85 protein-coding genes, 1 tRNA gene, 4 pseudogenes and 1 riboswitch (1 of these 91 running past the window's edge) are annotated in these 115,343 nt (G+C 71.2%); of the genes and pseudogenes, 60 read left to right on the forward strand and 30 right to left on the reverse strand.

The window, feature by feature from the left end; translation table 11 throughout:
• Positions 1-613: 613 nt before the first annotated feature.
• Entirely contained in the window at positions 614-1,123 is a 510-nt protein-coding gene (locus tag ACZ4EF_RS03215) for a hypothetical protein (protein WP_467502476.1), read from the forward strand.
• A gap of 363 nt (positions 1,124-1,486) precedes the next feature.
• Here ACZ4EF_RS03215 and ACZ4EF_RS03220 read toward each other — a convergent pair whose 3' ends face one another.
• Positions 1,487-5,290, reverse strand: a complete 3,804-nt coding sequence (locus ACZ4EF_RS03220; protein ID WP_467502478.1) for a S41 family peptidase — start codon at positions 5,288-5,290, stop codon at positions 1,487-1,489.
• A 134-nt stretch (positions 5,291-5,424) separates the two neighbouring features.
• Positions 5,425-6,240, reverse strand: a complete 816-nt coding sequence (locus tag ACZ4EF_RS03225; RefSeq protein ID WP_467502480.1) for a class I SAM-dependent methyltransferase — start codon at positions 6,238-6,240, stop codon at positions 5,425-5,427.
• Positions 6,241-6,297: 57 nt separating this feature from the next.
• On the opposite strand from ACZ4EF_RS03225, the gene ACZ4EF_RS03230 reads away from it, so the two are divergent.
• Positions 6,298-7,023, forward strand: coding sequence for a GntR family transcriptional regulator (locus ACZ4EF_RS03230; RefSeq protein ID WP_355337918.1), 726 nt, complete (start codon positions 6,298-6,300; stop codon positions 7,021-7,023).
• Positions 7,024-7,189: 166 nt separating this feature from the next.
• Positions 7,190-7,651 (forward strand): ATP-binding protein, encoded by a 462-nt coding sequence (locus ACZ4EF_RS03235; protein ID WP_467502482.1) that lies wholly within the window; start codon positions 7,190-7,192, stop codon positions 7,649-7,651.
• Between the two features lie 128 nt (positions 7,652-7,779).
• Here the strand turns inward: ACZ4EF_RS03235 and ACZ4EF_RS03240 are convergent, their stop codons facing one another.
• The gene (locus ACZ4EF_RS03240; RefSeq protein ID WP_355337924.1) at positions 7,780-8,448 is read right to left on the reverse strand and encodes a hypothetical protein; all 669 of its coding nucleotides are present in this window, start codon (positions 8,446-8,448) and stop codon (positions 7,780-7,782) included.
• 87 nt (positions 8,449-8,535) lie between these two features.
• Positions 8,536-9,921, reverse strand: a complete 1,386-nt coding sequence (gltX, locus tag ACZ4EF_RS03245; RefSeq protein WP_467502644.1) for a glutamate--tRNA ligase — start codon at positions 9,919-9,921, stop codon at positions 8,536-8,538.
• 183 nt (positions 9,922-10,104) lie between these two features.
• On the opposite strand from gltX, the gene ACZ4EF_RS03250 reads away from it, so the two are divergent.
• The 6 genes from ACZ4EF_RS03250 to ACZ4EF_RS03275 all read left to right on the forward strand — a co-directional run bounded on the left by ACZ4EF_RS03250 (position 10,105) and on the right by ACZ4EF_RS03275 (position 18,301).
• Entirely contained in the window at positions 10,105-11,796 is a 1,692-nt protein-coding gene (locus ACZ4EF_RS03250; protein ID WP_391162333.1) for an FAD-binding dehydrogenase, read from the forward strand.
• A gap of 299 nt (positions 11,797-12,095) precedes the next feature.
• Positions 12,096-13,892 (forward strand): glycoside hydrolase family 6 protein, encoded by a 1,797-nt coding sequence (locus ACZ4EF_RS03255; RefSeq protein WP_355337930.1) that lies wholly within the window; start codon positions 12,096-12,098, stop codon positions 13,890-13,892.
• 292 nt (positions 13,893-14,184) lie between these two features.
• A complete protein-coding gene (locus ACZ4EF_RS03260; protein WP_401310367.1) occupies positions 14,185-15,369 on the forward strand; it encodes a serine hydrolase domain-containing protein in 1,185 nt (394 codons plus the stop codon).
• A gap of 4 nt (positions 15,370-15,373) precedes the next feature.
• Entirely contained in the window at positions 15,374-16,216 is an 843-nt protein-coding gene (locus ACZ4EF_RS03265) for an SDR family NAD(P)-dependent oxidoreductase (RefSeq protein WP_467502485.1), read from the forward strand.
• A 158-nt stretch (positions 16,217-16,374) separates the two neighbouring features.
• The gene (locus ACZ4EF_RS03270) at positions 16,375-17,364 is read left to right on the forward strand and encodes an NAD-dependent epimerase/dehydratase family protein (RefSeq protein WP_401310361.1); all 990 of its coding nucleotides are present in this window, start codon (positions 16,375-16,377) and stop codon (positions 17,362-17,364) included.
• Positions 17,365-17,368: 4 nt separating this feature from the next.
• A complete protein-coding gene (locus ACZ4EF_RS03275) occupies positions 17,369-18,301 on the forward strand; it encodes an RNA polymerase sigma-70 factor (RefSeq protein WP_467502488.1) in 933 nt (310 codons plus the stop codon).
• A gap of 3 nt (positions 18,302-18,304) precedes the next feature.
• Here ACZ4EF_RS03275 and ACZ4EF_RS03280 read toward each other — a convergent pair whose 3' ends face one another.
• From ACZ4EF_RS03280 to ACZ4EF_RS03290, 3 genes are all read right to left on the reverse strand, one after another.
• On the reverse strand, positions 18,305-19,150 hold the full coding sequence (locus ACZ4EF_RS03280; RefSeq protein ID WP_401857320.1) for an EamA family transporter: 846 nt from the start codon (positions 19,148-19,150) through the stop codon (positions 18,305-18,307).
• A 90-nt stretch (positions 19,151-19,240) separates the two neighbouring features.
• Entirely contained in the window at positions 19,241-20,875 is a 1,635-nt protein-coding gene (locus ACZ4EF_RS03285; RefSeq protein ID WP_467502490.1) for a penicillin-binding transpeptidase domain-containing protein, read from the reverse strand.
• A gap of 213 nt (positions 20,876-21,088) precedes the next feature.
• Positions 21,089-22,813 carry a dolichyl-phosphate-mannose--protein mannosyltransferase gene (locus ACZ4EF_RS03290; protein WP_391043451.1) on the reverse strand — a complete coding sequence of 575 codons (1,725 nt, stop codon included), beginning with the start codon at positions 22,811-22,813 and terminating at the stop codon, positions 21,089-21,091.
• A gap of 315 nt (positions 22,814-23,128) precedes the next feature.
• On the opposite strand from ACZ4EF_RS03290, the gene rsmI reads away from it, so the two are divergent.
• The 13 genes from rsmI to ACZ4EF_RS03355 all read left to right on the forward strand — a co-directional run bounded on the left by rsmI (position 23,129) and on the right by ACZ4EF_RS03355 (position 38,604).
• Entirely contained in the window at positions 23,129-24,004 is an 876-nt protein-coding gene (gene rsmI, locus ACZ4EF_RS03295) for a 16S rRNA (cytidine(1402)-2'-O)-methyltransferase (protein WP_355337951.1), read from the forward strand.
• 351 nt (positions 24,005-24,355) lie between these two features.
• Positions 24,356-24,955: a hypothetical protein gene (locus ACZ4EF_RS03300; protein WP_467502492.1), complete on the forward strand. Its 600-nt coding sequence runs from the start codon at positions 24,356-24,358 to the stop codon at positions 24,953-24,955.
• Positions 24,956-24,990: 35 nt separating this feature from the next.
• The gene (locus tag ACZ4EF_RS03305) at positions 24,991-25,878 is read left to right on the forward strand and encodes a TatD family hydrolase (RefSeq protein WP_467502494.1); all 888 of its coding nucleotides are present in this window, start codon (positions 24,991-24,993) and stop codon (positions 25,876-25,878) included.
• A 146-nt stretch (positions 25,879-26,024) separates the two neighbouring features.
• Positions 26,025-27,170 (forward strand): ubiquitin-like domain-containing protein, encoded by a 1,146-nt coding sequence (locus tag ACZ4EF_RS03310; RefSeq protein ID WP_467502496.1) that lies wholly within the window; start codon positions 26,025-26,027, stop codon positions 27,168-27,170.
• 63 nt (positions 27,171-27,233) lie between these two features.
• On the forward strand, positions 27,234-28,133 hold the full coding sequence (gene rsmA / locus ACZ4EF_RS03315; RefSeq protein ID WP_467502498.1) for a 16S rRNA (adenine(1518)-N(6)/adenine(1519)-N(6))-dimethyltransferase RsmA: 900 nt from the start codon (positions 27,234-27,236) through the stop codon (positions 28,131-28,133).
• Positions 28,134-28,269: 136 nt separating this feature from the next.
• Positions 28,270-29,202, forward strand: coding sequence for a 4-(cytidine 5'-diphospho)-2-C-methyl-D-erythritol kinase (locus ACZ4EF_RS03320; RefSeq protein ID WP_391162321.1), 933 nt, complete (start codon positions 28,270-28,272; stop codon positions 29,200-29,202).
• Positions 29,203-29,288: 86 nt separating this feature from the next.
• Complete coding sequence (locus ACZ4EF_RS03325) at positions 29,289-31,079, forward strand: ABC-F family ATP-binding cassette domain-containing protein (RefSeq protein WP_355337968.1); 1,791 nt, start codon at positions 29,289-29,291, stop codon at positions 31,077-31,079.
• 228 nt (positions 31,080-31,307) lie between these two features.
• Positions 31,308-33,035: a PQQ-binding-like beta-propeller repeat protein gene (locus tag ACZ4EF_RS03330; RefSeq protein WP_467502500.1), complete on the forward strand. Its 1,728-nt coding sequence runs from the start codon at positions 31,308-31,310 to the stop codon at positions 33,033-33,035.
• A gap of 152 nt (positions 33,036-33,187) precedes the next feature.
• The gene (locus tag ACZ4EF_RS03335; RefSeq protein ID WP_355337974.1) at positions 33,188-33,916 is read left to right on the forward strand and encodes a helix-turn-helix transcriptional regulator; all 729 of its coding nucleotides are present in this window, start codon (positions 33,188-33,190) and stop codon (positions 33,914-33,916) included.
• A 238-nt stretch (positions 33,917-34,154) separates the two neighbouring features.
• Positions 34,155-35,201, forward strand: coding sequence for a galactose-1-phosphate uridylyltransferase (gene galT, locus ACZ4EF_RS03340; protein WP_401310334.1), 1,047 nt, complete (start codon positions 34,155-34,157; stop codon positions 35,199-35,201).
• A gap of 68 nt (positions 35,202-35,269) precedes the next feature.
• Positions 35,270-36,250, forward strand: a complete 981-nt coding sequence (gene galE, locus ACZ4EF_RS03345) for a UDP-glucose 4-epimerase GalE (protein ID WP_355338102.1) — start codon at positions 35,270-35,272, stop codon at positions 36,248-36,250.
• Positions 36,247-37,395: a galactokinase gene (galK, locus tag ACZ4EF_RS03350; RefSeq protein WP_467502501.1), complete on the forward strand. Its 1,149-nt coding sequence runs from the start codon at positions 36,247-36,249 to the stop codon at positions 37,393-37,395. Before galE ends, galK begins: the two co-directional genes overlap by 4 nt.
• A 426-nt stretch (positions 37,396-37,821) precedes the next feature.
• Complete coding sequence (locus ACZ4EF_RS03355; RefSeq protein WP_188282377.1) at positions 37,822-38,604, forward strand: LuxR C-terminal-related transcriptional regulator; 783 nt, start codon at positions 37,822-37,824, stop codon at positions 38,602-38,604.
• Here the strand turns inward: ACZ4EF_RS03355 and ACZ4EF_RS03360 are convergent.
• Positions 38,563-39,060 (reverse strand): MarR family winged helix-turn-helix transcriptional regulator, encoded by a 498-nt coding sequence (locus ACZ4EF_RS03360; RefSeq protein ID WP_355337983.1) that lies wholly within the window; start codon positions 39,058-39,060, stop codon positions 38,563-38,565. The genes ACZ4EF_RS03355 and ACZ4EF_RS03360 overlap by 42 nt on opposite strands.
• Positions 39,061-39,226: 166 nt before the next feature.
• Between ACZ4EF_RS03360 and ACZ4EF_RS03365 the strand changes: the two genes are divergently transcribed.
• Both ACZ4EF_RS03365 and ACZ4EF_RS03370 read left to right on the forward strand, forming a co-directional pair.
• Positions 39,227-40,057: a trans-aconitate 2-methyltransferase gene (locus ACZ4EF_RS03365; RefSeq protein ID WP_467502503.1), complete on the forward strand. Its 831-nt coding sequence runs from the start codon at positions 39,227-39,229 to the stop codon at positions 40,055-40,057.
• Positions 40,054-40,473 carry a VOC family protein gene (locus ACZ4EF_RS03370; RefSeq protein ID WP_391162315.1) on the forward strand — a complete coding sequence of 140 codons (420 nt, stop codon included), beginning with the start codon at positions 40,054-40,056 and terminating at the stop codon, positions 40,471-40,473. The genes ACZ4EF_RS03365 and ACZ4EF_RS03370 overlap by 4 nt, the downstream gene beginning before the upstream one ends.
• A gap of 50 nt (positions 40,474-40,523) precedes the next feature.
• Here the strand turns inward: ACZ4EF_RS03370 and ACZ4EF_RS03375 are convergent, their stop codons facing one another.
• The 6 genes from ACZ4EF_RS03375 to ACZ4EF_RS03400 form a co-directional block, all read right to left on the reverse strand.
• Positions 40,524-41,015 carry a DUF4232 domain-containing protein gene (locus tag ACZ4EF_RS03375; RefSeq protein ID WP_391162558.1) on the reverse strand — a complete coding sequence of 164 codons (492 nt, stop codon included), beginning with the start codon at positions 41,013-41,015 and terminating at the stop codon, positions 40,524-40,526.
• Positions 41,016-41,123: 108 nt separating this feature from the next.
• Positions 41,124-41,717 carry an aminoacyl-tRNA hydrolase gene (gene pth / locus ACZ4EF_RS03380; protein ID WP_355337992.1) on the reverse strand — a complete coding sequence of 198 codons (594 nt, stop codon included), beginning with the start codon at positions 41,715-41,717 and terminating at the stop codon, positions 41,124-41,126.
• 185 nt (positions 41,718-41,902) lie between these two features.
• On the reverse strand, positions 41,903-42,508 hold the full coding sequence (locus tag ACZ4EF_RS03385) for a 50S ribosomal protein L25/general stress protein Ctc (RefSeq protein WP_355337995.1): 606 nt from the start codon (positions 42,506-42,508) through the stop codon (positions 41,903-41,905).
• A gap of 220 nt (positions 42,509-42,728) precedes the next feature.
• Complete coding sequence (locus tag ACZ4EF_RS03390; RefSeq protein WP_355337998.1) at positions 42,729-43,709, reverse strand: ribose-phosphate diphosphokinase; 981 nt, start codon at positions 43,707-43,709, stop codon at positions 42,729-42,731.
• Positions 43,710-43,852: 143 nt separating this feature from the next.
• Positions 43,853-45,310 (reverse strand): bifunctional UDP-N-acetylglucosamine diphosphorylase/glucosamine-1-phosphate N-acetyltransferase GlmU, encoded by a 1,458-nt coding sequence (gene glmU, locus ACZ4EF_RS03395; RefSeq protein WP_391051663.1) that lies wholly within the window; start codon positions 45,308-45,310, stop codon positions 43,853-43,855.
• A gap of 108 nt (positions 45,311-45,418) precedes the next feature.
• Positions 45,419-45,490: transfer RNA gene (locus ACZ4EF_RS03400), tRNA-Gln, on the reverse strand.
• A gap of 222 nt (positions 45,491-45,712) precedes the next feature.
• Between ACZ4EF_RS03400 and ACZ4EF_RS03405 the strand changes: the two genes are divergently transcribed.
• On the forward strand, positions 45,713-46,705 hold the full coding sequence (locus ACZ4EF_RS03405) for an acyl-CoA desaturase (RefSeq protein ID WP_391051661.1): 993 nt from the start codon (positions 45,713-45,715) through the stop codon (positions 46,703-46,705).
• A gap of 148 nt (positions 46,706-46,853) precedes the next feature.
• Positions 46,854-47,456 (forward strand): TetR/AcrR family transcriptional regulator, encoded by a 603-nt coding sequence (locus ACZ4EF_RS03410; protein ID WP_188282429.1) that lies wholly within the window; start codon positions 46,854-46,856, stop codon positions 47,454-47,456.
• 122 nt (positions 47,457-47,578) lie between these two features.
• On the opposite strand, the gene ppc is transcribed toward ACZ4EF_RS03410, so the two are convergent.
• Positions 47,579-50,314, reverse strand: coding sequence for a phosphoenolpyruvate carboxylase (gene ppc, locus ACZ4EF_RS03415; protein ID WP_355338007.1), 2,736 nt, complete (start codon positions 50,312-50,314; stop codon positions 47,579-47,581).
• A 256-nt stretch (positions 50,315-50,570) separates the two neighbouring features.
• On the opposite strand from ppc, the gene ACZ4EF_RS03420 reads away from it, so the two are divergent.
• A complete protein-coding gene (locus ACZ4EF_RS03420; protein WP_467502507.1) occupies positions 50,571-51,914 on the forward strand; it encodes a sensor histidine kinase in 1,344 nt (447 codons plus the stop codon).
• A gap of 257 nt (positions 51,915-52,171) precedes the next feature.
• Here ACZ4EF_RS03420 and ACZ4EF_RS03425 read toward each other — a convergent pair whose 3' ends face one another.
• The 3 genes from ACZ4EF_RS03425 to ACZ4EF_RS03435 all read right to left on the reverse strand — a co-directional run bounded on the left by ACZ4EF_RS03425 (position 52,172) and on the right by ACZ4EF_RS03435 (position 54,829).
• A complete protein-coding gene (locus ACZ4EF_RS03425) occupies positions 52,172-53,134 on the reverse strand; it encodes a DivIVA domain-containing protein (protein ID WP_355338013.1) in 963 nt (320 codons plus the stop codon).
• A 190-nt stretch (positions 53,135-53,324) separates the two neighbouring features.
• A complete protein-coding gene (locus tag ACZ4EF_RS03430) occupies positions 53,325-53,969 on the reverse strand; it encodes an NADPH-dependent F420 reductase (RefSeq protein ID WP_467502509.1) in 645 nt (214 codons plus the stop codon).
• 47 nt (positions 53,970-54,016) lie between these two features.
• Positions 54,017-54,829, reverse strand: coding sequence for an inositol monophosphatase family protein (locus ACZ4EF_RS03435; protein WP_467502511.1), 813 nt, complete (start codon positions 54,827-54,829; stop codon positions 54,017-54,019).
• Positions 54,830-54,945: 116 nt separating this feature from the next.
• Here ACZ4EF_RS03435 and ACZ4EF_RS03440 point away from each other — a divergent pair, with 116 nt between their 5' ends.
• Positions 54,946-55,857 carry a LysR family transcriptional regulator gene (locus ACZ4EF_RS03440; protein WP_467502513.1) on the forward strand — a complete coding sequence of 304 codons (912 nt, stop codon included), beginning with the start codon at positions 54,946-54,948 and terminating at the stop codon, positions 55,855-55,857.
• Between the two features lie 114 nt (positions 55,858-55,971).
• Here ACZ4EF_RS03440 and ACZ4EF_RS03445 read toward each other — a convergent pair whose 3' ends face one another.
• From ACZ4EF_RS03445 to ACZ4EF_RS03460, 4 genes are all read right to left on the reverse strand, one after another.
• A complete protein-coding gene (locus ACZ4EF_RS03445) occupies positions 55,972-58,689 on the reverse strand; it encodes an SUKH-4 family immunity protein (RefSeq protein ID WP_467502515.1) in 2,718 nt (905 codons plus the stop codon).
• An 8-nt stretch (positions 58,690-58,697) separates the two neighbouring features.
• Positions 58,698-59,711 carry an HNH endonuclease gene (locus ACZ4EF_RS03450; RefSeq protein WP_355346841.1) on the reverse strand — a complete coding sequence of 338 codons (1,014 nt, stop codon included), beginning with the start codon at positions 59,709-59,711 and terminating at the stop codon, positions 58,698-58,700.
• A gap of 204 nt (positions 59,712-59,915) precedes the next feature.
• A complete protein-coding gene (locus ACZ4EF_RS03455) occupies positions 59,916-60,719 on the reverse strand; it encodes a hypothetical protein (protein ID WP_467502517.1) in 804 nt (267 codons plus the stop codon).
• Between the two features lie 176 nt (positions 60,720-60,895).
• Entirely contained in the window at positions 60,896-61,657 is a 762-nt protein-coding gene (locus tag ACZ4EF_RS03460; RefSeq protein WP_355346847.1) for a hypothetical protein, read from the reverse strand.
• Between the two features lie 426 nt (positions 61,658-62,083).
• On the opposite strand from ACZ4EF_RS03460, the gene ACZ4EF_RS03465 reads away from it, so the two are divergent.
• From ACZ4EF_RS03465 to ACZ4EF_RS03495, 7 genes are all read left to right on the forward strand, one after another.
• Complete coding sequence (locus tag ACZ4EF_RS03465) at positions 62,084-62,593, forward strand: YwqJ-related putative deaminase (RefSeq protein WP_467502519.1); 510 nt, start codon at positions 62,084-62,086, stop codon at positions 62,591-62,593.
• A complete protein-coding gene (locus ACZ4EF_RS03470) occupies positions 62,590-63,087 on the forward strand; it encodes an SUKH-3 domain-containing protein (RefSeq protein ID WP_355346853.1) in 498 nt (165 codons plus the stop codon). The genes ACZ4EF_RS03465 and ACZ4EF_RS03470 overlap by 4 nt, the downstream gene beginning before the upstream one ends.
• 470 nt (positions 63,088-63,557) lie before the next feature.
• Positions 63,558-64,346: an ABC transporter ATP-binding protein gene (locus tag ACZ4EF_RS03475; RefSeq protein WP_467502521.1), complete on the forward strand. Its 789-nt coding sequence runs from the start codon at positions 63,558-63,560 to the stop codon at positions 64,344-64,346.
• Entirely contained in the window at positions 64,343-66,910 is a 2,568-nt protein-coding gene (locus tag ACZ4EF_RS03480; RefSeq protein ID WP_467502523.1) for an ABC transporter permease, read from the forward strand. Before ACZ4EF_RS03475 ends, ACZ4EF_RS03480 begins: the two co-directional genes overlap by 4 nt.
• Positions 66,911-67,173: 263 nt before the next feature.
• Positions 67,174-70,713 carry a transcription-repair coupling factor gene (gene mfd / locus ACZ4EF_RS03485; RefSeq protein ID WP_401857016.1) on the forward strand — a complete coding sequence of 1,180 codons (3,540 nt, stop codon included), beginning with the start codon at positions 67,174-67,176 and terminating at the stop codon, positions 70,711-70,713.
• A gap of 121 nt (positions 70,714-70,834) precedes the next feature.
• Positions 70,835-71,929, forward strand: a complete 1,095-nt coding sequence (locus ACZ4EF_RS03490; RefSeq protein WP_355346863.1) for a glycoside hydrolase family 19 protein — start codon at positions 70,835-70,837, stop codon at positions 71,927-71,929.
• A gap of 158 nt (positions 71,930-72,087) precedes the next feature.
• Positions 72,088-72,996, forward strand: coding sequence for a TolB family protein (locus ACZ4EF_RS03495; RefSeq protein ID WP_467502526.1), 909 nt, complete (start codon positions 72,088-72,090; stop codon positions 72,994-72,996).
• A gap of 31 nt (positions 72,997-73,027) precedes the next feature.
• On the opposite strand, the gene ACZ4EF_RS03500 is transcribed toward ACZ4EF_RS03495, so the two are convergent.
• Entirely contained in the window at positions 73,028-74,710 is a 1,683-nt protein-coding gene (locus tag ACZ4EF_RS03500; RefSeq protein WP_467502528.1) for a DUF2079 domain-containing protein, read from the reverse strand.
• Positions 74,711-74,970: 260 nt separating this feature from the next.
• On the opposite strand from ACZ4EF_RS03500, the gene ACZ4EF_RS03505 reads away from it, so the two are divergent.
• From ACZ4EF_RS03505 to ACZ4EF_RS03515, 3 genes are all read left to right on the forward strand, one after another.
• Positions 74,971-75,543, forward strand: coding sequence for a hypothetical protein (locus ACZ4EF_RS03505; RefSeq protein WP_467502530.1), 573 nt, complete (start codon positions 74,971-74,973; stop codon positions 75,541-75,543).
• Positions 75,544-75,844: 301 nt separating this feature from the next.
• Entirely contained in the window at positions 75,845-86,749 is a 10,905-nt protein-coding gene (locus ACZ4EF_RS03510; protein ID WP_467502532.1) for a LamG-like jellyroll fold domain-containing protein, read from the forward strand.
• Positions 86,750-87,040: 291 nt separating this feature from the next.
• Positions 87,041-87,457 (forward strand): Imm1 family immunity protein, encoded by a 417-nt coding sequence (locus tag ACZ4EF_RS03515; RefSeq protein ID WP_467502647.1) that lies wholly within the window; start codon positions 87,041-87,043, stop codon positions 87,455-87,457.
• A 293-nt stretch (positions 87,458-87,750) separates the two neighbouring features.
• Here ACZ4EF_RS03515 and ACZ4EF_RS03520 read toward each other — a convergent pair.
• Positions 87,751-87,867: pseudogene (locus ACZ4EF_RS03520) on the reverse strand (tyrosine-type recombinase/integrase); the annotation flags it as partial.
• Positions 87,846-88,472 (reverse strand): annotated as a pseudogene (locus ACZ4EF_RS03525) (replication initiator); the annotation flags it as partial. The pseudogenes ACZ4EF_RS03520 and ACZ4EF_RS03525, both read right to left, overlap by 22 nt.
• 257 nt (positions 88,473-88,729) lie before the next feature.
• Here ACZ4EF_RS03525 and ACZ4EF_RS03530 point away from each other — a divergent pair.
• A complete protein-coding gene (locus ACZ4EF_RS03530; RefSeq protein ID WP_467502534.1) occupies positions 88,730-89,128 on the forward strand; it encodes a hypothetical protein in 399 nt (132 codons plus the stop codon).
• Between the two features lie 6 nt (positions 89,129-89,134).
• Positions 89,135-89,770 (forward strand): hypothetical protein, encoded by a 636-nt coding sequence (locus tag ACZ4EF_RS03535; protein WP_467502536.1) that lies wholly within the window; start codon positions 89,135-89,137, stop codon positions 89,768-89,770.
• Between the two features lie 122 nt (positions 89,771-89,892).
• Here the strand turns inward: ACZ4EF_RS03535 and ACZ4EF_RS03540 are convergent.
• The 3 genes and pseudogenes from ACZ4EF_RS03540 to ACZ4EF_RS03550 form a co-directional block, all read right to left on the reverse strand.
• Positions 89,893-90,873, reverse strand: a pseudogene (locus tag ACZ4EF_RS03540) (tyrosine-type recombinase/integrase); the annotation flags it as partial.
• Positions 90,874-90,875: 2 nt separating this feature from the next.
• Positions 90,876-90,974: pseudogene (locus ACZ4EF_RS03545) on the reverse strand (DUF7848 domain-containing protein); the annotation flags it as partial.
• On the reverse strand, positions 90,962-91,219 hold the full coding sequence (locus tag ACZ4EF_RS03550; protein ID WP_467502538.1) for a hypothetical protein: 258 nt from the start codon (positions 91,217-91,219) through the stop codon (positions 90,962-90,964). The gene ACZ4EF_RS03550 and the pseudogene ACZ4EF_RS03545, both read right to left, overlap by 13 nt.
• 246 nt (positions 91,220-91,465) lie before the next feature.
• Here ACZ4EF_RS03550 and ACZ4EF_RS03555 point away from each other — a divergent pair, with 246 nt between their 5' ends.
• The 3 genes from ACZ4EF_RS03555 to ACZ4EF_RS03565 all read left to right on the forward strand — a co-directional run bounded on the left by ACZ4EF_RS03555 (position 91,466) and on the right by ACZ4EF_RS03565 (position 94,288).
• The gene (locus ACZ4EF_RS03555; protein WP_467502540.1) at positions 91,466-92,212 is read left to right on the forward strand and encodes an XRE family transcriptional regulator; all 747 of its coding nucleotides are present in this window, start codon (positions 91,466-91,468) and stop codon (positions 92,210-92,212) included.
• A 2-nt stretch (positions 92,213-92,214) separates the two neighbouring features.
• The gene (locus ACZ4EF_RS03560; protein ID WP_467502542.1) at positions 92,215-92,685 is read left to right on the forward strand and encodes an NUDIX domain-containing protein; all 471 of its coding nucleotides are present in this window, start codon (positions 92,215-92,217) and stop codon (positions 92,683-92,685) included.
• 1,354 nt (positions 92,686-94,039) lie between these two features.
• Entirely contained in the window at positions 94,040-94,288 is a 249-nt protein-coding gene (locus ACZ4EF_RS03565) for a hypothetical protein (protein ID WP_401857008.1), read from the forward strand.
• Positions 94,289-94,469: 181 nt separating this feature from the next.
• Here ACZ4EF_RS03565 and ACZ4EF_RS03570 read toward each other — a convergent pair whose 3' ends face one another.
• Complete coding sequence (locus ACZ4EF_RS03570; protein ID WP_467502544.1) at positions 94,470-95,231, reverse strand: SMI1/KNR4 family protein; 762 nt, start codon at positions 95,229-95,231, stop codon at positions 94,470-94,472.
• A 445-nt stretch (positions 95,232-95,676) separates the two neighbouring features.
• On the opposite strand from ACZ4EF_RS03570, the gene ACZ4EF_RS03575 reads away from it, so the two are divergent.
• From ACZ4EF_RS03575 to ACZ4EF_RS03645, 15 genes are all read left to right on the forward strand, one after another.
• Positions 95,677-96,339, forward strand: a complete 663-nt coding sequence (locus ACZ4EF_RS03575) for a hypothetical protein (protein WP_467502546.1) — start codon at positions 95,677-95,679, stop codon at positions 96,337-96,339.
• Between the two features lie 11 nt (positions 96,340-96,350).
• Positions 96,351-96,716, forward strand: a complete 366-nt coding sequence (locus ACZ4EF_RS03580) for a hypothetical protein (RefSeq protein ID WP_391162296.1) — start codon at positions 96,351-96,353, stop codon at positions 96,714-96,716.
• A gap of 192 nt (positions 96,717-96,908) precedes the next feature.
• Entirely contained in the window at positions 96,909-97,433 is a 525-nt protein-coding gene (locus ACZ4EF_RS03585; RefSeq protein ID WP_467502548.1) for a hypothetical protein, read from the forward strand.
• A gap of 98 nt (positions 97,434-97,531) precedes the next feature.
• Positions 97,532-98,314, forward strand: a complete 783-nt coding sequence (locus tag ACZ4EF_RS03590; RefSeq protein ID WP_355346890.1) for an HNH endonuclease family protein — start codon at positions 97,532-97,534, stop codon at positions 98,312-98,314.
• 466 nt (positions 98,315-98,780) lie between these two features.
• Positions 98,781-99,542, forward strand: a complete 762-nt coding sequence (locus ACZ4EF_RS03595; RefSeq protein WP_391051698.1) for a glycoside hydrolase domain-containing protein — start codon at positions 98,781-98,783, stop codon at positions 99,540-99,542.
• Between the two features lie 250 nt (positions 99,543-99,792).
• Positions 99,793-100,461: a SurA N-terminal domain-containing protein gene (locus ACZ4EF_RS03600; RefSeq protein WP_355346893.1), complete on the forward strand. Its 669-nt coding sequence runs from the start codon at positions 99,793-99,795 to the stop codon at positions 100,459-100,461.
• A 72-nt stretch (positions 100,462-100,533) separates the two neighbouring features.
• Positions 100,534-101,634, forward strand: coding sequence for a nucleoside triphosphate pyrophosphohydrolase (locus ACZ4EF_RS03605; protein ID WP_467502551.1), 1,101 nt, complete (start codon positions 100,534-100,536; stop codon positions 101,632-101,634).
• 5 nt (positions 101,635-101,639) lie between these two features.
• Positions 101,640-102,350, forward strand: a complete 711-nt coding sequence (locus tag ACZ4EF_RS03610; RefSeq protein WP_355346899.1) for an endonuclease V — start codon at positions 101,640-101,642, stop codon at positions 102,348-102,350.
• Positions 102,351-102,433: 83 nt separating this feature from the next.
• A complete protein-coding gene (locus ACZ4EF_RS03615; RefSeq protein WP_391051607.1) occupies positions 102,434-103,747 on the forward strand; it encodes a cytochrome P450 family protein in 1,314 nt (437 codons plus the stop codon).
• A 297-nt stretch (positions 103,748-104,044) separates the two neighbouring features.
• A complete protein-coding gene (locus ACZ4EF_RS03620; RefSeq protein WP_391162288.1) occupies positions 104,045-105,094 on the forward strand; it encodes a transglycosylase family protein in 1,050 nt (349 codons plus the stop codon).
• A 305-nt stretch (positions 105,095-105,399) separates the two neighbouring features.
• Positions 105,400-105,583, forward strand: a riboswitch (cyclic di-AMP (ydaO/yuaA leader).
• Between the two features lie 3 nt (positions 105,584-105,586).
• A complete protein-coding gene (locus tag ACZ4EF_RS03625; RefSeq protein WP_401310248.1) occupies positions 105,587-106,312 on the forward strand; it encodes a transglycosylase family protein in 726 nt (241 codons plus the stop codon).
• Between the two features lie 168 nt (positions 106,313-106,480).
• On the forward strand, positions 106,481-107,761 hold the full coding sequence (gene eno, locus ACZ4EF_RS03630) for a phosphopyruvate hydratase (RefSeq protein ID WP_355346911.1): 1,281 nt from the start codon (positions 106,481-106,483) through the stop codon (positions 107,759-107,761).
• A gap of 138 nt (positions 107,762-107,899) precedes the next feature.
• The gene (locus tag ACZ4EF_RS03635; RefSeq protein ID WP_355346914.1) at positions 107,900-108,394 is read left to right on the forward strand and encodes an FtsB family cell division protein; all 495 of its coding nucleotides are present in this window, start codon (positions 107,900-107,902) and stop codon (positions 108,392-108,394) included.
• Positions 108,395-108,435: 41 nt separating this feature from the next.
• Positions 108,436-109,032 (forward strand): DUF501 domain-containing protein, encoded by a 597-nt coding sequence (locus tag ACZ4EF_RS03640; RefSeq protein ID WP_391051600.1) that lies wholly within the window; start codon positions 108,436-108,438, stop codon positions 109,030-109,032.
• Positions 109,029-110,039 carry a Ppx/GppA phosphatase family protein gene (locus ACZ4EF_RS03645; RefSeq protein ID WP_401716111.1) on the forward strand — a complete coding sequence of 337 codons (1,011 nt, stop codon included), beginning with the start codon at positions 109,029-109,031 and terminating at the stop codon, positions 110,037-110,039. Before ACZ4EF_RS03640 ends, ACZ4EF_RS03645 begins: the two co-directional genes overlap by 4 nt.
• On the opposite strand, the gene ACZ4EF_RS03650 is transcribed toward ACZ4EF_RS03645, so the two are convergent.
• Positions 110,036-110,803 carry a class I SAM-dependent methyltransferase gene (locus ACZ4EF_RS03650; RefSeq protein WP_467502555.1) on the reverse strand — a complete coding sequence of 256 codons (768 nt, stop codon included), beginning with the start codon at positions 110,801-110,803 and terminating at the stop codon, positions 110,036-110,038. The two genes, ACZ4EF_RS03645 and ACZ4EF_RS03650, sit on opposite strands and share 4 nt — an antisense overlap.
• Before the next feature lie 432 nt (positions 110,804-111,235).
• Between ACZ4EF_RS03650 and ACZ4EF_RS03655 the strand changes: the two genes are divergently transcribed.
• Positions 111,236-113,977 (forward strand): NACHT domain-containing protein, encoded by a 2,742-nt coding sequence (locus tag ACZ4EF_RS03655; protein WP_355346926.1) that lies wholly within the window; start codon positions 111,236-111,238, stop codon positions 113,975-113,977.
• A 333-nt stretch (positions 113,978-114,310) separates the two neighbouring features.
• Positions 114,311-115,343: the 5' portion of an NAD(P)/FAD-dependent oxidoreductase gene (locus tag ACZ4EF_RS03660; RefSeq protein ID WP_355346929.1), read on the forward strand. The gene runs 356 nt beyond the window's last position; 1,033 of the gene's 1,389 nt are visible here — the first part of the coding sequence; its start codon is at positions 114,311-114,313; the stop codon falls past the right edge of the window.

A 115,343-nucleotide genomic window follows, 5' to 3' on the forward strand; every position in this document is an offset into this window, starting at 1 on the left:
GGCGCCGGACTCACCGAACGAGAAGGGCGTCATGTTCTCGCTACTTCTGAGCCCTACCTGTTGACGTGCCCGGGTCTTCTTACATCAGGGGTCTTGAGGAGGCGGGCGACTTTCCAGGGCGGGATGCAAATCGGATCGAGCTGCCCAGTGGTCGCTATTCAGGGGTCGTTTATTTGGTCGACTGGAAGGCCGAGTCTGAGCCGACTGGGCCCGATGGCCATCCCCTTGAAGGGGCCCTGCCTGATTTCGTTGTCGAGATTCGGGTCGAGGAAGGCGTGGGCAATGTCTATCGGAACAAGTCCGCTACCTTCAGTCAATCCTAAGCGAGGCTTCTATTCGGCGATATGTCGAGTATTGGATTATCACAATGACGGAGGCCCCACCGGAGTGTTTCCGGTGGGGCCGCTGTGGTGTCTGACGGCAGTAACTGAGGCAACGTCAGCGGAGGAGCGTTGCACAAGCCGGCGCGGCTCGCCGCCGACATTGGGCCCGGTCGTGAGCTCGGCGGCGTTGTTGAGCGCCTGTTCGAGGAGGTTGGTCGCCTGCGCTGGATTCGGACGTGGCGTTTACGGTCGTGGTCACCCCGATGTGGGCGAAGCCCAACAATTCATCGATGACGGCGAGCGAGGCCCGGCTGCGGGGGAGAGAAGGTTCCCCGCTCGGTTGCCGTCGGGCCTGGGGAGAGACGCAACCGCTCGCATTCCAGCCCGCGCCAGTCGCGTTCGCGTTCCCTGGCGCTCAGGTCGCGATGGTGCCGCTGGCCAGCGGCACCTGGTTGAAGGACTCCGTTGTTCAGAGGGAACTGGTGTGCTGGAGGGTGCGGCGGATGACGGACGGTTCCGTTGGCCAGACTGCGGCCTTGGCCTCGCAGACGGGAGAGGCCACGCTTGCTGCGTTCGGTACGGAAGGTGAGTTCGGACAGCGTGTGGGGGTGCTGGATGGCAAGGCGGTGCTGGGTGGCAATTGGGTGAGGTCGGGACGTGCCGCTGGGAACAACGCCACGCGGGTCTTCCTTTCCTCGCACGGCTTGCCTGGGGAAGCGGCACGCGGGACGCTCGCGGTGGCGCGTCAGTACCGCCACGGTGTTGGCACGCCTGTTGATCCCGTCCAGGCGGTTCGGTGATTTCCGAGCCCGCTGGATCGTGGTAACGGGGACGCAGACCGTGGGGCGGTCGAATTGGCCAGATCGATGACGGTCGAGCAAATCCGCGAGGCGGGTCGGCTGGCCGGTCATTCGGATGAGGGTGAATCGCTTCTGCACATTTAGATCGCGGGCTGCAAGAACAGACCTGGTATGTGCCGACTGCCCCGGATTCCTTGAACAGGGGAGCTGTGCGGAACAAGGAACACGTTCCGCCAGGCGGAAGACGTCAGGGCGCTTCGAGAAGGGCCAGGGCCGACGCGCTGGTTCATTGACGGGCAGCGCAGGCGTTGTGTTGATGTGGGTGGACGACTTCCTCGCATCGGTATGGCGTGATCGAGAACTTCAGCGCGGGGGGAGTGGCGGGCGCTGGCGGTTGGGGCGGGTGGTGAGGTCGGGCGGGGTGGCGGCGGGGTGTTCGGCCAGGAGGGCGAGGGCGGTGCGGACCGCGACGTCCATCTGGCCGTGGCGGCCCTCGGCCCAGTCCAGCGGGGTGCGGAGGGCGTCGATGTCGGGGTCGACGCCGTGGTTCTCGACGGACCAGCCGTACGCGTCGAACCAGGCGGCGTTCATGGGGACGGTGATGACGGTGCCGTCGCCGAGGCGGTGGCGGCCGGTCATGCCGACGACGCCGCCCCAGGTGCGGGAGCCGACGACCGGCCCTATGCCGAGGAGTTTGAAGGCGGCGGTGATCATGTCGCCGTCGGACGACGTCGCTTCGTCGGCGATGGCGACGACCGGGCCGCGCGGGGCGTTGCCGGTGTAGGAGACCGGCTGCGCGTTGCGGGTGAGGTCCCAGCCGAGGATGGTGCGGGTCAGCTTCTCGATGACCAGTTCGCTGATGTGACCGCCCGCGTTGCCGCGGACGTCCACGAGCAGGGCGTCGTAGGCGACTTCCATCCGCAGGTCGCGGTTGAACTGCGCCCAGCCGGAGCCGCCCATGTCGGGGATGTGCAGATAACCGCACCGGCCGCCGCTCAACTGCCGTACGACCGAACGGCGTTTGGCCACCCAGTGCTGGTAGCGCAGCGGGCGTTCGTCGATCAGCGGGACGACGGCGACGCGGCGGGGCGCGCCGCGGCGGCCCGGTCCGACGAAGGTCAGCTCGACGGTGGTGCCGCCCGCGCCCGCCAGCAGCGGATACGGTCCCGCGTCCGGGTCGACCGGCCGCCCGTCGATGTGGGTGAGCACCGCGCCCTCGCGGATGCCCGTACCGGCCAGCGGCGAACGGGCCTTGGAGTCCGACGACTCGCCCGGCAGGATCCGTACGACCGACCACGTACCGTCCTTGCCGTGCTGGAAGTCGGCGCCGAGCAGGCCGATGGGGCGCTGGTAGTGCGGCGGGCCCTCGTTGCGGCGGGCGGGGGCTACGTACGCGTGCGACGTGCCCAGTTCGCCGAGGACTTCGCGCAGCAGGTCGGCGAACTCGTCGGGCGTGGCGACGCGTTCGACCAGCGGGCGGTACTGGTCGAGGATCGCGGGCCAGTCGACGCCGCACATGTCGGGCGCCCAGAAGTAGTCGCGGATCAACCGCCCGGCCTCCGCGTACGACTGCCGCCACTCGGCCGTCGGGTCCACCTCGTGCAGGATGCGGCGCATGTCGACATAGACCGTCGAGTCGTCGTCGCCGCGTTCGGTGGCGGGCAGGACGGCCAACTCGCCCTCGTCGAAGACCGCCAGGCGCTGGCCGTCGCCGCTGACCGCGTACCAGTCCATGTGGTGGACCAATTCGGTCCGCTTGGACTTGGTCAGGTTGTAGTACTCCAGCGTCGGGCGGGCGGAGGGGTCGGTGGGGTTGGCGAAGGTCTCGCCGAGCGCGCCGGAGATCGGCCAGCGCAGCCAGACCAGGCCGTTGTGCACGGGCTCCAGCGCCGAGTACTTCGACGCGGGGACGGGGAAGGGCGTCACCCGGTTCGCCAGGCCCTCCACCTCGACGACCACCGGGCCGTCGCCGCCGCCGCTCTCGCCCGGGTCGAGACCGCCGCCGATGGGACGGCCGTCGACCGGCAGCGCGAAGGGTGACGGCGTCGCCGAGTTCAGCGGCACCAGATACGGGCGGCAGCCGAGCGGGAACGACAGGTCGCCGGTATGAACGTCGTACACCGGGTCGAAGCCGCGCCACGACAGGAACGCGAGGTAGCGGCCGTCGCGGGTGAAGACGGGCTGCTCGTCCTCGAAGCGGCCGTTGGTGACGTCGATGATCGACTGGTCCGACAAGCGGGCGATCTTCACCGAGCGCAGACTGCGGCCGATACCGGGGTGCGACCAGGTCAGCCACGCCGAGTCGGGGGAGAAGGCCAGGTCGCGGACGGGGCCGTTGGTGGAACGGATCAGCTCGTCGACGGCGCCCGCCATGGTGCGGCCGTCGGTTGTGTGATCGTCCAGCGGTACGCGGCGCACGCCGTTTCGCGTGCCGTCACCCGCGCCGCCGGGCTCGTCGCCTGCATTGCCCATCTCGCGCATCTCGCGCACGTCGCGTACGTCGGCCCGTACGTCGTCGCCTAGGCCGTACGGGTCATCGCCCTCGTCACCGTCCGAGTCGTCCTCCGCCTCGCCGGTCGTGACCAGCAGCAGGCGGCCGTCGTTCGTGGCGACGGCCAGCGTGCCGCCGTCGGGGGAGGAGACCAGCTCCAGGACGCGGCCGAGCTTGCCGACGGCGAGGCGGGTGGGGCGGTCCGGCTCGTGGCCGCCGCCGGTGACGTCGTCGTCCGTGTACACATCGGTGTCGGGCGATTGGCCGTCCGAGCCGGGGGTACGGGTGGGGCCTTCGCCCTTGCCGCGGCCGGCCGCGGGGTCCGTGTAGACCGTGCTCGAACGGCTGACGTCCGCGTCGCCCTTGCCGCCACCGGCCTTGCCTCCGCCTGCTGTGCCGCCTCCGCCTGCCCCGCCGTCCGCCTTGTCGCCACCCGCGACCGGCACCACATCGGTCAGCTCCTCCGTCACCTCGGTGACGTCCTCCGCCTCCGTGACCTGCGCCTTCGCGTCCGCCGCCGCGGAATCCCGCGCGCCGCCGCGGATCGCCGCCCGCGACGCCCGCCCCGGCAGGTGCGCCAGCTCGATCCCGTCCTCGCCCTCCGCGTCCGTGACGAAGGCGACCAGCCCGGTGTCGCCGAGCATCTCCGGCAGCCGGACCCGCGCGCCGGGCTCGTCGGCGATCGTCCGGGCGGGGCCGTCGCGGTGCGTGAGCCAGTAGAGGCTGCCGCGTACGCAGACGGCGCTGGCCCGGCCCGTACCGTCCATGGCCAGGCTGTCCAGATTCGAGGCCGCGGGCACCTGGTACGGGCGCTGCCCGCTCCTCGCACCGCCCAGCCGGATGTCCAGGCGGCGCGGCCGGGCGTCGGGCGCCGCCAGGTCCTCCACCAGCCACAGCTCGCCCGCGCACTGGTACACCACCCGCCGGCCGTCGGTGGCGGCGCTGCGGGCGTAGAACTCGGCGTGGTCGGTGTGCCGCCGCAGATCCGTACCGTCCGGGCGGCACGAGTACAGATTGCCGATGCCCTCGTGGTCGGAGAGGAAGGCGATCCGGCCCGACACGAACATCGGCGACGCCAGGTGACCGTCGATGTCCGGAACCAGCCGCTCGCCGTGCAGCCACAGCCGCCCCGTCGCGCCGCCGCGGTACCGCTTCCACGCGTGCGGCTCGTGCGGCGGCGTCCCCGTCAACAGCAGGGTGCGGCGCTCGCCCGGCTCCCCGTTCTCGTCGCACACCGCGATGTCCGACACCGGCCCCCACGGCAGCGGCCCGCCGGGCCCGCCGTCCACCGGCACGCTGTGCGCCCACGTGTGGTAGGCGAACGGCTGCCCGTGCGACGACACCGCCAGCACCTGGCCGTCCGGCGTCCACGAGCACACCCGCGTGTCGGAGCTGCCCCAATACGTCAGCCGCCGCGACTCCCCGCCGTCCGTCGGGACCAGATACACCTCGGGGTCCAGGCTCCGCCAGGTCGTGAAGGCGATGGTCGAACCGTCGGGCGACAGCCGCGGCGGCCCCACCCGCGTCCGGTCCGCCGTCACCCGCCACGCCCGCCCGGGCGACCCCCCTGCCGCCCCCAGCGGGGCCACCCAGATGTCGTCCTCGGCGGCGAAGCTGAGCAGGTCGCCGTGGAGGTGCGGGAATCGGAGGTACGCGCCGTCGCTCACCCCTCCCATGGTTCGGCCCCCGGAAACCCCCGGCAACTTTTCGCCACCTTGCGCCCCCGCCTCGCCCCCGTCCGCCGCCCATGCGCCCCGCCCCGGGCGCCCCGGGGGACCCCGTCCCACAGACCTTGGCCAGGCGGCCGGCGTCAGGCGGTCCCCACCGCCAGCAGGTGCGATGCGGCGGACAGCAGCTCCGGGTAGGGCTCCGCCAGCCGGGCGGCGGTCAGCGCCGCGGCGAACATCGGTGAGTCGGTCAGAGACTCGCCCGTGTGCTGCTCGGTGGCCTTCAGCAGTGCCCAGGCCGGGCCCTCGACGCCCAGGACGGTCACGTCGGTGAGGCCCGCGCAGGTCAGCTCATCCGCCAGCTCCGCCGCCGTATGGAAGTAAGCGGCTGTGAAGCCCTTGCGTCCGGGGTCGTGGCGGCCCGTCGCCAGGATGTCACCGACGGCGTCCCGGACGCGGTCCTTCGTCAGCAGCGTCGTCGCGGTGTGCTCGAAGAGCGAGGCGTACCGTCCGATCGCGGCGGCGGCGACCATGCCACCAGGCCGTACCACCCGCCGGGCTTCCGCTAGCGCCTGATCGCGGTCGGCACGCTCCAGCAGGTGGTAGAGCGGTCCGAGCAGCAGGACGGCGTCGTACGTCCCTGCCCCCGCGCTCAACGCTCGCGCGTCACCCAACTCCGTGGTGCAGCCGACCGACTTCGCGTGCTCCACATGCCGTTCGACCGGGTCCACCAAGTGCACCCGGTAGCCGTCCTCGACCAGCCACTTCGCATGCACCCCGGCCCCGCCGCCGACATCGAGCACAGCGCCGGGCGCGGGCGGCAGATGACGCCGCAGGATCTCCCGGGTCCGCGCCAACTCCAGCGCGCCGTCGGCAGAGGAGGTCAGACGCGTCGACTCGTCGAATACCGAGCCGTAGAAGTCCAGAATCTCGGACGCTACATGGGGTGCGGTCGCCATGGTTGTGATGGTCTACCCTGACCGGTCAACCTGTCCACCGAACGGGAGTGCCCCGCCATGCCCAAGCTCAAGTACGAAGAGATCGCGGATTCGTTGCGGGCCCGGATCGCCGACGGTGAGTTCGGTTCGGGAGACGTCCTGCCGTCGGGGCGGGATCTGTGCGAGCAGTGGTCCGTGTCGCGGGCGACGGTCATCAAGGCGATGGATGTACTGAGGGGAGACGGCCTCGTGGCGGCTCGCCAGGGGCAGGGATTCCACGTACTCGCAACGCCGTTGGCGCGTCCCGCCGGTCGGCGCCGGGCAGACGCCACGCGCGTGACCGGTGGTCACCCCTTCCGACGGTTGGGCAAGCCTGTTCACGAAACGCCGCCCGACCGTGTCGCAAGGATTTTGGACCTTGCCGCGGGCGTGTCCGCTCTGCGGCGTGACCGCTTGGTGCTGCTTGACGACGGTGCTCCGCTGTCGCTGGTCACGGCGTGGTTTCCGGCGGACATCGCGGCGGCCTGTCCGAAGCTGACTCAGGCGGGTCCGATCGCCGAAGGGACGACCCATTACGTGGCCCGCCAGACCGGGCGTTCACCGGCGCGGGGTACCGACCTCACGAAAGTGCGCCTGGCGACGTCGGCGGAGGCGGAGCAGTTGCGACGTGAACTACCGCTCGCAGTCGCGGTCGTGCTCCATGTCGCGCACGACAAGGACGGCCGGGTTCTCGTCGCAGAAGAGGGCGTCACTCCTTCCGACCTGTGGGAGCTGACGGACAACTACCCGATGAGTCACGGATAGTTGACAATCACTTGACTGGACCGGTCAACCGGTCCAGTCTCAAGGGGGGCGATTTCCTCGCACCCCTTGTTCGTCGTTGGCGTGCCGCGCGGGGTCCAGGCCGGGATTGCCGCACATGCGGCACGTCTGCGTATGACTTCGCTGTGCTACACGAAGGGAACCGTTCGTGACTGATGACAGCGCTGCGCTCAAGGCCGGAGTCTTACCCGCGGCCGTATCGAGATTCTTCGACGCGAAACGTGAATCGGTCGGGCTGGCACGCGAATTCGCCGCAGGGGCTCTGAGGGCATGGGGGTTGTCGCCTGTCGTTGACGACGTGCGGTTGTGCGTATCGGAGTTGGCGTCGAACGCGTTGGCGCACGGGACGCGGCGGGGGCACGGGTTTTTGGTGCGGGTGGTGGTGGAGGACGGGTGCGTACGGCTGGAGGTGCATGACAGTCATGACGAGGAGGGGGAGCGGAGGCCGCGGGTGTGCGAGCCCGGTGCGGCGGATGTACGGGGGCGGGGGCTGTTGATCGTCGCGGCGGTCGCGGACGGGTGGGGGGTCGAGGAGCGGGAGCCGTTCGGGAAGGTGGTGTGGGCGCGGTTCAAGGGGGTGGCTTCCGGGCCCGCGGGCGGCCAGGGGTAGTGCGGGAAGACCCGGTCGAGGCCGGGCGCAGCTCGTCGTCATCGCCTACCGCACGGGCCTGGCCCACGCCGCCCCGGAGAGCGGCGCGGACGGCCGTACGTAGTCAAGTGGTGGGGCTACGGCTACGGCTACGGCCGCGGGTAGCCGATGGCCGCGATGTCGTCGGCCAGTTCGGGGAGCGTGAGGTCGGGGTTGAGCGTGGTGACGACCTCGGCGGTCAGCGGGCGCAGGGCGAGGACGTGGTGGACGGGAGCGGGGGCGACCGGGACCTCGTAGTAGTCCTCGGCGAAGGCGCGGTAGGCGTCGGCGTCGCGGTCGGTGAGCAGCGGGAAGAGGAGCCCGGCGCCGTCGGGGTCGCCGTCGGGCGCGTCGGGGAACTCGATGGCGCCGCCGGTCCGCCACGCGGTGTCGGCGGCCTGCCGCCAGAGGCAGGCGGTGACGACGGGCATGCCGTCCTCGTCGCTGAAGGCGGGCTCTTCGACGCAGGGGCGGAAGACGGCGGGCACGTCGTCGAGGACACCGGGCCAGGGGCCGTCCTCGACGTAGGGGCTCATCCGGGACTCGTGGGCGAAGCCGCGGACGTAGGCGCCGAGGGGGGAGAAGACGATGGAGTATTCGTCGCCCGAGCCGTTGCTCATGGAGGCCATCTCCTCGACGTCCGACCAGTGCGCGTCGAAGGAGTAGAAGCGGCTCTCCCACGACGGGCTGAGTATCGCCTCCAGCATGGCCAGCGCGCGGCAGTGGTCACGGAGCACGGGGATGGCGGGGAGCCGCCGGGCGGTGTCGTAAACGGTCACGGCGGCGACCGTACGCCGTCCGGCGGCCGGTCCCGATGCCGGGTCCGGCGCGGCGGTGTAAGACCCGCCGCGCCAGGGTGGCGGGTCTTACGACTCGGCGGGCGTCTCCGACTCCAGCCGAGTGCGGGCGGCCTCCAGGCGGGCCAGCGCGCGCTCGCGGCCGAGGGCTTCGAGCGACTCGAAGAGCGGCAGCCCGACGGTGCGGCCCATGACGGCGACGCGGATGGGCGCCTGGGCCTTGCCGAGCTTGAGGCCGTGGGCGGCGGCGATGGACTCCAGAGCCGCCTTCAGGGGCTCGGCCGACCAGTCGGGAAGCGCGCCCAGTTCATTGGCTGCGTCGCGCAGAAGATCCGCCGCGCCCGCCTTCATCGCCTTGGACCACGACGCGTCGTCGCGCACCGGCTCGTCGAGGAAGAGGAAGTCGACGTACGACGTGATCTCGGACAGCAGGGCGATCCGGGTCTGGGCGAGCGGCGCGACGGTCTCGAAGACGGCCTCGTCGTACGACAGCGGGTCCCAGGTGGCGTGCGGGGCGGTCAGCCACGGCGCGCAGGCGCTGACGAAGGCGGCGGGGGACAGGGCGCGGATGTACTCGCCGTTGAAGGCGGTGAGCTTCTTGACGTCGAAGAAGGCCGAGGAGCCGATGACGTCCTCGATGCGGAAGAGCTGCTCCAGCTCCTCGTAGGGCAGGATCTCGCGGTCGTCGCCGGGGCCCCAGCCCAGCAGCATCAGGTAGTTGACCATGGCCTCGGGCAGGTAGCCCTCGGCGAGGTAGTCCTCGAGGGCGACCTTGTCGCGGCGCTTGGAGAGCTTCTGCCGCTTCTCGTTGACGATCACCGGCAGGTGCGCCCAGGTGGGCGGGGTGGCGCCCAGCGCCTCCCAGAGGAGCTGCTGCTTGGGCGTGTTGGACAGGTGCTCCTCGCCGCGGATGACCTGCGTGACGCGCTCGTCGAGGTCGTCCACGACGTTGGCGAGCAGGAAGACCGGGGAGCCGTCGCCGCGGGCGATGACGAAGTCCTCGATGGAGCTGTTGGGGAAGGCGGGTTCGCCGCGGATCAGGTCGACCACGACCGTCTCGCCCTTGTCCGGCGTGCGGAAGCGCATCGCCCGTCCCGGCTCGTACGCCAGCCCGCGCTCGCGGCAGAAGCCGTCGTAGCCGAGGTGTTCGGAGCCGGTGCGCTCCTTGAGCATGTCGCGCGTGCAGTCGCAGTAGTACGCGCGCCCCTCGATCTGGAGCCGGGAGGCGGCCTCGCGGTGCCGGTCGGCGTTGTGCGACTGGAAGTACGGGCCCTCGAAGGCGGGGTCGGCGCCGCTGATGCCGATGGCGGCGAGCGCGCTGATGATGCCGTCGATCCATTCGGGCTTGTTGCGCGCCGCGTCGGTGTCCTCGATGCGCAGGACGAAGGTGCCGCCCGACTGTCGGGCGACCGCCCAGTTGTAGAGGGCGGAACGGGCGCCGCCGACGTGGAACATACCGGTCGGGGAGGGGGCGAAACGGACGCGGAGCGGGGCATCAGACATGGCGTGAATCCTACCGAGCCGGGTCGGCGCCCCGCGCCTCGGATTATGCGGGGTCCCTATGCCGCTGACCCGCGCCCGCCGCTCGCGTAACGTGCTCGTCACTACGTGGACTACTGGCGAGTAAGGAGCGGTCGGATGGCGCTGGACGCGGATGTCGTGGTGGTGGGCGCGGGGCTGGCCGGTCTGGTGGCCACGGTCGAGCTGGCGGAGGCCGGACGGAAGGTGATCCTGGTCGACCAGGAGCCCGAGGCGTCCCTCGGGGGCCAGGCGTTCTGGTCCTTCGGCGGGCTCTTCTTCGTCGACTCGCCCGAGCAGCGCCGGATGCGGATCAAGGACACGCCCGACCTCGCGCTCCAGGACTGGCTCGGCACGGCCGGCTTCGACCGGCCCGAGGACTACTGGCCGCGCCGCTGGGCCGAGGCGTACGTGCACTTCGCCGCGGGTGAGAAGCGGGCCTGGCTGCACCAGCGCGGCATGCGCTTCTTCCCGGTGGTCGGCTGGGCCGAGCGCGGCGGCTTCCTGGCCACCGGCCCCGGCAACTCCGTGCCGCGCTTCCACATCACCTGGGGCACCGGGCCCGGCGTCGTCGCGCCCTTCGCGCAGCGGGTGCGCGACGAGGTCGCGCGCGGGCGGGTCGAACTGCGCTTCCGGCACCGGGTGACCGGCCTGACCCGTACCGGCGACGCCGTGGACGGTGTGACCGGCGAGGTCCTGGTCGCCAGCGACGTGGCGCGCGGCGAGGCCAGTTCGCGGGAGACGGCGGGCGCGTTCGAACTGCGCGCGCAGGCCGTGGTCGTCACAAGCGGAGGCATCGGCGGCAACCACGATCTCGTACGGGCCGCCTGGCCCAAGCGGCTCGGCACCCCGCCCGGCAAACTGCTCTCCGGCGTTCCCGCGCACGTGGACGGCCTGATGCTCGGCATCACAGAGGCGGCGGGCGGAAGGTTGATCAATGGTGACCGGATGTGGCACTACACCGAGGGCATCGAGAACTGGAACCCGATCTGGGCCCGCCACGGCATCCGCATCCTGCCCGGCCCTTCGTCGCTGTGGCTGGACGCCACCGGCAAGCGGCTGCCGGTCCCGTACTTCCCCGGTTTCGACACGCTCGGCACCCTGGAGCACATCATGGGGACGGGCCACGAGTACACCTGGTTCGTCCTCACCCAGAAGATCATCGAGAAGGAATTCGCGCTGTCGGGCTCCGAGCAGAATCCGGACCTGACCGGGAAGAGCGTGCGCGACGTGCTCAAGCGCGCGCTGCCGGGGGCGCCGGGGCCGGTCGAGGCGTTCAAGCAGCACGGCGTCGACTTCGTGGTGGAGAAGGACCTCGGCGCCCTGGTGCGGGGGATGAACGCCGTGACGGGCGAGGGGCTGGTCGACGAGGCGGTCGTACGGCGCGAAGTCGAGGCGCGCGACCGCGAGATCGCGAACACCTACACCAAGGACTTGCAGGTCACCGCCATTCGCGGGGCCCGCAACTACCTCGGCGACAAGCTCATTCGCACCGCGTCGCCGCACCGGCTGCTCGACCCGAAGGCGGGGCCGCTGATCGCCGTGCGGCTCAACATCCTGACCCGGAAGTCGCTCGGCGGCCTGGAGACCGACCTCGAAGGGCGCGTCCTGCGCGGCGGGTCGGAAGGCGCGGAGGACGGCGGCGCGGCCGGCCGCGGCGAGGTGCTCAGCGGGCTCTACGCGGCGGGCGAGGCCGCGGGATTCGGCGGCGGCGGGATGCACGGATACCGGTCGCTGGAAGGGACGTTCCTCGGCGGCTGCATCTTCTCCGGGCGCGCGGCGGGGCGGGCCGCCGCGGCCGCGACGGCATAACGCGCGAGCGGGCGCCGGGGGTTCCGCCCCCGGCGCTCCCTCCGTGCCCCGGCACCCGGCCGCCCGTCCGGGCGGGTCCGCCAACCGTCATGCGTTTCAGAGGTGTTGGCGCCCGGCCCCCGTCCGGGACCAACTCCATGGACGTAGCGCCAAGCATTGACAGGAGCGGACCGCCTGCCCACTATGGGAGCGCTCCCACGTTAAGAGCGTGTAACCGAACCATGCTTCACCGCACCACCTCCCATGACCCCGCGAAGTCGTTTCGAGGGGTCCATCCCCCCTATGGAGGTTGTTCGCACATGGCAGTCCCGACAGTCCGACGCAGAACCGCCGCGCTCGCGGCCGGCCTGATGGTCGTCGCCTCAGGCGGCGTGGTCGCCGCGATGAGTACGACATCCGCCTCGGCGGCCACCGCCGGTTGCTCGGTCGCCTACGACGTGAGCCAGTGGGATTCCGGCTTCACCGCGCAGGTGACGATCACCAACACCGGCCCGGCCATCACGAGTTGGCAACTCGGCTGGAACTTCCCCGGCAATCAGAAGGTCACCCAGGGCTGGAACGCCACCGTGAGCCAGACGGGCGCGGCCGTGACCGCGGCGAGCCTGTCGTACAACGGCGCTGTGGCGACCGGCGGTACGGCGACCTTCGGCTTCAACGGCTCGTACAGCGGCACCAACACCAAGCCGTCGTCGTTCACCCTGAACGGCGTCGTGTGCGGCGGCGGCACCGGTACGACCCCGCCGACGACGCCCCCCACGACGCCCCCGACCACACCCCCCACCACTCCGCCGACGACGCCCCCCACGACGCCGCCGACCACCCCGCCCACCTCGCCGCCGCCCGGCACCAGGGTCGACAACCCGTACGCGGGCGCCAAGGGCTACGTGAACCCGGACTGGTCCGCGAAGGCCGCGGCCGACGGGGGATCGAAGATCGCCAACCAGTCCACCGCGGTGTGGCTGGACCGGATCGCGGCGATCGCGGGCACCAACGGTGCCATGGGGCTCAAGGCCCACCTGGACGCGGCGGTGCAGCAGGCCGCAGGCCAGCCGCTCACCATCGAACTGGTCATCTACGACCTGCCCGGCCGTGACTGCGCCGCGCTCGCCTCCAACGGCGAACTGGGCGCGACGGAGATCGGCCGCTACAAGACCGAGTACATCGACCCGATCGCCGCGATCATGTCGGACCCGAAGTACGCGGGCCTGCGGATCGTCAACATCATCGAGCCCGACTCGCTGCCCAACCTGGTCACCAACGCGGGCGGCACCGCCGGTTCGACGGACGCCTGCGCCACGATGAAGGCCAACGGCAACTACGAGAACGGCGTCGGTTACGCGCTCGCCAAGCTCGGCGCGATCGGCAACACGTACAACTACATCGACGCCGGACACCACGCCTGGCTCGGCTGGGACACCAACCTGGCGCCCGCCGCGCAGGAGTTCCTGAAGGCCGCGAAGACCGGTGGCGCCACCGTCAACGATGTCCAGGGCTTCATCGTCAACACGGCCAACTACAGCGCCACCGTGGAGCCGAACTTCAAGGTCACGGACAGCGTGAACGGCACCACCATTCGCCAGTCCAAGTGGGTTGACTGGAATCAATACGTCGATGAGCAGAGCTACGCGCAGGCCCTGCGCAACCTCCTGGTGTCGGACGGCTTCAACTCCAACATCGGCATGCTGATCGACACCTCCCGCAACGGCTGGGGCGGCGCCTCGCGTCCCGCCGGTCCCGGGGCGACCACGACCGTTGACACCTACGTCGACGGTGGCCGTATCGACCGCCGCATCCACGCCGGCAACTGGTGCAACCAGTCCGGGGCCGGCATCGGTGAGCGCCCGACCGCGGCGCCCGCCGCCGGTATCGACGCCTACGTGTGGGTGAAGCCTCCGGGTGAGTCCGACGGTTCGAGCACCCAGATCCCGAACGACCAGGGCAAGGGCTTCGACCGGATGTGCGACCCGACCTACACCGGTAACGCCCGCAACGGCAACAACCCGACCGGTGCCCTGGCCAACGCCCCGCTCGCGGGTGCCTGGTTCTCGGCGCAGTTCCACCAGCTCGTGCAGAACGCGTACCCGCCGCTCCCGTAGCGGACCCCCCACCGGGCCCGTGACGGGTCCCGCGCTCCGGCCGGACACTCTCCGGCCGGGGTCGCGGGCCCGCCGCGGGCCCGGGTGGTTTTCCGGCTCATGCCGCGGGGAACGGGTGCCGCCCCGCCGCCGCCCGCGGGGAACGGGTGCCGCCCCGCCGCCCGCGCTCGACCGCGTATACGGCCCGTCCCACCGCCTGTTTACAGAACGCGCATCTTCGTCGTGCACCATGGGTGCCGCAGAGTTCGGTGCAGCGGGTGGACCGGCGGAGCGGCAGGCGGAGGCGGCATTCATGGACGCGTTCACGGACGTCCACGGCACGGCGGAGGACGGCTGGGAGCCGGTACGTACCGCTTTCGCCCAGAATTTCACCCGCCGGGGGGATGTCGGCGCCGCTTTCGCGCTCTATAGGCACGGCCGCAAGGTGGTCGACCTGTGGGGCGGTGCCGCGGCGGCCGGGGAGCCCTCGGGGAAGCCGTGGGCCGAGGACACCGTGCAGATCGTCCGGTCGGCCACCAAGGGCGTGGCCGCGGCCTGTCTGCTGCTGCTCCACCAGCGCGGCCAGTTGGATCTGGACGCGCCGGTGGGCGCGTACTGGTCGGAGTTCAAGGCACACGGCAAGGAGCGGGTGACCGTCAGGGACGTGCTGGCGCACCGGGCAGGAGTGCCCGCGCTGGACACGCCGTTGACGCCGGAGCAGGCGCTCGACGGCACGACGGGGCCGCGCGCGGTGGCCGCGCAGAAGCCGCAGTTCCCGCCGGGCGCGGCGCACGGATACCACGCGCACACTTACGGCTGGCTGGTCGCGGAGCTGGTGCTGCGCGCGTCGGGGCGGACGGTCGGCCGCTTCGTCGCGGAGGAGATCGCCCGGCCGCTCGGCCTCGACCTGTGGGTGGGGCTGCCGCCGGGGCAGGCGCACCGGGTGGGCGGGACCGCCGAGACCGTCACGCCGGAACCGGCCGTCTCCGGCGCGCTGCGGGCCCGGCCCAAGCGGTCCGTGCAGGACGCGTACGCCGACCCCGAGTCGCTGACCATGCGCGCCTTCGGGGCGATCTCGCCGCGGCCCGACGAGAACGACCCCGCCTATCGCGCGGGTGAGCTGCCCGCCGCCAACGGCATCACCGACGCGCGCTCGCTGGCCCGCTTCTACGCGGCCCTGATCGGGGAACTGACCGACGGGCCGCGGCTGTTCGTGCCCGCCACGCTCACCGCCGCCCGGACCGTGGAGTCCGAGGGGCCGGATCGAGTATTGATCGTCAACACTCGATTCGGCCTGGGATACATGCTGCACGGCCCGGCGTCCCCGCTGCTGGCACCCGGCTCCTTCGGGCATCCCGGCCGCGGCGGCTGCCTCGGTTTCGCGGACCCCGCGAGCGGAATCGGCTTCGGCTACGTCACCAACGGCATGCAGAAGAACGTCACCGCGGATCCCCGTGCCCAAGCCCTGGTCAGGGCGGTACGGGAGTGCCTACGCTGACCCGATGGTGCGTAACGGGACAGCTGCGGCGGCGTATTCAGGGCAACGATTCGCGACCTACACCGTCATGGTGACCGGCGGCGCCCGGGGCATCGGCGAGGCGACGGCCCGCAGATTCGCCGCGGAAGGCGCCGCCGTACTCCTCGCGGACCTCAACGGTGAAGCGGCCGAGCGCACCGCCGCCTCGATCCGCGAGGACGGCGGACGGGCGGAGGCGGTCGGGTGCGACGTCGCCGACCGTACGGCCGTGGACGCGGCGGTCGGACACGCGGTGGCGGCCTTCGGCGGCCTCGACGTCCTCGTCAACAACGCCTATTCGTGCAGCGATCACTCCGAGGACTTCACCGAGGAGCCGGACGAGAACTGGCTGCGCGACCTCGACGTCACCCTGACCGGCGCCATGCGCTGTTCCCGCGCCGCGCTGCCGCACCTGGCCGCCGCGACCGGCGGGCGCGGCGCGATCGTCAACATCGGCTCGGTCAACGGCATGTCGTACTTCGGCAACCACTCCTACAGCGCGGCCAAGGCGGGACTGATCTCCCTGACCCGCACGCTCGCCGTGCACGCGGCGGCCAGCGGCGTCCGCGTCAACCTCGTCGCGCCCGGCACCATCCGCACGCCCGCGTGGGCGGGCCGCGAGTCCATGCTGGAGACCGCCGCGGGGCTGTACCCGCTCGGCCGCGTCGGCGAACCCGCCGACATCGCCGCCGCCGTCACCTTCCTGGCCTCGGCCGACGCGTCCTGGATCACCGGCGTCACGCTGCCGGTCGAAGGCGGCATCCTCTCCGCGAATCCGGGGTTCACCCACGCGCTCTCGGCCGGGACCGCCGACGACGAGGCGCCGTAGGAGCCGCGGCGGGAGCCGCCGTCGGCGCCGCCGGGAAAGAGTGACGCAGGTCACCTCCGCTTCTGTCACGCAGGCGCCGGGCCGTTTGTCCTATGGGCATCGACGAGGCGGCCGGCCTGTGTGGGTCCGGCCCCGGCACGGGACGAGGGACGGACGGCATGGACGCTGCGAAGGACACGGGAAGCGACCGGCGCACGGGCGGCGGGGGCCTGCGGATTCTGCTGGCGGGCGGCAGCGGCGTCCTGGGACGTTCCGCCGCGAAGGAGTTGACAGCCGCCGGGCACCAGGTGGTACAGCTCGGCAGAGGCGCGTCCCACGACATCCGCGCCGACCTCCTCGACCGTGACGCGCTGCTGCGCGCGGTCGACGGGCTCCGCTTCGACGTCGTCGTGCACGCGGCGACCGCGCTGTCCGGCAAGTCCATGACCAGGCACCGGGACATGGACGGCACCAATACGCTGCGTACGGCCGGAACCCGGCACCTCTTGGAGGCGGCCCGCACGACCGGCGCGTGGCGCTGCGTCACGGAGTCGATGATGTTCGGCTACGGGTACGGCGACCACGGTGAGGGTCCGGTCACTGAGGCGGGCACGCCCTTCGGGCCGCACAGCGACGACAAGCACCTGGAGCGGCACGTCGCCGCCATGCGCGTCAACGAGGAGCTGGTCCTGGGCGCGGACGGCGTCGAGGGCGTCGCCCTGCGCTTCGGCCTCTTCTACGGCGCCGGGGTCACCGACACCCTGATGCTGCCGCTGCTCCGCAAGCGCACCATGCCGGTCGTCGACGACACCCACCGCCAGGTGTCGTGGGTGGAGGCCGGCGACGCCGCCCGCGCGGTCGCGCTCGCCGTCACCTCGGGGCGGCCGGGGCAGGCGTACAACATCGCCGACGACCGGCCGCTCGGCTTCGCCACCCACATCCGCGCGGTCGCCGACGCGTACGGAGTGGCGCGCCCGCTGACCGTACCGGCCTGGGTGCTGCGCGCCACCCCGCTGATGCGCGCGATCATGGGGACCCGCCTGAAACTGGACAGCGCGAAGGCGGCGGCAGAACTGGGCTGGCGGCCGTCGTACCGCGACAGCGCGCAGGGCGTGCGGGCGATCGCCGCCGGGCCGGTTGCCGGGGCCGGGCCGCTGCTGCCAGCCTGAGCGGATGACGGACGACACGGGGGAACGGCGCACGGGCGGCACGTACGAGCGCCCACAGGGCGACCTCGGCGGCGCGCGCGAGGACGACGCCTTCCTGCGCGACCGGCGGCTGCTGTTCTCCACCGCCTACCACCTCTTGGGCAGCGTCGCCGACGCCGAGGACGTACTCCAGGACACCTGGCTGCGGTGGGCGCGCGTCGACCGCGCCGACGTCCGCCACCCCACCGCCTACCTGGTGCGTACGGTCTCGCGGCTCTGCCTGAACCGGCTCACCTCGGCGCGCGCCACCCGCGAGACGTACATCGGCCCGTGGCTGCCGGAACCGCTGCTGACCGGGCCCGACGCCGCCGACCGCACCGACACGGCGCACTCGGTGTCCATGGCCATGCTCGTCGTCCTGGAGACGCTCAGCCCGCTGGAGCGCGCGGTGTTCGTGCTGCGCGAGGTCTTCGGCTACGAGTACGCGGAGATCGCCGCGGCCGTGGAGCGCGCGGAGCCGACCGTACGGCAGACCGCGCACCGCGCCCGCGCGCACATCCAGGCGCGCCGCTCCCGTTACGACGCCGACGACGCCACCCGCGCGGCGGTGACCGAGAAGTTCCTCGCGGCCTGCGCGGGCGGCGACCTCAACGCGGTGCTGGCGCTGCTCGCCCCGGACGTCACCGCATGGTCCGACGGCGGCGGCAAGGTGACGGCCGCCACCCGTCCGCTGCGCGGCGCCGACCACGTGGCCCGGTGGGTCCTCGGCGTTCTGGGCAAGCCCGAACTGGCCGCGATCACCGCCGCACCGGCCGCCGTCAACGGCCGGTCGGGTGTGCTTTTCACCCTGCATGGCGCGCCCGCCGGCGCCCTCACCTTCGAACTCGCCGCCGGCGGCCGCATCCACGAACTGCGCTTCCAGGTCAACCCCGACAAGCTGCGCGGCCTGTCCGGGTGAGCGTCAACTCGCGTGCAGCATCAGACCTATGCCGGTCACGACCACCACGGCGGCGACCATACGGGGACGGCCGAAGTGCTCCTTGAAGAACAGCGCGCCTATGGCGGCGCCCGCGATGATCGAGGACTCGCGCAGGGCGGCGACCGGGGCCAGCGGCGCGCGGGTCTGGGCCCACAGGACGAGGCCGTAGGCGGTGAGGGACAGGGCGCCGCCGAGGAGGCCGCGCAGGGCGACGGGTCTTAGCTGCGCGGCCAATTCTCTGCGGCGCGCAGAGAATGCCACGGCCGGGATCACCAGGCCCTGGAACAGCAGCAGCCAGGCGATGTAGCCGAGCGAGCTGCCGGAGGCGCGGACGCCGACGCCGTCCACGACCGTGTACCCGGCGATGGTCAGTCCCGTACCGGCGGCTGCCGTCAGCGCGGGCCAGTTGGGGCGCTTGCCGCGCAGGCCCCACAGGGCGACGCCGCCGAGCCCGGCGCAGGAGGTGATGACGCCCGCGGTCTGCCAGGGCCCCGGCCGCTCGGCGACGAAGACGGCCGCCAGCACGGTGACGGCGAGCGGCGCGATGCCGCGGGCTATCGGATAGACCTGCCCGAACTCGCCGAGCTGGAAGGACCGCATCAACAGGTACTGGTAGGCGAGGTGGATGACCACCGACGCGATCAGATACGGCCACGCGCCCGCGTGCGGCACCGCCGCGAAGGGCAGCAGGGCCAGGGCGCACAGGGCCCCGCCGCCGCCCACGAGGGTGAAGGCGAGGACCTGGTCCTTGATGCCGTGCGCGATGGCGTTCCACGCGGCGTGCGTGATCGCGGCGGTGAGGACGACGGCGACGACCAGCGGCGTCATCCGCGGCTCGAACGGCCGGGGCTGCTCGTACGGCGCGGACCGCTCAGACGGCTGGGGCGGTTCGGGCGGTGCGACGGACGCATCGGCGGGTCAGGAGGCGCGCAGCACGGCCGCCACGATGGGGCCGGCGGACTGGTTGCCGTGACCGCCGCTGTGGACGACGGCGGCGGCGGCGACATGGCCCGCGTACGCGGTGAACCAGCCGTTGGCCTCCGCGGAGGTGTCGGTCTCGGCGGAGCCGGTCTTGGCACCGGAGTTGGGGCCGAATCCGCTCATCACACCGCTGGCCGTGCCGCTGGTGATGGTCGCGCGCATCATCTGCCGCAGATACTGCGTCGTCTTCGACGGGATGCCGGAGGCGGTGGCGATGGGTCCCTCGATGAGGCTCTTGGCGACGATCCGCGGCTGGCGGAAGTCACCGGTGCTGGCGGTCGCGGCGACGGACGCCATGATGAGCGGGCTCATCTGAAGAGTGCCCTGTCCGATCATCTCCGACGTCAGCTCGTCCCCGGTGCCGCCCGGCACCACCGGGTCCTGGGACACGGTGCCGATGTTCCACCCCTGCGTCAGGCCGAACTGCTCGGCCGTGTCCACGAGTCCGGTCGCGCCGAGCGTCTTCGCCTGGAGGATGAAGCCGGTGTTGCAGGACTTCATGAAGTCCCATTGCAGCGAGGCGCCGGGGTTGTTCATGCCGCCGTCGTTCTTGTACGCCTTGCCGTAGCCGTAGTTCGCACCATTGATGCACTTCGCGGGCGAGGACGGCGTCAGACCGCGCTGGAGCAGTGCCGCCGCCGTGACGATCTTGAACGTCGAGCCGGGCGCGGCCTTGTCCTGCAACGCGTAGTCGGTGCCGGACGCCGGGCCGTAGGCGACCGCCAGGATGGCGCCGTTCGTGGTGTCGACGGCGGTCACTCCGGACTTGTCCTTGCCCGCCACCGCCTTCTCGGCCGCCTTCTGGATGGTGGCGTCGAGCGTGGTGTCCAGCCGTACGGGCTTGCCCTTCTTGAGCACGTTCAGCGTCTTGCCGGCCGAGTCGTCCGCCTTCTGGACGTACGTCTCGATGCCGGGGGTGCCGTCGCCCAGCTTGTCCGCGTACCGCGTGCGCAGGTCGGGGATGATGCGGCTCAGCGACGGATAGTCGGCCGGGTCCATCACCCGCCCCTTGCGGTCCACGACATCCACCTCGGGCACCTTGGCCTGACCGGTGACGAGCTGGTCGCCGTCGCCCAGCTCCGGGCTGATCACGGACGGCTTCCACCGCACGACCGGCTTCCCGCTCGCGCCGCGCACGACGGTCAGCGACGAGCGGTAGCTCCAGGGGGTGGTGACGCCGTCGTACGTGACCTGCGCGGTCACCGTGAACGGCATGGTCGTGGTGGTCGTCGCCGCCGGTGTGCCGGGGGTGAGCTGCACGGACGTCACATGGGCCTGCGTCTTGTACGCGGTGAGCGCGGCCGTCGTCGTCCGCACCGAGTCGGTCAGGGCCGCCGCCCGCGTGATGTCGCCCGACGACCACGCGGTCAGGAAGTCGTCCCCGACGTCGGTGACTTCGGCGGCGCTCGGCGGCGCGGTGTTGACCGGCGTCGGCTTGGGCCGCGCGGACTTGCCGCCGCCCCCGCCGCCGCCCTCCAGCGAGTCGTAGACGTTGTAGGCGCCGTACCCGGCGACCACGAGCATTCCGACGAACACCGTGCCGATGATCCCCGACTTGACACCCCGTGACATGGGCACGAGACCTCCCCCTCCCCTTTGAACGCGTTCAAGGAACGCGCGCTGTAGCACCCTACGGGACCCCTGTGCGGAGGAAGGTCTCAGTCCGGGCACGGGTTCGTACGGAAACAGCCCTCCCGGGACCCTCACCCGTCCCAGGAAAACTCAGCCCGGCCCCGTAGCGCTGTCCGGCCCCCCCGGCGCTCGGCCCCCGGCCCCGGACCCCGGTCAGACCCAGGAGTCGAACCACATCCTGGCCTGCCAACTGCTGTACGGAATCGTCATACCGGTATAGATCGGGAAGAAGTAGATGAAATTCCAGATGATCAATAGGACAAGCGTGCCCGCGCCGACCGCGCCCCACATACGTCTGCCCTCACTCGCGCTCGGTGGGCCGAGGAAGGCGCCGATCATCATGGCGACCGCGAGGCAGAGGTAGGGGACGAAGGCGACGGCGTAGAAGAAGAAGATCGTACGGTCCTGGTAGAGGAACCAGGGGAGGTAACCGGCGCCCGCCGCGCACAGGATGGCGCCCGCGCGCCAGTCGCGGCGCATCGCCCAGCGGTAGACGAGGTAGATGAGGGCGAAGCAGGCGGACCACCACAGTAGGGGCGTGCCCAGCGCGATGATCTCGCGGGAGCAGCCGGCCGCCGCGTGGCAGCCGTCCTCGCCGTTCTTGGGGGACTGGAAGAAGTACGAGACCGGGCGGCCGAGTACGAGCCAGCTCCAGGGGTTGGACTGGTAGGGGTGCGGGGTCTGGAGATTGACGTTGAAGTCGTAGACCTGCACCTCGTAGTGCCACAGGCTGCGGATCGGGGCCGGGATCCACGACCAGGTGCCGCCGCGGGCGTCCGCCCAGTGCCGTCCGTAGGCGTTGTCGGACAGGAACCAGCCGGACCAGGAGAGCAGATACGTCACCAGGGCGACCGGCAGGATCGTCAGCGCGGCCCAGCCCAGGTCCTTGCGCAGGACGGCCAGGTACGGGCGGCGGGCGCCGGCCAGGCGGCGTGAGCCGATGTCCCAGACGACGGTCATGATGCCGAAGACCGCCAGGAAGTACAGGCCGTTCCACTTGCTGGCGCAGGCCAGGCCGAGGCAGACGGCGGCGGCGATCCGCCAGGGCCGCCAGCCCATGCCCGTCCGGTCGCCGACCTGCCGGTCGGGTCCCGCGTAACCGCTCTCGTCGACGGGCAGGGCGCGCGCGAGGCGGGCCCGCGACCAGTCGCGGTCGATCAGCAGGCAGCCGAACGCGGCGAGCGCGAAGAAGGAGATGACGAGGTCGAGCAGCGCGATCCGGCTCATCACGAAGTGCAGTCCGTCGACCGCGAGCAGGGTGCCCGCCACACACCCGAGCGCCGTGGAGCGGAACAGCCGTCGCCCTATCCGGCACAGCATCAGCACGGACAGCGTGCCGATCAGCGCCATCATGAAGCGCCAGCCGAAGGGGTTGAGCCCGAACATCCACTCGCCGACCGCGATCACCCACTTGCCCATCGGCGGGTGCACGACATAGCCGGGCGCGTCCGAGAGCGGGATCACCTGGGGGTGGGCCAGGATCTGCGGGTTGGAGACCTTGCCGTCGGGCCAGGTGCCCTCGTAGCCGAGCTTCAGCAGCGACCAGGCGTCCTTGGCGTAGTACGTCTCGTCGAAGACGACGTCACGCGGGTTGCCCAGGTGCCAGAAGCGGATCGCCCCGGCGAAGACGGCGACCAGCAGCGGGCCGAGCCAGCCGCTCCACTTCGCCACCCGGTGGGCCGCGACGGGGCCGAGGCCGAGCGCCTCCCACATCCGGGTGCCCGGCTCGGGGAACGGCGGTACGAGGCGGTCGCGGGTGTCGATCCGAGTCCGTTCCGCATAGCCGAACCGGCGCAGTCGTCGCGCCCACGCGCTCGACTCCGCCTCCACCCGAAAGCCCTCGTCGGCCCGGTCCTGCGTCGCGGTCTCACTTGTCACCGGCCCATCGTAGGGAAACCCCCTGAGAAAGCGATGAGGTCCGGGCTCACCGCCCGGGTTTGTCCGCAATCCCGGCCGGTAACCAGGGGTGCGCGGGCCGTCTCCGGGCGGTTTCCGGGCGGTGGGGCGGCCGGGATCGGGGCCGATGCCGTTCGTGCGGGGCCGCGGGGGCGGGCGAGGGCCCCGGCGTGATCCTGGTCACGCGCCGTGCGGCCGGCTCCGAGGAGCGGGGCGGGGGCGCGGGGCGGTGGGCGGGGGGCGCTGGGCGCTGGGCGCGATTGAGGGGATACGGCGGGCAGGTGGGAGGCTGGGGGCGTGACCACCTCAGCCGTCGGCGTCCTCGTTCTGGCCGGAACCCCCATCGGCGACCCCGCCGACGCCCCGCCCCGCCTCAGCGCGGAACTGCTCGCCGCCGATGTGATCGCCGCGGAGGACACCCGCCGCTTCCGCCGTCTCACGCACGCGCTGGACGTGCACCCGACGGCCAGGGTCGTCTCGTACTTCGAGGGCAACGAGAGCGGGCGCACCCCGGAGCTGGTCGAGGCGCTGGAGGGCGGCGCCCGGGTCGTGCTGGTGACGGACGCGGGGATGCCGTCGGTGTCCGACCCCGGCTACCGGCTGGTGGCGGCGGCCGTCGAGCGCGACATCAAGGTGACCGCGGTGCCGGGCCCGTCGGCCGTACTGACCGCGCTGGCGGTCTCCGGGCTGCCGGTGGACCGTTTCTGTTTCGAGGGCTTCCTGCCGCGCAAGGCGGGCGAACGGCTGTCGCGGCTGCGCGAGGTCGCCGCCGATCGCCGCACCCTGGTGTATTTCGAGGCGCCGCACCGGATCGACGACACCTTGGCGGCGATGGCGGAGGCGTTCGGCGAGGAGCGCAGGGCCGCGGTCTGCCGGGAGCTGACCAAGACGTACGAGGAGGTCAAGCGCGGGCCGCTGAAGGCGCTCGCGCTGTGGGCGGCGCAGGGGGTGCGCGGCGAGATCACCATCGTGGTGGAAGGCGCGCCGGAACCCGGCCCCGCCGACCTCGACCCGGCCGAACTCGTCCGCCGGGTGGCGGCCAGGGAAGAGGCGGGCGAGCGGCGCAAGGAGGCCATCGCGGCGGTCGCCGCCGAGGCGGGCCTGCCCAAGCGGGAGGTCTTCGACGCCGTCGTCGCCGCCAAGCGGACCGGCGAACTGCCCCCGGGCGCCTGAGGACCGGGACTCCGCACGGCCCGGCGGCGTGCGGCCCGAGGACCGTTTTCTGACGGCGCGGCGGCCTGCGGTCCGAGGACCGTTTTCTGACGGCCCGGCGACCGCCGTTCGCGGAATCCGCCGCCTGATGCCCTGATTCCCGGGCGCACAATCCCGACGGGCCGCCCTTTTGACGCCGTAAGAACCTAAACCGTATGCATGGCAAAGCAATATCCGCCATCTGCCACATACGGGCCCAAATCTGACTCAAGAGTCGGGCGCATCTCCTGCGGAGCGGGCAAATCGGGCGTTCGCTGGTAGGTGCAAAGTCCCGCTCCGGACACCGTGTCCGGAGGGCACGCAGGAGCTGCCATGAGCGAGACCATCGGAAGCGATCCCCGTCCCGTCGCCGCCGCCGCACCGGGTGCGCCCGCCGTACCCGTCACGGTGACCGTCACCGCCCCCGCACCCGACGGCCCGGCTCCCGCACCCGACCGCGCGGCCGCCGCGCGCGAGGAGTCGGGCCGGAACGCGGCGGAGGCGTACGCCTTCGCCTGCCTGAACTGCGGCCACGGCTGGGAGCAGGCGTACGAGATCGAGCACCATGTGGACGCGTCCGGCCACGCCTTCGTCGTCTACCTCGCGGACGGCGCGAGGGTGCCGTCACCGCTCACCCGTCCGGCGTGCCTGAACTGCGGCGGTACGCACGTACGCATCATGCGCTCGGGGCAGGTCTCCGGCGTCGCCTCCGTATGGGCACACCCGCGGGGCGACCGCGGTGTGCGCCGCGAGCACCACTGGTCGGTCCTGCACTTCCTGCACCGCAAGCCGCACGGGGAGCGCGGCAAACACGGGGAGCGCGGCAAGCACGCCAAGCAGCGCGGCAAGCACGGCGGGCGGCCCGACGCCCAGCCCGGAGCGCAGCCCGGCCTCCAGTGCGATGAGCAGTCCGGGGGAGCCGACACCGCCTGACAGGACGACGGCCCCGCGTCCTTAGGATCGGGGCCATGCCCGACAAGAACGCCAAGGCCGACGACAAGAAGTCCGCCCCGCCGGCGCCCGAGCCGCTGCGGGTCGCGGTCGCCGATTCCCACACCCACCTCGACATGCAGCCGGGCACGGTTCCCCAGGCCCTCGCCCAGGCCGCCGCGGTCGGCGTCGACACCCTCATCCAGGTGGGGTGCGATCTCGCGGGTTCCCGCTGGGCGGCGAAGACGGCCGCCGCCCACGATGCGATCTGGGCCACCGTGGCCCTGCACCCGAACGAGGCGCCCCGCATCGTCCACGGAGCGCCCGAGGGCTCCTACGGGGGCGCGCAGGCGCCGCGCGGCATCGAGGGGCTCGACCGGGAGATCGACGAGATCGACGCGCTCGCCGCCCTTCCCCAGGTGCGCGGCGTCGGCGAGACCGGCCTGGACTACTTCCGCACCGGGCCCGACGGTGTCGCCGCCCAACAGCACTCGTTCCGTCGCCATATCGACATCGCCAAGCGGCACGGCAAGGCGCTGGTCATCCACGACCGCGAGGCGCACGCCGACGTCCTGCGCATCCTCGACGAGGAGGGCGCCCCGGACACCGTCGTCTTCCACTGCTACTCCGGCGACGCCGAGATGGCCGAAGTCTGCGCGGCGCAGGGGTTCTACCTCTCCTTCGCCGGCACCGTCAGCTACAAGTCGGCGCAGAATCTGCGCGACGCGGTGGCCGTCGCCCCGCTCGACCGCCTCCTGGTGGAGACCGACGCGCCTTTCCTCACCCCGGTGCCCTACCGCGGACGGCCGAACGCGCCATACCTCATTCCGGTCACGCTGCGTGCGATGGCCGCGGCCCGCGGCATCGACGAGGACACCCTCGCGACGGCCATCGCGGCCAACACCGCCAGGGCGTTCGCCTACTGACGTTTCCACGCGCTCACCCGGACAGGTGACTTCGCGCGACCGGAGGTGACGACGCCACGTGACGGCGAGGGCTTGGCCGGTGGCGACAAGTCGGCTACGTTCCCGGTTCCCCGCACCGGAACCCCGCAGCCGTGGAGCGAGCCGTCGTGAGCAATACGCAGGGCACACACCGAGCCGCCGCCCGTCCGGCGGCCGCCGTCCGGCGGACCGGCCGCGCGATCGTGCCGCGGGCGCTGGTGATGGCGGTCCTGGCGGGCGGCACCGGCGCGTACGTGCTGGCCGACAAGGCGGTACGGCTGACCGTGGACGGTCGGCCGCGCACGCTGCACACCTTCGCCGACGACGTGGCCGACGTGCTGCACGAGCAGGGCGTCGAGGTGGGCGACCACGACATCGTGGCGCCGGCGCCGGGCGAGGCGCTGCACGACGGCGACGACGTGGTGGTCCGCTACGGCCGTCCGCTGACGCTCACCGTGGACGGCCGTCACCAGCGGGTGTGGACGACCGGCAAGACCGTCGCGGAAGCGCTGCGGCAGCTCGGCGTACGGGCCGAGGGCGCTTATCTCAACGCCTCCCGCGACGCGTCCATCGGCCGCCACGGCCTCTTCCTCGACGTGCGCACGGAGCGTACGGTCACCGTCCTGGCCGACGGCCGCGAGCACACCGTGCGCACCAACGCCGCCACCGTCCGGCAGGCCGTCGCGGACGCGGGCGTCACCCTCGGCGGCCAGGACGCCACCTCCGTGGACGCCGACAGCTTCCCCCGCGACGGCCAGACCGTCTCGGTGCTGCGGATCTCCGGCCACCAGGAGACCCGCGAAGAACCGATCCCCTTCCGCACCCGCAAGCACACCGACGCGACGCTCGCGCAGGGCACCGAGGCCGTGGACCGGCCGGGCCGCGACGGCGTCCGCCGCGTCACCTACGCCTACCGCACCGTCAACGGCGTCCGGGAGCGCCCGCGCGTCGTGGAGTCGGTGACCGCGCGCGAACCGGTCACCGAGGTCGTACGCGTCGGCACCAGACCGCCGCCCACCGCCGTCACGGGCGCCGACGGCCTCAATTGGGGCGGCCTCGCGCAGTGCGAGGCGGGCGGCAGACCCGACGCGGTGGACGCGACCGGCACCTATGGCGGGCTCTACCAGTTCGACGTGCACACCTGGCACAGCATCGGCGGCCAGGGCCGCCCCCAGGACGCCCCCGCCGCCGAGCAGACCTACCGGGCCAAGAAGCTGTACGTCCAGCGCGGCGCGGCCCCCTGGCCGGTCTGCGGGCGGCACCTGGGCGGTTAGGGCCGGACAGGCCCTAGGTCCGGTCCGCGAGGGCGGCCCCGGCCGCCCCGTACTCTTGCGGGTGTGAGTACGACAGATCCCGACGCCCTCCTCGGACCGGCCGACATCCGTGAACTGGCCGCGGCACTGGGGGTGCGCCCCACCAAGCAGCGCGGGCAGAACTTCGTCATCGACGCGAACACGGTGCGGCGGATCGTCAGGACCGCCGGGGTGCGCCCCGAGGACGCGGTCGTCGAGGTCGGTCCCGGACTCGGCTCGCTCACCCTCGCGCTGCTGGAGGCCGCCGACCGGGTCACCGCGATCGAGATCGACGACGTGCTGGCCGCCGCCCTGCCCGCAACAGTCGCCGCGCGCATGCCGGACCGGGCGGACCGTTTCGCCCTGGTGCACAGCGACGCGATGCGGGTGACGGAACTGCCGGGGCCGCCGCCCACCGCCCTGGTGGCGAATCTGCCGTACAACGTGGCGGTGCCCGTCCTGCTGCACATGCTCGCCGCCTTCCCGAGCATCGAGCGCACCTTGGTGATGGTCCAGGCCGAGGTCGCCGACCGGCTGGCCGCGGGGCCGGGCAACAAGGTGTACGGAGTGCCGTCGGTGAAGGCCAACTGGTACGCGGAGGTCAAGCGCGCCGGTTCCATCGGCCGCAATGTGTTCTGGCCCGCGCCCAACGTCGACTCCGGTCTCGTCTCGCTGACCCGGCGTGACCCGCCGAAGACCACCGCCACCCGCGAAGAGGTCTTCGCCGCCGTCGACGCGGCCTTCGCCCAGCGCCGCAAGACGCTGCGCGCGGCGCTGTCCGGCTGGGCGGGCTCGGCCCCGGCCGCCGAGGCCGCGCTGGTGGCCGCAGGGGTCTCCCCGCAGGCCAGGGGCGAGGAACTGACGGTGGAGGAATTCGCCGCCGTCGCCGAGCACAAGCCCGTCGCCGAGCACAAGCCCGCGGCCGAACACAAGCCCGGGGTCTGACGCCGCCGCACCGTAAACCTGCCGCCGCCCGTACCTGCCGCTGCCCGTACCCGCCGCCCGCGAATCCCCAGCCCGTGAATCCGCCGCGCCCGGCGGACCGCCCTCCGTACGCACCACCCTCGCAAGGGAGCCAGCAGTGACCGCCGCACCCGTCACCGTCCGCGTGCCCGCAAAGGTCAACGTCCAGCTCGCGGTCGGCGGTCGCCGCCCCGACGGTTTCCACGACCTGGCGAACGTCTTTCTGGCGGTCGGCCTGTACGACCATGTGACAGCAGTGCCCGCCGACGCGTTGACGATCACCGCGTCCGGCCCGGACACCGACAGCATCCCGCTGGACGCCACCAATCTGGCGGCCAAGGCGGCGGTCGCGCTCGCCGCGCACCATGGCGTCGATCCCGTTGTGGGATTGCACATCACCAAGGACATCCCTGTGGCGGGCGGCATGGCGGGCGGCAGCGCGGACGCGGCGGCGGCGCTGCTCGCCTGCGACACCCTGTGGGGCCTGAACACCCCGCGCGCCGACCTGCTCGCGATCTGCGCGGAGCTGGGCAGCGACGTGCCGTTCAGCCTGGTCGGCGGCGCGGCGCTGGGGGAGGGCAGGGGTGAGATCCTCACGCCGCTGGAGGTGGCGGGCCCCTTCCACTGGGTCTTCGCCGTCGCCGACGGCGGCCTGTCCACCCCGGCCGTCTACCGCGAGTGCGACCGCCTGCGCCGCGAGTCCGGCGCGGGCGACACCACCGACGACGTACCTGCGCCCGTCGCCGACCCCGCGCTGATCGACGCGCTGCGCACCGGCGACCCGTACGCGCTCGCCGCCGTCCTGGTCAACGACCTCCAGGCCGCCGCCCTGTCCCTGCGGCCCGCGCTGGCCGACACCCTGGCGACCGGCACGGACGCGGGCGCGCTCGCCGCGCTGGTCTCCGGCTCGGGACCCACCTGCGCCTTCCTCGCGCCGGACGCCGACACCGCCGCCAAGATCGCGGTCACCCTCACCGCGTCCGGCACCTGCCGCACCGCCCGCCCGGCCGCCTCCCCGGCCCCCGGCGCGACCGTCGTCCCCGCCCCCTGACCGCCGGGGCACCACCCGGAACCGGCACCTCACCGCGCCGCACTACGCTGAAGCAGAACCCCCGCGAACCCCTGGAGCGTACGAGAGTGGCCGTCAACCTGGTCAACGTCGAAGCCGTCGGCAAGACATACGGCACGCGAGCGCTGCTCGAATCCGTGTCCCTCGGCGTCTCCGAAGGCGACCGCACCGGCGTCGTGGGCCGCAACGGCGACGGCAAGACCACCCTCATCCGGCTGCTCGCCAAGCTGGAGGAGCCGGACACCGGCCGCGTCACCCACCAGGGTGGGCTGCGACTGGGCGTCTTGACGCAGAGCGACAGCCTCGACCCGGCCGCGACCGTGCGCCACGAGGTGATCGGCGACCGCGCCGACCACCAGTGGGCGGGCGACGCGAAGATCCGCGACGTGCTGACCGGCCTGTTCGGCGGCCTGGACCTGCCCGGCTTCCCGCTCGGCCTGGACACCGTCATCGGCCCGCTCTCCGGCGGCGAGCGGCGCAGGATCGCGCTCGCGAAGCTGCTGATCGAGGAGCAGGACCTGCTGGTCCTCGACGAGCCGACCAACCACCTCGACGTCGAGGGCATCGCCTGGCTGGCGGGCCACCTCGGCACCCGCCGCTCCGCGCTCGTCTGCGTCACCCACGACCGCTGGTTCCTCGACCAGGTCTGCACCCGCATGTGGGACGTGCAGCGCGGCTCGGTGTACGAGTACGAGGGCGGCTACAGCGACTACGTGTTCGCGCGCGCCGAGCGGGAACGGATCGCGGCCACCGAGGAGACCAAGCGGCAGAATCTGATGCGCAAGGAGCTGGCCTGGCTGCGCCGCGGCGCCCCGGCCCGCACCTCCAAGCCGCGCTTCCGCATCGAGGCGGCGAACGAGCTGATCGCCGACGTGCCGCCGCCGCGCGACACCGCGGAGCTGATGAAATTCGCCAACTCCCGCCTCGGCAAGACGGTCTTCGAGTTGGAGGATGTGACGGTCCAAGCGGGCCCCAAGGTGCTGTTGAAGCACCTGACGTGGCAGCTCGGCCCCGGCGACCGCGTCGGCCTGGTCGGCGTCAACGGCTCGGGCAAGACCTCACTCCTGCGGGCGCTCGCCGAGGCCGCGGCGACCGGCGGCGACCAGCAGCCGGCGGCCGGCAAAGTGGTCGTCGGCAAGACGGTGAAGCTCGCTTACCTCTCCCAGGAGGTCGCCGAGCTGGACCCGAACTGGCGGGTGCTCCAGGCCGTGGAGTCGGTGCGGCAGCGCGTCGACCTCGGCAAGGGCCGGGAGATGACCGCGGGGCAGCTCTGCGAGAAGTTCGGCTTCACCAAGGAGAAGCAGTGGACGCCGGTCGGCGACCTGTCCGGCGGTGAGCGCCGTCGGCTCCAGATCCTGCGGCTGCTGATGGACGAGCCCAATGTGCTGTTCCTGGACGAGCCCACCAACGACCTCGACATCGAGACGCTCACCCAGCTGGAGGACCTGCTGGACGGCTGGCCCGGCTCGATGCTGGTGATCAGCCACGACCGGTACTTCCTGGAGCGCACCACCGACCGCGTCTTCGCGCTGCTCGGCGACGCCAGCCTGCGCATGCTGCCGCGCGGGGTGGACGAGTACCTGGAGCGCCGCCGCCGGGTCGCCGAGGCCGCGGCGCCCGCCCCGGCGCCCGCCAAGGACAAGCCCACGGGCGACACCCGCGCGGCGAAGAAGGAACTCCAGCGCATCGAGCGGCAGCTCGACAAACTCGGCCAGCGCGAGGCGAAGCTGCACACCGGCATCGCCGACAATGCGACCGATTTCGAGAAAGTCGCCTCCCTGGACGCCGAATTGCGCGCGCTGCGCGAGGAGCGCGAGGAACTGGAGATGCGCTGGCTGGAGTTGGCGGAGGACGCGTAACACCCCTTCACATGAGGCGGGTAAGACCCCTTCACCTGGGGCGGGTAAGACCCCTTCACCTGGGGCGGGTAACACCCCTTCGCAGGTGAAGCAGAATCCCTCGACGTGTGAAGACGTGTAGCGGCCAGGTAACGGTCGGGCCGCTCCCCGAGGGGGTGGTGGGGGCGGGTGATAGAAAGAATTTCCGTTCATCCGTCCCTGATTCACCTGTGCCCGAAGGACCTGTTGATGTCGCAGCCGCCCCCGCCGCCCCCCGGAAACCCGCCGCCGCCCGGCGGTGGTTACGGATACCCGGGCCAGGCGGGCCCGGTTCCCGGTAACGAGAACCCGTACGCGCAGCCGGTGCCCCCCGGCCAGAACCCGTACGCGCAGGCGCCCACCCAACCGGCCTTCCCGCAGCAGCAGTACGGCGGCCGGCAGGGACCTCCGCCGCCGCCCGGCCAGGTGCCGCCCCCGCCCCCGCCGCCCGGTCAGGTGCCGCAGGGGCAGACACCGCCCCCGCAGTACGGCTACCCGCAGCCCGGCCAGGTCCCGCCGCAGCAGCAGGCGTACGGCTATCCGCAGCAGCAACAGCCGCCGTACGGGCCGGGACCCTCGGGCTATCCCGCCCCCTCAGGCGGCTCGTCGAACAACAAGCTGATCGTGATCGTCGCGGCGGTCGTCGCCGCGGTGCTGGTGATCGGCGGCGGTGTGTACTTCGCGACCAAGAGCGGCGGCGGCGACGACCCGGCGCCCAAGCCGCAGGCCAACGCCGGTGGCGCCAACGGCGGTACGAACACCGCCAAGACGCACAATTCGACACTGTCGTACAAGTGGGACAAGCCCGCGGACCCGGTGGCGTCGAAGGACAATCTGAAGAGCGTCCTCGGCGTCTGGTTCACCGACAAGTACGTGGTGAAGAACGAGATCGACAAGGTCGTCGGCTACGACCTGGGCACCGGCGCGGTGGCGTGGACCGTACCGACACCGTCGAGCGGCGACTGCACGGCCGCGCGCGACTCCAACAACAACCTGACGGCCGTCCAGTTCGGCGCCAGCTGCGAGCAGGTCATGGTGATCGATCTCGCGGCGGGCAGGGCGGTGTGGACGGCGAAGCTGCCGGTCGGCAGTTCGGAGAAGGCGGACTTCGACTACAGCGAGATGGCGATCAGCGGCGACACGCTCGGCGTGGACTGGCTGGAGGGCTCGATCGGCTACCGGCTGAGCACCCAGAAGGTGCTGTGGCGGTCGGGCAACGGTGACTGCGAGGACGACGGCTACGCGGGCGGCAAGCAGTTCGTGGCGATCGTCAACTGCGGCTACAAGACGTACAAGGTCCAGGTCATCGATCCGGACAACAACGGCAGCGCCAAATGGTCGTGGACGGCGCCGGTCGGCACCAAGGTCTCGGCCGTCGTCTCCACCGACCCGGTGGTGGTGGTGCTCGGCACCGAGGGCGAGAGGCAGACGGACGTGGCGACGATCGTCGACGGCCGTCTCCAGTCGCGGGTCTCGCTCGGCACCGACAAGTACGACATCAGCACGGACGGCACCGAGATGCAGGCCGTGCACAATGTGATCGTCAGCAGTGACACCCTCTATCTGTCGCTGACGAGCAAGCACGACAGCAACGGCCAGGTGCTCAGCGGGATCGTCGCGTTCAACCTGAGCGACGGCAAGCAGAAGTGGATCGCCAAGCCCGACAGCAAGCACGACATCCAGGGCCTGGCGATCGAGGACGGCAAGCTGCTCGCGTACGAGCCCGCCGACTACGACGTGCAGGGCCGTCTGGTGACCCTGGACCCGGCCAGCGGCGCGCTCACCACCTACGCGCAGTTCGACACCGACGCCTCGCAGAAGCTGAACGTGTCGGCGATGCGCAGCTACCCCGTCTGGCACGACGGTCATTTCATCATCGCGACGCGCACGGTGTACGCCTCCTCGTCCGACCAGACCTATCTGGTGACCTTCGGCTGACGAGCTACGGTAATTCCGGATTCGCCGGAACCTTCTGTTCGATAGGGGGCGCGGCCGGTGGTGGATGCGTGTAGCTTCGCCGCCTAGGGCGGTATGCGTAGGGGTCGGGGTCGGCAGTGGTCCGGACCCCGGGGGGATAGGGGATACCCGACATGGGCGTACGGCTCGTGGTCGTTGACGACCACCGCCTGCTCGCCGAGGCGCTGGCCTCGGCACTGAAGCTGCGCGGGCACCGGGTGCTCGCGGCGGCGGCGCCCGCGGCGGGCGCGGCGGAACTGGTACTGAGCAGGTCTCCCGAGGTGTGCCTGTACGGCACGGCCGCACCGGCCGAGCCGGGCGCCTTCGACGCGGTGGCCAGGATCAAGCGGGAGCGCCCGGCGGTCGCCGTGGTCGTCCTCGGACCGGTACCCGACCCGCGCGGCATCGCGGCGGCCTTCGCGGCCGGCGCCTCCGGTTACGTACGCCACGACGAGCGCATCGAGGGCGTGGAGCGCGCGATGGCCAAGGCGCGGGCCGGGGAGGTCGCGGTGGCGCAGACGCTCCTCCAGGGCGCCTTCGCGGAGCTGCTCAACCCCGCGCGGCAGCCGGACGACGAGGGCGCGCGGCTGCTGGAGATGCTGACACCGCGCGAGATCGAGGTCCTGGTGCGGGTCGCGGAGGGTGAGGACACCCGGCTGATCGCGGCGGGCATGCGGATCGCGCCGAGCACCGCGCGGACGCATGTGCAGCGCGTCCTGATGAAGCTGGGGGTCGGCTCCCGGCTGGAGGCCGCCGCCCTGGCGGCCCGCACCGGCCTGCTGGACCGCGCGGCGGCCGAAGGCGCCCCGGCGTCCGCGGCGTTCCCGCAGTCCTCCGCGGCCGGTCCCGGCGCGGCGGGCTGACGCACCGACCCCAGCACCCCCCTTTTTCCACACGTTTTCCGCACGTCTTCCGCACGTCTTCCGCACGCGGGGCGGCACCTCCCGACAGGAGGTGCCGCCCCGCTCTCGCGTGCGCGGACACTTACCACCACAATCAACCTGTTTCAAGCATCTTCCCGGAGTCCCCATTGACCGGGCTGTTATTTTGTGGTTCCTTGTGTTTGATTATGTTGAGTGCTTGTGATGAGGGGCCTCAAGGGTGAAGAAGACGACGACCCGGCTCGCCGACGGCCGTGAGCTGATCTATTACGACTCCAGGGACGACGTCGTGCGCGACGCCGTGGACCGCCGTCCGCTGGAGCCCGTCGCCACCGAGTCCGAGCTGCGCGCCGACCGGCTGCTGGGCGACACCGTCGCCGTCGCCTCGCACCGGCAGGGCCGTACGTACCACCCGCCCGCCGACGAGTGCCCGCTGTGCCCCTCGCGCGAGGGCCGGCTGAGCGAGATCCCGGACAGCGACTACGAGGTGGTCGTCTTCGAGAACCGCTTCCCCTCGCTGGCCGGTGACGCGGGCCGCTGCGAGGTGGTCTGCTTCACCCCCGACCACGACGCGTCCTTCGCCGACCTGAGCCCCGGCTCCGCCCGCCTGGTGCTGGACGCCTGGACCGACCGCACCCGCGACCTGGGCCAGCAGCCCGGCGTGGAGCAGGTCTTCCCGTTCGAGAACCGCGGCGCGGAGATCGGCGTCACCCTCGGCCACCCGCACGGCCAGATCTACGCCTATCCGTTCGTCACACCGCGCACCGCCCTGATGCTGCGCTCGCTCGCCGAGCACCGCGAGCGCACCGGCGGGCGCAACCTCTTCGACGACGTCCTCGCCGACGAGCGCGCGGACGGCCGCCGAATCGTCCTCACGGGTGAACACTGGACCGCCTTCGTGCCGTACGCCGCGCACTGGCCGTACGAGGTGCACCTGTATCCCCACCGGCGGGTGCCCGACCTGCTCGGCCTCGACGAGGACGCGCGCGCCGAGTTCCCGCGGGTCTATCTGGAGCTGCTGCGCCGCTTCGACCGGATCTTCGGCGAGGGCCAGCCGCGTACCCCGTACATCTCCGGCTGGCACCAGGCGCCGTTCAACGCGCCGGACCGCCGCGATTTCGCGCTCCATCTGGAGCTTTTCACTATCCGGCGCACATCGGGCAAGCTGAAGTTCCTCGCGGGCTCCGAGTCCGGAATGGGCGCTTTCATCAACGATGTGCCGCCGGAGTCCGCGGCGTTGCGACTGCGAGAGGTAGCGAGTCAGTGAGCACCGAGCGAGCGGGCACCGAGTCGACGACCGCCCAGCGGGAGACGGCCGCCCGGCCCAAGAAGGTCCTGGTCACCGGCGGCGCCGGATACGTCGGCGGGGTCGTCGCCGCCCATCTGCTGGAGGCCGGGCACCGGGTGACGGTGCTGGACGACCTGTCGACCGGCTTCCTCGCGGGCGTGCCCAAGGGCGCCGACTTCGTCGAGGGCCGCGTCCAGGACGCCGACAAGGTGCTCGACAGCACCTATGACGCGGTGCTGCACTTCGCCGCCTCCTCGCAGGTCGGCGAGTCCGTCGCCGTACCCGAGAAGTACTGGCGCAACAACGTCGGCGGCACCCTCGAACTGCTCGCCGCCATGCGGGACTCCGGCGTACGCACCCTCGTCTTCTCCTCCACCGCCGCCACCTACGGCGAGCCCACCGCCATCCCCATCACCGAGGACGCGGCGACCGCGCCCACCAACCCGTACGGCGCGACGAAGCTCGCCGTCGACCACATGATCACCAGCGAGTGCGCGGCGCACGGCCTGTCCGCCGTCTCCCTGCGGTACTTCAACGTCGCGGGCGCGTACGGCGGCCACGGCGAGCGGCACGACCCCGAGTCGCACCTGATCCCGCTGGTCCTCCAGGTCGCGCAGGGCCGCCGCCGCGCGGTCTCGGTCTTCGGCGACGACTACCCGACGCCGGACGGCACCTGCCTGCGCGACTACATCCACGTCGCGGACCTGGCCGAGGCGCATCTGCTGGCGCTCGACAAGGCGCCTGCGGGCGAGCACCTGATCTGCAACCTCGGCAACGGCAACGGCTTCTCGGTCCGCGAGGTCATCGAGACCGCCCGCCAGGTCACCGGCCACCCCATCCCGGCCACCGACGAGCCGCGCCGCGCGGGCGACCCCGCCGTACTGGTCGCCTCCGCGGAGCGCGCCAGGCAGCGGCTCGGCTGGCAGCCCAGCCGCACCGACCTCGCGGAGATCATCCGCGACGCATGGAATTTCACCCGGTCGCTGTCGCAGGACCACTCGCCGACGCAGGGGGAGGACGGACGATGACGGAAGCCACGACGGAAGCCGCGTTCGAGATCGCGTTCAAGAACATCTTCGGGCGCGCGCCCGAGGGCATATGGGCGGCGCCCGGCCGGGTCAATCTGATCGGCGAGCACACCGACTACAACGACGGCTACGTCATGCCGTTCGCGCTCCCGCACCGCACCCGGGCGGCCGTCGCCCGCCGCGACGACGGGCTGCTGCGCGTGCACTCCGCCGACATGGACGGCGGCATCGTCGAACTGCGCGTCGACGAACTGGCTCCCGGTACGACCGGCGGCTGGGCCGTCTACCCCGCGGCCGTCCTGTGGACGCTGCGGCAGGCGGGCCACGCCATCGGCGGCGCCGACATCCACTACGACAGCAATGTGCCGGTCGGCGGCGGGCTCTCGTCCTCCGCCGCCCTCCAGGTCGTCACCGCCCTGGCCCTCACCGAACTGCACGGCCTGGACCTGCCCCGCCAGGAGTTGGCCCTGCTCTGCCAGTCCTCGGAGAACACCTACGTCGGCGCGCCCGTCGGCGTCATGGACCAGACCGCGTCCGCCTGCTGTACGCAGGGGCACGCGCTCCACCTCGACGTGCGCGGGCTCACGCAGCGCCAGGTGCCGTTCGACCTGGCCGCGCAGGGGCTGCAACTGCTGGTGGTCGACACCCGCGTCAAGCACGCGCACGCCGACGGGGCGTACGGCGAACTGCGCGCGGGCTGCGAGGCCGCCGCCGCGGCCCTCGGCGTCCCCGCCCTGCGCGACGTCCCCTACGACGGGCTCGACGCCGCGCTGGCCGCCCTCCCCGACGAGCGGCTGCGCCGGCTCACCCGGCACGTGGTGACCGAGAACCGGCGCGTCGAGGAGGTCATCGCGCTTCTGGACGCCGGGCGCACCCGCGAGATCGGGCCCGTCCTGACCGCGGGACACGTCTCGCTCCGCGACGACTTCCGGATCTCGTGCGCCGAACTCGACCTCGTGGTCGACACCGCGCTCGCCAACGGCGCCCTGGGCGCCCGTATGACCGGCGGCGGCTTCGGCGGCTCCGCCATCGTCCTGGCGGAGGCTGCCGACATCCCGGCGCTGTCCGCGACCATCCAGGCCGCCCTCCCGGCGGCCCGGCTCTTCCCGACGACGGCGGGCCCCGGAGCGCACCGGCTGGTTTAGCGGGGCCCGGATCTCAAACCCGGTTCTCATACCCGGTTCCCAGACCCCGTTCTCCGACCCCGTGCTCAAATCCCGTTCCCCACTCCCGTTCCCCGCTGTCGGACGGGTCGGTCCGTGTGAAGCTCGGCACGCGCGGACCGGCCCGTTCGGCGCGTGCGGGGCCGCTCCCGTCACCGTGGTCACTCCGGTACCACAAGACGGGGGAATCCGGAATTCCGCGACGGAGAACTTCCGTCAAGACGGTGTTAACGGGGGCGCGACGCCCTACGCTTTTGAGACAGCGCCGGTGGGGGCCGGCGTGCATCAGGGGGCGAGACGCAAGGGGTTCGGCACCCGGGGAGGGGCGGCGGTCCCGATCCGGGTGCCGGATCCCGCGCGAATGCCGCCCCGCCACTGGGGGAGTGCCCAACACCGGGAGTGGTACCCGTGGGACGAATCCGCGTTCTCGTCGTCGATGATCATCGCATCTTCGCCGAGTCGCTTGCCGCCGCGCTCGCGGCGGAGCCCGACGTCGACGTCTCGGCCGCGGGGAGCGGCCCGGCCGCTCAGCGCTGCCTGGACCGCGCGGCGGCCGACAACCGGCGCTACGACGTCCTGCTGGTGGACGCCGATCTGGGGGACGGTCCGCGACCGCCGGTGACGCTCGCGGCGGTGCCGCGCATCCCGGTCGAGCAGGAACCGGTCCTGGACGGCCTGGCGCTGGTGGAACGGGTCAGGGCCGAGTATCCGGGGACCCGTACCGTCGTGCTGGCCGAGCGGGACGACGCCCGCAGGGCGGCCCGCGCGCTCCAGGCCGGGGCGTCGGGGTGGGTCGCCAAGGACTGCTCGCTGTCACGGCTGCTCGCGGTCGTACGCGGCGTGCTGCGCGACGAGACGCATCTGCCGCCCGCGCTGCTGACCGGGGTGCTGCGCGAGCTGACGGCCGCCCGCAGGCACCGCACCGAGAGCGAACGGCTGGTGGAGTCGCTGACGCCGCGCGAGCAGGAGGTGCTGCGCTGCATGGTCGCGGGCCTGGGCCGCAAAGCCGTCGCCGAGCGGCTGTTCCTGTCGCCGCACACCGTCCGCACCCATATGCAGAATGTGCTGGGCAAGCTCGGCGTGCACTCGACGCTGGCGGCGGTCGCGCTGGCCCGCAGGGCGGGCGTGGGGCCGGTGGAGCTGGTGCCGTCAGCCGGGGACGTTGTCGAAAGGCGCGGTCAACTGTCGTAGCAGCCCGGCCAGTTCACCGCGCTGCCGGGCGGACAGCTCGCCCAGGATCGCGCGTTCCTGCGCGAGCAGTCCGGCCAGCGACTGGTCCGCGCGCTCCTGGCCCTCCACGGTGAGCCGGACGAGCACGCCGCGCCGGTCGCTGGGGTCGGGCAGCCGCTCGACGAGCCCGCGCTGGGCGAGCCGGTCGATCCGGTTGGTCATCGTGCCGGAGGTGACCAGCGTCTGGGTCAGGAGCTGGCCCGGCGAGAGCTGGTACGGCGGTCCGGCGCGGCGCAGCGAGGTGAGCACGTCGAACTCCCACGGTTCGAGACTGTGCTCGGCGAAGGCCAGCCGCCGCGCGCGGTCGAGGTGCCGGGCGAGTCTGCTGACCCGGCTGAGCACCTCCAGCGGCTCCACGTCGAGGTCGGGGCGCTCTCGGCGCCATGCAGCGACCAGCCGGTCGACCTCGTCCTCCATGCGCTCAGTGTAGTAGGTCTGTCGATATGAAGTCTCTTGATATGAAGCCTCTTGACTTCAAGAGATATGTCGGAGGAGCCTGGACACCGACCAGAGGGCAGAACCTCGCCCTCCGTTTCGGTAGCGGCTGTGCGCAGCCGGCTATGAAAAGCCAGGGAGTACGACGATGCACGCAGCGCCAACGTGGGACCCGCAACAGTATCTCCGGCACTCCACCCACCGCACCCGCCCTTTCCTCGACCTTCTCACCCGTATCCAGGATCTGCCGGGCGGCGAGGCGCCCCGGATCGCCGACATCGGGTGCGGTCCGGGCAATGTCACCGCGCTGCTCGCCGACCGCTGGCCCGGAGCCCGGATCACCGGCTTCGACAGCTCCCGCGAGATGCTGGACGCGGCGGCGCGGTACGCGGGACCCACGGCGGGCGGCGGTGAGCTGGACTTCCGGCAGGCCGACGCGGCGCACTGGGTGCCCGAGGAGTCCTTCGACCTGATCGTCTCCAACGCCGCGCTCCAGTGGGTGCCCGGCCACGCCGACCGCTTCCCCGGCTGGCTCGACCACATCACGCCCGGCGGCACCCTGGCCTTCCAGGTGCCGGGCAACTTCACCGCGCCCAGCCACGCGCTGCTGGGCGAGCTGTGCGACACCCCGCGGTGGCGCGACCGGCTCGACGGACACGGCCGCCGCTACGTCCACATCCTCAGCCCGGCCGACTATCTGGAGCGGCTGACCGAACTGGGCTGCGCGGCCGACGTGTGGGAGTCGACGTATGTGCAGTTGCTCCAGGGCGAGGACCCGGTGCTGGAGTGGACCAAGGGCACCGCGCTGCGGCCGGTGCTGACCGCGCTGGACGGCGACCGGGGGGCGGTGACGGAATTCGTCGGCCAGTACCGCGACCTGCTGCGCAAGGCGTACCCGCCGGGCCCGCACGGGACGGTCTTCCCCTTCCGGCGGATCTTCACCGTCGCGCGCAAACAGGGGCAGGAGGCGGCGGCGTGACGCGGGGAGCGGCAGGGGGGACGGCGGGGGGCGCCGACGGCTTCGGGATCGCGGGGGTCGACCACGTCCAGCTCGCCGCGCCGCCGGGCAGCGAGGAGGCGCTGCGCGCGTACTACGTCGGGGTGCTGGGGATGGCCGAGCTGACCAAGCCCCCGGTGCTCGCGGCGCGCGGCGGCTGCTGGTTCGCGGCGGGGGACGCGGTGCTGCACTTAGGGATCGAGGAGGACTTCAGGCCCGCCCGCAAGGCCCACCCGGGCATCCGCGTCACCGGGATCCACGCCTTCGGCAAGGAGCTCCAGGCGCGCGGCGCCAAGGTCGTCTGGGACGACGACCTGCCGGGCCACTCCCGCTTCTACTCCGAGGACCCGGTCGGCAACCGGCTGGAGTTCCTGGAGCCGACGGCGATGAGAGCCTGACGGTCGCGCGCGGGGGCGTCGGGCGAGCGTGCCCGACGCCCCCACGCGTCCTACAGCAGCAAGAAGGCCGCACCGATAAGCGCCGCCCCCAGCGCCGCCAGCGTCCACGCCGTGCGCCGCATCCGCAACGCCCCGCCGGCCACGACCGCGGCCAGCAGCAGGGCTCCGGCCAGCGGCACCCAGGAGAAGAACAGGCCGCCCCAGTCGGACCGTACGACCGTGTTCGTCCCGGGCTTCACCACGACCGGCACACGGTCGCCGACATGGTGTGTGACCGGCAGGCTGATGACCACCTTCGGGCGGGCGACGGCCGACCCCTTCGGCGCGAAGGGTCCGGTGCAGGTGGAGTCGCCGCAGTTCGTCAGCGTCATCGTGCCGTGCTCGTGCCCCTTGGTGAGCACCACGTATTGCGCGGTCTTCCACGAGTCCCAGGCGCCGGACGCCAGGAGCAGCAGCACCAGCGCCCACCCGCCCACCACCCGGGCCAGCAGGACCAGCCCCCAGGTGCCCTCGGCCATCCGGCGGGAACGGCTGCGTTTCACCATGCGGGCGATCTTTGGCCATCGCATGCCGTCCGGTCAACCTCGGTACGCGCCCGCCCTCGACAAGGGTGAGCGCCGTGTCCGGCGGTTGACCGGTCGCGCGTCCGGTCAGGTGTTGTACGTGCTCTGCGCGCGCTCCAGGCCCTCGGTGATCAGCGCCTCGACCGCGTCCGCCGCCCGGTCCACGAACCAGTCCAGCTCCTTGCGCTCGGTGGACGAGAAGTCCTTGAGCACAAAGGCCGCCACGTCCATCCGGCCCGGCGGACGGCCGATCCCCGCGCGCACCCGCAGATAGTCGGGGCCCATCGACTTGGTCATCGACTTGAGGCCGTTGTGGCCGTTGTCGCCGCCGCCCAGCTTGAGCCGCAGCGTGCCGAAGTCGATGTCCAGCTCGTCGTGGACGGCGATGATCCGCTCGGTCGGCACCTTGTAGAAGTCGCGCAGCGCGGTCACCGGGCCGCCGGACAGATTCATGTACGACTGGGGCTTCGCCAGCACCACCCGCTGGTTCGCGGGACCGGGCGGGCCGATCCGGCCCTCCACGACCACGGCCTGCGCCTTCTGCGCGCGCTTGAACTTGCCGCCGACCCGCTGGGCGAGCAGATCGGCCACCATGAAGCCGATGTTGTGCCGGTTCCCCGCGTACTCGGGGCCCGGATTGCCGAGGCCCGCGACCAGCCAGGGCCCTGAGGTGTCACTCATCCACGTCTCCGACTCCGTGTCGCCGACTTCGTACCGGGAAAACGGCCGCCGCCGCACTCGGTGAGGGTGCGGCGGCGGCCGGGGTCACACGCGAGCACGTCAGCACGCGAGCGCGCGGGCACGTGAGCGTACGCACATGAGCACGTCAACACACGAGCGCGCGAGGACCGGGGGAGCGCGGGGGACTACGCCTCGGCGGCGGCGTCCTCGGTGCCCTCGGCGGCCTCGTCGCCCGCCTCGTCGGCGGCCTCGGCCTGGGCCGAGACGACCTGGATGACGACCGCGTCCTCGTCGATCGCCAGGGTGGAGCCCTTGGGCAGGGTGATGTCCTTGGCGAGGATGGAGGCGCCGGCCTCCAGGCCCTCGATGGAGACGGTGACCGCGGTCGGGATGTGGGTCGCCTCGGCCTCGACGGGCAGCGTGTTGAGCACGTGCTCCAGCAGGTTGCCGCCGACGGCCAGCTCGCCCTCGGTCTGCACCGGGATCTCGACGGTGACCTTCTCGCCGCTCTTCACGGACAGCAGGTCGACGTGCTCGATGGTGCCGCGCAGCGGGTCGCGCTGGACCGCCTTGGGGATGACCAGCGCGGTCTTGCCGTCGAGCTGGAGGGAGATCAGCACGTTCGCGGTGCGGAGCGCGAGCAGCAGCTCGTGGCCGGGGACGGTGACGTGCTGCGGGTCGGCGCCGTGACCGTAGATGACGGCGGGGACCTGGTGGGCGCGGCGCACGCGGCGGGCGGCGCCCTTGCCGAACTCGGTGCGCGGCTCTGCGGCGATCTTGACCTCGGCCATGATGCTCAACTCCTCGATACGGAAAACTCGGTACGCGAAAGGGGGGTCATACGGTCGCCCGACCCACGACGGGCCGTTCCACGACTCACCCCCGCTTGCGCGGAGACCGTTACGAGGAGCGCGCCGATAACGGAGGTCCGCCGGAAAAACCGGGGCCTCCCTCGCCGAGCAACGCGGACAGCGTAACCGGCGGGGAGGCCCCGGGAGAAATCGATCTAGCTCAGTGCTCGGAGTCCTCGAACAGGCTGGTGACCGAGCCGTCCTCGAACACCTCGCGCACCGCGTTGGCGATGGTCGGCGCCATGGACAGCACGGTGATCTTGTCGAGGTTCAGCTCGCGCGGGGTCGGCAGGGTGTCGGTGAGGATGAACTCGCTCACCCGGGAGTTCTTCAGCCGGTCCGCGGCGGGCCCGGAGAGCACACCGTGGGTGGCGGTCACGATGACGTCCTCGGCGCCGTTGGCGAACAGCGCGTCGGCGGCGGCGCAGATCGTACCGCCGGTGTCGATCATGTCGTCGACCAGGACGCAGACCCGGCCCTTGACGTCACCGACGACCTCGTGGACCTTCACCTGGTTGGCGACGTCGGGGTCGCGGCGCTTGTGGACGATGGCCAGCGGCGCGCCGAGCCGGTCGCACCAGCGGTCGGCGACCCGTACCCGGCCGGCGTCCGGGGAGACCACCGTGAGCTTGGCGCGGTCGACCTTGGCGCCCACGTAGTCCGCGAGCACCGGCAGGGCGAAGAGATGATCGACCGGGCCGTCGAAGAAGCCCTGGATCTGGTCGGTGTGCAGGTCGACCGTGAGGATGCGGTCGGCGCCCGCGGTCTTGAACAGGTCCGCCATCAGCCGGGCCGAGATCGGCTCACGGCCGCGGTGCTTCTTGTCCTGCCGGGCGTAGCCGTAGAAGGGCACGATCACGGTGATGCTCCGGGCGGAGGCCCGCTTGAGAGCATCGAGCATGATGAGCTGCTCCATGATCCACTTGTTGATGGGAGCGGTGTGGCTCTGGATGAGGAAGCAGTCCGCGCCGCGGGCCGACTCCTGGAACCGCACATAGATCTCGCCGTTGGCGAAGTCGAAAGCCTTGGTCGGCACCAGGCCGACTCCGAGACTGTGTGCCACCGCCTCCGCCAGATCGGGGTGGGCGCGGCCGGAGAAGAGCATCAGCTTCTTCTCACCGGTCGTCTTGATCCCGGTCACTGCACCGTCTCCTTGGAGTTTTCGACTGGTGTTCGGCACAGCGTCGCCTTCGGTTAGGCGTGCTGGCGGAATTGTGTGCAAGCCACACGGTACGCCCCAACCGGCGCATCTGTGCACCTCAAGAGGCCCGGATGAGACGTCCCTCACTCGCCCTGCGGCGTGTCTCCTCGTTGTGCGCGTTCGGCGGCCTCGGCGGCGGCGCTGCCGGGACGCTTGCGCGCCACCCAGCCCTCGATGTTGCGCTGCTGACCGCGGGCGACGGCCAGCGACCCCGCGGGAACGTCCTTGGTGATCACCGATCCGGCGGCGGTGTACGCGCCGTCCCCGACGGTGATCGGCGCCACGAACATGTTGTCGGAGCCGGTCTTGCAGTAGCTGCCGATGGTGGTGTGGTGCTTGGCCTCGCCGTCGTAGTTCACGAAGACGCTGGCGGCGCCGATGTTGGTGTACTCGCCGATCGTGGCGTCCCCCACATAGCTGAGGTGCGGCACCTTGGTGCCCTCGCCGATCGAGGCGTTCTTCATCTCCACGTACGTGCCCGCCTTGGCCTTCGGGCCGAGCTTGGCGCCGGGGCGCAGATACGCGTACGGGCCGACGGTCGCCTGCTCGCCGATCTCGGCCTGGTCGGCGACGGTGTTGGACACCCGCGCGCCGGGGCCGACCGCGGTGTCGGTGAGCGTGCAGTTGGGGCCGACCTCGGCGCCCGCGCCGACGCTGGTGGCGCCCAGGAGCTGGGTGTTGGGGTGCACCAGGCAGTCCTGCTCGAAGCGGACGTCGACGTCGACCCAGGTGGAGGCGGGGTCGACGACCGTGGCGCCGTCCAGCATGGCGCGGTGGAGCAGCCGGTCGTTGAGCACCCGGCGGGCCTCGGCGAGCTGCACCCGGTTGTTCACCCCGGCGATCTCGCGGTGGTCGGGGGCGACGTACGCGCCGACGCGGTGGCCGGCCTCGCGCAGGATGCCGAGGGTGTCGGTCAGATACTCCTCGCCCTGCGAGTTGTCCGTGGTGATCTTGCCGAGCGCGTCGGCGAGCAGGGCCGCGTCGAAGGCGTAGACCCCGGAGTTGATCTCGGCGATCGCCAGTTGGGCCGGTCCGGCGTCCTTCTGCTCGACGATCGCGGTGACCCGGTCGTCGGAGGAGCGGATGATCCGGCCGTAGCCGGTGGGGTCGGGCACCTTCGCGGTGAGGACCGTCACGGCGTTGCCGTCGCCCTCGTGCGCGCCGACCAGGGTGTGCAGGGTCTCGGCGGTGAGCAGCGGGGTGTCGCCGTAGGTGACCACCACGGTGCCGTCCAGGACGACGCCCTGCGCGGACAGCGCGTCCAGGCCGATCCTGACCGCGTGCCCGGTCCCGTTCTGCTCGTGCTGCACGGCGGTGAGCGCCTGCGGGTCGATGCCGTTGAGGTGCTCGGTGACCCGCTCGCGGGCGTGGCCCACGACCACCACGAGGTGCTGCGGCGCCAGTTCGCGGGAGGCGGCGACCACATGGCCGACGAGGGAACGGCCGCAGATGGGGTGGAGGACCTTCGGGGTGGCCGACTTCATGCGGGTGCCCTCACCCGCGGCGAGGACGACGACGGCAGCCGGACGGTTCGGGCTCACGTGAGGAGACTCCTCGGCTTCGGGTGCTGGACATCCGCAGGATACCGACGGGTTCCCGGATGGACGCCGGGCGGCCCCGGCCGGACCGGCCGGGGCCCCGGTGAGGTGCTCCGCCGCCAGGACTCGAACCCGGACATAAGGCACCAAAAGCCCCAGTGCTGCCAATTACACCACGGCGGATCAAGCCGCGCTTTCGACCCGTTGGCGAGCCGGGCGGGCTGGACTTCACCATCATGCCGTACGAGCCGGGGTGGACGCGACGTAGATCCGGGGTAGAGATCGCACGACGGGCCGCATGAAGTGGTTCTGTCGCTCGTCGTCGGCCGCTGCAATACTTACGGCGGCGTAAGTTACGGGCTTGACCGGCTGAAACCAGCCCCCTCAGATCCCCAAGGGACAGACATGACCACGCACACGGACGTGAGGCCCGAGTCCCGGGAACCCGGGCCCTCGGGACAGGAAGACGCGCTGAACAGCGCCACCCGCGGTGGTGAGAGCAAGCGGTCGATCGAGCAGATCGCGCTGCTGCTGTTCATCAGCATCCCCTTCGTGGCGCTGGTGGCGGCCATCCCGCTCGCCTGGGGCCGCGGCATGAGCTGGCTGGATCTCGGCCTCATGATCGGCATGTACTTCCTCGGCTGCCACGGCATCACCATCGGCTTCCACCGGCACTTCACCCACGGTTCGTTCAAGGCCAACCGCCCCCTGAAGATCGCGCTCGCCATCGCCGGATCGATGGCCGTCGAGGGCCCGATCGTGCGCTGGGTGGCCGACCACCGCAGGCACCACAAGTTCAGCGACGCCGAGGGCGACCCGCACAGCCCGTGGCGGTACGGCGAGACGCTGCCCGCGCTGATGAAGGGCCTGTGGTGGGCCCACATGGGGTGGCTGTTCGACGAGGAGCAGACCTCGCAGGCGAAGTACGCGCCCGACCTGATCAAGGACTCCGCGATCCGCCGCATCTCGCGCGACTTCTGGCTGTGGACCGTGATCTCGTTGGCCATCCCGCCGGTGGTCGGCGGCCTCGTCACCATGTCGTGGTACGGCGCGTTCACCGCGTTCTTCTGGGGATCGCTCGTTCGGGTGGCGTTGCTGCACCACGTCACCTGGTCGATCAACTCGATCTGCCACGCGGTCGGCAAGCGCCCCTTCAAGTCCCGTGACCGCTCCGGCAACGTGTGGTGGCTGGCGGTGCTGTCCTGCGGCGAGTCCTGGCACAATCTGCACCACGCCGACCCCACCTCCGCCCGGCACGGTGTGCTGCGCGGCCAGGTCGACTCCAGCGCCCGGATCATCCGCTGGTGCGAACAGCTCGGCTGGGCCACCGACGTCCGCTGGCCGAGCGCGGACCGTATCGCGGCCCGCCGTAAGGAAAACATCAGTGAAGCGGCATGATTGACGCGTGAGCGACGGCAGCGGATCGAACGGCGACGGCGGAAGCGGCAGGGCCTCGGGTACGGATTCGGGTGCTAAGTCGGGCTCACGTCCGGCCACGGCCTCAGGCGTGGCGGGACCCACCGCCCGGCGCGCCCGCCGGGTCCGTATGACCGGCAAGGAACGGCGCGAGCAGCTTCTCGACATCGGCCGCACGCTCTTCGCCGAACGCGGCTTCGAGGGCACCTCGGTCGAGGAGATCGCCCACAAGGCGGGCGTCTCCAAGCCGGTGGTGTACGAGCACTTCGGCGGCAAGGAAGGGCTCTACGCCGTCGTCGTCGACCGTGAGATGCGCCGGTTGCTCGACATGGTGACCGGCGCCCTCACCGGCGGCCACCCCAGGGAGCTGCTGGAACAGGCCGCCTTCGCGCTGCTGGACTACATCGAGCAGTACACCGACGGTTTCCGCATCCTGGTGCGCGATTCACCCGTCGCCCAGTCCACCGGCACCTTCGCCTCGCTGATCAGCGACATCGCCACCCAGGTCGAGGACATCCTCGGCCACGAGTTCAAGCGCCGCGGCTTCGACCCCAAGCTCGCCCCGATGTACGCGCAGGCGCTGGTCGGCATGGTGGCACTCACCGGCCAGTGGTGGCTGGACGCGCAGAAGCCGAAGAAGGCCGAGGTCGTCGCCCACCTGGTGAACCTCTCCTGGAACGGCCTGGCGGGCATAGAGCCCAAGCCGCGGCTGATCGGCCACCGCAAGAACTGAGGCGGCCGACGACGTACAGGCGCATAGGCGCACAGACGTACAGGCATACAGACGTACAGGCGTACAGAAGAAGGCGCCCGGCGGACCGATCATCGGTCCGCCGGGCGCCTTTCTCCTATCGCTCAGCCGGTGTTGCGCAGCCCCGCCGCCACACCGTTCACCGTCAGCAGCAGCGCGCGCGACAGCAGCGGGTCGGGGCTCTCGCCCCGCTCCGCCGCCGCCCGCTGCCGGGCCAGCAGCGTCACCTGGAGATACGAGATCGGGTCCAGGTACTGGTCACGGATGTGGAAGGTCTGCGCCAGCAGCGGGCTGCCCGCCAGCAGCTCGGACTCCCCGGTGATCCGCAGCACCTCGCTGACCGTCAGCGCGTGCTCCGCCTCGATCGTGGCGAAGACGTGCTTGAGCTCGTCGGGCACCAGGGTGTCCACGTAGTGCCGGGCGATCCGCAGATCGGTCTTGGCCAGGGTCATCTCGACGTTGGACAGGAAGTTGCGGAAGAAGTGCCACTGTCCGAACGCCTCGTCTATCACCGGGCCGAGCCCCGCCTCGCGGGCGGCCTTCAGACCGGCGCCGACCCCGAACCAGCCGGGGACGATCTGCCGGGACTGCGTCCAGCCGAACACCCACGGGATGGCCCGCAGACCGTCCAGGCCCGCACCGGAGTCCGGGCGGCGCGAGGGACGCGACCCCAGGTGCAGCTCGCCGAGCTGGTCGACGGGCGTGGAGGCGAAGAAGTACGGCGGCAGGTCCGGGTCCTCGACCAGCTTGCGGTACGCGTCGTGGGCCGCCTCGGAGACGATGTCCATCGCCGCGTCCCAGCGCGACAGCGCCTCGTCGGACTGCCGGGGCGCGGTGTGCAGCGCGGACGCCTGGAGCGTGGCGGCGACCGTCAGTTCCAGGTTCTCCCGGGCCAGCGACGGGATCAGGTACTTGTCCGAGATCACCTCGCCCTGCTCGGTCACCTTGATCTCGCCCTCCAGGGTGCCCCAGGGCTGGGCGAGGATCGCGGTGTGCGAGGGGCCGCCGCCGCGGCCGACGGTGCCGCCGCGGCCGTGGAACAGCCGCAGCCGCACCCCGTGCCGGTGCGCGACGTCACGCAGCCGCCGCTGCGCCCGGTGGATCTCCCACTGCGAGGTGGTGATGCCGCCGAACTTCGACGAGTCGCTGTAGCCGAGCATGACCTCCTGCACGTCACCGCGGAGCGACACCAGCCGCCGGTAGGACGGGTCGGACAGCATCTCGTCCAGGAGCTGGTCGGCGATCTTCAGCTCGTCGGTGGTCTCCAGCAGCGGCACGATGCCGATCTTGGCGATCCCGGCGTGCAGGTCGATCAGCCCGGCCTCGCGCGCCAGCACCGCCGCCGCGAAGACGTCGTCCGAGCCCAGGCACATCGAGATGATGTACGACTCCACGACCTCCGGACCGAACCGCTCGAACGCCTCCCGGATGGTGTGGAACACCCCGAGCGTCTTGGCGCCCGCCTCGTCCAGCGGGGCGGGCGTCGGCGCCAGCGGGCGGCGCGAGCGCAGCTCCTTGGCCAGCAGCTTGCGCCGGTAGTCGCGCGGCATGTCCGCGTACCGCCAGGACTCCTCGCCGAGCCGGTCGAAGAGCTGCCCCAGCGCGTGGTGGTGCGCCTCGGCGTGCTCGCGCACGTCCATGGTCGCGAGCTGGAGACCGAAGGCGGACAGGGTCCGGATCGTACGGTCCAGGCGGCCGTCGGCGATCAGGCCGCCGCGGTGGACGCGCAGCGAGTCCTGGATGAGCTGGAGGTCGTGCAGCAGACCGCCGGTGCCCAGGTAGTCGCGGCCGGGGACGTGCGGGGTGCCGCCGGCCAGCCGCTCGCGGGTGTTGACGAGCTTCTGCCGGATGCAGGTCGCCTTCAGCCGGTACGGCTCCTCGGCGTTCAGCCGCTTGTAGCGCGGGCTGATCTCGGGCAGCGCCACCAGGTCCGTGGCGAGCGAGTCCAGCAGGTCGGTGCTCGCGCCGCAGTTGCGGATCGAGTTGGACAGCGCGCCGCGCAGCACGTCCACCAGGTCGAGCGCGTCGGTGATGCCGTGCTCGTGCTGGAGGATCAGCACGTCCCAGGTGACCTGCGGGGTCACATTGGGGTTGCCGTCGCGGTCGCCGCCGATCCAGGTGCCGAAGGTCAGCGGGCGGGTCCCCGCGGGCAGCGGCAGGCCGACCCGCTCCAGCTCGGCCGCCAGGTCCTCCAGGACGTCGCCGACCGCGCCCGCGTGCAGTTCGTCCAGGTAGTAGATGGCGTTGCGCGCCTCGTCGGCGGGCTCAGGGCGCACCACCCGCAGCTCGTCGGTCTGCCACAGCAGGTCGATGTTCTCCGCGAGCCGCAGGTCCGCGCGGCGCCGGTCGCCCGTGCCCTGCCCGGTGGTGTCGTCCAGCAGCTCCGCGATCCTGCGCAGCTTGTTCAGCACACTGCGCCGCGCGGCCTCGGTGGGGTGCGCGGTGAACACCGGCCGCACGTTCAGATTCCGTACGGTCTCGCGTACGTGCTCGGGGTCGCCGTCCTTCAGCAGGTCGGCGGTCTGGGCGAGCAGGCCGCCCTCCTGCGCGCGGCGCTCGCGCAGGTCCCGGCCGCGGTGCACCTGCTCGGTGACGTTGGCCAGATGGAAGTAGGTGGAGAAGGCGCGTACCAGCTTGGCGGCGGTCTCCAGGTCGGTGTCGCCGAGAAGCGTGGCGGCTGCCTCGCCGTCGGTGCGGGTCAGGGCACGTACCCGCTCGACGAGATCGAGGAGTTCCTGGCCTTCCTGTCTTACCAGCGTGCCGCCGAGCAGTTCTCCCAGGCGGCGGATGTCGGCTCGCAGGGCGGTACTGCTCTCCGGGGCGGTGTCGGCGCTGCTCACAGGTGCGGCTCCTTGTGCAGTGGAAGTGGACGACGGCATACAAGGCGTAGGGAAAGACGTGGCTGCGGACCGCGCTGTCCGACCGCTCCAGGATAGGTGGCCGCCTCCGCGGCGAGACGGCCCGCCCATCTGGCGGACACGGCACCCGGTCGCGCTTACCCCTGGAGACCCTTACCGGTCCCGCCGGCCGATACCGCGCCGATACGGGGCTGACACGGCCGCCACGCCGCCTCGGGCACCGCCTAGTCTGGACGCCATGAGTACGACGGGGGCGCACGTACCGGACGACGGGGCTGGAGGACGGCCCGGGTCCGGCTGGTGGTGGTGGACGCGGCGGCGCGGCTTCCTCCTGGACCTGGCGCTGGCCGTGGCCTCGGCCGTGGAGTGCGCCTTCGAGGGCGTGACCTTCGCCCACAAGACCGGGGTGACACCCGCGGTGGCGGCGCTGATCGGGCTGCTCGCGGGCGGCACCCTGCTGCTGCGCCGCCGCTGGCCGATCGCCGTGGTCCTGGTGGGCATCGCCCTGAGCCCGGCCGAGCTGGGCTTCCTGCTGTCGGTGGTCGGCCTCTACTCCCTGACCGTCTCCGAGGTGCCGCGCCGGATCACCGCCGCGCTCGCCGCCATGAACGGCCTCGGCACCTTCCTGGTCTCCTTCATCCGCCTCCACGACAGCCTGCGCAACGCGGACGACAACCGCTCGATGTCCCTGCCGATCGTCCTGAGCACCTCACTCCTGCTCGCCCTCGGCCTCACCGCCCCGCCGGTCCTGCTCGGTCTGTACGTACGGGCCAGGCGCCGGCTGGTGGAGAGCCTGCGGGAGCGGGCCGACGGCCTGGAACGCGAGCTGGAACTCCTCGCGGAGAAGGCGGCCGAGCGCGCCGAGCGGGCCCGCGCCGAGGAGCGGACCCGGATCGCCCGCGACATGCACGACGTGGTGGCCCACCGGGTGAGCCTGATGGTCGTCCACGCGGCGGCCCTCAAGGCCGTCGCCCTCAAGGACCCGGCCAAGGCGTCCAGCACCGCGGAGCTGCTCGGCGACATGGGGCGCGAGGCGCTGACCGAACTGCGCCAGATGCTCGGGGTGCTGCGTACGGCGGCGCCCGAGCGGGCGCCCGCGCCCGCGCCGCGGCTTCCCGCGCCGCGGGTTCTTGAGCCCGAGCCGGATACGGATACGGATACGGAGCCGGAGCCGGAGCCCGAGGGGCCCTGCATCGACCAGCTCGGCGAACTCGTCGAGCAGTCCCAGGCCGCCGGGATGACCGTCGAGTTCACCGTCGAGGGCGAGGAGCGGCCCTGCGGCGCCCGCGTCGAACAGACCGTCTACCGCGTGGTGCAGGAAGCGCTCACCAACGTCCACAAGCACGCCGGGGGCGCCAGGGCCCATGTCCGGCTCGCCTACCGCGAGCTCGAGATCGCCGTCCTCGTTCTCAACGGGCCCTCCGACGGCACCCCGGCCACGCCGCTTCCCAGCGGGGGGCACGGGCTGGTCGGCATGAAGGAACGTGTCACCACCCACGGCGGGGGCTTCGCCGCGGGCCCCACCCCCGACGGCGGTTTCCGCGTCTCCGCCTTGTTGCCCCTGGCAGCCCGCCCGATCTGACGCCCGCCTGGCGCCGGACGGTAAGCCGCTCTTCGGGGGCGGGGCCCTGCGCGGTTCTTCTCCCAAGGCGGCTGGCCGATCCTTGAGGGGCGCGGGGAACTGCGCGCTCAGCCACCGACGGTGGCGCGGCCATTGGCCACCGGCCCCAGCGGGGCAGACGCGGTTGTTCCCGGGCTGACAGCCCGGTGGGGGCTGGCCGCGCAGTTCCCCGCGCCCCTAAAAACACGGCCCTGCGCAATGGCAGCGCGCCCTGGAGGTCAGGCCGGGTCGGACGGGTCGGCTTGTTCGGGGAGGCCGGGGGCGCCCGGTGCTTCGGGGTGGTCCGGCCCGGAGGGCGGGAGGTGGCGGCCGGTCAGGGAGGCGAGGGTGGCCCGTACGTGCGCGAGATGCGCGCGAATCTCGTCGCGGTGCTGCTCGTGCTCGCGCAGCGAGCGCTCGCTCTCGCGGCGGGTGCGCTCCTCGTGCATGCGCGCCTGGGCGAGCAGTTCGGACGCCCGCTCCTCGGCCTCCTGCTGCTGCACCCGCAGGGCCTCCTCGGCGTCGGCACGCTCCTGGTGCGCCTCGTGGAGGCGCCGTTCGGCGTCGCCGAGGAGATCGGCGAGCCTGCTGTCGACCCCGGCCTCGCGCTCGGCGAGCTCGTGTTCGAGGGTGTCGAGCCGTTCGCGGCGCTCCTTGTCGACCTCGGCCAGGGTCCGGCCGACGTCCTGCCGCATGGCGTCCAGGGCGCGGCCCGCCTCGCCGCGTACGGCCTCGGCTTCCGCGCGGGCCTGGCCGAGGATCTCGGAGGCGCGTCCGCACGCCTCGTCCAGGAGCCGTTCCGCCTGCTCCTCGGCGGCGGCGAGCCGGGCGGAGGCGGCGGCGCGGGCCTCGTCCTGGAGGGTGCGGCGGGCGGTCTCCGCGGTGTCGCGCGCGTGCTGCGCCTCGGCCTCGGCGCGGTCGCGTACGGCGGCGGCCTCCTCCTCGACCAGCCGCAGCAACTCCTGGGCGCCGTCGCCGAGCGCGTCGAACGAGGTGGCGCCGAGCGCTTCGACCTGGTGCCGCAACGAGGCGCACTCGGCGTCCATCTCGTTGGCGAGCACCGTCAGCCGGGCGGCCCGCTCCCAGGCGGCGTCCCGGTCCTCCGACAACTCGTCGAGGAAACGGTCGACCTGTTCCGGCCGATAGCCGCGTCCGCGCGCGGTGTCGATGTTGCGGGCTGACGATGCGGTGTTGCTGCTCATGCCCTGCCCCTCGCCGTCGGCCGTTCCGTCCTGCCTATTTTTGGCTTATGTCCGAATTGTACGGGCTGCGACACTCCGACCTGTCTCCTACCCATCCACTCCCTTCCCGATGGCCCCGAACGCAGACGGGCCGGGTGAAGAAGGGAAGTGCCCTTCGTCACCCGGCTCTTCGCCGCGTGCGGGGTGGGGGTCAGCGCGCGAGGGAGACGGCGAACGGCGTGAAGCCGTTCCGGCGCAGGACGTGGGGCACGACCAGGATCATGGCCTCGGCGGCGCGGGCGGTGCGAATGCCGCCGAGGTCCTCGATCCATGCGGGCCGCCAGCCCAGGTCGGCGAGCAGACCGGTGACGGTCTTCTTCGCGTCCTCGTCGTCCCCCGACACATAGGCGGTCGGCGGGGTGGCCAGGATCTCGGGAGCGGTCATGACCATGAACAGCATGGTGTTGAGGGTCTTGACCACACGGGTGTCGGGGAGTGCGGCCTGGAGGTGCTCGGCGAGGCTGCTGCCGGGGTAGCACAGGTCGCCGGGCAGCCCGTCCTCGGCATCGCGGGTGGCGTTGGAGACATCGACGAGGATCTTCCCGGAGAGTTCGGCGCGCAGGCCGGTGAGGCGTTCCAGCGAACTGTCGCCGGGCGTCGCGTTGATCACGATGTCCGCGCCGCGGGCGGCGGTGGGCTGGTCGGCGAAGGCGACCGTCGGGGCGGCCCCGGCGGCGCGGGCGGCGGTCTCCACCGGGGTCCGGCCGCCGAGGGTGACCTGGTGTCCCGCGGCGGAGAGCTTGTTGGCGAGGTGGGTCCCGACGCGGCCCGCGCCCAGGATGCCGATGGTGGTCATGAAGTGATGCTCCTTGCGGTGTCGAGCGGGTAAGGGCGGGCGTCCGGTCAGACGATCGGCGACAGGACCTCGCGGGCGGCGGCGTGGACGCCGGGGGCCGCGGCCAGGAAGTCGCGACTGCGGGTGCTCCAGGGCTCGCCCGCCAGGTCGGTGACGGTGCCTCCGGCCTCGGAGACCAGCAGGGCGCCGGCGACCAGTCCCGAGCGGACGTCGGAGAACTGCCAGAAGGCGTCCATCCGTCCGGCGGCTACGTGGATGAGCTGCATCGTGGCGGGCACGGACACGCGTACGACCAGGCCGTTGACGAGCATGGCGGTGACGGAGTCGCCGATCCGCCGGAAGGTGCGCTCGTCCTCGCCGGGCCTGGCCTGACCGGTGCCGATGAGCGAGGCGGCCAGACCGGTCTTGGCGGACACCGACAGGGGCCGGTCGTTGAGGCGGGCGCCGCCGCCGGCCACCGCGGTGTACGTGTCACCGGTCAGCGGCAGGTGGACGACGGTGAGCACCGGCTGGTTGTCGCGGACCAGGGTGGCGGTGACGGCCCAGTCGTCCATGCCGTGCACGTGGTTGATGTTGCCCTCGGCGGGGTCGACCACCCACCACTCCCCGGGCGGGAGCGCGCCGCCCGCCAACTCGTCCTCGGCCCACCGCGATCCCGGCCGGGCCCGCAGCAGCGGTTCGCGCAGCACGCTCAGCACCGCGTCGTCGTTGGCGTGGATCTCCGCGACGACCTCGTCCAGGCTCACGCCGCGGGCGTGCGTGGTGTGGCGGTCGCGCAACGTGCGACCGGCGGTCCGCACCGCGGCCGTCACGTCGGACAGGAGGGTCGTGCCGGCGGAGAAAGGCATGGCTGTGCTCATGGGGGGCTCCCTGGTGTCGATGGCCGCGGGGCGGTTCTTCTCGCGCCCGCACTTCGACGGTAGGTCGCCCGTGGATTAACAACAAGTGCATGCTTTTCACTTGTAGATTTACTGTCATGCAACTGGATCTGAACCTGCTCACGGCCCTGGACGCGCTGCTGGAGGAGGGGAGCGTCACCGGCGCCGCGGCCCGCCTCCATGTGACCGCGCCTGCGATGAGCCGGTCCCTGGGCCGTATCCGCAAGGTCACCGGTGACCAGATCCTGGTCCGCGCCGGGCGCGGCATGCTCCCCACCCCTCGCGCGCTGGCCATGCGCGCCGAAGTCCACGCCCTCGTGCAGCAGGCCCACCGCCTGCTGTCCGCGCGGCAGAGCCTCGACCTGGCGGCTCTGGACCGGGTCTTCACCGTGCGCTGGCACGACGCGCTGACCGCGGCCTGCGGCACCGCCCTGACCACGGCCGTCCGCGAGCAGGCGCCCGGCGCCCGGCTGCGGCTGTCCGCCGAACCCGGCACGGACACGCCCGAGTCGCACCGGGGCGAGGTCGACCTCGAATCCAGCTCCGGCCGGTCGGCGCTTCCCGACATCCGCCACCGCCTCGTCGGCAGGGACCGGCTGGTCGTCGCCGTCCGGCCCGGCCACCCGCTGGCCGAGGGCCCGTTGAGCCCCGAGCGTTACGCGGCGGCGGAACACCTCACCGTTTCCCGGCGCGGAAGCCTGCGCGACTCGGTCGACGACGCCCTGGCGGCGCACGGCCTCGAACGGCGCGTCGCCGCCGCCGGGCCCACCGCCGCCTTCGCACTGCGGCTGGTCCTCGACACCGACCTCGTGGTCACCGTGCCCGACGCGGTCACCCGCGAGGCCAGGGACCACCTCGGCCTGCTCACCCTGCCGACGCCGCTCCCGCTGCCCGACGTCCCCTTGTACCTGCTGTGGCACCAGCGGTACGACGAGGACCGCGCCCACATCTGGCTGCGCGACCTGGCCACCGAAACCGTCCAGGCGCTGTTCGCACCGCCGAGCGCTTGACCGGCCCGCCTGAACGGCACAGCGGACGGCCCCGCCGCGGCGGGGCCGTTCCCTGACGCCTCTGCTACGACCCGGCGGGACGGAACTTCTGTCGGCCGGGCCCTGGCGGGGCCGTTACAGCAGTCCGTCCCACATCTGCTCGATGAGGACCGACCACCAGTGGTCGGGCGAGGCGATGGCCGCCGGGTCCTGCGCGGCGAGCTGCGCCTGGAAGTCCACCGTCCAGCGGCCCGCCTGATCGGGCGTCAGCCCGATCCGCAGCCGCCACATCCGGCCCAGCAGCGCCAGGCAGCGGGCGAATTCCGGCAGGCTCGAATTGACGAACTGCGGCGGCGCGGGCTGTCCGCCCGGACCGGCCTCCAACGGCACCGCCACGATGTGCGCGGTGCCGTACTGCACACAGAGCTGACGGCCGAAGTCATTGCCCATCACCAGATACGAGCCCGCGTCCGACGCCGCCTGCACGCCGCGCTGCTGGGCCAGCTCCGCCAGCGTCGGCACCGGCTGACCCGGCTGGGCCTGCGCCCAGAAGAACGGGCCGAAGTCCACCGGCAGCCCGGCCCACACCAGGGTCTGCGCCACGATGTCGGGCACGCCCTGCCGGGACACCGCCCGCTGGTCGAAGCGGAACAGGCCCTGCGGCCCGAAGGCCGACGCCAGTTCCTGCCCGATCACGTCGAGCGGCACCGGCGGCACCCGCAGCACACTGTGCGGGTCGGGCATCGGCACCCGCTGCGGCTGCGGGCGCGCGGGCGCGCCCGCCACCTGGTGCAGCTCGCCCTGGTGCGTCAGCAGATGCTGGACGCCCTGCTGGCGGCTGGCGTGGTCCCTGCCGTACGGCGCGGTGTGGCTGATCCGCACCTGCGGCCAGGTCTCGCGGATCATCCGCGTGCAGTAACCGCCGGGCAGGTCGCACGACTCCAGCTCGGTGTGCAGTTCGAGCACCTGCTCGGGCCGCACGCCCATCGAGCGCAGCTCGTGCAGGATCTGCCACTCCGGGTGCGGAGTGCCGGGCGCCGAACGCCGGATGAGCTGCTGCTCGCTGCCGTCCTGGCCGCGGTAGCGGAGCACCGCCATGTAGCCGGGTCCGACCGTGGGCACCGCCGTCGGCTGCGGGTAGCCGTAGCCGGGCGGCGGGGGCGGGGCCATGCCGCCGCCACCGGGCGGGGGCGGCGGACCCATGGGCGCGCCGCCGGGACCCGCGAGCATCGTGGCCGCGTAGTGCGGGTCGTTGCCGCCGGGCCGGCCGGGCGCGCCGGGGCCCGCGCCGGGCGCCTGGGGTCCGGGCGGCCCCGAAGGCCCCGCCAGCATCGTGGCCGCGTAGTGCGGGTCGTTGTTCCCCGCGGGCGGCGGGGGCGGCGACATGCCGGGGCCGGGCGGCGGCGGGGGCGGTCCCGTCGGACCGGTGGGGCCGGGAGGTCCGGGCGGGCCGCCGGGGCCCGCGAGCATGGTCGCCGCGTAGTGCGGGTCGTTGCCGCCGGGGTGACCGGCGCCGGGCGGCGGCGGTCCCTGCGGTCCCTGCGGGCTCTGACCACCCGGCGGATTCTGCGGTACGAGCTGCGTCGGGAGGTAACCGCCCGCAGGAGCGGCGGCTCCCGGCGGGGGCGGCGGCGCGTCCGGGCTGCGGACCGGACCGCCCGAGGGCGGCGGCACATGGCCGCGGGCGGCCTTCGCCGTCTCCAGGTCGGCGATGTCGGCGGCACCGCGACCGGGGCCACCGGGCGGAGGCACGGATCCGGCGCCGAGGCCGCCGGGCGGCGGCAGCGGCACCGCGGGTCCGCCGGGCGGCGGGAATTCCGAACCCCCCACGGTGTGCGGCACGCCGGGCCTGGCGGGCGGCACGGGAGCCTGCGGCTCCACGGGCGGGGCGATCCGGGTCTTGGGCAACCCGCTGCCGCTCGGCAGCAGTTCGGTGCGGGCCTGCTCGGCCTCGGGGTCCTGCGCGAGGTCCACCTGGTCGGAGCCGCTGATCGGCGGCGCGAAGACGGTCGCGGGCACCGGGACCGACTGGCCCTCGCCGCTGTCGCTGGTCGTCTTGCCCGCCCAACTGCCGCCGGGCACGGCCGGTTCCGCGGGCGCCGCGGGCGCCGCGGGCGCGTCGGCCGCCGGGGCCGGGCGCCGGTAGTCGATCCCGCCGGACGCGGCCGGTGCGACGGGAGCGCTGTCAGCGGGCGCGGGGGAGGGCGTCGAGGCGCCGGAGGAGGCGGGCCGCCGGTAGTCGATCCCGCCGGAGCCGGAGCCGGAGCCGGAGCCGGGCGCGGAGCCCGTACCGTCGCCCGGTCCCGAGGCGGGTCCCGAGGCCGCCGCCAGGCCGTACCCGCCGTCGGCGTCGGCCGCCGGGGCACGGTCGGCCGGGGCGCCGTCGGACCCGGGGGCGGCGGCGTGCCACGCGGGAGCGTCGGCGCCCGCGCCCGCGGCGATACCGGCACCGTTGGTCCGGCTCGACCGGCGGTTGTCGGGGATGCCCATCTTGTCGGCCGCGTCCTGGAGCCACTGCGGCGGGCTCAACAGGAAGGACGTGGCCTCCAGGTCGATGCGTTGCGGCGGGTCGGGCACCGCGTCGTTCGGCACCGGGCCGTACTCCTCCTCGTAACGCCTGATGAGTTCGCCGACGGGCAGGCCGGGCCACAAGGTGGCCTCGCCGCTGTCCTTGGCTATGACGACGCGGACGTCGCCGCCGTCGCCCGCGGACGGGCCGCCCTCGCGCGGCTCCGACCAGACGACGAAGCCGAGGTCGAATTCGCGGACCCGGATCTCCCGGGCCTCGTACGCGGGGACGTCGCCGTTGATCCAGCGCTCCGCCCGCTCCTGGGCCTGCGCGAAAGTGACCATGTCCGGCCTCATCCCTCCACCGGGACGGCGCTGGCGAAGCCCCCGTCCACCATCAGGTTCGCGACGGTCTCCAATTCCGGCGGATTGCCCGCGAGCCGGAGCAGGAACGCGTCGAGTGACTCACCGCAGGGCAGCAGCAGTTCGGCGACCCGGTCGGCGGGGGCGGCCCAGCGGTCGCCGTCGCGGACGTCGTCGTACGCGCAGAACCAGACCGAGCCGGTCCGCTCGCCCTTGACCTTGACCGCGAGCAGGCCGCCCTGGAGGTAGGAGATCGCCAGAAAGTCCTTGGTCAGGTGGTCGCGCAGGCACTTGTTCACGTACACCAGGTCGTTGACCGCGGCGTCGTCGCGGACGGTGAAGAACGGCTGGTCGATCAGCAGGCCGAGGTCCGGGTCGAGCGCGACGCCGCTCGGGGCACAGCCGCCCGCCGCCTTCAGGAAGGTGCGGTAGCCGCCGGGCAGCCGGTAGCCCAGCTCCTCCTCGACGTCACGGACCTGCGACTCGGTGACCGCGACCGGGTCCTTCGGCAGTCCGAAGTGCACCGGGCGGGTCTCCTGGAGCGGCCGGGTGCCGCGCTTGGCGTGGTCGGCGGAGGAGGCGGCGAGGCCCCCGTGGTGCCGCAGCAGCGCCTTGACCTCGACCGGGATCAGCTCCATCCGGCGGGTCCCGATGACGTGGTGCCAGGTCCAGCCGTGCGGGGTCGCGACGGGGGAGAGGCTGCCCCACAGCTCGTGGCCCGAGGCGTGCAGCGCCGCGTTCGCCGACACGTAGTCGGTCAGCCGCAGCTCGTCTATCCCGAAGCCCTCAGGGGGCTCGGCGATCTCCGCCACCGCCCGCGCGTACGGCGCGAAGTCCGGGATCCCGTTGTCGTCCACCCAGACACCCTGGGGATGGCGGGCGGCGCGTACCGGGTCGGGAAAATGCACGACCTGTCCGGCGTAGGCCGCGTTCGGCGGCGGCACGATACGTCCCCCGGCCCGCGGACCGGGAGGTGCGCCCAGCCCTTGCCGACCTGTCGTCATGGCGGTTGCCCCCTGCTGCGTCTGGCTGATGACCACAGCCTAGGGCCTCACCACCAGGGCAGAGCCAGGGCCTGTGGATAACTTGCCTGATCCGCCTGCCGCCGGGCCCGCGTCGGCAGCCGCCGATTCCGCGCCGACTCCGCCTCGACTCCGCGTCTGCGGCTGTCGGCCCCCGCGTCGGCCCCGCGTCGGCCCCCGCCGGGCTCAGTCGCCGGTCGCCGCCGCCCGCAGCTTCTCCGCCTGCTTCAGCGCGATCGCCGCCCGCAGCGTCGCCGTCTTGTGGTCGGCGCGCACCGTCTCGTACGCGGCGGTGGCGCCGCCAGACCTGACCACGGTGACCAGGACGACGCCCGCCGCGCCCCGCGCGGTGTCGGCGATCGTGTACGCCACCTCCTGGTCGCCCAGCGCGGGCCGGCCCGCGGGCGGCGCCACCGGCCGGACGGTGTAGGAGGTGACCCCGCCGTCGCGGGTGGCCTTGAAGCCGCGGCAGGTCTTCAGCGCCGTGGTCAGCTCGTCCAGCACGGTCTCGGCGGTGCCGGGAGCGTAGGAGGCGATCACCTCCAGGCTGATCGCCTTCGCGTTCTTGTCCTTGTCCGCGGTGTCGGTGACCATCGCGCCGGTGTACACCTGCCGCGTGTGCTTGGGCCGGCTGCTCCACTGGTCGGCGACCGGCTGGCAGGCCGCGTTGTCGACCGTCGTGGCCGGACCGAGGAGCTGCGTCTTGCTGCCCGCGGGCAGCACCTGGACGTGGGGGACGTCGGAGGACGTGAGCAGCGCGGAGGTGAGCCTGGCCGTCGACACCGCGCCGGACGCGCGGACCGGGCCCGGCTCCTTCTTCGCCTTGTCGTCGCCGCCCCCGCCGCCCCCGCAGGCCGCGGTGAGCGCGAGCACCGGCACCAGGGCGGCGGCCGCCAGTACGGCGGTCCGCGTGTGCGGGCCGCCGCGTCGCAGGTCAGCGGCCGACTCCCGGCTACCGGTCAGTAGGCGACTGCGTGCACGTATCGGCATCTGGTGTTCCCCTGTGTTGTGTCCGTCCCCGGGATCGCACGGGCGACGGTCCGTTGCCGCGCGACTTTACGGCACCAGGGGCGCGATTTCGCCTGTGGGGCCGCTCACAAAGAGGTGCGCGAAAGCGGCCCCGGGGTGTGCCCCGAGACGGTCCCCGCAGGCCCTTCAGCGGACGGTCACTTCGCCTGCGCCGCCTTCAGCTTCTCGCTCTGCTTGCGCGCGACGTCGATGGGCAGGGTGCCCGCGCCGCCCGCCGACTTCACCGACAGGTACGCGGTGATGGTGTCGCCGGTCCGCACCACGCTCACCAGGGCCGCGCCGGACTTCTTGTCCGCGGTGTCGGCCATCACATAGGAGACGGCCTCGTCGCCGGTCGGCACCGCGGGGCCCTTGGCGATGGTGAACGGCGTCTTGGTGCCGGTGTTGTCCGTCGCGGTGAAGCTCTTGCAGGTGCCCAGCGCCGTCTTCACCGACTCGATGACCTTCTCGGCGTCACCGGGCGCGTGACTGGCGACCAGCATCTGGTTGATCGCGTCGGGGGTGGCGCTCGACGTCGTCTTCGCGAAGGCCGCGCCGACGAACGCCTTGCGCGGGATCTTCGGCTTGCTGCTGGTGATGTCGGCGAGCGGCTGGCACGCGGGCTTGTCCGCGGTGAGCGTGGAGGTGTCGGCGGAGTCGTCGGTCTGCGAGACCTGGATCGTCCAGCCGGGCACGTCGGCCTCGGCGATCAGCGCCTTGGTGAGCTGAGCCTTGGTGAGCGCCGAGCCGTCCGACGGACTGTCGGCGCCGCTCGTCGGAGCGGAGGCCGAGGCGGAGCCCGTGGCCTTGCCGCCCTTGCCGTCGGCGTCCTTGGAGCCGTCGGACGAGCCGGAGCAGGCCGCGGCGAGGACGAGGGCGGGGAGCACGGCGGCGGCCAGGCGGAGCCGGGTCTTGCGCATGGGGGGTCACGTTCCCTGATCGGCGGCAGCGGGTCCGCGGGCGCGGACCGACTGCCGATACTCCCGCCATGTCGGGCGCGCGTCCATGCCGCGCCGAAGCTGTGTCGCGGCTGTGCGTGCCTGACGCCCCCGCGGTGCGCGCCCCCGCCGCCGACATGTGTTCGGGTAGCGCCGGCCGGGGACCGGCCGTCACCCTGCGTCGACCGTCCGCGCCCGTACGACGATCGCCCGCGACCGTATGGCGGCCGGTTTTGTGCACATGCTGTGCCCGTGCTGCCGACGCTCCGTCACACGACGGTGACATGGCCCACACGCGATGGGCGCGGTGCCGCGTCCGGCTTCCCGTCGCATGGCCTGTTTGGCACTCTGAACGACATACGGGGGATCGCCCGCCCAGGCGGGCGGATGGAGGGACGCACACAGATCATGACAAGTCAGACCCAGGCGGCGGGGGCCGCCGATCCGCGCTTGAGCTGGAGCGGTTCGGACGATCCGGTGAGCCCGCCGGTGCTGCGGCACCGCAGGGACGGCATCATGCCCGCGGTCGCCGCCGCGCTGCTGATCCGCGACGACGTGCTGACCTGCACCGGTGCCAAAGGTGAGCAACCGCCCGTACTGCACCCGATCGTTCAGGACTTCCTGGACGCGCTGCCGGTCGCGCAGCGGGAACGGTTCGCCGGGCGCTGTCCCGAACCGGTGCTCATTTCACGCCACTTGACGGCAGTCGAGGCAAACCGGGGCAAGCGTGCGTCCCGCAAGCCGCTCACCCAGGGTGAGGCCCGCAAGGCGCTGCGCGGGGCGAAGCTCACCTCGCGGCGCATCCGGGAGGACGGCGACCCGACGCACGGCGCGTACGCCCCGCCCTGCCGCTCGTGCGCGCCGCTGCTGTCGCACCTGGGGGTCAAGCCGGTGGATCCGGCGGCCGAAGGAGTATGAGCATCCCGATGGCGGGCACCACCCGTTTCCCGGTCGGCGTCGACGCCGCGCTGCGCGCCGCGGGCTGGCGGCCGGGGCGCTGGGACATCAAGCAGGCCGAGTTCTGGGCGGACCGGCTGCGGGCGTACGAGTCGCCGGGCGGCCACCGGCACGCCGTCTTCCCCGCCGCGGTCGAGGCGTGGGCGGAGTTCGGCGGCCTGCTGATCCCCGGCGCCTCGGGTCCCGGCCGGCAGATCGCCCCCACGGCCATCGCCGTCGACCCGCTGCGCGGCCTGCACCTGGCGCGGACCTTCGGCGATCTCGGCCGCGCCCTGGAGACCGACATCAGCCCGCTCGGCGAGGAGCCCGCGTCCGGCGCGCTGCTCGCGATCGACGCCGAGGGCCGCGTCTACACCGTCGACCACACCGGCGACTGGTACGTGGGCCCCGACATCGACCGCGCGCTGACCGCCCTGATCGGCGGCGTACGCCCGGTGCGCCTCACGATGCACTGACCTTCGCCCGGTTGAGCCGCGAAGCACTGACCTTCGCCGGGTTGAGCCGCGATGCACTGACCTTCGCCGGGTTGAGCCGCGAAAGACCGGCTCACGGCGTACCCGTCCACGACGGACCGACCGCGTCCGCGGCCGTGGACGCGGGTGTCCCCCCGGCCATGACGACCCCTCAACTCCCGTACGTGTAAAGGACACCTTCGCGTGGTCGCGGCGACGTCCCCGACACGGGGATGAGCCTCAGGTAGCAGACCCCTAGGGGGAGGTACCTACTTTTGGTGGCCATCGGTTCGTACCGGCGGATGACGATCCCGGGCCGTCCGTTCCATACGGTCATGAGGCGGGGTGGGGATAGCCCCACCCACAAGACGGAGACCTCCCCCATCGTGCCGGGGGACGCCGCTCCGACAAGCTGAGCACACCGGCTCAACAGGGCCTGGTCAGGGCCCGCATCGACCTCACAGGAGATTCACGTGACAACGGCAGTGACGATTCCCAAGTCCGGGGGCAGCGGAGAGCGTCCGGCCGTTGCCGCAGCAGGCCGAGCGGTGACGAAGGCGTACGGCAGCGGCGAGACGCGCGTCCTGGCGCTCGACGCGGTGGACGTCGACATCGCGCGCGGCCGGTTCACCGCGATCATGGGCCCCTCGGGCTCCGGCAAGTCCACGCTGATGCACTGCCTGGCCGGGCTGGACACCGTGTCCGAGGGCCGGATCTGGATCGGCGACACCGAGATCACCACCCTCAAGGACAAGAAGCTCACCCAGCTCCGCCGGGACAAGATCGGCTTCATCTTCCAGTCCTTCAACCTGCTGCCGACGCTCAACGCGGTGGAGAACATCACGCTGCCCATGGACATCGCGGGCCGCAAGGTGGACCGCGACTGGTTCGACCGGGTGGTGGAGACCGTCGGTCTCGCCGGGCGCCTCAAGCACCGCCCCACGCAGCTCTCCGGCGGCCAGCAGCAGCGCGTCGCGGTCGCCCGCGCCCTCGCCGCCCGCCCCGAGATCATCTTCGGTGACGAGCCGACCGGAAACCTCGACTCCCGCGCCGGCGCCGAAGTCCTCGGCTTCCTGCGCAAGTCGGTGGACGAGCTGGGCCAGACCATCGTGATGGTCACCCACGACCCGGTCGCCGCCTCCTACTCCGACCGCGTGCTGTACCTGGCGGACGGCCGGATCGTCGACGAGATGCAGAACCCGACCGCCGACGGCGTCCTGGAGCGCATGAAGTCCTTCGACGGTCGCGGGAGGACCTCGTGACCGTCCTGAAGACATCGGTGCGCAACTTCCTCGCGCACAAGGGACGCATGGCGCTGTCCGCCGTCGCCGTCCTGCTCTCGGTGGCGTTCGTGTGCGGCACGCTCGTGTTCACCGACACCATGACCGCCACCTTCGACAAGCTCTTCGGCTCCACCGCCTCCGACGTCACCATCAGCGCCAAGAAGGTCGACGACGCGCAGGAGACCGGGCGGCCCGACACCGTGCCCGCCTCGCTCCAGCAGACCCTGCTCAAGGTGCCGGGCGTCGCCAAGTCCTACCCCGACGTCACCAGCGACCAGGTGACGGTCGCCGACGCGAACAACAAGAGCATCAGCCCGACCAGCGGCGCCCCGACCATCGTCAGCAACTGGGACCCGACCGAGACCAAGGCCGTCGAGCTGTCCTCGGGCAACACCCCGCGCGGGCCCACCGACGCGGTGATCGACGCCGACACCGCCGACAAGCACCACCTGAAGATCGGCGACACGCTGCGGGTCATCGCCGCGCCCGGCGACTTCCACGTCACGATCTCCGGCATCGTCACCTTCAAGACCACCAACCCCGGCGCGGCCGTCATCTACATCGAGACCGCCACCGCCCAGGCCAAGCTGCTCGGTGACAGCCACGCGTACACCGGCTACGGCCTGACCGCGGCCAAGGGCGTCACCGACGACCGCCTCAAGGCGGACGTCACGACGGCCATCGGCGCGGGCAAGTACACCGTCGACACCGCCGCCGAGACCAAGAAGAAGGACAAGGACGACGTCGGCAGCTTCCTGAACTTCATGAAGTACGCGATGCTCGGCTTCGCGGGCATCTCGGTCCTGGTCGGCATCTTCCTGATCGTCAACACCTTCTCCATGCTGGTCGCCCAGCGCACCCGCGAGATCGGCCTGATGCGGGCCCTCGGCTCCAGCCGCAAGCAGGTCAACCGGTCGGTGCTGGTCGAGGCGGTGCTGCTCGGCGTCGTCGGCTCGCTGCTCGGCATCGGCGGCGGCATCGGCCTGGCCATCGCCCTGATGAAGCTCATGGGCCAGGCGGGCATGAAGCTCGACACCTCCGAGCTGACCATCAAGGCCACCACCCCGATCGTCGGCCTGGCCATCGGCGTCATCGTCACCGTGATCTCCGCCTACATCCCGGCCCGCAGGGCCGGACGGATCTCCCCGATGGCCGCGCTGCGCGACGCGGGCACCCCCACCGACGCGAAGTCCGGCCGGATCCGCGCCGCGATCGGCGTCCTGGTCTGCGCGATCGGCGCCGTGGCGCTGGTCGGCGCGGGACAGTCGGACAAGGCGTCCTCCGGCGGCGGACTGCTGGGCCTGGGCGTGCTGTTCAGCCTGGTCGGCTTCGTGATCATCGGCCCGCTGCTGGCCGGTGTGATCGTACGGGCGGTCAGCGCGGTCATCCTGCGGTTCTTCGGACCGATGGGCCGCCTCGCGGAGCGCAACGCGCTGCGCAACCCGCGCCGTACCGGTGCCACCGCCTCCGCGCTGATGATCGGCCTCGCGCTGGTCGCCGGCATGTCGGTGGTCGGCTCGTCCATGGTGGCCTCCGCCGACGACCAGCTCGACAAGTCGGTCGGCGCGGACTTCATCCTCCAGCCCGACGGCGGCCAGCCGCTGACCCCCGCCCTGGTCGCGGCGATCAAGTCGGCCTCCCACATGGAGCACTTCACCGAGTACGCGGGCGTCAACGCCAAGGTCACGCTGCCCGACGGCAAGACGGTCACCAAGCAGTTCAGCGCGGTCAGCCCGACCTACGCCGACGACCTGCGGCTCAAGACGGTCAAGGGCGATCTGAAGGACGCGTACGCGAAGAACGGCATGTCCGTCAACGAGGCGTACGCCAAGGACCACCACATCAAGATCGGTGACGAGCTGCCGGTGACGATGATCGGCGGCACGCCGACCAAGCTCCGCGTCAACGTCATCACCAGCGACGACACCACGGTCGACCACGGCGCCTGGTACACCAACCTGGCCACCGCCAAGCAGTACCTCCCGGCGGACAAGCAGCCGCTCGACCAGATCATGTTCGCCAAGGCCGTCGACGGCCAGGCCAAGGAGGCGGGCGCCTCGCTCACCGCGGCCGTCAAGGACTACCCGCAGCTCAAGGTCCGCGACCAGTCCGACTTCAAGGACCTCATCCACAAGCAGGTCAACCAGCTCCTGTACATGATCTACGGGCTGCTCGGCCTCGCGATCATCGTCGCCATCCTGGGCGTGGTGAACACCCTCGCCCTGTCGGTGGTCGAGCGCACCCGGGAGATCGGCCTGATGCGGGCGATCGGCACCTCCCGGCGCCAGCTGCGCCGGATGATCCGCCTCGAATCGGTGGTCATCGCGCTCTTCGGCGCGCTGGTCGGCCTCGGTCTCGGCCTGGGCTGGGGCACCACGGGACAGAAGGTGCTGGCCTCCCAGGGGCTCGGCGTCCTCCAGATCCCGTGGACGACGATCATCCTGGTCTTCATCGGCTCCGCGGTCGTCGGCCTGCTGGCCGCGCTGCTCCCGGCCTTCCGGGCCGGGCGGATGAACGTACTGAACGCGATCGCCACGGACTGACGCCGCCGGTCGCACCGGCCGGTGGCGCAGGTCACCACAGACGCGGCCCCGGAAGCGCAACCCCCCGCGCTCCGGGGCCGCCCGCGCGTCCCGCACCCCGGTCCGCCCCCCCGCCGGGCGTCCCCGCCCACGGGCTCCGCGGCCCCGCGGCTCACGCGATGGCCTGTGGCTGTCGGCGGTACGTCGTACGCTGGAGGTACCCCCGGCCCGTGACACGTGTCGGGTGCTTCGCGTTGCCTCTGCCCCGGGACGGAAAACCCCTCATGAGTCTGAACGGTCTGGTCGACGTCGTCGTCGAGGACGCCGCCCTCGCGGAAGCGGTGGAGGCCGCCGCCTCCGGCGCCCGGCCGATGGTGGACCTGGTGGGGCCGCCCGCCGCGCGTCCGCTGGCCATCGCGGCGCTCGCGGCCCGCGCGCACCGCACCGTACTGGCGGTCACGGCGACCGGCCGCGAGGCGGAGGACCTGGCCGCCGCGCTGCGCACCCTGCTGCCGCCGGACGCCGTCGCCGAGTACCCGGCGTGGGAGACGCTGCCGCACGAGCGGCTGTCCCCGCGCAGCGACACCGTCGGCCGCCGCCTGGCCGTCCTGCGCCGCCTGGCGCACCCGCGGGCCGACGACGCGGCGACCGGACCCGTACAGGTCGTGGTCGCCCCCATCAGGTCCGTGCTGCAACCGCAGGTCAAGGGCCTGGGCGACCTGGAGCCCGTCGCCTTGCGGACCGGGCAGAGCGCCGACCTGGGCACCGTCACCGAGGGCCTGGCGGCAGCCGCGTACTCCCGCGTCGAGCTGGTCGAGAAGCGCGGCGAATTCGCGGTGCGCGGCGGCATCCTCGACGTCTTCCCGCCGACCGAGGAGCACCCGCTGCGGGTGGAGTTCTGGGGCGACGACGTCGAGGAGATCCGCTACTTCAAGGTCGCCGACCAGCGCTCCCTCGAAGTCGCCGAGCACGGCCTGTGGGCGCCGCCCTGCCGCGAGCTGCTCCTCACCGACCAGGTGAAGGAGCGGGCCGCGGCGCTGTCGGTCGCCCACCCCGAGCTGCACGAACTGCTGGACAAGATCGCCGAGGGCATCGCGGTGGAGGGCATGGAGTCCCTGGCCCCGGTGCTGGTCGACGACATGGAGCTGCTGCTCGACGTGCTCCCGGCGGGCAGCATGGCCGTGGTGTGCGACCCGGAGCGGGTCCGTACCCGCGCCGCCGACCTGGTGGCGACCTCCCGCGAATTCCTGGAGGCGTCCTGGGCGGCGTCGGCCGGCGGCGGCGAGGCGCCGATCGACCTGGGCGCGGCCTCGCTGTGGTCGATCGCCGACGTCCGCGACCGGGCCCGCGAGCTGGGCGTCCCCTGGTGGTCGGTGAGCCCCTTCGCGGCCGACGAGGCCGACGACCTGGCCGCCGACACCCTCAAGCTGGGCATGCACGCGCCCGAGCTGTACCGCGGCGACACCGCACGCGCGCTCGCCGACACCAAGGGCTGGCTGGCCGACGGCTGGCGCACCGTCTACGTCACCGAGGGCCAGGGCCCGGCCGCCCGCGTGGTGGAGGTGCTGGGCGGCGAGGGCATCGCGGCCCGCCTCGACATCGAGCTGGCCGACCTCGCGGCGTCCGTGGTCCACGTGGCGACCGGCTCCATCGAGCACGGCTTCATCGACCCGGCGCTCAAGCTCGCGGTGCTCACCGAGACCGACCTGTCGGGGCAGCGCTCGTCCACCAAGGACATGGGCCGGATGCCGTCCCGGCGCCGCAAGACCATCGACCCGCTCACCCTCCAGGCGGGCGACTACATCGTGCACGAGCAGCACGGCGTCGGCCGCTATGTGGAGATGGTGCAGCGCACCGTGCAGGGCGCCACCCGCGAGTACCTGCTGGTCGAGTACGCGCCCGCCAAGCGCGGTCAGCCGGGCGACCGGCTCTTCGTCCCCACCGACCAGCTCGAACAGGTCACCAAGTACGTCGGCGGCGAGGCCCCCTCGCTGCACCGGCTCGGCGGCGCGGACTGGACGAAGACCAAGGCGCGGGCGAAGAAGGCGGTCAAGGAGATCGCCGCCGACCTGATCAAGCTGTACTCGGCGCGGATGGCCGCCCCCGGCTACACCTTCGGGCCCGACACCCCCTGGCAGCGCGAGCTGGAGGACGCCTTCCCGTACGCGGAGACGCCCGACCAGCTCACCACCATCGCCGAGGTCAAGGAGGACATGGAGAAGTCCGTCCCCATGGACCGGCTGATCTGCGGCGACGTCGGCTACGGCAAGACCGAGATCGCCGTGAGGGCGGCCTTCAAGGCCGTGCAGGACGGCAAGCAGGTCGCCGTGCTGGTGCCGACCACGCTGCTGGTGCAGCAGCACATGGGCACCTTCGCCGAGCGGTACGCGCAGTTCCCGGTCAAGGTGCGGGCGCTGTCGCGGTTCCAGACCGACAGCGAGGCCAAGGCCACCATCGAGGGGCTGCGGGACGGCACCGTGGACCTGGTGATCGGCACCCACCGGCTCTTCTCCTCCGAGACGAAGTTCAAGGACCTGGGCCTGGTCATCGTCGACGAGGAGCAGCGCTTCGGCGTCGAGCACAAGGAGCAGCTCAAGAAGCTGCGGGCCAACGTGGACGTGCTGACCATGTCCGCCACCCCGATCCCGCGCACCCTGGAGATGGCGGTCACCGGCATCCGCGAGATGTCCACCATCACCACCCCGCCGGAGGAGCGGCACCCGGTGCTGACCTTCGTCGGCCCGTACGAGGAACGGCAGATCGGCGCCGCGATCCGGCGTGAACTGCTGCGCGAGGGCCAGGTCTTCTACATCCACAACCGGGTGGAGTCGATCGACCGGGCGGCGGCGCGGCTGCGCGCCATCGTGCCGGAGGCGCGGATCGCCACGGCGCACGGGCAGATGGGGGAGTCGCAGCTCGAACAGGTCGTGGTCGACTTCTGGGAGAAGCGGTTCGACGTGCTGGTGTCCACCACGATCGTGGAGTCGGGCATCGACATCGCCAACGCCAACACCCTGATCGTGGAGCGCGGCGACACCTTCGGGCTCAGCCAGCTCCACCAGTTGCGCGGGCGCGTCGGCCGCTCGCGCGAACGCGGCTACGCGTATTTCCTGTACCCGCCGGAGAAGCCGCTGACCGAGACCGCGCACGAGCGGCTCGCCACCATCGCCCAGCACACCGAGATGGGCGCGGGAATGTACGTCGCCATGAAGGACCTGGAGATCCGCGGCGCGGGCAATCTGCTGGGCGGCGAGCAGTCCGGGCACATCGCGGGCGTCGGATTCGACCTGTACGTACGGATGGTGGGCGAGGCCGTCGCCGACTACCGCTCGGCGCTGGAGAGCGGCGGCGAGCCGGAGGAGACGCTGCTCGACGTCAAGATCGAGCTGCCGGTGGACGCGCACGTCCCGCACGACTACGCGCCGGGCGAGCGGCTGCGGCTCCAGGCGTACCGGGCCATCGCGGCGGCCAACACGGCCGAGGACATCGCGGCGGTCCGCGAGGAGCTGACCGACCGCTACGGCAAGCTGCCGGAGCCGGTGGAGAATCTGCTGCTGGTGGCGGGGCTGCGGATGCTGGCCCGCAAGGTCGGCGTCAGCGACATCACCCTCCAGGGCGCCAACGTCCGTTTCGGCCCGGTGGAGTTGCGCGAGTCGCAGGAGCTGCGGCTGAATCGGCTCTACCCGCGCACGGTGCTCAAGCACGCGACGAAGCAGATCCTCGTCCCGCGTCCGACGACGGCGCGGATCGGCGGCAAGCCGGTGGTGGGCCGCGAACTGCTGGAGTGGACGGCGGAGTTCCTGACGACGGTGCTGGACAACTAGGGCTGTTCCAGCCGGTTTCCCACCGCCCGGCGGACGTTCAATGGTCTGGACCTTGACAGGTCCAGACCATTCCGCTTGAGTCTGTCCCGACCCCACTCGAACCCCCACAAGGAGTGGTCACGTGTCGAGACAACGGCTCATAGCGTTCCTCACCGCACTCGCGGTCGCGATAGGAATCGCCATCCTCGTACCGCTGGCGTCCACCGCCTCCGCCGCGGGCTGCTCCACCGCGTGGAACTCGTCGTCGGTGTACACCGGCGGCATGGGCGCGTCGTACAACAGCCACAACTGGCTGGCGAAGTGGTGGACCCAGGGCGAGACGCCCGGCGCCGCCGACGTCTGGTCGGACCAGGGCGCCTGTACCGGCGGTTCGGGCGGCACCGGCGGCACCACGGGCGGCACCGGCGGGACCTGCAACTACCCGGCGTGGGTCCAGGGCCACAACTACGTCGCCGGTGACATCGTCAAGTACAGCAACGGCAACTACTACAAGGCCTCCCACGACAACCCGGGCTACGACCCCACCATCAGCACCTGGTACTGGGACCCGTTCGGCTGCAACGGCGGCGGTACGACCACCCCGCCCGGCAACCCGAGCGGATTCGTCGTCACCGAGGCCCAGTTCAACCAGATGTTCCCGAACCGGAACTCCTTCTACACCTACAGCGGCCTGACCGCGGCGCTCAGCGCGTACCCCGGTTTCGCGAACACCGGCAGCGACACGGTGAAGAAGCAGGAGGCCGCGGCCTTCCTCGCCAACGTCAGCCACGAGACCGGCGGCCTCGTCTACATCGTCGAGCAGAACACCGCGAACTACTCGCACTACTGCGACACGAGCCAGTCCTACGGCTGCCCGGCCGGACAGTCCGCGTACTACGGCCGCGGGCCGATCCAGTTGAGCTGGAACTTCAACTACAAGGCCGCGGGCGACGCGCTCGGCATCGACCTGCTGCACAACCCCAACCTGGTGCAGACCGACTCGGCCGTCGCCTGGAAGACCGGCCTGTGGTACTGGAACACCCAGACCGGCCCCGGCACCATGACCCCGCACAACGCCATGGTCAACGGCGCCGGATTCGGTGAGACCATCCGCAGCATCAACGGCAGCATCGAGTGCAACGGCGGCAACCCCGCGCAGGTGCAGAGCCGGGTCAACTCCTACCAGAGCTTCGTCTCGATCCTCGGAGTCCCGGCGGGCAACAACCTGAGCTGCTGACCCGGCGTCGTCCCACGGACGCACGCAAGGCCGCACGCGGGTAAGGCCGTACGCACGCAAGGCCGTACACAGGTAAGGCCGTACGCGCCCAGCCCGTACGCACGCTTCATCCGACGCGCCCCGCTCACCACGAGCGGGGCGCGTTAGTGTGAGCGGCTGTGACGATCACCGGAGCGGGGACGAACGTACGGCCGCTGGCGGCGGGACAGCGCGCGCGGCTGCTGGTCGGGGACATCGACGGCGGCGAGCCGCGCCTGGTGTACGAGACGGCGGACAGCGCGCTGGAGGCGCCGAACTGGTCGCCGGACGGCCGCTGGCTGGTCTTCAACCAGGACGGGCTGCTGCTGCGGATCGCCCCCGGCGGCGGGGCGCCCGAGGTCATCGACACCGGCGGCATCACGGACGCCAACAACGACCATGTGCTCTCGCCGGACGGCGGCACGGTCTATCTGTCGGCGGGCGACGGGCACATCCACGCCGTGCCGTTCGAGGGCGGACCCGCGCGCCGGGTCACCAACGACCGCGGCCCCGGACCCTTCCGGCACTTCCTGCACGGCGTCTCGCCCGACGGCCGCACGCTGGCGTACGTGGGCGTCGAGCCGTACGGCGGCGACGAGTGGGGCTACCGCAACATCTTCACCGTCCCCGCGGCCGGCGGCCCCGACACCCGGCTGACGGACTCTCCCGCGCCCGCGGACGGCCCGGAGTTCAGCCCCGACGGCGCCTGGATCTACTTCAACTCCGAGCACGGCGCGACCGTCCCCGGCCACGCCCAGCTCTTCCGGATGCGGCCGGACGGCACCGAGTTGACGCGGCTCACCTCGGACGCGCGCGTCAACTGGTTCCCGCACCTGTCACCCGATGGACGACACGTCCTCTACATCAGCTTCCCGCCCGGCACCGAGGGGCACCCGGCCGACCGCGACGTCGTCCTGCGCGTCATGGACCCGGACGGCGGCGCCCCGCGTGACGTCCTGGCCTTCCCCGGCGGCCAGGGCAGCCTCAACGTGCACAGCTGGGCCCCGGACAGCCGCCGCTTCGCCTACGTCGACTACCCGACGGCCTGAGCCGGTCCCGCTGCGCCCGACGCGCCCGGCCCTAGCCGTTCGGCGGGCTCGTCCGGTGCATGATCACATAGCCCTCGGCGTTGACGATCTGCTGATATTCGGCGTTCGGGTGGAGCTGCTTGGCGTAGGTGAGCGGATCGGGCACCCAGCCGGAGGAGTTGTCGATCACGATGTAGTCCGGGCTGATGCCCTGCGTGTCGCCGACCCAGTACACCGTGGTCCGGTGGACGAGACGGCTGATCGGCCCGACGTTCGCCTCCACCGAGGAGCCGCTGGGCACCGTTTCGAGCAGCTTCTCCACGGCCTTGGTGTGCGCGTCGACCTTGTAGGTGTCGGAGTGGCTGAGCGAGGCCAGCGGCATCGTCAAGGTGAGCGCCAGCGCGGCGCCCGCCGCCGCCGCGGGCAGCCCCGAGGCGTACGAGCGCAGCCAGGGCCGCGGGCTCCTGCGGGAGAGCGCCGCCGCGTCCACGAGGGCGAGGAAGACCACCGGCATCAGCACCGCGCTGTAGTGCCAGTCGGTGCCCCAGTAGTGGTCGTCGTGCGAGATGAACCGCCAGCCGATGGTCGGCAGCGCGGCCAGCAGCAGCGGCGAACGCAGCGCCAGCAGGCCGGTGGTCGGCAGCAGGATCCACAGCAGGGTGTGCACGGCGGTGCCGAACGGGATGTGCCCCGGCATCGGCGCCCCGTTGCCGTTCAGCTTGTTCCAGTAGTCGTATCCGCCCGCGCTGTTGAACGCCGGGATGATCACCGCGAAGGCGAGCGCGGAGGCCAGCACCCCGAGGCTGACCAGCCCCAGCGCGTACGGCCCGTACCGCATGCCGTCGCTGAGGCGCGGCGGCTCCTCGGCCCGCGTCCCGCTCCCGTCGGCCTCCGGGGCTTCCGGGGTCTCGCCGCCGTCGGCGCGCGGCGCCGGGACGACGTCCTCGCCCCGCGCGGACCCGGACCCGCCGACTGTCCCGGACCCGCCGACCGACCCCGCCCCTGACGACGTCCCGGACACGGCCTCGGACCCGGCGTCCGGCTCGGTCTCCTTGCGGGTCCGCAGCCACACGATCGCGCCGATCGCGGCGGCCGTGACGCCCATGTCCTCCTTGACGAAGATCAGCGGGAGCGCCCACCACATCGCCGGCGCCCACTTCCTGCGCAGCACCGCCTCCAGCGAGAACGCCAGCAGCGGCATCGCGAAGGCGATCTCGTGGAAGTCGAACTCGACCGCCCGCTGCACGCCCCACGACAGCCCGTACGCCACGCCGACGGCCAGTCCGCGCCCGCGGCCCAGCAGATGGGCGGCGCCCCGGGTCACGGGCACGATCGACAGCGCGAACAGCAGCGCCTGCGCGACCAGCAGCGTCACCGGGCTCGGGAACACCCGGTAGAAGGGGGCGATCAGGGCGGTGATCGGACTGAAGTGGTCACCGAGGATGTTGAAGCCGGGACCCTTGAGGTCGGCGACCGGCGCGTGGAAGTGCGCGTAGGAGCCGACCGCCTGCTCGAAGATGCCCAGGTCCCACGACATCGTGAGCATCCGCCGGTAGCGGGTGACCGACAGCGCGAGGAACGCCGCGAAGAAGACCGTGGCCAGCAGATACGGGTCGACGCGCGGCCCGATGCCGCCGAGCCTGAAGCCGGTCGTCGGCGCGTCGTCGACCGTGGTGCCGCCGGGCGCGGCGGCTCTGGTGTCCTGCGCCGGTATGACGGCCTCGGCCCTGTCCATCGTCGGTCCTCCCGCGGAAGCTGGGTCGGGGTCTGCCGGAAAAGATACGGGACGCGGCTGTGCCGGGGGCACTCCTGAACCCGCCATCCCCACTCACCTCCGCCACTCGCGCCCCGGCACCACGGGCCCGCCGCTCCCGGCGGACCGGCGCGGCCCCGCGGTGTCCGTCCCGTATACACCGTTATGCGGTGCTTCACCGCGAGAAAGATACCCCTCGGCCGCCGCTGTCCCGGCGGCCCGCGCCGCATATGCTGCCCGCCGTGAAAACGTGGACGAACGCGCATCGGCTCTGGATACTCCTCGCGGGCGCCGCGGCCGTGGCGGTGGCCGCCACCGTGACCGCCCTGGTCCTGACGTCCTCCGGCCCCGGCAAGGAGCGGGCCCTGCCGCCGGCCCGGGCGCGTACGTACACCGACCAGCAGGCGTGCCTGCTCACCGGGGAGCGCGGTCTGGCGGACCCGGCTGCGGCGCCGGTGTGGGCGGGGATGCGGGACGCCTCGGCCGGGACGCACGCGAAGGTCAGCTATCTGGCGATGGCGGGGGAGCAGAGCGCGGCGGCGGCCGGGCCCTATCTGGCGACCCTGGCCGACCGCAAGTGCACGGTCGTCCTGACGGTCGGCGCGGCCCCCGACGGCGCGGTCCCGGCGGCGGGACCGAAGTTCCCCGGCACGCGCTTCGTCGTCGTGGGGGAGAAGGCCGTGGGGGAGAAGGCGGGCGGTACGGGCGGTACGGCTGACACGCCCGGTGCGAATGTCACCGCCGTGCCCGGGGGCTCCGCCGCGAGCACGCGCAAGGCGGTCGAGGCCGCCGTGACCGACGCGCTGCGTCGCTGAGGCGTCGCTGAGGCGTCGCTGAGGCGTCGCTGAGGCGTCGTTGAGGGGTCGCTGAGGGGGTCCGCCGACGGGCCCGCGCGGGCTTGACCTCTCTTGCCCAAAAGCAGGGCGAAAGGCGGACCAAACCCCTCCATCGTAAAGATCGTTCCCGGAACGAACCGGGACAGGGGTCACAAGTCGCCGCGCTTGATGATGTACAGGCAAAGAGTGTCCCCGGATCGTCCCCACGATCTATCCGCGGGTGAGGAAAACGGTCACGATCGGCAAGTTTTCTGTGTCGATCCTGTCAGGAGCCTGTGCCGTGCGCGCATCCTTCGCCCGTCGTTCGTCCCGGAGAACAACCCTCCGTCGCCGGTGGCTGCGTGCCACCGCGATGCTGTCGCTGATCGCGCTGGCACTGGTGCTGACCACGGAGCAGGCGGCGGCGGACGGGGCGACCCTGCCCGCGCTGTCGATGCCCAGCCTCGCCTCGCTCACCGCGTGGCTGAAGCACCCGCACTGGGGGCGCGTGCCGCAGCAGGAGAGCGGCACCGCCGCCGGGCACAGCCACCGGGCGACCGCGGACTCCACCCGCGCGCACGTCGGCGCGGGGCACAAGCCCGGCAAGGCGTCCGGCGAACTCGACGCCTACCACCCGTTCCGCAAGGCGTCCACGTCCGGCCGCAGCGGTGTCGTCGGCGGCTACTCCGCCCGCACCAGCAAGCGGAACGCGGCGAAGTCGACCGACACCGTCACGGTGTTCGACAACGCGGACGGCACGCACACCCGCCGCGTGTCGCAGACGCCGGTCAACTACCGGGACGCGCACGGCGCCTGGCAGCCGATCGACACCAGCGTGCACCGCCGGGCCGACGGCCGCCTCCACGAGGCGGCCAACTCCCTCGGCGTCGACTTCGCGCCGCGCTCCTCCGCGCCGGACCTCGCCACCTTGCGCACCGACGCCGCGCACTCCGTCGCGTACGGCCTGTCCGGCGCGGCCGACGTCACCGCCGCCGTGTCGGGCGACCAGGTCACGTACCCGGACGCCCTGCCGCGCACCGACCTGGTCGTCGCCCCGTCCGCGACCGGCGTCAAGGAAGCCGTCGTCCTGCACGCGGCGAGCGCCGCCAACTCCTGGCTCTTCCCGCTCAGGCTCCAGGGCCTGACCCCCGTCCAGGTCAAGGACGGCTCGGTCGAACTGCGCGACGCCGCGGGCAAGGTGACCGCCCGGATACCGCGCGCCTACGCCTACGACTCCAAGGTCGACCGCCGCTCCGGCGAGCCGACGACGACCTACGCGGTCGACTACCGGCTGGTCGCCGACCACGGCGGCACCGCCCTGAAGGTCACCCTCGACCCGGCGTGGCTGCACGACCCCGCGCGGGTCTTCCCCGTCACCGTCGACCCCAGCATCGTCGACGGCTGGACCACCACCTACGCCGAGTCCGGCAACCCCGCGGGCGACCACTCCTTCGAGCAGACCGTCAAGATCGGCTCGTACGACTCCGGCACGCACTCCGCCAACACCTTCGTCAACCACTGGTACGGCGGCTGGGACGGCTCCAAGGTCACCGTGACCGCCGCGTCGCTGCACCTGTTCGAGACCTGGGCCTCCACCTGCACCGCCGAGCGCTTCGACGTCGCGCTGATCACCGCGCCGTGGACCCCGACCGGCGTCACCACCTACCCCGGCCCCTCGCACGGCGCGTCCATCGGCAACCTCACGCCCAGCGTCCCCATCGCCTGCGCCAACACCGCCGCCGACCCCACCAAGGGCAACGCGGTGGAGGTGCCGCTCACCACCGCCTCCATCCAGGGCTGGATGAACGGCACCACCCCCGACTACGGCCTCGCGGTCTACGCGGCCACCACCGACGCCCTGCACTGGAAGCAGTTCGGCTCCTTCGCCGACGCGGGCAAGGGCCCGTACATCGACGTCACGTACACCGGCACCACCCCGCCGCAGGTCTACCAGCAGTACCCCAACGACAACGAGGTGGAGTACACCACCACCCCCCAACTGACCGCCTGGTCCGGCGGCGCCAACTCGCAGGCGAACACCACCACCAAGTACGACTTCCAGATCTACGACAACACCAACACCAAGGTCGTCGACTCCGGACTGCTCACCACCGGCTCCTGGACGGTCCCGGCGGGCAAGCTCAAGTGGGGCCAGACCTACTCCTGGACGGTGCAGTCGCAGGACGCGGGGCTGTACTCCGGCGCCACCTGGTACCAGATGGCGATCCAGGTCCCGCAGCCGCTGATCACCTCGGGGCTGTCCCAGAACAGCAGCGACCACGGCTACGACCCGTCGATCGGCAACTACACCACCTCCGACACCGACGCGACCGTCTCCACCGTCGGCCCGAGCCTCGACGTCGACCGCGACTACAACTCCCGTGACCCGCGCTGGACCGGGGCGTTCGGCGCGGGCTGGTCGAGCATCTTCGACGCCCGCGCCACCGAGCAGTACAACCCGGCGGGCGCCGTCGTCTCCAACGTCGTCACCTACCCGGACGGCTCCCAGGTCGGCTTCGGCAAGAACGGCGACGGCAGCTACTCGCCGCCCGCGGGCCGCTTCGCCACCTTCAAGGCCGTCACCGGCGGCTACACGCTGACCGACAAGAACGCCACCGTGTACGCCTTCACCCAGTCGCTGGGCTCCGGCGCGTACGGCATCACCTCGGTCACCGACGCCAACGGCCGCGCCGTCACCTTCACCTGGACCAGCGGCCACGTCACCACCATGACCTCGGTGACCTCCGCCCGCGCCCTGCACCTGACCTGGCAGACACCCACCGGCGCGAGCGCCGCGCACGTCGCCACCGTCGTCACCGACCCGGTCACCGCGGCCGACCCGAACTCCGCGCAGACCTGGACGTACGGCTACACCAACGACCAGCTCACGAAGGTCTGTTCGCCGATCTCCAGCACGCAGTGCACCGCGTACAACTACACCGCGGGATCGCAGTACCAGAACGCCGCGCTCGACCTCGACCCGCGGGCGGTGTGGCCGATGTCCGAGGCGTCGGGCACCGTCGGCAAGGACGCGGTCCTCGCCAACCAGGGCACCAAGAACCTCGCGTACAGCGGCGTCACCTACGGCCAGGCGGGCCCGCTCACCGGATCGGCCGCCACCGCCATCGGGTTCAACGGCACCAGCTCGTACGCCACCCTCCCGTTCGACATGGGCAACAACACCGACTCCGGCGCCCTGTCGCTGTGGTTCAAGACCTCCGCCGGGCCCGGCGTGCTCTACTCCTACGCCTCGCAGCCGGTCACCGCGGGCGACTCGCCCGGCGGCTACACCCCGGCCGCCTACGTCGGCACCGACGGCAAGCTGAAGGCCGAATTCTGGTACAGCGGCGGCATCGCGCCGATCAGCACCACCGCCTCGGTCGCCGACGGCAAGTGGCACCACATGGTGCTGTCCGCCGCGGGCAACAGCCAGACCCTCTTCCTGGACGGCGCCAAGGTCGGCTCGGTGTCCGGCTCGATCTCCATCCAGCCCGGCATCGCCTTCGGCAAGAACCAGCCGTACAACACCCTGGGCGCGGGCTTCCTCGGCGGGGCCTGGCCCGACCAGCCGCACTCCAGCACCACCGACAAGACCGGCTACGCCACGTACTTCAACGGCGCGATCGCCGACGCCGCCTGGTACGACCGCCCGCTGGTCGCCGCCGACGCCAGCGCACTGCGCACCTACGGCACCCACGCCGCGAGCCTGCTGAGCACGGTCACCCGGCCGTCCGCCAAGACGTACCACGCCATGACGTACGACCCGGCGACCACGGCGCTGACCCAGCTCACCGACGAGAACGGCGGCGTCTGGAAGCTCGGCGCGCCGACCGTCACCGGCTCCAGCCAGACCTACCGCGGCGCGGTGCTCGGCGGCGCGCCCGCCACGTACTTCCGGCTGGGCGAACCCGCGGGCGCCACCACGGCGCTGGACGAGACGCGCGGCGGGACCGGTACGTACAACGCGGTGACGCTCGGCGCGACCGGGCCGTTCAGCGACCAGAAGGCCGCCACGTTCAACGGGACCAGCTCCTGGGTGAAGGTGCCCGACACCGTGACCGGGGACACCGCGGCCTCGGCCGAACTGTGGTTCAGCACCACCCACGGCGGCGCGATCCTGCTCAACACGCAGAGCGCCGCGATCGGTTCGACCGTCTCCTCCACGACACCGCAACTGTGGATCGGCAGCGACGGCAAGCTCTACGGCGGCTTCTACACCACGTCCGGCTCGGTGCAGATGGGCACCACGGGCACCGTCACCGACGGCAAATGGCACCATGTGCTGCTCAGCGCCGGAGCCACCAGCCAGACCCTGTACCTCGACGGCGCGCAGGCCGCGACCAAGACGGCCACGGCCGCGCTGTCCAACAGCGCCAGGACCACCGCCTACATCGGCGCGGGCACCACCGGCTCCGGCTGGACCGGCCTGACCAACGGCACCGTCGCCTACTTCAACGGCACGCTCGCCGACGTCGCCACCTACCGCACCGCGCTGACCGCGCAGGACGCCGAGAGCCACTTCCAGGCGGGCAAGAACTCCACCGGCCTGCTGCCGGTGGAGACCGTCAAGGTCACCTCCCCGGCGAACAAGGTGACGACGTACACCTACGACGTCGTCAACAACGAACGCCAGCTCACCGAGACCGACGGCCTCGGCAACAGGACCAGCTTCGGCTACGACACCGGCGGCTACGAGCACACGGTCACCGACCCCAACGGCGCGATGACCGTCACCGGCCACGACGTCCGCGGCAACGTCGTCTCCTCGACCACCTGCCAGAATCAGGCGGCCAAGGTCTGCTCCACCGAGTACTACACGTACTTCCCCGACGACACGACGGAACAGCTCACCACCGCCGACCCGCGCAACGACGTGCTGCTCACCGAGCGGGACGGCCGCTCCTCCTCGGCGACCGACCCCACGTACCTGACCTCGTACACCTACGACGCGTTCGGCGACGAGACCGCGGTGACCGGACCGCCGGTCGCGGGCTTCCCCAACGGGCGCGCCTCGACCACCGTGTTCAGCGACGGCACCGCCACCTACCCCGCCGCCGACAGCGGGAACGTGCCCAAGGGCCTGCCGGTGCGGTCGGTCTCGCCCGGCGGCGCGGTCAACTCCGTGTCCTACTTCCACAACGGCGACGTGGCCTCCTCCACCGACGCGGTGGGCCTGGTCACCAGCTACACCTACGACGGCCTCGGGCAGGTGCTCACCAAGAAGGCCGTCTCCGACACCTACCCCGCAGGTCTGACCACGTCCTACACGTACGACAAGGCCGGGCAGATCACCGAGGAGGACGACCCGCAGCTCACCGACCGGGTCACCGGCGCCACCCACGCGGCGGCCACCACCACGGTGTTCGACGCCGACGGCGACATCACCTCGCAGACGGTCAAGGACCTCAGCGGCGGCGACGCGCCCCGGACCGAGACCCAGACCTACGACGCGTACGACCACGTCCTCACCCAGACCGACGCCAACGCCAACGCGGGCGGCGCCAACGGCGGGACGACGACGTACACGTACGACACGTCGGGCAACAAGACGCAGGAAGTGTCCAAGTCGGGCACGGTCACCAACTACACGTACGACGACAACGGGCACCTGCTGACCCAGACGCTCCAGTACACCGGCGACCCGGTCAGCCCGCAGGCCGCCACCACGCTGACGGAGTCCTCGCGGGCGTACGACCCGGCGGGCCGGCTGGCGTCGGTGACCGACTCGATGGGCGCCACGACGTCGTACACCTACACCGACAACGGCCTGGCGGTCACCGCGAGCAAGAAGAGCGCCGACGGCACGGCCTCGACGGTGCTCCAGACCACCACGTACGACGCGGCCGGGAACCAGTTGTCGCAGACCACCGACAACGGGCAGACGGTCGTCAACTTCACGGTGGACGCGGCCTCCAGGACCACGAGCACCACCGTGGACCCGACCGGCGTCGACCGGGTGACCAGCGTGTCCTTCACCCCGGACGACCAGGTCGCCACCCAGAACGAGCATGACTCCTCGGGCTTCGACCGCACCACCTCCTCCACCTACGACGCGGCGGGCAACACCCTGACCGAGACGCTGCACGGCGACGCCTCGGGACACCCCTCCGCCTGGTGGAAGCTCGACCAGACCACCGGCTCCACCGTCACCGACACCTCGGGCAGCGGCTACACCGGCGCCGCCTCGGGCGTCACCTGGGGCGGCGACGCGGCGACCTTCGCGGGCACCTCCGGCCAGCAGATCGCCACCAACGGCCCGGTGCTCAACACCGCCGGGTCCTACACCGTCTCCGCCTGGGTCAACATGGCGTCGCTGCCGACCCACAACGCGACGATCGTCGCCCAGGGCGGCACCACGGCCAGCGCCTTCTACCTCCAGTACAACTACGCGCACACCAGCGCGCCGCTGTGGAGCATGGAGCAGACCAGCGCCGACACGGCCGCGCCGACCTTCCCGTCCGCGTACTCCACCGCCGTGCCCAAGACCAACACCTGGACGCACGTGGTCGGCGTGTACAACGTCGCCAACGGCGCCAGCCAGATCTACGTCAACGGCGCGCTGTCCGGCAGCGGCACCAACACCGCGCCGTGGTCCGCGAACGGCCCGCTGACCATCGGCGCGGGCAAGTACAACGGCGCGCCGACCGACTTCCTGCCCGGCGCGGTCTCCAACGTGCAGGTCTACCCGCGCGCGCTGACCGGCACCGAGGTCAACACGCTGTACGGCAACGGCCGTACCGGCGGCACCGTCGGTTCCTCCACCGAGCAGACCACCCGCTACACGTACGACAAGCGCGGGCTGCCGAAGTCGATGACCGACGCGGACAACTTCACCACCGACTACTCCTACGACGAGGCGGGGAATCTGGCGGTCACCACCGCCCCCGCCGTCCAGGTCGAGACCGGCGGCGGCCAGCCGGTCACCCAACGGCCGGTCACCACCAGCGGATTCGACACCTTCGGCGAGGCCGTCGAAGAGGTCGATCCGACCGGCAACCAGACCACCACGGTCTACGACGCCAACGGCAACAAGGTCTCCGAGACCCTGCCGCCGTACACCCCGGCGGGCGCGTCCGCCCCGCTGGCGGCCACGTCGACCTGGTCGTACGACTCCGACGGCAACCAGATCTCCTCCACCACACCGGGCGGGAAGACCACCGGCTTCCTGTACGACCAGCTCGGCGACCTCGCGCAGGTCACCGAGCCGGACGGCACCAAGCTGCACACCACGTACGACACCAACGGCGACCAACTCTCGGTGACGGACGGCACCGGGGCCGTCACCCAGGCCACCTGGGACTACCTCGGCCGGCAGGTCACCGCGACCACGCTGGAGCGCTTCCCCTCCAACCGGGTGCTGACCACCACCAACTCGTACGCGGTGACCACCGGGAATCCGTACGGCGCGAATCTGGCGTCGACCACGACGCCCGCCGGGGTCACCACCACCTACGGGTACGACCGGGCCAGCGAGGTCACCTCGGTCACCGACGGCGCGGGCAACACCACCAAGTACACGTACGACTTCATGGGGAACCGGCAGAAGACGATCCAGCCGGACAACACCTGGACCGAGACCGACTTCGACGTCGCGGGCAACCCGACGCTGAGCACCCAGTACGACGCCGCCAACACGCAGCTCAGGCAGACCCACCAGGTCTACGACGGCGTCGGCAACCTCACCGCCTCCACGGACGCGAACGGCAACACCAGCCACTTCACGTACGACGCGGCGGGCACCGTCACCCAGGAAATCCAGCCGGTCACCGCGACCACCTCGATCACCACGTCCTTCGGGTACGACGCGGCGGGCAACAGGACCCGGTTCACCGACGGCCGCAACAACTCCTGGCTGTACGGATACACCCCGTGGGGCCAGCAGGAGACGGTGAAGCAGCCGGCCACCGCCCAGTACGGCTCGGCGGCCGACTCCACGACCACCAACGTCTACGACCTCGACGGGCAGTTGGTCTCCAGCACGCTGCCCGGCGGCGTCACCCACACGATGACGTACGACCAGCTCGGCAATCTGAAGACCGCCTCGGGACAGGGCGCCGACGCCGCCACCGCGACCCGCAGCTTCACCTACGACCACGACAACCAGGTGACCGCCGCCGACACCGCGGAGGCGGGCACCACCGGCGCCAAGGACCACCAGGCCGCCACCCACGAGACGTTCAGCTACGACGACCGCGGCGACCTGACGTCGGCGGGCGGCTCCGGCGGCTCGTCCAACTTCACCTACAACGACGACGGTTCACCGCTGACCCGCTCGGACGCGGCCGGCACCACCTCCTACGGATACGACACCGCGGGCCGGCTGTCCACGCTCAACGACGCGGCCTCCGGCACCGCGCTCACCTACGGCTACAACACGCTGAACCAGACCGCGTCGGTCAAGTACGGCGCGAGCGGCCAGACCCGCACCTTCACGTACAACACCGCGCACGACCTCACCGGCGACACCCTGACGCAGGGCGCCAGCACACTGTCGGCCATCACCTACGGCTACGACAGGAACGGCAACCTGACGTCGAAGAACACCGTCGGGGTCGCGGGCGCCTCCAACAACGTCTACACCTACGACCAGGCCGACCGCCTCAGCTCGTGGAACAACGGCACGGCCACCACGAACTACTCCTACGACGACTCCGGCAACCGCACCCGCGTCGGCGCCGACGTCTACACCTACGACGCCCGCGACCAGCTCACCTCGGACGGCGTCCACAGCTACGCGTACTCCGCGCGCGGCACCATGACCTCGGACACCTCCACCGCCAACGGCCAAGTCGCCTACTCCACCGACGCGTACAACAACCAGATCACCGCGGGCACGCACTCGTACACGCTCGACGCGTCGGGCCGGAACATCACCGACGCCAACTCGGCCGACCAGTCCTCGCGCGCCTTCCAGTACTCGGGCGCCGACAACACCATCGCCGCGGACGGCAACTACAGCTATACGTACGATCCCGGCGGCTCACTGATCGGCATCAACGGCGGCACCGCGCCGGGCACCGGCCAACTGGCCCTGACCGACAGCCACGACGACGTCATCGGGAACTTCGCGCCGGGGGCGACCACCCTGGCCGGTTCCACGACGTACGACCCGATGGGCAAGGTCACCGCCAACAACGGGCTCATCGGCCACCTCGGCTTCCAGTCCGGCTGGACGGAGGCCGACACCGGCAAGGTCGGCACCGCGTCACGCTGGTACAACCCGGCGACCGGCACCTTCATGAACAAGGACTCCGCGTCCGTCAACCCGGTGCCGAACGAGGCGGCGGCCAACCCCTTCGCGTACGTCGGCGACAACCCGCTCGACGGCACCGACCCCTCGGGCAACTGGGGCCTGGGCAGCGTCTGGCACGCGGCGAGCCACGCCGTCAGCCACGCGGTGAGCAGCACCTACCACGCGGCCACCTCGTACGCCTCCAGCAGTTGGAGCTCCTTCAACTTCTACGCCTCGTACGCCTACTACCACTACACGCCGCCGATCGTGCACAAGGTCGTGCACGCCGCCAAGCGCGTGGTGAAGAAGGTCGTCCACCACGTGCGGGACGTCTACCGCGCCACCGTCCGCTACACCCGCCGCGTCTACCACTACGCGGCGCGCAAGGTGAAACGCGTCGTCCACGCCGCCGTGCACGCCGTCCACTCGGCCTACCACGCGGTCAAGAAGGTCGCGAAACGCGTGGTCCACGCGGTGAAGAAGACCGCCAAGGCGGTGGCGAAGGCATCCAGAACCGCGTATCACGCCACCGTCAAGGCCGTGAAGACCGCGGCCACCTACGCCAAGCACCATGCGGCGGCCATCACGTCCTTCGTGGTCTCCACCGCCGTCTTCATGGGCTGCGAGGCGGTCACGGCGGGCGTCGGCTCCATCGGCTGCGCGGCGGTCGCGGGCGCGGCCGGGTCACTGGTCGAGCAGGGCTTCAAGTGCGCCGAGGCGGGCGGCGCGGCGTGCAGCGCGGGCGCCTTCGCGACCTCCGCCGTGACGGGCGCCGTCGCGGGCGCGATCGGCGGGGCGCTCGGGTCGCTGGGCGGCAAGGTGCTCAGCAAGTTCGCCCCCAAGGCGATGGAGGCCGTCGGCGGGCTGTTCGGCAAGGGCGCCACCGAGGCCGAGGAGGCGGCGGCGGGCGACGCCACCCAGACCGCGGCGCGCCAGGGCGAGTCGGGCGCCGCCAAGTCGGCCACCGACAGCGGGACCTGCCACAGCTTCACGGCCGGTTCCCGTGTCCTCATGGCGGGCGGCGGCACCAAGGCCATCGACCGGATCAAGGTGGGCGACTCCGTCGTCAACTCGGTGCCGGGTGCCTCCGGCACGCAGAGCCACAAGGTCACCGCGGTGATCGTGACGACGACGGACCACGATTTCGTGGATGTCGGGGTGAAGCCGGTCGCGGCCAACGCCGTGACGTCCGCCGCGAAGAAGGTGGTCCGGCGCGCGGCCCTCGGCCTCGCGGCCTCCGCGGCGGTCCTGGGCGCCCTGGGCGCGACCCACCACGCGGCCGACTCCCACCCGGCCACGGCCCCGGTGGCGGCGGTCTCCCCGGCCGCCCCGACGCCGGTGAACGGCCACCTCACCACCACCTTCCACCACCCCTTCTACGACGAGACCCAGTCCGCCTTCGTCGAGGCCAAGGACCTCCACCAGGGCGACCTCCTCCAAACCCCCACCGGCACCGCCCAGATCACCACCGTCCGCCTCTTCCACGCCCACACCACCACATACGACCTGACCATCGGCGACCTCCACACCTACTACGTGGAGGCCGGCGCCACGCCGGTCCTGGTCCACAACTGCGGTGCACTCGACGGCATTGCGGACGAGTTGGCAGGCAGCAAGACTACGACTGGTCAGGTCGTAGATGATGCTGGAAATAAAGTCGGAGCTCCCGTATCAAGCGGTGAGAATGGTTCATTCTCGCAAGTAAGGGACGCACTCAAAAAATCTGGCGTGCCTCACGACGCTGCAGGTGGGTTCGCGGCCGCATCTCATGTAGAAACCAAGATCGCTTTGGCCATGAGAAGCAATGGCGTTCAGAGGGCGACAGTCGTAATCAACAATTCTGACGGCGTTTGTTCTGGTCCCTATTCATGCATGACTGGGGTGTCTGCAATTCTACCAAGAGGGTCTAGCCTGACATCCGTTTGGCGCACTGAAGAGGGCTGGCACGGGGTAACTATGCTGGGCGGCGGTTAATCTCAAGAGGTGTAATATCTGGCCGGCCCTGCCCTGGGGTAGAATCCTCCGGGGTGGGGCCGGTCTAATTTCGGTATTCCGCATCGCCTCACCTGCGAACGTTGGAGGATATTAATGATTCTGACTATTTTCACTGGCGGTACGACATATCATGCAGCATCGGGAGCTATTCTTGGGCGCTTGATTGGCGAGTTGGTGACCGGCGGGCCCGACCAAGGGCCAGACGTGGCTGGACGGCCGAAGGGTGGAATTTTTGCAACGTTTGTGCTCTTGGCACCACATAGGGATCCGATGAAATCAGATCGGTACTTTGACAGCTATCTTCAAGTCTCGACAAATCCGCTTACAGGGTATGGCGCATTGAGGTGGCAAGTTCCCGAGGATTCCGTAGTCCGAGTGGATCAGGAGACTGCGAGGAGTGTATGGACCTCTAGGAATCCGGAACCGCCGGTGTTGAATCAAAACGTTGTTGCTGATTTGGGCGATTGGAGGCTGTTCGAGCCCCGCAATACGCTGCCGGTAGCTGATATTCGTGCGGCCGTCGAGGAATTTTGCGAACTAAGAAGCGGTCAGAGGCCAACGGCGATTTGCTGGGATCGTGGTGACTCTGGCACGTACCACTCTCTGAATGGGCTGGCGCACGTGACACCTTCCTACTGTCAGGATCCGTGGTGCAGAGACTCGGGTACACGGCACCCATTGCACTGAGTAAGGTTCTCGGTGGCGCTTCGTGCAAGTTGGAATCTCCCTTTCGGTGAGACGGTATTTATCATTCGAATATGGACGTTATGCGCGAATGTTGCGTTGATGTCGCTGTTTGTTGAACTTCAATTTGCCTTTCGATGTGCGCAAGCGAATTTGACGCCCCGTCAGGCGGTGCCTGGCGAGGCGTCTGTGTGGGGTGACGGCAGTAGTTGACGGCAACGTCAGCGGACGAGGGCGGCGCAGGGTGGCGGTTCGTCGCCGTCGGAGCGTGCCGTCTTGGTGTTCTCCGGGCTGTCCAGTGCGGTGCTGATCACGACGAGTTCGACGCCCTGTTCCAGGAGCAGGGTGGCGGTGGAGTGGCGGAGGCCGGCCTTTTGGAGGAGCGCGATGAAGGTGCGGGTGAGGTGGCGCGGGCCTGTTCGGTACGCCAGGTGCGGCGGGCGTCGCGCAGCGTGCCGAGGGTGGTGGAGTAGCGGCGGGACTTGGTGGAGAAGTGGCCGCGGAAGCCGAGCATGTGCGCCCACTTCCAGAGCTTGAGTTCGGCGAACTCCGGCAGGCGGCCCAGCTCCCAGCAGGTGCGGATCATCTGCCGCACGTGCCGGGTGACGGCGAGGCGGGGCAGGGGCCGGGCCTGTCCGGCGCCGTCGCAGGCGGTGCAGGGGAGCGGGGTTCCGTGGGGCAGGAGGGTGGCGCCGCGTCCCTGGCAGGGGCGGCAGAACAGGGCGTGGTCGAGGGTGCCGGAGGCGTCGGCGGACTTGGCGGCGTACTTGGCGGCGTACTTGGCGGCGTACTTGGCCACGTAGGCGGCGACCGCCTGGTCGGTGAGTTCGCTGTCGGTACCGAAGGTGGCGATCTCGCGTACGTCGAGCTGCTGGCCCCAGGCGAGGTCGCGTTCCCCGACCGCGGAGTCGACGGAGATGCGGGCGCACGGTGCGGCGGTGCGGATGGCATCGGTGAGTACGGCGGCGTTGGCGTACGAGGGCGGGGGGTGGGTGTTGCCGTCGGGGCCCCTCCTCCGCCAGGCCGACTGGACCGTGGACGACCTCACTGAACATCTCAAGTAGCCATACAGGTCTAGACCACTGACGGCAGTAGTGCCAGCAACAACCACGCATCGGCGCACGACAAGGGACCCTGACGGACCGCCAAAGCCCCGCCCACCTGCCAAAACGCACGTAGAGCAGGGTGGAGTGTCACACGTACTATGTGCTGGCAGGGATTACGCCGGTCCTGGTTCACAACTGTGGTCCTGGGGTTGCAACTGAAGGCGATGCGATGCTTGCTCTCAACCGTGCGGAAGAGTTGCAGGCGTCCCGCAATGATTACTTCATGGCGGACGTGAAGGGCACCACGGCGGTAATTGGTGTCTTCAACTCTCAGACGAAGACGTTCACCACTCGGATCGGAATCAATGGGGGCGGCGCAATGCCTTCCGGGTGGACGCTTCGACCGGGAGAGGAATTCGTGCAGGCGGCTGGACAGGCAGAGGAAGGGATCCTTAACAGCTTGGGGCCAAATGAGCATGCAGTGTTCGGTGCGGCATCGCGAAACTTCTGCGTTGCCATCTGTTCGCCCATGCTGAACGTTCGCGGGGTGACGTTGGGTGGCGCAGGAATCCGCGGTCATGCTGCACAAAGCTCCCCATTCACAATCTTCTGGGCCACTGGAGGCTAGAGGGGCATGGAGATTCCGTCAGAAATTCAGGCAATTTCGAACGCTTCGGACTCTGAGCTGATGCTGATCTGTGCTGCAGCCGCGGAACGGGGGGTGACTTTCTGTCGAGCCCTAGGCCCTTCGGAGTACTTGACGTGGGTCGATGCCTCGCTTGAGCTTGCTTGGGCGGCAGCTGCCGGCGAGTCTGTCCAGGACGAATGCGCCGAGGCGTTGGATGGGCTGGAGATGGAACCTCAGGACGGCGAGGGTGATTCTTATCGCCCAGAGTTCTATGTGGCTCAGGCGGTGGGGCTCGTGGGAAATGCTCTTGCCGTCTCCTTGATGCCTTCAGCCCCGAAGGCGGAGATGTCTATCAATACCCTCAGGTCACTGCTCTCCATGCTCGATTTCAAGCTGTCAGGAGAAAATCCCGTAATTGTAAGATACGGAGAAGAGCCTCCTCCTCCAGGGCTGCTAGTGCAAATGGAGATTGACGCCGAGCGTGAGGTCCTTGCGCTTCTTTCTCAGGGGTCAGAAGATTCCGCTCAAGGTGTGATTGGACGCTCGGTGGCAACCCAGGCGCAGGTATCAGCAAGCGCATTTTCCGTGCAACTGACTCCTTCTATCGAGGCGTTTGCCGAACTAAACAACTGGGAAATTTGAGAGGCGATCTTAACTCAAGAGTCCGCGTCATAAGGTAAGTATCTGAAAACCCATGTCGCCCTTCCCGGAGCTGTTCCGGGGAGGGCGACATGGCGTCTTGACGGCAGTAGTTGACGGCAACGTCAGCGGACGGGTGCTGCACAAAGCGGCGGGCCGTCGCCGTCGTCGGGGTTGGTGGCGGCCTCGGAGGACTTGCCGAGGGTGCGGCCGAGGAGGTCGATGGCGTCGCGCTGGAGGCGGAGGCGGACGTGGGCGTACACGGTGGCGGTGACGCCGATGTGTGCGTGACCCAACAGCTCCTTGATGACGACGAGTTCCACGCCCTGTTCCAGGAGGAGGGTGGCGGTCGAGTGCCTCAGGTCGTGGAACCGGATCGCCCTCAGACGGGATTGACGGAGCAGGGCGTTGAAGTGGCGGCTGAGGGTGGCGGGTTCGATGGGGTGCCCGTCCAGGCGGGTGAAGACGAGACCGGCGTCCACTCACTCCGCACCGACCTGTTGCTTCTCCTGGGTCTGCCGGTCGCGGTGTTCTCGCAGCAAGGCGACACAGGCGGCTGGGAGGACGATGCGGCGTTCCGAGCAGATGATCTTGGTGGGCAGGGTGGTGAGGCCGCCCGTGCGGGTGCGCTGGAGGGTGCGGCGGATGCTGGCGGTGCCGGCGTCGTGGTTGAGGTCTTCCCAGCGCAGGCCGAGGAGTTCCCCCTTGCGGAGTCCGGTGCGGAGAGCGAGTTCGAACAGCGCGTGCGGGCGGTGGCCCTGTGCGGAGGCGAGGAAGGTGCGGGCCTCGTGGGCGGTGAGGGGGTTGAAGCGGCGTGGGCGGGGTGTGCCGGTGCGGACGTTGCGGGCGACGTTGCGCGGGATCTCCTCCTCGCGCACGGCGTGCTCCAGGGCCGACTTCAGGACGGAGTGGATGTAGGCGAGCGTCAGCGGTGAGAGGTACTTACGGCAGCACTTCCCAATGGCGCAGCAGCGGGGCCGACGGTCGGCCTGAGCATCGGGCTTGCGCCGGGCGTCGATGCCGCGAGCGCAGCACTGGCAGACGGTCCGCAGCCCGTTCAGCCAGGTGCGCACGTCCTTCGCGGCGAGCTTGGCGAGCTTCTTCTTTACTGCATCGCGTACAGGACCGGCTCCGCGTCCGGCTCGCGGTCGGGCTGGAGCGTCCAGGTCTCGTAGCGCAGGACCGAGCGAGGGGTCACCGTCCCCACCTCCGGTTGGCCACGGCCACCTTCGTGCTCAACTCCTCCGTCGGAGTCGGCATACGTACGTCCTCGGGCGGCACGTCCCACTCCCGGCCACCGCGCGGCGGCCGAAGCTGCACGTGCGGCCCCACATGCCCCATCACCACGCCCACCTTGCCGCTCCGCCGGTCGACCACCAGGGCGCCGGCATCGGGCGAGACGGTGTGCCCGTCGGCATCAGGGGTGGGGGTGGAGGCCGTCATCGTGACCACCCCGGCGAGGCGGCGCGCGACCGGGCGTCCAGTCGCAGGGCAGGAACACATGGGGTGGCGCTCTTTCGCACGGTGACGCTCCTCGGCGGCGTGGATGCGTGCCCCTGGGCCTGTTGGTGCCACAGGGTCGGCACCGATCCTCACGCCGGTCACCGGGACGAAGGAACCTCCGCCAAACCCCACTTCGGGACGTCCTGCACCGTGTAGAACGTCCCTAGTGCCGTCCTGAGACAAGGGGGGAGACTCGTGCCGAACGAGAGGCTACGAGCCGTCACGGCGGCGGGAGGCTGGACGTACGCCGCACTCGCTCAGCAGGTCGAGGTCGACCCCAAGTCGGTCGAGCGCTGGGTGAACCTCGGGCGTATCCCACGTCGTGCCACCGCCCTCCAGGCGGCCAAGGCCCTGGGAGAAGACGTGCACGCACTCTGGCCGGCGCTCCGCCAAGCCCGCCCCGCCCGCGCCATCAGCCCCGAACTGGTCGCGCTCTACGACCAGCGGGCCGACATCCCTGTCTCGGCGTTCACCGACTTGATGGCCCAGGCCCGGGAACGGATCGACATCCTCGTCTACGCGGCCGTCTTCCTCCACGAGGCGTACCCGCGGCTGAACGAACTCCTCAGCGAACGCGCCGCCGAAGGCTGCACCGTCCGCATCGCGATCGGGGACCCCGACAGCGACAACGTCCAAGCCCGCGGCCAGGAGGAGCGCTTCGGCCACGGCATCGAATCCCGCTGCCGCCTCGCCCTCATGCACCACAGACCCCTCGCCAGCACCCCCGGCATCGAAGTCCGCACCCAGGAAACCACGCTCTACAACTCCCTCTACCGCGCCGACGACCAGCAACTCGTCAACGCCCACATCTGGGGCGTCAACGCCTACGCCGCCCCCGTATGGCACCTTCGCCGACACGAGACAGGCGGCATGTTCGATACCTACGCCGACAGCTTCGACGCCGTGTGGGCGACGGCGACGCCCGTACGAGAGGAAGGCTGACCGTGGCCCGCACCGAGTACTACGACGACCCGAACGCGCCCAAGCCGAACAGCATGGTCGTCGCCGCCTCCGCCGTCGTCACCGACGACCACGGCCGCATCCTCCTCCAGCGCCGACGCGACAACGACCTATGGGCACTGCCCGGAGGCGGCATGGACCTCACCGACTCCCTGCCCGGCACAGCCGTCCGCGAAGTCAAGGAAGAGACCGGCCTCGACGTTGAGATCACCGGCCTGGTCGGCACCTACACCGACCCGAAACACGTCATCGCCTACACCGACGGCGAGGTCCGCCGCCAGTTCAACGTCTGCTTCACCGCCCGCATTACCAGCGGCCACCTGGAGATCTCCGACGAATCCACCGAACTCCGGTTCATGCCGCCCGAAGAGATCGAGCAACTGCCGATGCACCACACCCAGAGGCTCCGGCTCCAGCACTTCCTGGAACACCGTGAAAGCCCCTACCTGGGCTGAACCGGCTGACGGCAGTAGCTGACGGCAACAACCACGGACACCCACGCACATCACCGGACCAGCAAACCATGCCTGACCTGCGAAAAAGCAGGTCGAGGGGCTCGCGTAGCACACGTACTATGTGCTGGCGGGCGAGACGCCGGTCCTCGTTCATAATGTAAATGAAGGCGATCTCTGCAATTTGACTCTCGGGCCCAACTTGAAGGGGCAGAAAGCGGAGGGGGTTACTGCTGAGCGTGGAGACACTGTTCTCGCTCACGAGCAGCGGATGATCAATGAATTCGGGGATCGGAACGGTTGCGCGGCTTGCGGTGCCGAAAAGTCTGGCTACAAGGATGGGCACTGGGCTGGCGACCACAACCCGCCGAACAAGTCCTCCCCGAATGGTCCGTGGACTCTCTATCCGCACTGCAAGGCATGTTCCAAACAGCAGGGTGGAATCGTGCGAACGCTGATCAAGGAGTATTACGACTTCCCGGTGTGGAAGCCGAGACAGTAGGTGGATTCAATGATGCTTTTCGCCTCGTGCACGACAAGATTCGCGCACGGTTTGGTTGTCGCTGCCGCGCCTGGGAGTGTTGACAACCACGCAGGCTGGGACGCGGCTGCTGATGTGGTGCACGGCGGTCCGGACTCCTTGTTCATCGCGGTGCAGCAAGCCGCCAGTGGTCCGGCGTCAGTCCAATGTATGCAGGGGCCTTACCAGCCGAGTGGAAAGGTTCTTGTGTACTCAGGGAATCTGACTCTCCCCAAGGCGTCCCTCGAAATTTCGGATCCTAATGAATCGGTGAGACTGCTGATTCCCGTTCCGAATGTAGAAAATCGGGTCGACGTCTACGGAGACGGAACCGATGAGCCTGATGAGGTGGTCATCGTCCTGACGGGCGATGAGTCGTGGTGATCCGCAAGCTCTGACGTATGGGCTCTGTCGGCAAGTCGGACGTCACGATAATCTCTCAACTCTGCGTGCGCGAGAGGCCGTACCTGGGCTGAATCGTATGATGGCAGTAGTGAAGGCAACAACCACGGTTTTCCCGCAAACCACGGACGTCAGCGGAACGCAAAACGCACGCTGACCAGAGACGCTTGGCTCTTATACCTATTCGCGGGGCGCTTGGCTACTCTGGTGATCGAGTCCTTTCTATCAACGGCAACCTTATCGAGGATAATCGGGCCACTTTCATGCGCTCACGGGTCAAGGCATGCCAGCGGAAGAGGCAATCCTTCACGCATGACCGGGGAAATTGGCTACGAGAAGCGGCTTCGGTGCGCTACGGTCTCTTGAACGTGTTTGGCGAGCCAGGGGCACACTCCACGGTCGAGCCAATCTTTACGAGACCTAAGGGGTGCAAGGGTGTCCATCGATGACTGGGCCGCAGAGGCAGGCCGCATGCAGCGGGAAGGGGCATCGATTATCGACATCGCTGCCTTTCTTCGGGCGTTCGGGGAAAATGGCGGAAGGAAGATTAACGCGGCATCCGCTCTCGGCAAAGAGTATGGCTGGTCAGTAAAAATGAAGCTTGAATTGTTGAGCTGGACCGAAGGTGGTACCACGGACCAAGAGCTGATATCCCTTGTTCCGTCCTGGTTTCCTGGCGGCTAATTTAATCTCAATTATCCCACTGGGTCGGACCGCGTCGTGGAGCAGACCTTTGCCCTGCTCCACCACTTCAAAGGACTTGCTGTTCGGTGGGAACGCCGCACCGAACTTCACGACGCCTTCGAATCTCTGGCCCGCAGCCCCATCTGCTGGAGACGTCCTAACAGACCCGCATCATGACGCTTCAGAAGGGCAGCGGCTCGGCGTCCGGCGGCTCGGCGTATCCCAGGGCCCACCGGCCGGGGACGGTCTCGCAGATCGCCTCCAGGTCGGCCATGGTCCGGCCCCGGACGTGCAGCCAGCTGTGGGTGCCCAAGCCATCCTGGCGCAGCAGCTTTCCCGGGGCGGAGAACCAACGCACTGGAAAGTCCTCCGGCCCTGTCCACATCGGATAATCGGGCAGCGCGACCCGCTGGAAGCGGTCAGGCACCGTCCCAAGCAGGTCCGCCGGCAGCTCGCACGCGTTGTACAGCCGACCTCCGCTGCCGAACAGTGCCTCGCTCAGTACGAGCTCGACGCAGGCCAGAGACACCCGGTCCAAGAACGGCACCCAGCCGTGCCGCGCCTGGACGAACACCGGCGGATCGTCTTGCTCAAGGTCGCGCAGGCGCACGCCCCAGAAGGCGCAGCCCTGGTTTTCGCTACGGAAGACGAGGACACCGCCGCACTCGTCATGCACGAACATCTCGGCGGGCGGCAGCAGCGGATCCTGGTTGGCGATCAGGCCGGACCGCGTACCCAGGAGCGTGTAGACCTCGCGCAGCGCGGCCGGCAGGGAGCAGCCGAGCGTCGCCTCGGCTTGCGCCAGTTCCGCTGCCGGCGTGCCGTCATCCTCGGCCAACGGTGCGTCCCAAGCAGCGGCGAAGCCGCGGACAAAGGCCCACGCCCGCCCCTGGTCGGTGACTCCGCCGTAGAGAGCCTGGGCCACGTCGAACACGCCGGTCATGCCGCGAACCGTACCGGAAGCACGCGGCGCATCACCCAGAGACGATCGGGCCGCCAGCGAGAGCAGCCCTACCGGGCGGGTCCGAAGTCCTGGTAGAGCACCGAGGCAAGCATGAAGCCGACGGACACTACGACCTGACCGCACTCGCCAAGATCGTGTGACGAATTCTAAGCGGTCAGAGCACTAGCGCGACTCCGTTGCCTGCTTGCGGTCCTGGGGGATGTCACAGGTTGCATCAACCGCGAGGTGTGAACGTGACAGTGGAGGTGAACCCGTGAGCGCGGTGGATGCGGCGACCGTCAAGCGGGTTGCCAAGGACTGGGCGGTTCGGTACCCAGGGTTCGATGTCAGATGGTGATCGTGTGACGAGCGCTCAAGGACGGAATTCTTCGTCGGTGCCGGGAGGACCGGGTAGGTGGGCGGAACGGTGAGTCGGTCGGACGGGTTGAGTAACGAAGGGCTGTCGGCGCAGGTCGCGGCCATGGGGCGCGGGCAGCGCTGCCAGGCGGCGTATTTCGCCCTGCGGCGACTGCGGGGGCCGTTGGTCGGTATGGCGATGCCCGAGGAGTGGGGAGTGGACCCGGCGGCGCTCGGGGAACTGCTCCGGGCCGGGGCGGACGTGGCGGACGGCGGGAGCGGTGCGGAGTTCGCCCGGGCGGTCGCCGCGTTGACCGCCGCCCCGCTGTTCGAGTCGGAGATCGAGCCGGAGTTCGCGGAGAGCTTCCAACTGGAAGCTCTCAACGGCTGGTTGATGCTCGCGGACGCTCTCGGCGAGATGAGCGAGGCCGACACCGAGCGGATCATCGACGTCGCCCGCGCGACGGCCGTCTACCTTGACGACTACATGGCCGGCTCGCTCACCGAGGTCGCCGGTCAAGAGACCCGCGAGCGCTGGCTCGCTGATGTCGACGAGTCCCTGCGTGTTTACGGGCTGGGGTATTTCGGCACCCGGAACCTCGCCGTCGAGGCCGAGTGTCACGACGCCGTTCTCGCCGCCCCGGCCGGTGCGGATCTCCTGACGTCCGCCGTACGCCAGCGACTTGAGGCATCCTGCGACGCGTACAGCGAGCAACTTGCCGCTGTACTCCGAGGCTTCGCGGCGCAATGACACGTGGCGTCGTGACCGTGGAGACGTGGGACCCGTCCTACCGGAACTCGAAGGTCCCTCTGTCGGACCTCGCAACGGTGGTCGGCGCGGTTCCGCCGGGCACGTCGATGGGTCTGACGTTGGACGACGGTGAGGACGACTGCGTCATCGTGACCGTGGAGCCGGAGTTCTCCACGGTCACGTTGTTCCGGGACCGGACGTTCTACAACCTTCAGACGTCCGACGACTCCGCAGACACGGTGATCACTGTCGCAGGGGAGGAGATCACCTGGCCGAAGGGCTGTCTCCTACCTCCCACGACGGGCCCCGAGGTCCTCCTGGAGGCCAGTGACCGACAGACGGTGTGGGAGCGGTACACATGGGTCGAACAGGGCTGACGGAGACGGTCGCCAGTGAAGTGGTCGTCCCGGCGGCATCGGAGCTGCGAGCGGGAGACGTGTGTATGGTCTCCATTCCTCCGACGCGTCTCTACGTCGGCCATGACGAGGAGTACGACCCGCCGCGCGATCTGGGGTGAAGTCCCGTGCCCACGGCGGGAATCTATCGAGTGAAGGTCGGGGGGCGGAGGGGTGACGGGGGAGTTCGCGCGGAGCGCGACGCGGGAGCAGGCGGCGGTGTTCGGGGCGGCCTGTGCCGAGCGGGCGGCGGCGATCTTGTTCTGGGTGGTGGCCGGGGACGGGCGTACGGCGGATCTGGAGGCGTACGCAAAGGAGTTGGAGGCGCTGTGGACGCCCGGGACGCTGACGGAGGGGCGCGGGCGCATCGAGGGGATGCGGGAACTGGTCGAGGGCGACGGGGCGTCGGGGGCGCGGGCGTTCGCGTATCAGGGGGCTGTGGCGCTGCACACGGCCATGGGCGCGGAGCCGGTCCTCGGGTGCTCGTCGGTCCTGCGCGACATGGCGTTCCGGCTCGGGCGGCGCTGCGGCGCCGATCTGCTGACCGGGGAGGACGAGACGCAGCGGCGGGACATCGCCGACCTGACGTCAGGGGCGGCGGACGGCGCGATCCGCGAGAGGTCACGGGAGGCGGGGCGGCGCTGGCTGGCCCTGGCGGCCGGTCAATTCGACGGGCGGCCTGGGGAGACGGGGAGATGAGGACGACGTAAGTGGGGCACGCCGGGGCAGGCGTGATTGTGTAGGGGCAGGGGGGCGGTGCCGTTGCGTCCCCGGACGACGACCTCCGAGGTGCGTACATGGACAGACGGATATCCCGGCGCCTCGCCTGCGCCGCGACCCTGCTCGCGGTGATCGGCGTAGCGGGGTGCAAGGACACGACACTCGGCGCCGACCCGACGGGCAGCGCGAACCCGTCGGGAGCGGCGGGCCCCGCGGCCGGCAACGGGCGGGCGGTGAGCCCGCTGGACAACCCGGACGGGACGAAGGCCGGTCTGGCCGCGATCACCTCGGACGCCGACAAGAAGAAGGCGCGCGACCTGATCGCCAAGGTGAAGACCAAGGGCCGCGGCCCCAAGACGGGTTACTCGCGGGCGCAGTTCGGCGCCGCGTGGATGGACTCCGCGCCCTCCGTCCCCTTCGCGCACAACGGCTGCGACACGCGTAACGACCTGCTGAAGCGGGACGGCGACGACGTCCACTACAAGGGCACGTCCAAGTGCGTGATCGCGACGATGACGCTCAACGACCCGTACACCGGCCGGGTCATCAAGTGGACCAAGACCAAGGCCACCACCGTCCAGATCGACCACGTGATGCCGCTGTCGTACGACTGGCAGATGGGCGCGGCGCACTGGAGCAAGGACAAGCGGGAGTCGATCGCCAACGACCCGCTCAACCTCATCCCGGTCGACGGCCCGTCCAACGGCTCGAAGAGCGACTCGGGACCGGCGTCCTGGCTGCCGCCGAACAAGCAGATCCGGTGCTCGTACGCGGTCCGGGTCGCACAGGTCTCGATCAAGTACCAACTGCCGGTGACCAGCGCGGACAAGGACACGATGCTCGCGCAGTGCGGAGGGTGACGCCGGGGGGCCGCGGTGTGATTGTCAACGGCGCGCGGCCCCGCCATACTTTGCTGGCCGCGCGCACCGCGATCACTCCGATCGCCTCTGGTGGATCGCGCCGCCCGAGCCCCCAGAGGACCCCGTGTCGAACAGCCGTCGCCTGCCCAAGCCGATGCGGTACCGCGTCATCGCGACAGTCGCCGCAGTGATCGTCGTCGGGGGCGGCGGCGCACTCGCCGTGGGCGCCACGTCCGGCGGCGGAACGGGCGGGTCGGCGGCGGCCGGCCAGGCCGCCAACCGGTCCGCCGACGCGAACGCCCCGCAGGGCGCGACGAGCACCCTCAACGCACCGAACGGCGCCAAGAACGCGGCCCCGAAGGGCTCCCCGGCCGGCACCCCGAGCGGCAGCCCCTCCGCGTCGCACGCCCCGGCCGCCGCCCAGACGGCCAAGCCCGGCAACCCGGTCGCCTCGGTCCCCGGCTCCCTGCCGTCCGTACCCCGCCAGACCCGCCGTCCGGCCGCGCCGTTCAGCGGCTTCGTCCGCACCTTCACCGGCCTCGCCTTCGACACCTGCACCGCGCCCAGCGCGAGCAAGATGGCGTCCTGGAAGAGCGGTTCGCCCTACGGCGCCGCCGCGGTCTACATCGGCGGCGCCAACCGCGGCTGCGCACAACCCCAGTTGACGTCCTCGTGGGTGACGACCGTCAGCGCGGCGGGCTGGAAGCTCATCCCGATCTACGTCGGCGCGCAGCCGCCCTGCCAGACCGGCAACAGCCCCGAACGGCTCACGGCGGCCAACGCGGCCACGCTCGGCGCGCGCGACGGCGCCGACGCGGTGAAGAAGGCCGCGGCCCTCGGTATGCGCCCGGCCAGCGCGCTCTACCTCGACATGGAGCCGTACGCCGTCTCCGACACCTCGTGCAACAACGCCGTCCTCACCTACGTCCAGGCGTGGAACCGGGCGCTGCACACCGGCGGTTACCTGGCGGGCTTCTACGGCTTCAGCTCGTCCAGCGCCGCTGCCGTGGCGGCGGCCAAGGCGACCATGGACGACATGCCGGACGCCTTCTGGTACGCCAAGTACGACGGCGTCAACAGCACCACCTCCGGCTTCCCGTTCGCCGCGAATCTGTGGACCGGGCACCGGCGCGGGCACCAGTTCCTGGTCAACTCCAAGGAGACCTACGGCGGCGTCACGCTGACCGTGGACCGCGACGCCTGGGACGGCCCGGTCGCCGTCGTCTGACGGCGGGGCGGTGAGGGTGGCGCGGGCGGTGCGGGCGGCGCGGCGGTAGAGGGGGCAAAGGCGCCAGGGACGCGGCGGGGCGGCAGGGACGCCCCGGGAGCGTCCGGGGCCCACCGGGTGCGCGGCGGCCCAGCCGCGAGGCGTACTCTCCCCCGCGAGGAGAGCCGTTTGCGCCGAGTGCTGGAAATCGGCGGGCCCCGGTCCATATCCTCGTACTCGATCATCGCTTCAGTACCGCTAGGTCGTTCCCATGCCGGGAGGCACCATGGTCCGCCGCCGCACCGCCGTCTCGATCGCCGCAGCCGCGCTGCTGGCGGCATCGCCCGCCCTCACCGCGTGCGGTTCGGGACCCGCGCACCCGGGGGCCGCGGCGGTGGTCGGGGACCAGAAGATCTCGATCGCCACGCTCCAGCACGAGGTCGACCAGGTGCGCGACGCGCAGAGCAAGTCGCCGCAGGCGGCGCAGCTCATCGGGCAGAGCGGCAAGCTGCCGCAGCAGACGCTGAGCATGCTGGTGCAGAACAAGGTGATCGACAAGGCCGTGTCCGACGCCGGGCTCTCGGTCAGCACCGCCGAGGTGCAGCAGTCGCACGCGCAGGCGTTGCAGCAGTTCGGCGGTGACGAGAGCCAGTTCGAGGCGGCGCTGCTCCAGCAGTACGACATCGTGCCGTCCGGCATCGACACCTTCCTGCGGACCAACATCGCCGTCGGCAAGCTGATCCAGAGCCTCGGCTTCCAGCCCGGCAGCGACACCGGGAACGCGGCGGCCATCGCCGTCATCTCCAAGACCGCGAAGTCGCTCGGCGTGGACGTCAACCCGCGCTACGGCACCTGGGACGCCAAGAAGGCCATCGTCGGCGCCACCAACGAGCCGTGGGTCGTGACCAAGACGGCGACCCCGGCGGACCCGAGCGCGTAAGCGGACCCGGCCGCGCGGTCCGTGCAGCAGCCGCCCGCAGGGCATGTCGGTGGTCCGGGGTACGTTCGAGGGGTGAACGACGTAGACGACGCGAACGCGCCCGGGCGGTTGGTGCTGCTCACGACCAGCCACCGGGTCGCGCCGGGACAGCTCTCCTGGCCCGCCTGGCAGACGCTGCGCGAGGCCGACCTCGTGGTCTGCGCCGACCCCGAGCATCCGCAGCTCCCGTATCTGCGCGAGGCGGGGGTACGGGTCGAGCTGGCGACGCCCGGCGGGCGCGAGCTGGTGGACGCGACGGCGGGCGGCCGTACGGTCGTCTATCTGCCGCCCGGCGGCGGCGCGGGCGACCCGGCCGTCACCGACGAACTGGCCAGGCTCGGCGGCTCGGGACGGGTCGCCATGCCCGACCTGGAGCTGCTGCCCGGCTCGTACGACCTGCCCGGCGCCCGGCTGCTCGACCTCGTCCAGGTGATGGACCGGATCAGGGCCGAGTGCCCGTGGAGCAGCCTGCGGACGCACGAGGACCTGGCGAAGTACGGCATCGAGGAGATGTACGAGCTGGTCGAGGCGATCGAGGAGGGGGACCGCGCGGCGGTGCGCGAGGAGCTGGGCGACGTCCTGCTCCAGGTCGTCTTCCACGCGGCCATCGCGGAGGGCGACCCCGAGGAGCCGTTCGGCATCGACGACGTGGCCGGGGGACTGGTGGACAAGCTCGTCCACCGGCACCCGCACATCTTCGGCGACGAGGTCGCCGAGACCCCCGAGCAGGTGCGGGCGAACTGGATCCGTCTCAAGGGCGTCGAGAAGTCCCGCGACTCGGTCACCGACGGCGTGCCCCTCGCCTCGCCCGCCCTCGCCCTGGCCGCCAAGCTCGCGGGCCGCGCCCGGGAGGCCGGCCTCCCGCTCCCGGCCGACGACACCCCGGCCGACGGCAGCCCGGCCGACGGCAGCCCGGCTGACGGCACCCCCGGCCCCGGCCCCGCCCCCGGCGCCCCCGCCACCGACGAGACCGCCCTCGGGGACCACCTCCTCGCCGAGGCCGCCGCCGCCCAGGCCGCAGGCCTCGACCCGGAAGCCGCCCTGCGCCACGCGGCCCGCCGCTACCGCGACGCGATCCGTACGGCGGAGCGGACCCGGACCGCCGAGCCACCCCGTACGACCGAGGCGGGCTAGCCCCGATGCGCGTCGACGTGCCGCACGCCTGGCCGGCCGACGAGGCGGAGGCGCTGGCGCTCCAGGACCGGCTGCGCCCGCTGGCCGACCACCGCGGCCCCGGACCGGCCGCGCCCCGCCTGGTCGCCGGGCTCGACGTCGCCTACGCGGGCGACGGACGCGGCACCGGGGACCTCGTCGCGGCGGCCGTGGTCGTCATCGACACCGCGACGCTCGACGTGGTCGAGCGCGCCACGGCCACCGCGACCACGACCTTCCCGTATGTGCCCGGACTCTTCGCCTTCCGCGAACTGCCCGTCCTCGTCGAGGCGTTGCGCACCCTGCGGGCCACCCCCGACCTGCTGCTCTGCGACGGCCACGGCCTGTCCCACCCGCGCCGCTTCGGCCTCGCCTGCCACCTGGGCGTGCTCACCGGGCTGCCGACCGCCGGAGTCGCCAAGACCCCGTTCGTCGGCCGCTACGACCCCGACGCCCTCGCCCCGGAGCGCGGCGCGTACGCCGACCTCCTCGACGGCGGCGAAACCGTCGGCCGCGCCCTGCGCACCCGGACCGGCGTCAAGCCCGTCTACGTCTCCACCGGCCACGGCATCGACCTCGCCACCGCCTGCGCCCACACCCTGACCCTCGCCCCCGCCTACCGCCTCCCCGAAACCACCCGCCAGTCCGACCGCCTGAGCCGCGTCGCCCTGGCGTCCACAACCTCAGAGAGCCTCTGACGCCCCCGCCCCCGCCCCCCCGCCCCCGCAACGGCCAGGTCCCGGTGAGCCGGGAACGCGGCCGGGCCGGATAGCGTCGGCGCATGACCGACCCCACCACCGACCCCACCGCCGACTCGCCCACCGGCCCCACCCCCGCCCCCACCGACCCGGCCGACGGCGGACCCACCCTCTTCACGTGGGAATTCGCCACCGACCCCTACCCCGCCTACGCCTGGCTGCGGGAGCACGCGCCGGTGCGGCGGACGACGTTGCCCAGCGGGGTGGAGGCGTGGCTGGTGACGCGGTACGCGGACGCGCGGGAGGCGCTGGCGGAGGGGCGGCTGAGCAAGAATCCGGTGCATCACGCGGAGTCGGCGGGGGCGAAGGGGAAGACCGGGATTCCGGGGGAGCGCAGCGCGGATCTGATGACGCATCTGCTGAACATCGATCCGCCGGACCACACGCGGCTGCGCCGCCTGGTGTCGAAGGCGTTCACCCCGCGCAGGGTCGCGGAGTTCGGGCCGCGGGTGCAGGAACTGACGGACCGTTTCATCGACGGCTTCGCGGCGAGCGGCGAGGCGGACCTCATCCACGACTTCGCCTTCCCGCTGCCGATCTACGCGATCTGCGACCTGCTGGGCGTGCCGCCGCAGGACCAGGACGACTTCCGGGACTGGGCGGGGATGATGATCCGGCACGGCGGCGGCCCGCGCGGCGGAGTGGCGCGGTCGGTGAAGCGGATGCGCGCGTATCTGGTCGAGCTGATCCACCGTAAGAGAGAAGACCCGGGCGAGGACCTGATCTCCGGTCTGATCCGGGCGAGCGACCACGGCGAGCACCTGACGGAGAACGAGGCCGCCGCCATGGCCTTCATCCTGCTCTTCGCCGGTTTTGAGACGACTGTGAACCTCATCGGCAACGGGGTGCACACCTTGCTCCGCCACCCGGAGCAGCGCGCCCGCCTCCAGGAGTCGCTGGCCGCGGGCGAGACCGGCCTGCTGGAGACCGCGGTGGAGGAACTGCTGCGCTACGACGGCCCGGTGGAGCTGGCCACCTGGCGTTACGCGACCGGCGACCTGAGCCTCGGCGGTCAGTCGATCGCGGCGGGCGACCCCGTACTGGTGGTACTCGCGGCGGCCGATCGCGACCCCGCGCGCTTCAACGCGCCCGATACCGTCGATCTGGCCCGGCGTGACAATCCCCACCTCGGTTACGGCCACGGCATCCACTACTGCCTGGGCGCGCCGCTGGCCCGGCTGGAAGCCAGGACGGCGCTCGCGTCCCTTCTCACCCGCCTCCCCGACCTGCGGCTCGCGGCGGATCCGGCCGAATTGCGCTGGCGCGGCGGACTGATCATGCGCGGACTGCGTACGCTGCCGGTGTCGTTCACCGCCGAGGCCGCACAACAGAAGTGACGTCGCGTCACGGTCGTGATCGCGACGTGATGATCGCTACACCGACTTGTGATCCGTTGGCCAACACCGCTACGTTCTGCGGTCAACGCGAGAAGCGCGGTCGCTCGTACGGGCACGGTGCGTACGGACGGCCACCTCTCGCGGACGGCTCGCGCCAGACGCGGCGGACGTCACGGAAGCGGAAGCGGAAACAGCAGCAACAGCACCAGCAACGTCGGCGGGCTCCGGCCCGCTCCCCGCCGCCGTCACGTCACGCACCGCGCTCCGGCGCGTAAGGCTTACGAGAAAGGCGACCGCATGCTCTCGTCCGGGAACGGCCGGCACCGCCGACCGCGACAGGCCCCGGCGGCCATGGTGACCGTCGCGGCGACCGGCGCGGGGATCGCACTCCCGCTCCTCGGCGCGGGGGCCGCGCACGCCGCGGACTCCAGCACGTGGGACAAAGTCGCGATATGCGAGACCGGCGGCCTGTGGAGCGCCGACCCGAGCAACGGCTTCTACGGCGGCCTGGCGATCACCCAGGACACCTGGAACGCCTACGGCGGCCAGGCGTACGCGCCACGCCCCGACCTCGCGTCCAGGACGGAACAGATCGCCGTCGCCGAGCGGATGCTCGCCGACCTCGGGCCGAACGCCTGGCCCGGCTGCGAGGACGGTACGGGGCTGCTGGACGCCGTGACGCCGCCCGTGGCGGGCGGCACGCCCGCGGCCACCCCCACCACCCCGGCGCCGTCCGCCTCGACCCCGCCCTCCGGCGACGCCACGACCGGCGGTTCCGGCGGCACCGGTGGCTCGAACACCGACCCGTCGCTGCCGACGATCATCCCGACCGCGCCGGGGACGGACACGCCCACCGGGCCCGCCGACGGCTCGACGGTCACCCCGGTGACGCCCACGGCGCCCACCACCGCCCCCGTCACCCCCACGTCGCCCGGTGACGGCTCGCGGAACACTCCGGGCTCGCCCACCGCCGACGCGCCCGCGACGCCCGGCACGGGCCGCCACGCGAAGCCGTACGTGCCCACCGACGCCGAGCTGGCCGCGGCCGACCAGGCGACCCGTACGGAGCTGACCGCCGTCACGGACGCGGGCGCGGACAGCGGTACGGACACCGGCAAGGGCTCGGACGACGGCAGCACCGGAGCCACCGGCGCCAGCGACACCGGACACAGCGCCGACGGCGGCCACGACTACACCGTCGCGTACGGCGACTCGCTCGCCGGTATCGCCTCCAGCCACCACGTCCAGGGCGGCTGGAGCGGTCTCTACGACGCCAACCGGCAGGTGATCGGCCAGGACCCGAACCTCATCAAACCGGGTCAGATCCTGACACTTGACCTCGGCTGAGGGCTCCGCGTCTTTCTGACTGTCCGTCACGGCCGCGGGGGCAAACCGGACGAACCGTACGACGTCCTCCGCGGCCCGTGTGACAAGCCTCTCGCCCGCCCCTGTGACCGCCCGCTCGCAGAGCGCTGAAACCGGCCCCTGTGACCTGCGATTCTCTGAACCCGCTCTGGGGGCGGGAGCGGTGCGGGGGCGGAACGCGGATGTTTGTCCTTTCCGGCGCCTGTGCTTAGCGTCGTCATCGCTCGCCACAGCGGGCCCCGCCGGTCAGGAACGCCGAGTCCTGCCGCCGACCGACGGGAACAGTCGACGCGAAAGCGCCGTAGGCAGGAGCGGGGGACCCAAGGTCTTTCGCCGGTCACGTTCGTACGGCACGCAGCCTGCGGAACGCACCGGCTCGGGGTTAAGCACGGAATCCGCGGTCGCGGATCCGGCCGGGCAACTCACGCCCGAACCCGACAGCTCACCTCGCAGGCGTCGGTGAGGACACGAACCATGGCTAAGCACCGCCGTACGTCCAAGCTCGTCCGCATCGCCGCGCTCGCCGGTGTCACCGGCACCGCGATCGCCGTACCGCTCCTCGGAGCCACCTCCGCCTCCGCCGCCTCCGTCTCCACGTGGGACGCCGTCGCCCAGTGCGAGTCCGGCGGCAACTGGTCCATCAACACCGGCAACGGCTACTACGGTGGCCTCCAGTTCTCGCAGTCGAGCTGGGAGGCCGCGGGCGGCACCCAGTACGCCGCGCGCGCCGACCTGGCCACCAAGGACCAGCAGATCGCCACCGCCGAGAAGCTGCTCGCCATGCAGGGCCCGGGTGCCTGGGCCTGCGCCGGCGCCGGCAACCTGACCTCGGGCGGCTCCGCGGCGAACGTCGACACCTCGTCGCCGTCGTCGTCCTCCTCGTCGTCGTCTTCCAGCTCTTCCAGCTCCTCCGGCTCCAGCAGCTCGGACTCCTCGAACACCGGCTCCTCCGACAGCTCCTCGCAGCCGTCGCAGCAGCAGAGCACCCCGGCCCCGGCCGAGACCTCCGCGCCGGTCACCCACCACAAGAGCCACGGCAAGGGCAACGGCGAGTACACCGTCGTCTCCGGCGACTCGCTCTCCAAGATCGCCACCGCGCACCACGTCTCCGGCGGCTGGCAGCACCTGTTCGACCTGAACAAGGACATCGTGCAGGACGCCAACCTGATCTACCCGGGCCAGCACCTGCACCTGGGCTGAGGCCACGGGATGTGATCCCCGGCCGGGCACGTACTCTCCCCCGAGCGTGCCCGGCCGGGGCCTTTTTCCGTCTCAGGGTCCGGGCTCGGTACCGGGCGCGACACCGAAGACGGTTAGGCTCAGGTCGAAAAAGACAGAGACATCTCAGAAGGACTGAAGGAGACACTCGTGCCGTCCATCGACGTCGTCGTAGCCCGGGAAATCCTCGACTCGCGAGGCAACCCCACCGTCGAGGTCGAGGTCGGCCTCGACGACGGCAGCACCGGCCGCGCGGCGGTCCCGTCCGGCGCCTCCACCGGCGCATTCGAGGCCCTCGAACTCCGCGACGGCGACAAGAACCGCTACCAGGGCAAGGGCGTCGAAAAGGCCGTCCTCGCCGTCATCGAGCAGATCGGCCCGGAGCTGGTCGGCTACGACGCCACCGAGCAGCGGCTGATCGACCAGGCGATGTTCGACCTGGACGCCACGCCCGACAAGTCCTCGCTCGGCGCCAACGCGATCCTCGGCGTCTCGCTCGCCGTGGCGCACGCCGCCTCCGAGGCGTCCGACCTGCCGCTCTTCCGCTACCTGGGCGGCCCGAACGCGCATGTGCTGCCCGTGCCGATGATGAACATCCTCAACGGCGGCTCGCACGCGGACTCCAACGTCGACATCCAGGAGTTCATGATCGCCCCCGTCGGCGCGGAGTCCTTCTCCGAGGCGCTGCGCTGGGGCGCCGAGGTCTACCACACGCTCAAGGGCGTGCTGAAGACCAAGGGCCTGTCCACCGGCCTCGGCGACGAGGGCGGTTTCGCGCCGAATCTCGGCTCGAACCGCGAGGCGCTCGACCTGATCATCGAGGCCATCAAGCAGGCCGGGTACGCGCCCGGCCAGGACATCGCGCTCGCGCTGGACGTCGCCGCCTCCGAGTTCTACAAGGACGGCAAGTACCAGTTCGAGGGCAAGGAGCGCTCGGCCGCCGAGATGACCGAGTACTACGAGGACCTGGTCGCCTCCTACCCGCTGGTCTCCATCGAGGACCCGCTGTTCGAGGACGACTGGGCGGGCTGGAAGGTCCTCACCGAGAAGCTCGGCAGCAAGGTGCAGATCGTCGGCGACGACCTGTTCGTCACCAACCCCGAGCGCCTGCAGAAGGGCATCGACAACGACACGGCGAACGCGCTGCTGGTGAAGGTCAACCAGATCGGCTCGCTGACCGAGACGCTGGACGCCGTCGAGCTGGCCCAGCGCAACGGCTACAAGTGCATGATGTCGCACCGCTCCGGCGAGACCGAGGACGTCACCATCGCCGACCTGGCCGTCGCCACCAACTGCGGCCAGATCAAGACCGGCGCCCCGGCCCGCTCCGAGCGCGTCGCCAAGTACAACCAGCTCCTGCGGATCGAGGAGATCCTGGACGACGCCGCCGTGTACGCGGGTCGCTCGGCGTTCCCCCGCTTCAAGCACTGAGCCGTCCGTTTCCGGGCCCCGGCCTCCGTACGTCCCCGCACCCGGTCCCGTACCGTGGGCGGGGACGTACTGGCGTGCGCGCCCGTACGGCAGCGTGTGGACGCGACGGCGTGCGAGGACGGCGAGGGGAGACACGGCGTGGGGGCGGATCGGTTCTCCACCTCGGCCCGGCTGAAGGCCATCGGCCAGGAGGCGCAGGCCCGGGTGTACCGGGCGGCGGCCAAGCGGCGCCCGCCGCGGCGCAACAAGCTCACCGGCCGCGCGGCGCTGCTCGCCCTGGTGCTGTGCGCCCTGGTCGTGGCGCTCGCCTACCCGACACGGCAGTACATCGCCCAGCGCTCCGACATCGCCGACCAGCGCCGCGAGGCCCAGAAGGCCCGCCAGCGGGTCGAGGAGCTCCGCGAGGAGAAGGCGCGCTGGCAGGACCCGCAGTACGTACGGACGCAGGCCCGCGAGCACCTGCACTTCGTCCTGCCCGGCGAGACCGGCTACAACGTGGCGGCGCCGGCCCCGACCGGGGACGCCGCCGCCGACCACCGGACGACGAACGAGGCCGCCGCACACCGCCCCTGGTACGACAATCTGTGGGACAGCCTCGACCACGCCGACGCCGCCGCCGCGCCCCGGCACTGACCCCTCGCTCCCCGCGTACCGCCCCCGACCTAGAACGGCCCATGACGAAGCACCCCGAGCCCACCGCCCCCACCCCGCCCACCGACGCGGACGTCGCCGCGTTCACGGCGCAGCTCGGCCGCCCGCCGCGCGGCCTGCGCGCGATCGCGCACCGTTGCCCCTGCGGCAACCCGGACGTGGTCGAGACCCAGCCCCGGCTGGAGGACGGCACGCCCTTCCCGACGCTGTACTACCTGACCTGTCCGCGCGCCGCGTCCGCGATCGGCACGCTGGAGGCCGACGGCGTGATGAAGACGATGACCGCCCGGCTCGCCGAGGACGAGGAGCTGGCCGCGGCCTACCGCGCGGCCCACGAGGACTACATCGCGCGGCGCGACGCCATCGAGGTCCTGGAGGGCTTCCCCAGCGCGGGCGGCATGCCGGACCGCGTCAAGTGCCTGCACGTGCTCGTCGGCCACTCCCTGGCCGCGGGCCCCGGCGTGAACCCGCTCGGCGACGAGGCCATCGCCATGCTGCCCGAGTGGTGGGCGAAGGGCCCGTGCGTCGCCCCCGCGACGGAGACCGGAACCGCGACCGGGACCGGAAACGGAACCGCGACCGGGACCGGGACCGCCCCCGAGACGGAGGAGTCCGCGTGACGACCGGTACGGCGACCGACGGGCCGCGGGGCACGACCGTCCGCGTGGCGGCCGTCGACTGCGGGACGAATTCGATCCGGCTGCTCGTCGCCGACGTCGACCCCGCGACCGGCGCGCTGACCGACCTCGACCGCAGGATGCGGATCGTCCGGCTCGGCCAGGGCGTGGACCGCACGGGGCGGCTGGCCCCCGAGGCGCTGGAGCGGACCTTCGCGGCCTGCCGCGAGTACGCGGAGGTGATCGCGGAGCACGGCGTCAGCGCGGACCGCGTCCGCTTCGTGGCGACCTCCGCGTCCCGCGACGCGGAGAACCGGGACGACTTCGTACGCGGAGTCGTCTCCCTCCTCGGCGTCGAGCCCGAGGTGATCAGCGGCGACCAGGAGGCCGCCTACTCCTTCACCGGCGCCACCCGCGGCCTGACCGGTGCCGAGGCCCTGGACACGCCGTATCTGGTGGTCGACATCGGCGGCGGCTCCACCGAGTTCGTCCTCGGCGACGACACGGTCACCGCCGCCCGCTCGGTCGACATCGGCTGCGTCCGTCTGACCGAACGGCACCTGGTGGCGGACGGCGCGGTCGTCGACCCGCCGACCGGCGACCGGGTGGCCGCGATCCGCGCCGACATCGACGCCGCCCTGGACGAGGCGGCCCGCGCCGTCCCCCTCGACCGGGCCCGTACGCTCGTGGGTCTCGCCGGGTCGGTCACCACCGTCGCGGGCATCGCGCTCGGCCTGGCCGCGTACGACTCCGCCGCGATCCACCACTCCCGTATCACCGTCGAGCAGGTCGCGGAGATCACCGCGCGGCTGCTGGCCGCCACCCACGCCGAGCGCGCCGCGATCCCCGTGATGCACGAGGGCCGCGTGGACGTGATCGGCGCGGGCGCGCTGGTGCTGCTGCGGATCATGGAGCGCACGGGCGCGAAGGAGGTCGTGGTCAGCGAACACGACATCCTCGACGGGATCGCGTACGCGGTGGCGGAGTCGGCGGGTCGGGACAGGCCCTAGCCGTCCCTGCGGAACAGGGCCGTCCAGAGGAAGGGCTCCCCGAAGTACGGGGAGTCCTTCGGCTCGTCGCGCATGCGGCGCAGTTCGACCTCGGTCAGGCCGGAGAAGATCCAGCGCAGCGACTCGGGGGTGTAGCCGAGGCCGCCGTGCAGCCGCGCGTCCCGGTAGAAGTCCGCGTCGGGCAGTTCCGAGCCCATCGCCCCCGCGGCGAAGCAGGTGAGCGCGAGATGGCCGCCGGGGGCGAGCACGCGGTCGAGCAGCGCCAGATAGCTGATCCTGCGGTGCGGCGGCAGATGGTGGAAGCAGCCGGAGTCGCAGACCAGGTCGTACGGCCCGCTCAACGCGCCCGCGCCCGCGCCCATGCCGTCGCCGTCGCCGCCCTCGCTCAGCGCGAAGGCGTCCCCTTCGTGGAAGCGGATTCCCTCCACCCCGGCCGCGCGCGCCCGCTCCCGCGCCCATCGCACGGCGGCCGGTGACAGGTCGACGGCGTCCACCTCGAAGCCGCGCCGCGCCAGCAGCACCGCGTTGCGCCCCGGCCCGCACCCCAGGTCCAACGCCCGTCCCGGCCGCACCACCTCCCGGTCCAGGCAGGACACCAGGTTCTCGTCCGGCTTGTCCACGAAGAACGGCACTCCGCGTTCCCGGTCCCCGTAGAACCCGTCCCACCACCCGGCGGCCCCTGCCGTCCACCGGTCCGCGTCCGCGGCGAACAGCCCGTCCAGCAGCCTCAGTACGTCCTCCACCGACCTGATGTCCCGCTCCACGCCAGCCCCCTCTTCTCCGGTCTTCTCCGGCGTTTCCGACAGGGAGAACGCTAGGCCCATCGGGCATGAAAGCCCAGGTCAGAGCCTTTGTGGCGACCCCTTCACGCGCCGCCTGCGGGCCTGGCCCGACCCGGCTGGGGGAGTCCGCCGGGGGGCCGCCCGCACGTCCCCGGCGGCCCCGCGGAAGCCCGGCGAAGGGCCTCCCGGGGCGAGCGCCGGCACACTTTCTCAGCTGAATTCCGTCCGCGCGGCTGCCGCCGCCGTCTCGATGACCGTCACGATGTCCTTCCCCTTCTTCTCTGTGTACGTGACGAGTTGAGCCGGAGCGCGGACACCGCCTCCAGCACGCGGGAAGATGCTGGACAGTGTTGGACAGGGTTGGACGGGGTCGGGCAGGGCTGGACAGGGTTGGGCAGACCGGAACGGCGGGGCATGGATCAGTCGGAGGACCTGTCGGCGGCGGCCGACTTCGCGGTGTGGCTGGCACGATTACGGGCCCACGCGGGCGACCCGTCGCTGGCCGTCCTGGCCCGGCTGACCGGCGCCGTACCGCGCGGCCGCCCCGTACCGAAGTCCACGCTGGGCCGGGCGTTGCAGGGCGAGAGCCTGCCCTCGGTCGACGACGCCGTCTCGATCGCGGTGGCCTGCGTCCTCCACGAGGGCGGCGGCCGGGAGCGCGCGGAGGCCGTCCGGCGCGAGTGCCGCGAGCGGTGGGTGCGGGCCAAGTCGGCCGAGCGGGAAGCGACGTTGACGGCGAAGGCCGCGGCGGACGGGGAACCGGCGCCGTCGGCCGCGGCCGTACGCACCGCGGCCGAGCAGGCGTTCCTCGCCAAGTACCACCCGTGCGTGGAGACGTTGCTGGACACGATGGAGCTGTTCGGTGTGACACTGCGCCGTTCGGACTTCCGCTACCGGATGAGCACGTCGTACATCAGCCTCACCGTCCAGGGCGAGGGCAGCGCCCAGCGCGTGCAGGAGGCGATCCACGCCGCCAAGCGGGTGCTGATCAGGGGAGACGCCGGTTCCGGCAAGACCACGCTGCTCAAGTGGCTTGCCGTGGGAGCCATTCGGGGCGATCTGCCGGAGCCGATGGGCCGGTGGAACGGCGCGACGCCGTTCTTCCTCCCGCTGCGGCACTTCGCCGAACGGCCGCTGCCCGCCCCCGAGGACTTCCTGACCTACGCCGCCAGGACGCTCGCCGACGTCGCGCCGGACGGCTTCGTCCGGGACGCGCTGGACTCCGCGCACAGCCTGGTGCTGATCGACGGCGTGGACGAACTGCCCGCGAGCCGCCGCGACGAAGTCCGCGACTGGCTGCGCGAGTTGACCAGCGGATACCCGGACTGCCGGTATGTCGTCACCTCGCGGCAGGCGGCCGTGACCGAACGCTGGCTCGCCCCGATGGGCTTCGCCTCCTTCGAACTGGCCCCGATGAGTCCGTCGGACCAGAACCAGTTCATCGAGCACTGGCACACCACCATGCGGTCCACCGCCGAGGACGCGGAGGAACGGGCGCGCCTGACGACGTACGAGCACGCTCTCGTGCGCAGCCTGTCCGAGCGGCGCGAGTTGCGCAGACTCGGCGGGAACCCGCTGCTGTGCGCCCTGCTCTGCGCGCTGCACTGGGACCGGGACATGCAGCTTCCCGACGACCGGGTCAAGGTGTACGACGCGGCGCTGGAGATGCTGCTGGTCCGCCGCGACCAGCAGCGGAACATCGCGGTGGAGGGCCCGCGGCTGCGCAGCGGAGTCCAGGAGATGCTGCTGCGCAGGCTCGCGTACTGGATGATCCGCAACGACCTGACCGAGATCTCCTTCGCCCAGCTCACCGGGCGGGTGGCCGCGTACCTCGCGGACTCGGCGCAGTACCCCGAGGAATCCGCCGCCGTGGCCCGCCAACTGCTGGAGCGGTCGGGGCTGTTGCGCGCCCCGGCGCACGACTCGGTGGACTTCGTGCACCGCACCTTCCAGGAGTACCTGGCGGCGGACCAGTTGCTCAACGACGGCGATCTGGCCCTGCTGATCAAGCACGCGCACGAGGACCAGTGGCAGGACGTCGTGGTGATGGTGTCCGGGCGGGCGCGGGACTCCGAGCGCGATCACCTGATCAAGTCCCTGTTGAAACGGGCCCGTCGGGACAAGGCCCACCGGCTGCGGCTGACCGTTCTCGCCGTGGACTGCGTCGGCGACGGCACCGCGATCGACCCGCGCGTCGTCGACGAGGCGAGACGGCGGGCGGCGGAGCTGATCCCCCCGCAGAATCCGGCGCAGGCCGCGGCGCTGGCGAATCTCGGCGAGGTGGTGCTCGATCAGATGCCCGGCCCCCGGCCCGAGTTGGCGCCCGGGGTGGTGCGGGCGATCCTGGAGACCTGCCGCCTGGTCGGCGGGCCCTCCGCCATGCGGCTGCTGGCCCGTTTCGCCGCGGTCCCCGACCTGGAGACCGAGCGGCGGCTGGTCGGCATGTGGCCCGACTTCGACACGGCGGAGTTCGCCCATGTCGTGCTCTCCGAACTGTCCTGGCTCGGGCCCCTGACGGTGGGGCCGCACGAGTTGCCCCATCTCCACCGGCTGACCGGCGTCACGGACCTCACGGTCGACGGCGCCGCCGACAGCTACGCGGTCGTCCGGCGGCTGCGGAATCTGCGCTCACTGCGTCTGGTCGACCCCGAGCCGGGCCTGTCCGGCCTCGAGTTGCCGCCCGCCCTGCTGGTGCTGTCCCTCGACGGTTCCGTCCGGCACGACCGCTTCCCGGCGCCGACGGCGCCGGGCGTCCAGGAGCTGTGGTTCGACGACTGCGCCTGTCCCGACTGCGGCCTGAGCGCGTGGCGCATGGCGGGGCTGTGGCCCGCCGAAGCGCGGCGCGCGGTATGGCTGCTGTCGGTGCGGGCCGCCCCGGCCACGCTCGATCCGCGGCTGCTGGCGGAGCGCTTTCCGGGGCTGTCCGTCCTCGCGGTCAGGTCCGACATGGTGTTCGGCGTCGGCGAGGTCGCGGACTACCTCAAACGGCTCCGCGAGTGCTTCCCCGCGCTGACCGAATTCCGGCTCTACTCCCACGGCGACGACGGGCTCGACCAGCAGCTTCAGGAGGCCGGCTTCCTGCACTGGACCCATACGATGGAGGCCGCGCCGGGGACCCGGACGACCCACGTCTTCACCCGCACGGGGGCCGGATGACCCGGCCGGAGGACCCTCCTCCGGAAAAGCTTTGTGAAACTCTTCACATGAAGTTCCCGCCCCGCGGCCCAAATTTTCCAAGGTGACCGCGTGTCAAACCCCCTGAATCCTTGGCGGGAGAGTGTTTCGGCGGTGTGACGGGCGTCGGAACGACGGATGAGCGGTGATCGATCAGCGCTGCTCAGAGGCGGTGGCCGGAGCGGGCGGTGCGGAGGAGTCCGCGCAGGTCAGATAGGCCCTGGTCATGAAGCCGGGCAGGATAGCACAGGGTGTCCAGTACCTTGTGAAGGGGCTCACGAGCACCCCCCTGGGACGTGCTGAATACTTGTCGCCATGAGCACCACGGAGCGTCCACGGATCCTCGTAGTAGGCGGCGGTTACGTCGGCCTGTACGCGGCGCGTCGCATCATGAAGAAGATGCGGTACGGCGAGGCGACCGTCACAGTCGTCGACCCGCGCTCGTACATGACGTACCAGCCCTTCCTTCCTGAGACTGCCGCCGGCAGCATCTCCCCGCGGCATGTCGTCGTCCCGCTGCGACGCGTCCTGCCCGGGGCCGAGGTGCTCACCGGCCGGGTCGTCGACATCGACCAGGACCGCAAGGTCGCCTCGGTCGAGCCGCTCGTGGGCGAGTCCTACGAGCTGCCGTTCGACTACCTGATCATCGCGCTCGGCGCGGTCTCCCGTACCTTCCCGATTCCCGGCCTGGCCGAGAACGGTATCGGGATGAAGGGCGTGGAGGAGGCCATCGGCCTGCGCAACCACGTCCTGGAGCAGCTCGACAAGGCCGACTCCACGACCGACGAGGACATCCGCCGCAAGGCGCTGACCTTCGTGTTCGTCGGCGGCGGCTTCGCGGGTGCGGAGACCATCGGCGAGGTCGAGGACATGGCCCGCGACGCGGCCAAGTACTACCCGAACGTGAAGCGCGAGGACATGCGCTTCATCCTGGTGGACGCGGCGGACAAGATCCTCCCCGAGGTCGGCCCGCAGCTCGGCACGTGGGGCCTGGAGCACCTGCGCGAGCGCGGCATCGAGGTCTACCTCAGCACGTCGATGAAGTCCTGCGTCGACAAGCACGTGGTGCTCGCCAACGGCCTGGAGGTCGACGCCTCCACCATCGTGTGGACGGCCGGTGTGAAGCCCAACCCGGCGCTCGCCCGCTTCGGTCTGCCGCTGGGCCCGCGCGGTCACGTGGACACCGCCCCCACCCTCCAGGTGCAGGGCAGCGACTACATCTGGGCCGCGGGCGACAACGCCCAGATCCCCGACCTCGCCGCGGGCGAGGGCGCCTGGTGCCCGCCGAACGCCCAGCACGCGCTGCGCCAGGCGAAGGTGCTCGGCGACAACGTGGTCTCCGGGATGC

The sequence above is a fragment of the Streptomyces sp. NPDC025721 genome, assembly GCF_055558595.1.

Bases quoted from the DNA above. Each gene is read 5' to 3' on its own strand.
- ACZ4EF_RS03215 (WP_467502476.1), top strand. From the start codon at position 614: ATGACGGCGAGCGAGGCCCGGCTGCGGGGGAGAGAAGGTTCCCCGCTC.
- ACZ4EF_RS03220 (WP_467502478.1), bottom strand. From the start codon at position 5,290: ATGGGAGGGGTGAGCGACGGCGCGTACCTCCGATTCCCGCACCTCCAC.
- ACZ4EF_RS03225 (WP_467502480.1), bottom strand. From the start codon at position 6,240: ATGGCGACCGCACCCCATGTAGCGTCCGAGATTCTGGACTTCTACGGC.
- ACZ4EF_RS03230 (WP_355337918.1), top strand. From the start codon at position 6,298: ATGCCCAAGCTCAAGTACGAAGAGATCGCGGATTCGTTGCGGGCCCGG.
- gltX (WP_467502644.1), bottom strand. From the start codon at position 9,921: ATGTTCCACGTCGGCGGCGCCCGTTCCGCCCTCTACAACTGGGCGGTC.
- ACZ4EF_RS03250 (WP_391162333.1), top strand. From the start codon at position 10,105: ATGGCGCTGGACGCGGATGTCGTGGTGGTGGGCGCGGGGCTGGCCGGT.
- ACZ4EF_RS03255 (WP_355337930.1), top strand. From the start codon at position 12,096: ATGGCAGTCCCGACAGTCCGACGCAGAACCGCCGCGCTCGCGGCCGGC.
- ACZ4EF_RS03260 (WP_401310367.1), top strand. From the start codon at position 14,185: ATGGACGCGTTCACGGACGTCCACGGCACGGCGGAGGACGGCTGGGAG.
- ACZ4EF_RS03265 (WP_467502485.1), top strand. From the start codon at position 15,374: ATGGTGCGTAACGGGACAGCTGCGGCGGCGTATTCAGGGCAACGATTC.
- ACZ4EF_RS03270 (WP_401310361.1), top strand. From the start codon at position 16,375: ATGGACGCTGCGAAGGACACGGGAAGCGACCGGCGCACGGGCGGCGGG.
- ACZ4EF_RS03275 (WP_467502488.1), top strand. From the start codon at position 17,369: ATGACGGACGACACGGGGGAACGGCGCACGGGCGGCACGTACGAGCGC.
- ACZ4EF_RS03280 (WP_401857320.1), bottom strand. From the start codon at position 19,150: ATGACGCCGCTGGTCGTCGCCGTCGTCCTCACCGCCGCGATCACGCAC.
- ACZ4EF_RS03285 (WP_467502490.1), bottom strand. From the start codon at position 20,875: ATGTCACGGGGTGTCAAGTCGGGGATCATCGGCACGGTGTTCGTCGGA.
- ACZ4EF_RS03300 (WP_467502492.1), top strand. From the start codon at position 24,356: ATGAGCGAGACCATCGGAAGCGATCCCCGTCCCGTCGCCGCCGCCGCA.
- ACZ4EF_RS03305 (WP_467502494.1), top strand. From the start codon at position 24,991: ATGCCCGACAAGAACGCCAAGGCCGACGACAAGAAGTCCGCCCCGCCG.
- ACZ4EF_RS03330 (WP_467502500.1), top strand. From the start codon at position 31,308: ATGTCGCAGCCGCCCCCGCCGCCCCCCGGAAACCCGCCGCCGCCCGGC.
- ACZ4EF_RS03335 (WP_355337974.1), top strand. From the start codon at position 33,188: ATGGGCGTACGGCTCGTGGTCGTTGACGACCACCGCCTGCTCGCCGAG.
- galK (WP_467502501.1), top strand. From the start codon at position 36,247: ATGACGGAAGCCACGACGGAAGCCGCGTTCGAGATCGCGTTCAAGAAC.
- ACZ4EF_RS03360 (WP_355337983.1), bottom strand. From the start codon at position 39,060: ATGGAGGACGAGGTCGACCGGCTGGTCGCTGCATGGCGCCGAGAGCGC.
- ACZ4EF_RS03365 (WP_467502503.1), top strand. From the start codon at position 39,227: ATGCACGCAGCGCCAACGTGGGACCCGCAACAGTATCTCCGGCACTCC.
- pth (WP_355337992.1), bottom strand. From the start codon at position 41,717: ATGAGTGACACCTCAGGGCCCTGGCTGGTCGCGGGCCTCGGCAATCCG.
- ACZ4EF_RS03385 (WP_355337995.1), bottom strand. From the start codon at position 42,508: ATGGCCGAGGTCAAGATCGCCGCAGAGCCGCGCACCGAGTTCGGCAAG.
- ACZ4EF_RS03405 (WP_391051661.1), top strand. From the start codon at position 45,713: ATGACCACGCACACGGACGTGAGGCCCGAGTCCCGGGAACCCGGGCCC.
- ACZ4EF_RS03410 (WP_188282429.1), top strand. From the start codon at position 46,854: ATGACCGGCAAGGAACGGCGCGAGCAGCTTCTCGACATCGGCCGCACG.
- ACZ4EF_RS03420 (WP_467502507.1), top strand. From the start codon at position 50,571: ATGAGTACGACGGGGGCGCACGTACCGGACGACGGGGCTGGAGGACGG.
- ACZ4EF_RS03425 (WP_355338013.1), bottom strand. From the start codon at position 53,134: ATGAGCAGCAACACCGCATCGTCAGCCCGCAACATCGACACCGCGCGC.
- ACZ4EF_RS03430 (WP_467502509.1), bottom strand. From the start codon at position 53,969: ATGACCACCATCGGCATCCTGGGCGCGGGCCGCGTCGGGACCCACCTC.
- ACZ4EF_RS03435 (WP_467502511.1), bottom strand. From the start codon at position 54,829: ATGAGCACAGCCATGCCTTTCTCCGCCGGCACGACCCTCCTGTCCGAC.
- ACZ4EF_RS03440 (WP_467502513.1), top strand. From the start codon at position 54,946: ATGCAACTGGATCTGAACCTGCTCACGGCCCTGGACGCGCTGCTGGAG.
- ACZ4EF_RS03445 (WP_467502515.1), bottom strand. From the start codon at position 58,689: ATGGTCACTTTCGCGCAGGCCCAGGAGCGGGCGGAGCGCTGGATCAAC.
- ACZ4EF_RS03450 (WP_355346841.1), bottom strand. From the start codon at position 59,711: ATGACGACAGGTCGGCAAGGGCTGGGCGCACCTCCCGGTCCGCGGGCC.
- ACZ4EF_RS03455 (WP_467502517.1), bottom strand. From the start codon at position 60,719: ATGCCGATACGTGCACGCAGTCGCCTACTGACCGGTAGCCGGGAGTCG.
- ACZ4EF_RS03460 (WP_355346847.1), bottom strand. From the start codon at position 61,657: ATGCGCAAGACCCGGCTCCGCCTGGCCGCCGCCGTGCTCCCCGCCCTC.
- ACZ4EF_RS03465 (WP_467502519.1), top strand. From the start codon at position 62,084: ATGACAAGTCAGACCCAGGCGGCGGGGGCCGCCGATCCGCGCTTGAGC.
- ACZ4EF_RS03470 (WP_355346853.1), top strand. From the start codon at position 62,590: ATGAGCATCCCGATGGCGGGCACCACCCGTTTCCCGGTCGGCGTCGAC.
- mfd (WP_401857016.1), top strand. From the start codon at position 67,174: ATGAGTCTGAACGGTCTGGTCGACGTCGTCGTCGAGGACGCCGCCCTC.
- ACZ4EF_RS03500 (WP_467502528.1), bottom strand. From the start codon at position 74,710: ATGGACAGGGCCGAGGCCGTCATACCGGCGCAGGACACCAGAGCCGCC.
- ACZ4EF_RS03515 (WP_467502647.1), top strand. From the start codon at position 87,041: ATGAAATCAGATCGGTACTTTGACAGCTATCTTCAAGTCTCGACAAAT.
- ACZ4EF_RS03530 (WP_467502534.1), top strand. From the start codon at position 88,730: ATGCTTGCTCTCAACCGTGCGGAAGAGTTGCAGGCGTCCCGCAATGAT.
- ACZ4EF_RS03535 (WP_467502536.1), top strand. From the start codon at position 89,135: ATGGAGATTCCGTCAGAAATTCAGGCAATTTCGAACGCTTCGGACTCT.
- ACZ4EF_RS03570 (WP_467502544.1), bottom strand. From the start codon at position 95,231: ATGACCGGCGTGTTCGACGTGGCCCAGGCTCTCTACGGCGGAGTCACC.
- ACZ4EF_RS03590 (WP_355346890.1), top strand. From the start codon at position 97,532: ATGGACAGACGGATATCCCGGCGCCTCGCCTGCGCCGCGACCCTGCTC.
- ACZ4EF_RS03600 (WP_355346893.1), top strand. From the start codon at position 99,793: ATGCCGGGAGGCACCATGGTCCGCCGCCGCACCGCCGTCTCGATCGCC.
- ACZ4EF_RS03610 (WP_355346899.1), top strand. From the start codon at position 101,640: ATGCGCGTCGACGTGCCGCACGCCTGGCCGGCCGACGAGGCGGAGGCG.
- ACZ4EF_RS03615 (WP_391051607.1), top strand. From the start codon at position 102,434: ATGACCGACCCCACCACCGACCCCACCGCCGACTCGCCCACCGGCCCC.
- ACZ4EF_RS03620 (WP_391162288.1), top strand. From the start codon at position 104,045: ATGCTCTCGTCCGGGAACGGCCGGCACCGCCGACCGCGACAGGCCCCG.
- ACZ4EF_RS03625 (WP_401310248.1), top strand. From the start codon at position 105,587: ATGGCTAAGCACCGCCGTACGTCCAAGCTCGTCCGCATCGCCGCGCTC.
- ACZ4EF_RS03640 (WP_391051600.1), top strand. From the start codon at position 108,436: ATGACGAAGCACCCCGAGCCCACCGCCCCCACCCCGCCCACCGACGCG.
- ACZ4EF_RS03655 (WP_355346926.1), top strand. From the start codon at position 111,236: ATGGATCAGTCGGAGGACCTGTCGGCGGCGGCCGACTTCGCGGTGTGG.